A 115,343-nucleotide genomic window follows, 5' to 3' on the forward strand; every position below is an offset into this window, starting at 1 on the left:
CCCCGCGTACAGTTTCATGTCGGCCTCCTTCAATGTGGACCATCGGTTGAACTGGAATCCAAACGATAGCCCCGTGAACGGAGGCCGACCTCGTGGGCTAGATGTTTATCAAGTTTTGAGGTACAGCTGTCGAACACCACAAAAGGCGGTTAAGTCAGGTGTCAGTCACTGCCGCCGTTCGCTTTGAAACCTCGAACAGCCGCAACCAGTCTTGAAGCGACTTTGTTGTTATGGTTGCGACATGAGTCGGCCACGATTGCACGATTGGCCGGCACGGACATGCGCAGGCAATGACTGCGGCCCAGTGACCGGTGAGGTACGACCGAGGGCAACCTCGCTCCGTTGGGGTTTTCAGATGTGGGCGCTGAGCAGACCTATGCCAGCGCCCAAAAGAAGCAAAAGCGCATTCGTTGCTTGCTTGATCTCTCTCGCAAAGAACTCGACAGTCACGGATCGTAGGCTGCTGTTGGACGAGCCAAAGTGGTTGTCGCCCTTGGAGAAGTTAGGTTCGATAACGCCCGGTTATCGAACCTAACCGAAGACGACCGAATGGGCGCAAACCACACTGAGCGCCCCTCGACGGGCCACGCGCGCGTATGCAATTGCAGATGTGGCTCAGCCGTCAAGGAGGCGAGGGCGGGACAACGCGCAGAAGAAGTGATGCAAACTTCGCGTAGGCAGAAGTTGATGCGTATACGTGCAGCGCGGTGATCAAAGCGAAAATTTGAGCACCGGGGCAACTTCAAAGTGTTCACGTCCAATGTATTGATGCCCCAAACCGATGACTTCACAATCTCGTCATGACGATGACCGAACCCGGACGGCTGAGTGACGACAATCTGCTCGAACGCGCGCAACCAGTTGCGCCTGTTGGCTTTGCGTGGCCATCTCGATGCGCGCGGCCCAGCCCATGCTCACGAGCGCGAAGTCCGACGCCGATTTGGCAATGGAACGACGATGAACGCGGCGCTGGAGTCTGCACCGCGCAAGCGGCCGTTTTGGCGGTTCTGGTAGCAGCTTCAGGCGACAAGACAATTGCGATCGCAAAACACTGAATCCTCAGCTTGGCGCGTCGACGGCCGATTCTTGTCGCTCCAGGCGAAGAAGACCTCTGTGTCAACGACCGGTCCGAAGGAACTGCAGTCGTAGCCCGGCTGCATCCCATGGCAACCTCGCTATCGGAGAGTCAAAAGACTGGAAAGACTGCTCTCTTGGCCGCCGAATTGGAGGTCAGGGCCCGTTGCGGTCCTTCGCTTCCGCGATTTCGCCGCCCGCAAGCAGCCGCTCAACGTTCGAGGTGAGGCGGGACCGACGGCAGGGCGCCAGGCTCGCGAGGCGCAACATCTGACTGCGCGCCTCGCCGGCTTGGTGCCCTGCTGTTGGGCCTTGCCTCGATCGAGAGGTCAGGCGTCATCTGCGTGATGACAATGGCGATAAAGCGCTTCGGACAACTTGAAGTCCGGTCTCATTGGTGGAGAGCTGAACGTCGGCTGAACGAACAGTCAGTGTTTGCCCAAGATAATCAAACTGAAGGGCGTCAAACGCAAGCCCTCGCCGCGCATCGGTTAATTCTTGGGCCATTTCTCGCATCGCGTTCTTGCTCCGCTCATCGGGAGATCCACTTAACAGGGTAGCATGATTAAAAATATCTCCTCCAAAAAGCCGCAACGAGTTCATTTTCCATCCATCTGGCCGCAAGCTGAGCGAAAGAGTGGAATGCTCCAGATCGTGCTTGTTGAGTTGATGATTGTTAGCAGTCAGCGCTTCGCCGGAAAATCGGCGTACTACTAGCAGTAGTATCCGGGATTCAGAGGGATTCCAAAGCAAGCGGTTTTCATCCAGCCACAACGTGCGCACATCCGCCGTATCGCTTAAGCCTATATGCAACTTGAGATCTGGAGTTCGGTTGTCAGGGCTGCACGGGGGGCTGTCCGAACCCATCTTGGCGTTGGGTGCTTCTCGCCAGCAGAGGAAGAGATCCGCGATAGTCACGCTTGCGAGCGAATCAAGGAGCGCGGCGCGAGTATCTGTGGGCCAGAGCGTGGAAGATGGAAGTACGGCGTAGGTTCCGTCGTAGCGGCGAAGAACCCCGTGCGGCAGTGTATGTCGTTCACTCAAGGCCGCAGGCAATTGGCGTTCAAGCTTGCTTCGGTACTCGGCGATTCCATCCACCCGCTCGTCGATCTTCAGAGTCAGCCGTACCTCAAGGAAGTTGATCGGCATAAACGACTGCTGCACGGCTATCGAAACTGTGCGTTGCTCATTCGCAATCGTGTCGAGGCTGAAATAGGTCTTTGCCAGAACGGCCAGGGTGCTCAGCGCGGCCAAGACACCGAACAACGGGAGCGCTTGCTCCCGGAGGAATGCCGCAATTCTTTGCCCGAGAGTAAAATGAGTTGGAATCAGTTCCTCGATTCGCCTCAGTAAGCTGTACACGACCGGATCGTCGCGCTCGCCCTTCCAGCCAGATAGATCTGTCGCTTGGTTTCTATTGAACGGAGTGGCAATATCGACTCCGTCAATTTTCACTGGTGCGTATACGCCCCGCGCAATGGCTTGGGATGCCTCGTGTTGGACCCACGGGGATTGCATAGCAGCTTCCGACCAGATTACTACTATGCAACCAGCGGCGAGAATCGCAGCATCAATGTCGCCGTGCCACTCCTTGCCGCACTGAATGTCTTCCTGCCACCAAACGCTGTAGTCAAACTCGAGTAGCACCTTTCTGAGCTGCGCCGCTAGATTGCGCTGCTCGGACTTGAAGCTTATGAACACTTGCCGGCCTTGTTGTCGACGTGTCAGTGAGAAGACGTTCATGTGATCGGCAGAGTTAAATGACGCCTAACGTTAAAGTTCAGGTGCGACCGTAGGCCGGCACCTGGAACGACCTGTCTGCTCACGTTGCTTGACGAGGTCTGTGGCAGTACGAATTGCCGGGAGCATCAGCGGCAGCAGTGTGACTTCATCTCGCTCATCAAAGTAGAAGATCGCACCTGTTCTTCGATACGGCGGTAGGTGAAGGCCCAGCTCAGAAAATGTGGAGCGTGACCTTTCCCAATAGCTTTCCAGATCAACTCTCTCGAACTGCGCAAGACGCAAACCTCTGTCTGCAGCAAGCGAAATCAGTCGCAACCCCATGTGCCCAAAGGTTTCAACGGCAGCGATGTCGGCCAACGTGGGATCCTCCGAGATGGTGGGAGAAACTCTGGTTACATACCCGAAGCCCGGCATTATGAAGAGAGTGCGTTGGAGTAGCCTGGAATTAACTATGTGTTCCAATTCCCAACGAACCCCGGGTTGGTCGAGTGGGGTTACATATATTAACTCCGCTCGCTCGACCAGAACCCGAATGGCTTCGCGCCAATTACTCTCGTCTTGGAGTTTGATCCTTGCGGCACCAAGTGGAGCTAGGTCGCCTGCCACAGACAACAATAGCCGATTCGGCAGGTTGATCCTAGTAATTCCGACTTCTAAATCTCTCAGCATCAAGTCTAGATTTCGAAGGTACCCACCTGTCATTATCGATATGAGTTTCCAGAGAACAGTCGCGTCGGTCAGTATTTGACCCGTCACAAAGAGTGGGCGAAGGTAGAGTGAAAATGCCGGAGCAAGTTTAATCAACTCGTCAAGTTGTTTTGTGCTTGTCTCAGACAACGACTTGGAAAGCGTGCGCAACCTGTTGTTTGCTCTTCGCCACAGAAGAGTTGCTACGCCGGCAGCAGGCAAGGCAATCAAGATCGAGCCAAGCTGCACAACGTAAGTCGGGACAAAGAAGGATAGCGCTGTTGCAATGACGCTGTAAGCAAATAGAGCTGTCACTAGCCTCGACGTCACTGTGATCGTCAGATTGAGACGATTCATGCGATCGCGCAACAACATTGGACTTGGATCAGCCACGATGCGATCGAAGTTGAGGCGCCTAACGTGTTATGGCGAGACAGCCGCTGCCGCGTAATGCAGGCCGCTGCTACATAAAAACACTGGGCCTGCCGAGCGTAAGTGCGTGTCCCATCTCGTCTTCCTTTTCGTTGACTGTGTTTTCATATGGGGTATCCTATTAGCTCCAGTGAGCCCTACCGGACCCTGTTCGTTCAACATCTGATCGCTCGAGGTTCGCTACCCAATCGGCAAGGCAGCACCCGGCCAGTTCCGGTCGGTCGCCAAGGGCAGCTTCTTGGCATCTCGCCCGGCCGTGCTCGCGCCGAAGGCAGCGAGGAGGTAGGTGACCGCAGTGGCCGAGCGACCCGGGCCGCGCGTAGGTCACCCGCTGGTATCGCCTGGCGCATCGACCTCCGCCGGCCGCACCAACAAGATCTTCCTCCGATCCGCCGAGCGTTGAAGTGCGCCTTGCAACAGCCCGCGCTCGCCCGGGTCCTTCTGCGCAAAGATCCATAGTTCCTTCACGTTGTGGTCTGCGAGCAAATCGGCCAAGAAGCTCCATAGGGCCTCCTGATCGTCACGCCGCAGCCGGAACATCTTGTCCTCATCGATGCGCGCGACCAGTTGTGTCAGCGTCGGCGTGTCGTCGGCGAGCGAGCTCGCCGCGAGGAAGGCGCGCATCTGGTCGTGGCGGAACTCCCAGGATCCGCCGACCCGGCGTATCACGCGCACACCGTCGCTTGACAAGGTTGCGGCGACCCCCTCACCGAGCGCCTGCCCCGCGTCGAGCGAGAACTCGCGCCGCCCTTCAACAATCAGCTTCGCCGCAAGGCGTCGCAGCGGTAGCAGGTCCAGCGGCTCTCCGTCGCCGCGCGTGGCCTTGTCCAGTACCGCACGGTAGAGCCCTATCCTGCCGTCCGGCATCGGCGTGCCCGCCGGATCGTTGCGGGCCAAGTCTGCCACCAGCCGAAGGTCGTAGCCTGAAGTGATCGCGACGCTTGGTTCCGACGCGAGACGCCGTTCCAGCACGCTACCGGCCTCGTCTCCGAGCCACAACCGCAGCAGCGCCGCGCGCTGCTCGCCGATGTCCGCTGGCAAGCGCCAGAGGGCCCATCCCTCGCCAGCAGCCGACTGGGAGGTCGCGATCAGCTTCACGTGGGCGTACTGGCGCGCGAACGCGGCAATGGCGTCATTGCGATCGGCTTCGTTCGTACCGTCGAGTGCGAGGGCAATGTGCCCGGCACGCAACATGGCCTTGAGGGTGCCGGCGTCTTCCACCACGACGCCGAATTGCTCGAATCGCCGACGGACGGCTTCCACCACCCAGCTCTCCGGACTTTTCGGGTCGGGGGGATCGATCGCCGCGTAGTGCCGGACCGGCAGCATGACCAGGATAAAGCCGTGCTTGCGGGCGGCATCCGCCAGCGTTGCATGGTCTGGATCGTCGTAGTAGGCCCGCTCCCACGCCGCGAAGACGGTGCTCTTGCCCATGCCGGTGCGCCCCTGAAGCCACACACGCCGTCCGGAGGAGAGTTCGCCGAGCAGAGCCGAGGCGGCCACCGCCTGGCCTTCAACCCCCTTTGCCGGTGGATCGAGGAATACGGGCCTCCGGTCCGCCATCGACTGACGGACGTTCTGGAACCACGGTTCGAATACCCAGCGCTGCACCGCCGGTGCATGGCGCAGCAGGAAGAAGGGCCAGGTCAACAGCTTCGCGCCCCAAGCCGGATCCATCAGCATGCGAAGCGTCGCCAGTGATCGGTGCGAGATCCACATCAGCGCCGCAAAGAGCACAATGTATGCGATGACAAGACAGGCGAGGATCCACTGCCAGGCGGCGACCAAGCGATCGAAAATTGTCGGGCCCGCGAGCGTGAAGCTGACGGGTTGGCCGACCAGTATTCCGGCCTGACGCAGTTCGAGCGTCCACTCACCGGGCTTGTCAAACGTCGCAGCGGCCGCGAGTTCGACGACGTCCGGACCCGACATCGGCCCATCCGCGCGCCGAATGCGCGCAGATTGTGTCGCGTCGTTGCCATCGCCGCGTCGGGACACGACCAGACTCAGGCCGATCTCATCGGCTACAGGTGCACAGGGGTGGCGAAAACGCAAGCGGACTTCGCGTGGATCGCTTTGCGGAACCCACTCGCCGAACTTCGCGAGAGGTTTGACCCCGGCGTTGTGAATTGGAACCGCGGGGATTTCATAAGGGAGTCCGGGGCCGGCGATGATCAGCGCCCCGCCCCCGGGCAGGGCGTGAATTTTTTCCACGATGCCCGAGTTCGCAAGCCTGCCGGCAGGCACCAGCTCGAGCGAGACCGCATCGAACCGGGACCACTCGCCATCCCCGCGGATCAACATCCCGCCTCCTGGCAGGTCGTACATGCCGGTCACCGTCTGCGCCTTGCCGGCCGGGACCAACTCGCGCGACACTGCATCGTATCGGAACAACCCCTTAGAAGCACCGACCAGTACCCCGCCTCCGGGCAGGTCGCGCATGCCACTCACCAGACCCGTCTCCGCCTTTCCCGCAGGCCCTACCTTGACTAGCTCGCGCGACCCTGTGTCGAATCGGAACAACCCTTCGTAAGTCCCGACTAGCACTCCGCCCCCGGGCAGGAGGCGGATGTCCGTCACAACGTCCGTGTCCGCCTGGCCGGCAGGTTCTACTTTGACTAGCTCGCGCGACGCTGTGTCGAAGCGGAACAACCCTTTGGCCCCGACTAACACTCCGCCCCCGGGCAGGTCGCGCATGACCATCACAACGCCCGTGTCCGCCTTGCCGGCAGGCACCAGCTCGAGCGACACAGCATCGAATCGGAACCACCCGCGCTCCGTTCGGATCAGCATCCCGCCTCCGGGCAGATCGCGGATGTCGTACACAGCGCCCGTTTCCGCCTTGCCGGCAGGCATCATCTCGAGCGACGCCGCATCGAATCGGAACCACCCGCGCTCCGCACCGATCAGAGCACCGACTCCAGGCAGGCTGCGCATAATGAAAACCTTGCCCATGTCCGCCTTGCCGACAGGCACCACCTCGCGCGACGCCGCATCGAACCGGAACCACCCGCGCTCTGCATAAATCAGCGCCCCTCCTCCGGGCAGGTCGCGTATGGCGGATACATAGCCATTAAGCATCCTGCCTCCGGGAATGGGCAAGAAAAACACAGGGCCCGTCTCCGCCTTGCCGGCAGGCACCGCTTCTCGCGACGCCGCATCGAATCGGAACCACCCGCGCTCTGCATGGATCAGCGTCCCGCCTCCGGGCAGATCGTGGATGTCGTAGACAGCGCCCGTGTCCGCCTTGCCGGCAGGCACCACCTCGCGCGACGCCGCATCGAACCGGAACAACCCGCGCTCCGCACCGATTAGCACCACCCCTCCGGGCAGGTCGCGCATGTTCACCACATAGCCCGTCTCCGCCTTGCCGACAGGCACCACCTCGCGCGACGCCGCATCGAACCGGAACAACCCGCGCCGAGAACCGATTAGCACCCCCCCTCCGGGCAGGTCGTGCATGGCGAACACAGGGTCCGCGACGTCGGTAGGCACCACCCTCCGCGACGCTGCGTCAAACCGGTACACCCCGTCTTGCGTACCGATCAGTACCCCGCTTGGCAGGTCGCGCATCAGCACCCCGTCTAGTCGGGGCCCGAGCTTGCGGATCAAGTGGTAAGGGCCGGCAGGCAATACGCAGGCGAATGACTCCATGCTGGCCGGAGCGCTCGCGCCCGATACACGAAACGCGACGCACGCCGCGGCGAGACACAGGACCAGGAGCCGGATCCTCGCCAGGCGGGTAACAACGCGAGCCTTTTTCTTGCCCACTAGATGATCCTGTTCCTTGTCGGCGCATCAACCTGCTGCGTCCCGCGTTGCCTATCCTGATGGAGAAGACTCGCGAGGACAAGTGCGCAAAGGCCCACCGTTGGCCCTGCTCGGCCGATTTCACTGGTGCTTGCCTGGCCGCGGTCAACCACAAGGACGGGCTCTCGATTGACGGGTCTGGCCGCCCCAAGCACTGAAGGGGCGTTTGAACGCCTTGTTCGCCGACTTTGCGAGTCGCCAAATGTCGGCTTTGTGGATGCGAATTCGGTTGTTGAGTGGCGCTGATGGGCCCGTTGCCGACGTACACGGCGCGAAATTCTGCGTCTGAAAGCCGCCATTCGCTAAAGCCAGGACGACTGACTTGCCGAGGGACGACCGCCCGATGCGTCGCTATCGTTGGGCCGCTGCGTCAATTCGCCTCGCGTTACGCTGCGCCCAATTGCGAACCGTTTGACGGATGTTCACTCAATTACTTCATCCGCACGCAACAGCAGCGATTGTGGGATCGTGAGACCGAGCGTTTTTGCGGTCTTGAGGTTAACGATCAGCCGAAACTTAGTAGGCAATTTTATAAATACAGACACGTATTTATTTGATAAATGTGAGCGCATATGGCATCTTTATGCACCCCTTCGAGGAGGTTTGCATATGCCAAGGAAGAGTCCGTTCGCTATCGAGTTGTCTGAGGACGAGTCGGTCGAGTTGAGTCGCCGTGCGAGCAGATATACGTTGCCGTATTTCGAGGTGGTTCGAGCCAAGATGATCTTGATGGCCGCCAACGGCCTGGATAACGATGAGATTGCCGCGCGGCTGGACACCCGGCGCGAGGTGGTCAGTCAGTGGCGCCAGCGCTTTTTCAGGGAGCGATTGGCGGGCCTCGAAGAGAGAGCCCGCCCGGGACGCCCTCGGGTCTTTCCCCCCAGAGCTCACGGTTGAAATCAAGGCGCTCGCCTGCGAGTTGCCGGCGACCTTGGGCTTGCCGCTGTCACGCCTGAGTGTGGCCGACATAGCGCAACACGCGCAGCGCTCGGGCTTGGTCGCGCGTATCAGCGACAGCACGGTCTGGCGTTGGCTGCACGAGGATGCGATTCGCCCTTGGCAGCACCGATGCTGGATCTTTCCACGCGACCCGCACTTCCAAGTCAAGGCCGGACGCATCCTGGACTTGTACGAGCGACGCTGGCAAGGGCGGGCGCTGCGCCTGGACGAGTTCGTCATCTCCACCGACGAGAAGACCAGCATTCAAGCCCGGCTACGCAAGCATCCGAGCCTGCCGACCGCGCCCGGCGAGTCGATGCGCGTGGAGCACGAGTACGCGCGTGGTGGCGCGTGGGCGTACATGGCAGCGTTGGACGTGCATCGCGCCAAGGTGTTCGGCCGCTGTGAAGCGACCACCGGCATCGCGCCTTTCGAGCGGCTCGTCGATCAGGTCATGAGCCAAGCGCCTTACAACACCGCGCGGCGCGTTTTCTGGGTCATGGACAACGGTTCCTCACATCGTGGCGATGCGTCCGTGCAGCGCCTGACGCATGCCCACCCCCGACTGGTTCCGGTGCATGGCCCCGTACACGCCAGTTGGCTCAACCAGATCGAGATCTACTTCTCCATCGTGCAGCGCAAGGTGCTCACCCCGAATGACTTCCCTTGCCTGCAGGCGGTCGCTCAGCGGCTGGCGGACTTCGAGCGCTACTTCGAGAGCATTGCGCGCCCCTTCGAGTGGAAATTCACTCGAGCCGATCTCAATGCCCTGATCGCTCGAATGCGAGATCGGTGGGCGCAGAGCCAACCACTGAAGTTGGCCGCTTGACGAATACGTGTGTGAATTTATGGAACGGGGTACTTAGTCGGCCGTTCGATCGGTAAATCACCGGCATGTGCTCCCTTGAGAATCTTGTCAATTTGTGCAATCGAGCGCCGACCCAGGTCATCGAGATCGGCCCCGTACGTCAGGAGAAAGCCCGCCTGTGCCATCAGCGGGAACTCGCTAATCGACGGCAGCCCATCTGCCGCGGCGAGCGCTGCGAGCCGCGAGCGGTGGCTCACGGCGAGGTTGGTAGCGATCACGGCGAGGGCCTTGGCATGGCCCCGGCGCGCGAGGCTGAAGACCGCGTCGAAGTCGTCCGGCCCTCGGGCTTCGAGGTATTGGAGCTGAAGCCCTAGCCTCTGGGCGGCTGCTTCCATACCCTCCTTGAACTTTTTGTCCGCGTTGTCCGGGTAGAACTCCGTGAACACCGCCACGCGGCGCGTATTGGGGAACTGCCTCCTTCAATATTTCGAGCCGCTTCAAATCAAGTTCAGGAAAGGTGACGGTCATTCCAGTGATGTTGCCTCCGGGGTGCGCGAGGCTTTCGGCCCAGCCGTCCCGGACCGGGTCGCTGCCGGAAATCGTCACGATAGGAATGGAGCTGGTCGCCTTGCTCGCAGCCTCACGCGGCCCCGGGCCTCCGGCAAGAATGACGTCGACCTTTAGCTGCACGAGCTCGGCGGCCTGCGCCGCAAGCCGATCAGGCTGACTGTCCGCGTAGCGCCGCTCAACGTGGATGTTCCTTCCTTCGACATATCCGAGTTCACGCAAGCCTTGCAACGGCGAGCTTCTTCTGCTCGTGCGAATACTTCGACTTGGTGCGCACATAGGACGCTGGCAAATCGAGACATCGCTCGTACTCCAGATGCCAGCTCTTGAGGGAGTTCTTTGTCGGATAGCCCAATTGACAAATGGTCGCCGCGGCGCGCTTGCCCAGCTTGATGAAGAGCTCGACTGCTCGGATGCGATCGTCGTATGACTACATGAACTACCTCCAAAGGTAGTCCAAAATTTCTGCCGCACCTCCAGTGGCTCAGTTTTCGGTCGGCGCCAACACTTCACATAGGTCTCGTCGACGCGCCAGGATCGACCGGCCGCGCGTGCGAATCGATTCCAGCGCTTCTCGAACTCCGGCACGAATCGTTGCACCCAGCGCATGATCGTCGTGTGAGCCAGGTCCAGGCCGCGCTCGGCCATCATCTCCACCAGGTCACGCAAGCTCAATTTGAAGCGCAGGTACCAGCGAACGCACAGCACGATGATTTCGCGCTCGAAGTGCCGACCTCTTTGAACAGTTCGTCCATGCTCTGCAGCCTCTGGGCCATCGATCTGCCTTCAGTTCAAAAGTCCGGTAGCCTACCGCAAGCCAAACTTTGCACCAGAGCCATACGTCTTACCTTTTTGGAAACTCGATCAGTTCCTGCCGGTCGTATTGCTCGATCCCTCCGTTCGCAAGGCGAACCTTGGTCTCGTGGGCAATGTCGGCGTCCACGCCCGGGGCTATCCAGATGTCGCGCTCCAGCGCAGCGCCCCGCTGCATGTTGAAGCCACGCGCTTCGATCTTGTAGGTATCGAACTGACCGGCGGGAACGGTCACGGTCTCTTTTCCCACTACCTTCAGCTGGTACTTGAAGGTGTAGGAGCGGCCGCCTTCGCGTGACTGGCGAAACATGGTCGTCCACCTCTTTCCGACATACAGCTCGGCCGGATAGAACTGGCGGGGACTTTCCATCGCTCCTCGCAGGTTCTTCACCACGTTGCCCATGCCGTCGGACACAAAGGCGCCGCCGTTGTACGTGACCTCGTCCTTCTGCGGATCGATCGCTGTCACTCGCATCTCAAGAGGTGTTGCCACGCTGTTGAAGCGATTGATGACCTGGTACTTGAACACATCGCCGACCTGGAAGTGCCGGATGTATTCGTACGAGCCGTGGTACATGGGCGTGGCGGGGACCGTGAGATCCTGCGATGCATAGGCATCGACGGCAGCGGTGACCACTGCCGCGGATGCGACTGGCGCTGCAGTCTTTGGCGCTACAGTTTTGTGCGCTGAAATCGGGGGCGCGATTGCCTTGGGGGTAGGAGTGACAGGCGGCGCCGCCGCCACAACGATCTCGCTTGATGATGAAAGATCAATCGGGGTTTGTTTCGTTGACGGCTCGGGACTGACAGCCAACGCAGCTGCAGCTGCCTGGGGCGACGCTATCGGGGCCGGGGACGTCGGCGCTGTCACGTCCGCAAGAACAGCGGGGGCCAGCGTTGGTGGTAGCGGCGCTGCCATCGGTGATGGCACAGCAATGGAGGCAGGAAATTGTTGCGAAGTCGTCGTTGTTTGCGTCTGCTCCTGCGCGTCGCCGGCGCGCAAGACGGACATCGCCCCGGGTGCCGAGGCCAACACCATCGTTTGTGCGGACGGGGCGGTGCTGGCCAACTCAGGCACATGCAACTGAGCAAGGCGGGGTCGTGGCGCCTGTTCGCGCAGCATGGTATTTAGTCGAGACAGCGCCAGTTCGCTCACGTTGCCACTCGGATACGCTCGCAGGAACGCCGCCAAAGCATCGACGCTATTGGCACTCTTCGCGGTGTGCCAGGCGGCGATCTCTCGGTCGAGCAATTCCTCCAGTTGAGCGTTCGACAACTCCGCGCGACGCGGCTGCGGGAAGATGTAGATGTCCTCTTCAAGCGACGTGCTCTCCCATGGGATCTGGCGGCCGCGCGAAGCCAACCGCACGCCCAGTCGCACCCGTTTGAACGCGTCCTCTACACGCGTCCCCTTGACTGACAACTCGCTCAGAAGGTACTGCGTGTAAAGGCCATTGCGGCCACTTCCGTCGCTGGCTACGCGCCCAGGGCCGGTGGCATAGGCGAGCAGGCTACCGGCTGGCGCGTCGTACTGGCTCAGGCCCTTGGCCACAGGACGATAGGCTGAGCCGAAGGGATCGTTTCGGCATGCGTCAAGGATCATGAGGAAATTGCGATCCCGCGTGCGTGCCATCTCAGTCGTGAGTTCAGACAGGTCGACCGCCATGTCGGCCACGTCGTCGCCCGATTGAACGTTTGCATCGACTGGAATGAGGAAGTTGCGCCACGACTGCTGAGCGCCGTGGCCGGCGTAGTAAAACACTGCGAACTTGGTGCGCTTGTTCTTGATCGTCTCTCCAAAATCCTGCAGTAGTTCCAGAAGCTGGGTGCGGGTGGTGTTGATCCCAAGCTCTACCTGGAAGCCTGCCTGCTTTAGTAGCTCGGCGACGTCCCGTGCGTCGTTCTTCGGGTTGTCCAATTCCGCCGTCCGATAGGAGGAGTTGCCAATCACCAGCGCCACGCGTTCGGCGCCGGCAGCGGATGCATCCTGCGGGGAAAGTGTGCCGACGGCAAGCATGCCGCCGGTCAACCACAGTCCAATGACCAGGCGCTTCATGGCAAGCTCAATGCCAAGACTTGTAGCTATAGACGCCAAAGCCTGCCTGCGTCGCACCGATGCCGATCTGTCGGACGGTCGAGACAGCCAAATCCGGTACGGTCACTGCCCCGCTGTCTGTGCATGACGTGCCCACCGTGGCACTGGTCGGGCGCGTATCGGTGGCTACGTCCATATTGATGATGCTTTGCGGTGGATCCGAGCTCGGGTTCGACCCATATATGAACGCAGTGTCCACGGGGGCGGCGCCGACGGTGTTCAACCAGTTCAAGGTAAAACTGCAGCCGCCAGGGGAAGGTGCCGTCACCAACGCACTGGAGGGATCGAGGGAGTTTCGCTCTACCCTGCCCCAGTAGTCGGGAGGCATTGTGGGCGCGGCGATTCGGATTGCCTCCACCGTGAGGGGCGCATTGGCAGTGTTAGAACCGTACAAGGTGATCGTGTATCTGGCAAAGGCCTGCATCTTCGAAAAGTCCATCTGCGGCGTATCGGCGTTGGTGGGATCTGACCCGTTCCAAACGCCAGGAGGCACTGAACTCAAGGCGAAAGTTGGGGCATAGTTGGAATTGACAACGGGCACAGGACGGCGACCGTCAAAAATGCTGCTTTTCAGGGAAGGTGTGAGGTACCGCGCGCCTGCGGTCGTGGATGTGGAGAACCATAAACCGCCGGGTGGTAGGCCCGGGCCGCGAACGTTCGCCATCTTCAGAGCATCATCATTTAGTGGGAGCGCCCAGGTGCGAGTGTTAACGTTAAACACCAACGGTGAAATTTTGATTTCCAGCATGGTTGACAACTTTTTGCCCGGCTTGGAAGTAAACGCCGGATCCATCTGCTGCTCAAAAACGTAGGCCGGCCGTATCGAGATGTCGAAGCGCCTCTGATTGCCACCCAGAACCCAGTTGCCGGCTTTGGATCTGATGTTGGTGCGCAAGAAGGTCATGATTGCCGTGTACTGAATGGGCGTGGCTCGGCCGCCGGCGAGCTTGCCTGTACGGGGCTGTGTCACTGTGAATTGGACCACGGTGCTTTCGGGTTCAATTACAAAGCCCAACTCGTCGTCCTGCGGGATATGTGCGAGGACAACCGGATTGCTCAAGGTGCTTCCCTGCACCGCAGAAAGATCCGATTCGCTGTACAGCGTTCGGTAGGCCTCAGGCAAGTCCTTGCCGTTGTCCCGGAATGTCTTTGCCACCAAGCGCGTGCCATCAGCATCGACACAGTCCGCATCGGCGCCACGCGCTGCGGAAGGCAACGCAAAGCAGCGATTCATCTCAGTCATCCACGCATCAATCTTTGCGAACGTCAGCGAGTCGCTGCCGCGCTCACCATCTGGGACGGCGACTTCAGCGGTCGACAGCGGGGCAGCCCTCGTTATGAAGGTAGGTGCTATGGCGCCTCCCCCAGAGGGGTCGCCGCTCGCCCGGGTGGCTGGAAGCGGAATCAGCTTAGCGCGAAGCTGCGTCTCGCCAGTCTGTGGGGCACGCGTGTGGCTGACAGATTCGATCACCGCGTCCACGCCCGTCCCATCATATTCGTAAACCGACTTCACCGGATCGAACTTACTAGTGTCGGCGATGCCGGCCTTGCCGAGCGCATCCGCTATCGACGTGACGAGATCGGACTTGGCCTGGGCAAGCTTGATGGGGTCGATGCTCGATCCGTTGAAGGGCAGATCAGTGCGACCGCCAATTACGTCCGAGATGATCTTGTCGGTCATTGGGTTGATGTTGACCCAAATCGCCTTGCCGCTCTCGGCACCTTGCTCGGTCGCACTCGACAGCACATAGCCGCCAGCGTCCTTGGTTCGCAGGACCAACGGCGGCACAAAGACGGTGGTGTTGTACTTGAGCAGGAACCTGCCGGTGCTGTCGGTTTTTCCGCTAACAGAGTGGCCCTTTGAATCGGTCATCGACACCGTCACGTTGCCCAGCGGCGAGCCGTCGCCCGCCGCACCCGCTGCGCCGCCGTCGCCACTCGAATCACCGCCCGCGGCTTGCGGATACGTGGCAGCGAATTGTTCGAGTTCGATCGGGCCCGGGGCGGCGATCAGGTTCGTCGTCGTGCCGGCTATGCCAGTCGTCGCAGAGACAGTCGGCACGGAGGCATCCTCGCTCGGGGCTGACAATCCGGGCCCGACGGCCGCTGCGGTGAGGTCCGCAGGGATGCCGCCGCCGCCGCCACCACACGCAGCGATGGAGGCCGAGGCGAAGAGCGCAGCGACCTGAGCCAGCCTTTGGGCTTTTGTGCGGGGGCAAGACTTTGCCACATTGTCGGCTGTGACGATCGTTGCATCATCTGTCCACCCCAGATTGATGCCAAAGTCCTGACGCTCGAACTGAGAATGTTCCTTTGTACTGTCGTTCTTCATGGGGTAATTCCGCTTCGGAAGTTCTCCAAAATTTGACTTTGACAAGACCCCTGTGCGTTCATTGAGGGTTCCGAATTTCCATGGCCGAAAGCTTTCGGCGAGATCGATTTCGTTTGTCATACTGAGCTCCTTTGGTGGGCGTCAATGGAGAATCGAGAAAGCGAAGGCGATGATCCTCGAGGTCTTCATGTCTAACTCCTTTCCATGGCTTTGGGATGTTGTGACCGGTCTTGAGGCTCTGTTCACCCAGTCAAGCCGAAGAGCTACTCAGGGGGTCAATCACTGCACCTACCGGTGTGATTTGCAGTGATGTGCAGCGCAGGTTAAGTTCGAGGCGTGGCCAAGGCCAGCGCGATGCGATGGGCTCGGTACATCACTTCGCCAAGGCGAAAATCGGCGTTTCGTCCGGCGCGGATAGAGCGAACCAAGTTTCGAACGCTTGTCGGCCGCAGGCCGCGCTGGTGCCTCGAATTGCCGCTTTCGTCGCATTCAATGCGCGATTAGGATGGGTCGGCTTGATCATTCGGGGTTGACACCCTTGTGATGCGATGCAGCGGCTTAGATTGTTGCCAACTTCCCCCAGCTACTGGCGCCGCGTGCGTGGCGATCTGAGCGTGGGCGCCCTAGGGGTCGGTGCGGGACTGGCCGTGCTAATTTCAATGAAGGTGCTGTTCCAGCCACACCTCTTCGAACTGTGGGGTCTAGCGAATGTTGCACTTGCCTGGGGTCTCTTTTTTGCTGAGTCCGCGGCGATCGGCAGCGCATTGATCGTCGGGGTCGCAATGGTCGACCATGCTTCGCTTGGGCACCCGGCGCTTCGCATCGCCGGGCTGGCTGTCGCCCTCGTGTTGCCCGCTCAGGTGCTAGAGTGGGTGTTTGCATGGGGCTTTTCGGGAAATTGGGTCCCGGCGTCGCTGATGTCCGTGATTGGCGAAGGCATGAAGTTCAGCTTGCTTGGCGCACTCCTACTCGGTGCGCGCACGATGCACCGGCGCATGCAGCGGGTGAGCGCCGACGCCATGGCGGCCCAAGCGGCGGGGGTCGAACTTGAGCGTCAGGCTGAGCAGGCCCAACTGCAACTACTGCAAGCGCAGATCGAGCCCCATTTCTTGTTCAACACCTTGGCCAATGTGCGGCGGCTTTATCGCAAGCAGCCTGCAGCTGGCGCTGAAGCAATTGCCGATCTCTTGGTCTACCTGCGCGCAGCGTTGCCACAACTGCGTCGCCCGGTTTCAACGCTGGGCGAGGAGTTCGAACTTGTGCGGTCGTATCTGAAGCTCTTTAAGATGCGGATGGGACCGCGGCTGCAATATGCGCTGGATCTGCCGCCGCCACTTCGTAACGTTGCCTTCCCGACGACGGCACTTGTGACGCTGGTCGAAAACGCGGTCAAGCATGGACTCTCGCCGGCCGACTCGGGCGGGATGATCCATGTCGGTGCGACCCGTAATGAGCAGCAGCTCGAGGTGACGGTCATTGACGACGGGGTTGGTTTTTGCACCGGAACCAGCGGCAGTGGGCTTGGCCTCGTTAATATCCGCCGCCAATTGCAGGCGCGTTTTGGGGATTCCGCGCAACTCACGCTGGAGCAAGCTGATGGCTGCGGCGTGTGCGCTCGCATCATCATTCCAAGGAATTCGCGCGCTCACATGATGGTGTTTGGGATGAACAAGACAAACAGCATGCGTGCCAGCACCTCGATGGTCGAAATTCAGCGCTACAAGGCGGGAGTCTGGCTCGCCTGCACCTTGGCGCTGGTGCTCGGGTGCGGTTTCGCTTCGGCCATTCTGTCGTCGTTCACTTGGCCTCACCCCCCGGCGGCGCACGCTCCGGCGGCGACTCGAATCGGCTCATTCTCCTCTTTGGAGAATTGGCTCAGGTACTTCTGGAGCGACATCGTTGTCGGTATGCTGGCCGTCGTGATTGCGAATCGGTGGCGTGCGCGCGATCGCGAAATTGAGAATCTCACAACGGCGCAGGAAATGAGCCGCGTTGCCCGCCAGCGCCTGGTACAGACTCGGCTATTGTCGATCCAGACCCGGATCGATCCGCAACTCGTCTTCGACATGCTCGCTACCGTGAAGCGGTTCTACGAGTGCGATGCGGCGCGCGCTGAGCGTCTGCTCGACGACCTGACAGCCTTCCTGCGGGCTGCGCTTCGTCGACTTCGAAGTGAGCGCTCTTCGCTGGAAGTGGAATTCGACTTAATCGAAGCCTATGCACAGCTGCTGCGAATAGGGCTCGGTCGACAGATTTCGCTTCGGGTCGGCCTACCGGACGCTTTGAAAGATACAAATATTTCGCCGGCCCTGCTCTTGCCGCTAATAACGCACATTCTTGAAAGCAGCGGCCCTGAGGTAAGCATCGAATTGGCCGCTGTGAAACGCAGAGAAGACGCAACCTGCGTGCGGGTGCTTTTTACCGCCCGCCTGAACCAGCAAGAACTCGAGAGCATGCGCGCTGCTCTAGTCGAGCTATATGGGAATCGGGCCGATATGCGCCTGCAATGCGGTGACGGACCACACTGCACGGTGGAGTTGGAGGTGCCTTATGAGCACGGATGAACCCGCCTTGAGCGCATCACCCACGGGCCTGATCGCCGAGGACGAGCCCCTTCTCGCCGAGGAATTGGCGGAGCACCTCGCTGTGCTGTGGCCGGAGTTGCGCTTGGTGGCACGGGTCGGCGACGGCGTAGCGGCGTTGCATGCGATCGAGAAGCAACGTCCGGACGTCGCCTTCCTAGACATCGAGATGCCGCTCCTCTCCGGCCTCGACGTCGCGCGGCAGATCGCCGGAAGGTGTCACGTGGTGTTCATCACAGCCTACGACCAGCACGCACTCGGCGCATTCGAAGCCGGCGCAATCGACTATGTGATGAAGCCGCTGTCCTATTCTCGGCTGGTGACGACCGTAGGTCGCCTTAAGGTGCGCATCCTGCAGCGTGCACCCGACCTGTCGCGCGTCGTCGCGACGCCGACGCCTGTTCAAGGTGGACATCTGCAATGGGTCCGCGTATCACGCGGCGCTACGGTCCGCTTGATCACGGTGGACGAGATCTGCTACTTCAAGGCCGACAGCAAATACACCCTCGTCGTCACCAAGGACGCCGAATCGCTAATCCGAAAGAGCATCAAGGAACTCGCCGATGAACTCGATCCGGACACGTTCTGGCAGATCCATCGCGCGGTTCTAGTCAATGTGCACGCCATCGACAGTGTGTTTCGTGACGGCAGCGGGGGTCTTTCTGTTCGACTCAAGCAACGCCCCGAGACCTTATCGGTAAGCGAACAGCATCACCATCTTTTCAGGCAGATGTAGGGGCGTGAACCGCACCCGGTTTCGAGTAGCCTGTTGGCTTGAGTAAAACGAGAGCGCGCCAAAGTGGGGGCGACGCTGCTTCCTGGGCAGCTCCCATCGAGAGTCTGCACAAGGTGCCGGGACGCTGGCGCTGCGCCCGGGATGTTTCGAATCGCCTCAAGCTTGGCTGGCTGCTGGCAACTCGCCGGAATTTAAGGGGCATAGGCTTCGGACTTGGCACCCTGCTTCTTCAGATCTAGTTTGAAGGCGCGTCCATTCTTCCAGTCGGAGATACAGCACGCCCGCTGCGGCGCGTGCCAGACCGTCGCCTCCACCAAACCCGTCAGCGACCTTTTCGACGGCGCCTTTCGCCAGGTTCACCCTCAGCAGCTCACCGCTGGCGATGTCGACCACGAGCAATGTTCCGGGGCGCTCGAAAAGAAGGCCATTCGCTCTTGATGCCGGCGTTCTGCGCTTCTGAAATGACCAACGACACCTTGCGGGCCGGCGTGATCTTGAAGATGGCGCCCTTGCCGCCTTTTTCGATGTCGCCGCTGTCCGAGACGTAGAGGTTGCCGCTGCCGTCGGCGACGAGGTCATTGAGAAACAGCGGTGGCTGAGGGAAGTCCTCTGCCTTGACAAATACCAAGGCCTTGCCCTGCTTGTCTATTCTCCAGATTCGATTCTTATCGGCGGCATAGATGACGTTCTTGACAACAGCCAATCCCTTCGGATCGTCCAGTCCCTTCGCAAACGGCTCGGCGTTGCCCGACTTGCTGACAACACGGACTTGGCCGTCGCCGTCCTTTCCGAACTCCCCGATCTCGGAAACATAGAGCCGACCGTTGGTGCCGACGAGCGCCGACTCGGGAACAGCAAGATCTTTGACGGCCCGCATTTCATCAGCCCATACCGGAAGCACTGCGGCGAGGAGCGCCGTCACCGTGAGAAGTGCGCGTAGCGGCATGTTGCTTGGCTTCGTGCGGTTGAATCGAGACATGGCGCGCCGTTTTATCTGACGTCATGCATCGCCATTGCTTCGTGCAATGGGCAGTGTAAGTTTCAACGGCTCACTTGGGCAGCCCCACCGCGCATCAAACTGCCAGTGGCGCGCGGCACGTTGTGATGGCGCCCGAAGGCGTCTTTTGCCGCGCCGGCCCGTGCCTCGGCCGCGAGCGCACGGAGTCCGTCGCAGAAAGCCGGCGCAAAGCGTAAAATCGATCAGCGTTCGCCGGATGTCAGAAGCGCTATGCGTTAGACCACTAACGCGCCTTCAGCTGAGCGAAACGAGAGCGAGCGATCTGATGACCACCAGCCGCGGCGTTCGTCGAAGAGAATCGTTTGACCAGGTCGCGCAGCTGTATGACGGCGCGCGACCAGGCTACCCGCAGGGTTTGATCCACGACCTCGTGGACTTCACGGCACTTCGTGAGGGACATCGGGTGCTGGAGATTGGTTGTGGCACAGGTCAACTCACAGCGCCGTTGGGGGAGCTTGGGGCTGCTCTGGTGGCCGTGGAGCTTGGTTCGAACCTCGCTGCTATCGCCCGCCAGAAGCTTTCACGTTTCGGACATGCTGAGGTCGTAGTTGCCGATTTCGATCAGTGGATCCTTCCGGACACGCCATTCGACCTGGTCGTAGCCGCGACCGCTTTTCACTGGCTCGATCCCGCCACCCGGATACACAAGTGCGCGGACGCCTTGCGGCCGGGCGGCACTTTGGCGGTCATCGAAACGCATTGGGGGGTTCGTCTCGGCGACGATCCATTCTCTGCGGAAAGCCAGTCATGTTACGAGCGCTGGGATCCCGGTCACGATCCCGCATTCCAGCCCCCAACACTCGAGAGCCTGTTAGATGAGCGAGATGACCTTGCAAGCTCACAGCTCTTCGCCGAGATCACGCATCGGCGTTATCGCTGCGACCGAGAGTACAACGTTGCTCAGTACTGCGACCTGCTTGGTACCTTCTCGAACATTCTGGCCTTTGATGAGCCGATCCGTGCCGGCTTCCTCGCTTGCATAGCTGACCTTATTCAGTACAGGTTCGGGGGCAAGATTGTTCGGAACGACTTGTACGACCTGTGGCTGGCGCGGACCTCCGCGTGACTGGAGCCAGAAATGGATGTGGCTTGGCAAGGCAAGGCCCACGCTGTACTAGTGCGCCTGGAGTCGATCTGTGACGCGATTGACGCTGGAACTTCTCCTGTAAGGTCGAAAGTGACATGCAACGCAGGTTAGCTCGATGCGTCGCCGAGGCCAGCGCCATGCGATGAACTCGGTGGATCGCGGTGCCGATGCCTAAAGGGCCGTTCGTCTGGCGCGCATAGTCCTAATCGAGCTTCGAATGCTTGTCGGCCGCGGCCGCACTGGTCCGCCAAATTGCCGCTTTCATCGCTTTCTCCCTGCGCGTACGATGGCTCGGCACGATCATCCGTGCAGACACCTGCGTGATGCGATGCCGCCGTCCAAACTCGTTACAAATACCCTCGGCTATTGGCGCCGGGTGCGTGGCGATCTGAACGCGGTCGCCTTCGGGGTCGGCGCGGGGATGGCGATTCTGATCTCGATGCAGGTGCTGTTCCAGCCCCACCTCTTCGACATGTGGGGCCCGGCGGATGTCGCGCTTGCCTGGGGGCGTTACTTTGCCGAGGCTACGGCGGTTGCCAGCGCCATGATCGTTGCGGTCGCAATGGCCGACCAGGTTTCTCTCAGGCACCACGCCCTGCGCATCGCAGCACTGTCGGTCGCGCTCGTGGTGCCAGCTCAAGCACTGGTTTGGATTCTTGCCTGGGGCTATTCAGGGAGTTGGGTTCCGGTGTCGCTCAAGTCGATGATCGGCGAAGGCATGAAGTTCAGCTTGCTTGGCGCAGTCATGCTCGGCACTCGCACCTTACACCGGCTCATGCAGCGCGCGAGCGCAGACGCCATAGCGGCGCAGGCGGCGCGGGTGGAATTGGAGCGACAGGCCGACCAGGCTCAATTGCAATTGCTCCAAGCGCAGATCGAGCCGCATTTCTTATTCAATACGTTGGCCAATGTGCGCCGCCTCTATCGCAAGCAACCGGAAGCTGGCGCAGAAGCAATTGGTGATCTCATGATCTACCTTCGAGCAGCGCTGCCGCAGCTGCGACGAACTGTTTCGACGCTCGGCGAGGAATTCGAGCTTGTGCGGGCGTATCTGAAACTCTTCAAGCTGCGGATGGGTCACCGGCTGAACTACACACTCGATCTGCCGCCGGCAATTCGTGGCGTCGCCTTCCCGCCGGCGGTTTTGGTCACACTCGCCGAAAACGCGGTCAAGCATGGGCTCGCACCGGCCGATTCAGGCGGCTTGATTCAAGTCGCCGCGACCTGCAACGGGCACGAGCTGGGGGTGACAGTCATCGACGACGGGGTCGGTTTCGGTGCGGGAACCAGCGGCAGCGGGCTAGGGCTCGTCAACATCCGGCGCCAATTGGAGGCTCGTTTTGGCGATTCCGCACAACTTACGCTGGAACAGGCAGATGGCTGCGGCGTGTGCGCGCGCATTGTCATTCCCTGGAATCCGACCGATGCGCCGGAACATCGGCATGATTGGCCGCGGCGGGTTGCAGTAGCGAGGGCGTCATGACTTCCGCCGCCTCACTTTCTCGGCTAACGCATTCGCGCTTCCTTGCTTACATGATGCTGGCTGGGATGATCAAGATCGTGCAGGTGTTCTCCGAATCGCTTCGCACGGACGACGTACTGCAGATCTCGAGTGTCGCCGACCTTTACGCATACAAGGCCGACGTGGTGGCGCGCAGCCTGCCCACCCTGCCTATATATGCGGTGATGTTGCGGTTGATTGAAATTCAGCCTCTCCGCGGCGTCATCCGACTCGCCTACACCATGGCCTTGGTGCTGGGGTGCGGGCTGGCTTCCGCCATTCTGTCGTCCTTCGCTTGGCCGCAGGCGCCGACGGCGGTGCGAATCGGCTCTTCGGCCTCCGTGGAGAGTTGGTTCTGGTACACGTTTTGGGCCGACATCGTTGTCGGCATGCTGGCCGTCGTGATTGCGGACCGGTGGCGTGCGCGCGATCGGGCCATCGAGTATCTGACCGCGGTGCAGGAACAGGGCCGCAGTGCCCGCCAACGCCTAGTGCAGGTTAGGCTTTTATCCATCCAGACCCGGATCGATCCGCAGCTCGTCTTCGACACGCTTGCGGCCGTGAAGAGCTTCTACGAGACCGATGCGGCGCGCGCTGAACGCCTGCTCGATGACTTGACGGCCTTTCTGCGCGCTGCGCTGCCGCGGCTTCGCAGTGAGCGCTCCTTGCTGGAGCTGGAATTCGCCTTGGTCGAAGCTTATGCGCAACTGCTGCGAACACGACACGGACTCGGCAGACAGATCTCGCTGCGTGTCAGCCTGCCGCCGGCTCTGAGGGATGCAATTTTCCCGCCGGCACTGCTGCTGCCGCTTGTGACGCTAGTTCTGGAACGCAGTGGCCCTGAAGGGAGAATCGAAATGGTGGCCGAGGAACGCGGGGACGCCATCTGCGTGCGGGTGCTTAGTGCCGCCCGGCTGGACCAAAAGTCGCTCGAAAGCATGCGCACTGCTCTGGTCGATCTCTATGAAGAGAGGGCCGCCGTGCGCTTGCACATCGGGGAAGGGCCAACCAGTACGGTGGAACTGGAGGTGCCGCATGAGCACGGATGAAACCGCCAAGAGAGCGCCTACGGCCTTGATCGCGGAGGACGAGCCTCTGCTGGCCGAGGAGCTTGCAGAGCACCTCGCTGTGCTGTGGCCGGATCTGCACATCGTGGCGCAGGTGGGCGATGGCGTGGCGGCATTGCATGCGATCGAGAAGCAGCGTCCGGACATCGCCTTTCTGGACATCAAGATGCCGCGCCTCTCCGGACTCGACGTCGCGCGCCAGATCGCCGGTGCGTGCCACGTCGTGTTCATCAACGCGTTCGACCAGCACGCACTCGGAGCCTTCGAAGCCGGCGCTATCGACTATGTGATGAAGCCGCTGTCCTATTCGCGGCTGGTGACGACCGTGGGGCGCCTCAAGGCGCGCGTCCTGCAGCACGCACCCGACCTGTCACGCGTCGCTTTGGCACCCGCGTCGCCGGCGCCTGCACCCTGTGGACATCTGCAATGGGTCCGCATTTCACGCGGAGCCACTGTGCGCTTGGTTACGGTGGACGAGATCTGCTACTTCAAGGCCGACAGTAAATACACGCTGGTCGTCACGCAGGACTCCGAATCGCTGATCCGAAAGACCATCAAAGAGCTCAGCGAGGAACTTGATCCGGACACGTTCTGGCAGATTCATCGCTCCGTTCTGGTCAATGTGCGCGCCATCGATAGCGTGTTTCGTGACGGCAGCGGAGGCCTTTCGATTCGACTAAAGCAACGCCGCGAGACCCTATCGGTGAGCGAACAGCACCACCATCTTTTCAGGCAGATGTAAATGCCACAACCAGGAGCGCACCATGAAGAGAGCCATGACCCACCAATGCTCCCCAGCACTCGGGCGCCGCGACGCAGTCTTGCTGCTCGCCGCGCTCGGCCTCACGCCAGAAATGCTGAATGCTCAGGATGCCGCGAAGACGGAACCGCGCAGCTACCGTGTCGTGCTTGAAAACGACAAGGTACGCGTCGTTCAATATGACTCTCGCCCTGGAATCGGCGTGTGCGGCGCCGGCAGGCATTCACACCCGGATCACGTGGTCGTCGCCATGACGCCAGCGAAGGTGAAGGTGACGATGCCGGATGGGAAGACCGTCCTGAATAATTTGACGGCCGGAGCGGTACTCTGGGACCCCGCCGCCACGCACGTTGCGGAGAACGTCGGCGGCTCCGGGGCTCGATTGCTGCTAATCGAGATCAAGGACAAGGATTGGAAGCCGGCAACGGGCTGAGGCTCGGCGGCGACGCGTGAGATCGAGCGCGGGCCTCAAATTCCCCCGCCGCAAGGCGTGCCAGATCGTATAGCGCGTGCGGATTTCCGCGCGCCAGCCGGCGCCTTCGACGAAGCGAAGGCGGTAGTCGCTCCGGCTGGTGGAGGCTGGCCCATGCTGGTTGGTCTCGAGCGCCGGCGGCGAGCTGCTGTCGTGCTCCTCGAGCCATACTCGGCGCAGCATGGTCGCCTCGGCCATATCGCCGAACGCTCCGACTTGCGCTTGAGCCATGCCGAGGCGCTTGCACATGAACGCATCAACGTGATTTCATGGCTGGCCATCGGCGTGTCGCGCAGGGGGACGGGCTCGTGTGATCGCGCCATATAGGCCGCCGACGTCCTGATAGCTGCCAGTGGTGACCGACCGCTGATGGCCAATTGTGTTGAAAAACTCGTTTGCGCGAGGACGCGGGTCAAGACCCGATTGCATGTCGCAGCGCCCGTGTGATGCATTGATGGCCGTCAGAGCCGCGCACAAGGTCTCAGACAGTATTCCCATTGAGGCGGGTCCCGCGGAGCAGTCAACGCCTCGTCGTTGGCCCCTGGATCGAAATCGCTCAAGGGACAGCGCTGATTCCGAGTTTTTTAACACAATTGGCCGGAACCGTGAGTGCGCAGCTGATCCAGGAAGCGGGCCCTCGACTGAAGGCGCTGCGCATCATGGCAGCCAGTGATCGTCCGAGACGACTGCTTCGAGCTCGCGAACGCGCATCCTAGGCGGCCCTCAACTTGATGGGAGTCCATCATGGCATCCAATCTCAACGCCCCTCATCGCGAGCCGTGGAACAAGGGCAAGATCGTCGGGCAGAAGGCTCCGTTCAGGATCAAGGACATCTGGGCACTCCGAGTGCGCCTCCAAATGGAGAGCCGAGTGCGCGAGCTTGCCCTCTTCAATCTGGGAATTGACAGCAAGTTGCGTGGCTGCGACCTCGTCAGTCTTAAGGTTCGAGACGTCTGCCACGGCGACCAGGTAGCAACTCGCGCCGTAGTGATGCAACACAAGACCCAGCGCCCTGTTCAGTTCGAGATAACACCGGTGACGCGGGAAGCTGTGCAGAAGTGGATCAAGCAAGCCGGGCTGACGTCCGAAGATTTCTTGTTCCCAAGCCGCGTCCACGCCTCACCGCATCTGGGCACACGGCAATACGCACGAATTCTTGAGGGCTGGGTCGAGGAACTTGGTCTTGATCCCGCCGAGTACGGCACGCATTCGATGCGGCGAACCAAGGCAACGTTGATCTACCGCCGTACCAAGAACCTGCGCGCCGTGCAGTTGCTGCTTGGCCATGCCAAGCTCGAGTCGACGGTGAGATACCTCGGCATCGAGGTGGACGACGCCCTGGAGATCTCCGAGCAAACTGAGATCTGATCTGGCGGCAATCAATCGGGCACGCCGTCGATCGCAGAGCTCAGCGAAGCAATCGGTCAATTTGCCCGCCTGTCCAGAAGCTGCCCTGCGGCCCATCCGAACGGCAGCTTCCTGGAACCGCCTCGGAATGGCGGTGTCGGCCATCAGCGGGTATTCAGGTGGGGGCCGCGAACTAGCGCTGCAGACTGGTTGCCGTCTTTCGAAATTCGCTGCCGAATGACGGCGGACGCAGCAAGCTGACGTTCGACAATTTTCTCCGCGAGCGACTGGTCTACCCCGGCACTTGACCTTCGCCGGAATCAATGAAGAGATCTAAGTCAGGGACGGTGATCAGGATCGCTGAAGTGCGGCTGCTTTCCATGTCGCGACATGGCGTTCAGGGCCCTCTGCAGACAGTCGTGTTGTGGGCCAGATTGGCGTCTTCAGCCTAAGAGGCGGTCTGCCAGTGGCTGCCGCCGCGCAGCACCGCTGCAGATACGCGGACGGTGCGTCATCCCGCGCGGCAGGGGGCCAGGGCTACAAAAGCGGCAGTAGTTCACAGAGTGGCCATGCGCCCCCCTCTCCGAAGGAGGGGATGCCTGACTACCAACCGACCGAAACTGCAAGAAATGAGATTTCTTGGTAGCTCGGGCGCACACAACGCATTTCGATGCATGCATGGGCGATGTTGCCCGCTTTCGACGAACGACAAACTCCAGACTGTTGGTGTCAACAACATCCAGGTAGAAACCCTCTCATCAATGGAGGGGATTGTGTCAAAACGTTTCAATCGAATATTGTGCCGAGCGATAGATCTAGTTGTCTTTTCTTAAACCATCATCAGGAAGCTTCAGATGAAAGCATTGCTCGGCGCACTTGTCCTCGCCCTGCTGGCCGTGCCAGCCTTCTCGCAAGGTAGTCACCCCAGAAGCGGCTACGTCACAAAGGATGGCACCTACGTGCCCCCGAGTCGGGCCACGAACCCCAACGGCACCAAGTCGGACAACTACTCGACCAGGGGCAATGTCAATCCGTACACCGGCAAGCCCGGAACGAAATGAAGAGCGCGCTCAAGCACACGGCCGGTGTCGTCGCGCTTTCGATGGCTATGACGGGTTGCACGACGGTCGTTACCTACGCCCCCAAGCAAAAGGATCCAGCGCAGACATTGAAGTACACGCAGGGAGTTGGAACCCTGACCCAGCGGAACGACACCCATGAGGTGTTCATGTATCCAGCGTTCAAGACGCAGAGCACGACAGACCCGACATTCATCATCGGCTTCGCGAACAACTCGCCGGAGCCAGTCAACTTCGACACGACGAACGTGAAGGCGTTTTTTCGGGGGCTGCAGGTGCCGGTCTACACCTATGTGGAGCGCACGGCGGAGATTCAGTCGAACAAGAGGTCCCAGCAGATCGCCCTGGCCATTGCTGGTGGCTTGGCCGCTGGCGCCGCGGCCTACTCAGCGTCGAATCGCACCTATACGAGCAACTACTCGGGCTATGCGACAGGCCGGGGAGGCATCACCACATTCTCTGGCTACAACACCGTGCGGATGTACGACCCGATGAGCGGAATTTTGGCGGGTGCGGCCGTCGGTGGCGTAACTGCCTTGGGGGTTCAGCAGATCGAGTACAGCGCCCAGAACTTGGAACAGGCTGCTGGCGCGATCCTGCAAATGAACACCGTGGAGCCGTTGAAGATGGTGTCAGGTGCGCTGATCCTGAAGAGCTGCTGTGATCCATACCCCAACAAGGATGATCTGATTCGGTTCGAGGTGTCAGTCAATGGCAAGGTGTCGGTCTTTGAATTCGGCCGCACGGTGATGGCGCAATAGCGCCGGGGCGGCGGCTGCTACGAGGCTGAGACCACCTCGTGCCCATCAGACGCTATGCACTTCCGCGTTCATCGTCGCCAGCATCACCCCGCTACTCTCAAACCATTGAGCGATTGAGCGCAGTCCCAACGCGCGAAGATCGGGCAGTTGGCTGCTTCTGAATGCCGCGAAATGGTGGTCCGGGCCCAACGCAGTCAGTCAGCATCGACCGTCGTCCGACGGGTCCGCAGCGGTTGCTGCCTTTCGCTGTCGCTCGGTGAACTCACGCTGTGAGGCCGATTCCTGGATTCCTGTCATCCCATGGCGAAGAAGACTTCGGCACCAACGACTGGTCCAAAGGTATTGCAGTCATAGCCCGGCTGCATCCCGCGGGGCCTCGCTATCGCAGAGTCGAACGACCGCTTGCCTGGCTGCCCAAATGGAGGTCAGGGCTCAACGCGGTCGGTCGGCATCGACCGTCGTCCGACGGGTCCGCAGCGATTGCTGTCCTTCCCTTAAGCTCGGCGGATACACGCTCTGGTGCCGCCTGCGGTCATGCAGATGGGACGAAGATGTCAGAGCCGACGACCGGTTCCAAGGTAGTGCAGACATAGGCCGTCACCGAACCTTGATCGGCCGCGCCATCACTGTATCGAAGTCCAGACGAGTGGCCGCTGTTCACGCCGCCGAACTGGGAGTTTGGGCCCGTTGCTTAACTACAGGGCTCTTCAAGGCAGAAGGTTCGCTCGACGGGCGACTCAAATCTGACATTGGGGCTCCCTGTAGGCGCGGCTGATCAGCCGGCAGCCGAGGTGGGACCGGCGGCGCGCAGCACGACTTGGGCGCAGGGCAGGCCGGTTTCGCCGTCGAGCTTCGCCAACACGAGGCCAGGCGCGACGCCGAGGTGCGCGAGCGCGCCGCGCTCCATCGGATCGCGTTGCGTCCCGAAGCGCTCGAGCACGCCATCGGTCCCGCGCACCACCTGCCGAACTCGTCATGGGCGACCAGGGTCGCGGGCATGCGGCCGGGCCGGCGCTCGCAGACGATGGCGAAGCCGGTGCCGGTGGCACCAGGTAGCTGAACCTGCGCGACGGCGTACTCGGCCGTCAGGGCGGACTGGAGATCGGCTTTTGGCATCGCCGGGATGTAGACCGGCGCGCGCGGGCAGCCTGCGATTATTAACTGTCGCGCAAGCTTCGCGGTGGCGAGTGAGCCCGTTGCCCAACAGCCAACTGCAGCCGCGCTTGCCCCAACTCAGGGGCAGAGGTGGTCCCTATTACCCGGTGATTGCCAACAGCATCACCGGGCATTGCACTTCCATCCCGCCCTGGACAACGAGGTGCCCATGGCGACCAGCTTCTCGGCACAGTAGGCCGGCGTGTTCTTCGACACGTAGGGCGCCCACTCTCTGGCGTCCGTTTTCTCGTAGACCAGGCATTGAAGGTCGCCTGGCTGCTTACCTGGGATAACTGCGGCCACCCGAAAGGCGGTGCCTTTCGAGCAAAGGAGAGTCTCCATGTTTGCTTGCGCAGGTTTAATCGCGCGGATTGTTGGTGGGGGCGGCCCAATCCATCGGCCTCCCTCAACCACTGAGACCCGTGTGACGCGAGCCATGGCAGCAGGGAGTCCTTGAATGGGAGGCGGCGCGGTCGTTGGGGCTGCGGAGGGAGACTGGCCGGCTGCGACAGTTGGCACGGGCTCTGCCTTTGCAGCGTTGGACTTCGCCCTCGCGGCATCCGTGATCCCGGTAGTCGTGTATGCCTGCTCGACCGCAAGGGTTGCGCCCATGTAAGTTAAGACAATTGCAGGAACTATCGTTGCGACCGTGGTGGCCGGGTTCATCTCCCAAGACACCGCCCATCGATCGTGGAAAAGCGCCATTGCATTCATCCCTGGAACTTTGGCTAGAGCGACCATCGTCGCGCTGCCTTCGTTTGCCTGAGACAACGCCGGGAGCTGATCCGTCTGAATACCCACCACGGGGGTTCCGGGCGGGGTTTTCGACGCGTTTCCGATTGCCCGCCAATCCGAATGGACCTCGCCCTCCTTGCCGATCTCGACGTGGTGAAAGCCGCCGTCCTTATCCGTCATGATCAGTCGGCCCTGCTCGTCCTTCATGTAGTCGGTAGGGCGCGGGCACCCGTCGTCTGCGCCACCGGCCATGCACATTGCGCCTCCGTTCGCGGGGCCAAGTTCCTTCAGGAGATCGCGGTCGACGTAAGCCTTGTATCCATCCTGAACGAGGATCGCCGCCCCTCCTCTTAAAAACGCCTGGTTGATGGCGTTGGGGTCGCCGCCAGAGGCGGCGACTGCGGCACCGCCAATTGCGCCGACCACGGCGGCTCGTTGGATTGAGTCCGTCACCGTCCCGGTCTGCATCGTCGCCGCTTGCCCATTGGCCCAGGAACTCGCGCCCGCGATGATGCCGACGCGAATCGCCATGTTGATGTCGCCAGTCTGGTGGTACGTGAGCCAGGCTGCGTACGCCGCAGCTCCTGCAGGGCCGCCATACACCGACGCGGCCACCGACCCTACTGTGGATAGCACAGAGCTTTCCATGGCCGCTTGCGCAGCGTTTTTCTCCGTGTTCTGAATGGGCTCGGTCGCCAGATGGAAGAACGCATCGACCACCTTACCTTCCCGAAAGCGCTTCTCAGCGTTGCTCATGGCGCTCTGAGTACTCAGCGCTTCATTGATGACGTAGCGATAGATCGCGACACCAGCGTCTTCAAGATCATGCTGCGAGCGGTTCGCTTGCTGACCGACGTCGGAGCCAGCCTTCCTTATCGTGGTCGCGACGTTGCCAGCACCGATCTGCACTTCTTTGGCGATGTCACCAGCCTCCTTCTGCACCTCCTTCAAAACGCTGCCGGCGCCGATCTGGGTTTCCCGAACAACATTACCAAGACCAATGCCCGCTTCCTTGGAAGCGTCGGTGGCGACCTGGCCGACGGCCTTCCCCGCGTCGTTGACGGCTTGCGTCACCGTCTCAGTCGCTTTGGAGGCCTCCTTCGCGACGTTAGCGGGAGCCTGTGTAACGGTATTGACGACCTCTGTCACCGTTGGAACTTCAATTCGAGGTGGGTCTATTCGGATGTTGCAGCACGCTTCGCCGACGAGCGGCAGCCCAAGCAGGGCAATCGCAAGAACTGGGTTGCCGATAGGTCGTTTTCCCATGGTGAGCCCCAATCCTTACCGAGCATGGTCAAGTTGAAGCGACTTCCAGTCCTTGCGGTAGTCGTCGATGATCGAATCGTAGTCAGCCTTGGACAGCGCGCCCGCCTTCAACTGCCTGTCAGCGTCGACGCGCGACATCTCCAAGAAGCCCTTGTACGGCTTTGTGATCTGGTCGTTGCGATATGTCTTGTCGTAGGGGCCAGGATCTCCCGGTTTTGGCGGCCAAGTCGAGAGAATTTCGAAGTTGTCCTTGACGCAAAATCGGTTGAGCTTGCAGCTCTGTTCGATCATTTCCTTGGCTGTCGGCGGCACAAGGATTTTCTGTTGCTCCAATGGAGTCCGCATGCACAGCATCATCAGGCAGACCTTGGGGATCGAGGGTCCGCCTGCAAGGCACTGCTCGCAGATGCTTGTTGCCGCGCCCCACTTACCGCCGTCTTGTTGATACACAGCCAACCTCGGTGACGACTGGGACTTCGGGACGTAAGTCCCCAGTGTGGGCGCCTGGGAAAAAGCGCTCGATGCCACGATCAGGGACAGCAGCGACAGCGCGACCACTCTTGCGAAAGTTGCCATGACGGTTCCCAGGTCAATCGACGGCTCCGGCTCAGTTCAAAACTTCAGCTGCCGCCGAGGAAATCATGCAACGAAAGGATCCATCGGTGAAGGGATCAATGCACCCCATGTTGAGGATGCGAATCGCTCAATTCGCACTTCTCAACATGAACAGTCTCACTGGCGTGACGTTTAGCTGCGCCAGCTGCGAACGCGCCCCGCATCGGTGTGCGTGAAGGCCTTCGTGGCGTCCCCACGCCGCCGGCCACGAGCCACTCGGCGAACTGGCCGAATGGTCGACACGCCCGCGATCGTGGCGTCGATGGCGCCACCATGAACATGCCAACTGTCGCGCACCGAACGTTCCCTGATCTCGTTGGTGATCGGGTGGCGAAAGGGGTCCACTCGAACGGGCGGGCCATGTTGAACCACGAGAGCCAGAGGTGATGGCGTAGTGGACGTCGAAGATGAGGGGGTTCATCAGCATCCATTGGGACACTTGCTCGCGCGTGAAGCGCCCGGACTCTAGGGGCGCGGTGCACATGCGGGCTGTCCCGCTGGACCAAGACCTCGAGTGTGACGTCACGTGCGAACCCGCACAGCCGCTGGTACTCGCTGTCCACGACCAGTAGGTGCTCCTGATCACTTCGCCAGTGGCGGTTCGTCGCACCCACACCGTCCGGTCGCGCGTCCAGAAGTCCTCCTCGCCGGTGGGCGAGCCTGCGCCAGCCATGGCCGCTCCTGCCTGCTGCGCCCACGCCTGCGCGGCCGGATTGGCCAGCAATGCGCTGCCAAGACTCAGGCCGACTAGCTGTTGAGTTGCAATAGGTTGTTCCCGCCAAGTCTGGACAGGAGGCTTGTAGCCCACAAGGCCGAGTGGGGCCTTCGGGCGTTGTAGTAGCTCAGGAAGGCCGGCAGCCAAGCGGTGCGCTCGTGGCTGCCCGCTCCTGCGTGTGCTATGTCACACGGCCGCTGTTTGAATTTGGTTTGGTGCAACTGTCAAGTTCCGAGGTAGACGAGTCGTACGTCGAGGAAGGTGCCAACGTCGGCTTTCGTCAGCCGCTGTCATTCATCGCCGAAAAGTGAACTTCAGCACCCAGTCGTCACTTGCCCTTCGCTTCGCGCGGCCCAAGGACCGCTGATGGCCGAGACTGCCTGTCCGCCAAACTCGCTGATAGCAGCCCTTGGCCAAGCGCGATCATGTTAAGGTCAGCTACCAAGCGCTGCCGCGAACTGGTACTCGCGGCCAGAAGCGGCCGCTCGAGGAAGACCCAGAAATCGCCCGAAAGCAGTCGGCTGACCGGACGGGTGCCGCGAACCTACATGCCTTGCCCGTCGTCAATCCAAGAAGCGTTCGGCGTAGTTCGGAGGTGGCATCGCGCATGTTTCGGTGCGGCCGAACAACCAATATCGGTTTCGAGCGACCCAACGATAGAGCGTGTCGCGCAAGGGCGCCGGCACCAGCCATGCTCCCCACGCGAGACGCCATGGCCATCCCAGCGCATGCAGAACGCGCAGGATGGCTGATGTGTGTTGCCACGTGCGTGCCCCCTCAACCACGAGCAGCGTCTGCAAGCCATCGACTTTTAGACCCGCCTCGGCGAGCAAGTCCTTTCCGGCTGCCCCTTGGATTGAAGCGAACCGAACGACACCGCGCCGGTCGTGCCGCAACAGAAACTGCACCCAACCGTTGCGGAGCAGGCATTGAGCATCGAAGACAACAATCACACTGACTCCTTCACGCTGATGGTCAAGTGCCCGCGATAGCTTGCCACGGTGCCAATCGCGGGCAGCGAGGCTCGAACTCGAAAGTGAAGCCGGTCACTTTGCCCCGTCTCCTCCGCAACGACCCTCGGAAGCAGCCAGCGCGGGCATCGCACTCCCAAGAAGTGCAGTCCAATCGAACGCATCTCGAGTTGGCCTCCTGTTTCGCAGAGATTAAAGGTCAGTCGGGCGGCGCCCAACTGTTCGACGACCTGCCTAGCATCAAGGCGGATGCGTGACGTCATCCTCTGGCCAGAGAAATGACGGGTCCAGGTTTCGACCTCGGGGGCCGCGTGGAGTTCGAATCGGATGGGGCCGCTTGATGTTGCCCGACGAGGTGTTCCAAGGCAAAGCGCGAGGAGCCTCGCTGCGAACGTTGAGGGCGCATCCGTGTCGACCCAGCCGTGAAGTTCCTGCAAGCCGCCAACGTGTGAAAGCGCTGTACCGCGGGCGGTAGGCGCTCGAAACTCTCGCCCATGGCCTGCTGGTACATCGACGCAGTTCTCATGCGACCACCTCCGCCATCCGGATGTTCAGACCTTGCGCTTCCTTCTCGAAGTCTTCAACCGACAGGCTACCCACACAGGGCATCGCGCCAGCCGGCTGTATGTCGCCTTCGCTCAGCTTCCGGACCAACGCGGCCGCAGCCAATGTCGGAACGTAGGGCCCGTCGCCGTGCGTAGCGACCAAACTCCAAACACGCGACGCCTCGACCTTGTCGTCTTGAAGCCCAGAGACCGCAACATGCATCGCTCCCGCATCGGACCCCCAGCCCTTGAAGATGTCTGCGGCGCTTTTGAGCCAGCGCGCATGGTCGGACCAGTCGCGGACAAGGCCGTGGCGAGCCATCCGCACATCTGTAAGAGAAGCCTACGCGCACCGAACAGCATGGCCGGCGCAAGCTCGACGCGCGACATCAGCTCGAGCCGAGCAAGGAACGTCTCCGGAAGCGTCTCCCAGGCATGACTGTCTGGTCGAAGACCGTAGGCCTGGTCGAGCGCAGTAAGCAGTTCTTTGTCGAAACGCCGGCTGATACCGCCACGCGGCAACTTTCGAACATCACCCACGGTCTGGCAGCCAAGATGCGCAAGGGTCGTCTGATGAGGCCGCGTCGCAGTCAACGTCTCCATCGGCAACCCGTCGAGCAACTCGTTCAGCGGCCGGCGTACGCCGTTCTCGATGCCAGCGCGCGCGAGCGCGAGCGCGCCCAGGCTCGTCGGTGCCCAGGCAACGCCGATGGCGCCGAATTCCGCAGCCTCGACGACCACACGGTCTCGCAACGCCCGCTTCCCGCCAAAAAGGCGCGTACTTGCCTCCACTTCCATGACGACGGCTTCATCGACGATGGCAACGCGCGGGGTGAACTGCAGCGCCCACGTTGCCAGTCCCCTGAGCTCGTCATCAGTGGGCTGCAACGCCTCCGGGTGCGGCGGGAGAAGGAGTGCGGTCCACAGCATCGCTGGGCACCTCTCGAAGCAATCGACTGGGTTTCCTCAGGCGCGGGGTAAGGATGGAAGCAAGGCCGCCGGGGATGGACGGAAGCACCACTGTTCCGTCGTGACCTGGACCGCCACGTTTGAAAACATGGACGAGGAGCTCCCAATCCGGGCCCGCGCTCGCCATCACACGCAGTGGCGCGGGTGAGGTTCGCGACCTCTTCGTTGAATGGCTCCAGGAACATTTTCCCTTGCGAGCTGACAACGCGATGAGCTTGGTTCGACAGATGCGAGGCGGAGCTGACTACGATGCATCCTTCGGAATGAGGATGCGAGGGCGGGGGCACTATGCGAACCTATTGCGTCAGCGCCTTGCCATTGCGGTTCGGCGTCTTGGCTTATCGCGCCTATATGGAGCGAACAACACTTCGTTGTTTCGGGTGCCTGGTTCTCGGCCTTCGCTGTTCTAGACCGAGGGCGCGTTGCACCTGCCGCCTTTCGTGGAGGTGGAGGGCTGCCGGCAGCCACCTTCAGTGACGCGTGACCCGGTCGCCTCCATCGGGCTTGCTTTGCCTCTTGCCTAGCTCCCACTTCACGGAGCATCCTTCGCACCTAAGATGAAAGGGTTCATTTTTGGAGGGATGAGAAATGCCAATTGTGTTCGTGCACGGGGTGAACAACCGGAATGGGGACGAGTATCGCGACAACGAGCTTGGTCGTGACGAGTTTCTTCGTGAGATTGTTGCGCCCGCGTTGGGCCTGAGTCCCAAAGAGGTCTACATTGAGAGCCCCTACTGGGGTGGGAACGGTGTCCAGTTCTCTTGGGGGCTAGCTGTTCTTCCGGATGCAGAAGAGAGCTACGAAAAGTTTGGTGCGGACGGGGACGCCGAGGCCTTTGGGCGAACCGTCGAACTTGTTGCCATGTCCCCGCCGATGCCCGATGGCATCGTGAATCTTGCGAAGGCAAACTTCGCAGAGGCAGTAGACCTAGTATACGGGGCGGCACTTGCCGGAACCGAAGATAAGGCCGACGCGAATGCGCTCGCCAAGTCGTACCGCCAGGCGATTGATTACGCAGGTGGAGCGCCGGACCTCACCTGGCTCGACAATGCGACGGATGAGACCTTCGCCGACCTGCTAAATCATTACGTCCACAAAGAAGACGATGAGGAAAGCATGGGCGGTGGCGGTGTGCTGGACCAACTCAAAGAAGGCCTGTCCCGACTCGTTCAGGCTGTACCGGACGCGGGTTCTGCGTTGCTCGCAAAGGTCGGCCGAAAGAAATTGAATACGACCATAACTCGCTTTGCGGGGGACGCATTCGTCTATTTGACCCGGCGAGGTGAGCCCGGAAAGGAAGGTCCGATAGTTCAAGCGGTCCTCGAGAGCCTGAAGGCAGCGCATGCCGCAAAGACGCCGAAGGACGACAAACTCATCGTCATCGCACACAGCTTCGGCGGCGAAATCATGTATGACATTCTTACGCGGTTCTGGCCTGAGCTTGAGGTTGAATGCTTGATAACGGTGGGTTCGCAGGTTGGGCTCTTTGAGGAAATGAAGTTGTACCTGGCCAGCGACCCTCAGGTTCCAAAGCACTACCCCGATGGGCAAGTTCCAAAGCCTTCGAACGTAAAGCGCTGGTTGAACGTGTTCGACCGAAACGACGTCTTGAGCTTCCGCGTGAGGCCAATTTTCGAAGGTGCACAAGATTTCGAGTACGACACGGGCTACAGCACACTGCAGGCGCATGGGGGCTACTTCTTGCGTCCGAGCTTCTACTCTCGATTGGCTGCACGGTTGAAAGAGTGAGGTCAGGCAATGACGGTCGTCTACGAAAAGAACCCAACTGACGGTCCCGGTGTTCACGTCTTCGCCATTGGCGTTGGCCGCTATCCACACCTCATAGGCGGTTCCGGGCCACTAGCTGAGAAGTCGCTAGGCTTAGCGCAACTGTCTTCGCCGCCGGTCTCGGTCAAGGCAGTCGTCGATTGGTTTCTTGCCTCGCTCGCGGGTGCTACGCCGGGCTTCGCGAATCAGACGGTTCCGCTTGGTTCAGTTGAAGCCCTCGCGTCGGCCGAAGCACCGGTCTCCGTGATGGCTCCGGGCGGACCGGTGCAACTTGATGTGGCGACCAGGCAAAACGTCCAGGTTGCCTTTCAACGTTGGCTTGGTCGGATGGCTGGAGATGCAAACAACATAGGTGTCTTCTACTTTTGCGGTCATGGGGTCATGGCCGCCGACCACTATCTCTTTCTCGAGGACTTTGGAGAAAGTAACGACCTACCGTGGGACAAGGCCTTTGACATATCGAACACCATGCGTGCAGTGGAACGGGATGTACCTGGTGCGCTGTACTTCTTCATTGACGCTTGTCGCGAAGTCTCGAGAGAGATGTGGCTTACGCAAGGCGCCTCTCCCACCTCACTAAAGGTCGTTGAGCTCAAGAAGCCGGTGCTCAGGTCGTCTGCGTCACTCATCATGGCTACTGGCGAGGGAAGGCTGGCGTTCGCAGCGGAAGGACGGGTCTCTCGATTTACTGATGCGCTTCTAACTGCAATGTCGGGGTACGCCGGCGTCAAGGGCCCTGGGAGCGCGACCTGGGATGTAGATGGTGAGTCGATTGCCGGCGCCATACGAAAGTTACTGGAGTTGGGCAACAAGACCGCAAAGCGCCGCCAGATTAGTGACCAAACAATCAGCGGTGACTCGGTTCCGCTCCTTCGCTTGGGCAAGCCGCCGTTGGTAAAAGTGGAGCTTGATTTATCTCCAGAGCAAGCCCGAGCCCTCGCGACGATGTATCTGTTGTCGGCGAAGGGAGTACGGAATGACCACCCAGGAGCCAGTGGTGTGTTCCTGGTTGAAGTTCCTAGAGGCATGTACTCAATTGGCGCCACAGCTCTGGAAAAGCAGTTCGAGGATTTGCTTTACGAAGACCAAGACCTCATTCCGCCCTCTTTTGCATTCACCATGAGGCCGAGTTAGCCATGAAGTCCATATTGGTCCACCTAAACTATTCGTCGACCGACTCGTCGCCGAGTAGCCAAAGACAGACTGAACTCGCGCTTCCTCTGCGTGTGCTTGATGCGGACGGAAGCCTAGTGGCGGAAGGCGCTGCGAGTACCTCGGCACCCGCTTCATTTGACATCTCCGCACTCGACGGTCCGGCATTTGTCCGGCTCATCTGGCCCTCGGGAAGGACGCAGACAAAGCGTGTCGAGGTCGCTGAGGGCGGGACCGGAGTTGTGTCGTTTGATGACTCTCGCCTCAGCAGTAGCGAATGGTCATCATGGGCGGTGCCGCGCCTGACCGAACATACCTCGTTGGCAAGTCCTGACCTGCCGCCGAGCGTGCATATCGAAAAATTTGACCGCGTGTGGCTTCAGATTTGGGTGTTCGAGGACATGATGTGGCGGCCTACTTTCATCCAGCCCCGGCAAACCTATCGCAATGACTCGGCCCGGCAACTCGACTTCGAACTTGATGAGAAGTGCCGACTACTTCAACTTGGTGGGACCTCTGTTCCCTGGCGATTCGTTGCACTTCCAGGCGGAGGGACTTGCCGGGTGTTCCTCACTCCTAGAGAACCGAATGACCTTCGGTCTGAGCCCCTTAAGGTTGTGGTTAGTACTTTCCGAAGAGATGCGGAAACGCTGCTCGAATTCTTGGCGCGCGACTCTCTAAGAGCCGCGAATGCGGTCGGGTCCTACCAGCCCGTCGCGCAACGGCTAATGCAGGACAAGACAGATGACCCTGTTTCAGCAGTTGCGGCAGCGTACTTCTTGCTCAGAACAGAGCGCTGGAGAGCCATCCCTCTCAGTTGGTTTGACAACCTCTACAACCTCTTCCCGTGGCTAGCGGACCCGGCGGTGATACGGTGCGCCCTCCTGCTTCGGCGGGGGCTGCTGGAAGAATCGGATGTCAATGAGGCCGCTTTCTTGTTGAAAACATGCCTCGAGCGCGGTGTGCCAGTTTTTTCCGAGGGACTCCTCCTCCTTCAGGAAACCGCCTCAGTCCTTCAAAGCGCTCGCGGACCGTGCGAGCCCTCTGTCTATCAACAGGTTGAACGTTTAGTGGCGTCTCAAGCCTGGGCCGGAGCTGCGCTCAGCTTCTATGGGGAAAGTCCCTCTAGGCCATCGCCTGACCGAATTGTTGGATTGCCAGGGAAAGGTCGTTCCGTCGCGGTCAAGCCAACACCAAATCTGAAGGCCTGGAGTTCGGCGCCGGAGTGGTATGACAAGGACTTGATGTCGTCCAATGTCATGTTCCTCGGCGACCTCTCGTGAGACGTACGAGTCGAACCTCCGACGGGTCAGCGTTCTCAAACCTCGGTGTGTTTGACGTCGCTAGGCTTACGTCCTCGAGCATGCGGGAGCACTTCAGCAACGTTGAAGCACGATTCGCGGAGGCTGCTCAGTCATTTGTCGAGTCCTATGCTCCGGCTGGCTTTCAGGGCGATATTCGAAGCCGCTACGTCGATACCTCCAAGTTCAATGCAGCCGCCTGGCGGGAAGGGCAGGATTTGGTCGTTGGCATCAGTGCCGCAGCGATACCGCTGCTGACGATGCTCTTCGCGGCCATTCTGTCCGATAGTGATGTGCTCCCATCGTTGCCAACTGCGCCTGAGGATGACACCGAATTTAGATGGGAGGCGAGGTTCATCATGGACCCGTCGGCACCGAGCGACATGGTGCGTATAGAACACGCGCTCACTCCTGAGCGCATGGATGCCGCGTACGTGCTCGCCGACCTTTGCGTTTCATTCCTGGTGCTACATGAACTGGGGCACGTCGCCTGCGGTCACGTCCAAGCGCTCGAGCAACTCTTGAGGCTGCCCTCCCTCGTCGAGCATGTTGCTGAGCATCGAGGCCGAGTTCGCCAGAAGCGGTTGCGGCAGTACTGGGAGTATCAAGCAGACGCTATTGGCGCAAGTCTGCTGCTTCAATATGTCGAGACATTGGCGAAGCTTGCAGACAGCAGGCAATCCTGGCTTCGCAAGGTTGCACCACAGGCCTCGGAATCGGAGATGCGAATCCACTGCGCCGCTCTTGCAAGCATGGCAGTTGCGACGATGTTCATCTACTTGGAACAGTGCAGATTGGTTGCAAGGGCCGAACACTTTCATCCGCACCCTGTCGTAAGAGCGCTCTACATCAAGGACATCGTTGCAAATCAAGCTGTCACGCGCTGGAACTGCGAGGCTGCAGACGTGGGTGACTTGCAGTTCGACTACTTGGACCCCTTTCTTCGCTCGCTAGAAAGAATCGGGCTTGGAACGACTGACGATTGGGAAGACCAGGTACTGACAACGATGATTCGCAAGGCGCTTCGAGCAGGTCGTAGCGAGAAACTCCGCGACTTTGCCCGGCCCTGGAGTTGGATTCCGGTCGATTCCTGGGGCTAAGTCGAACTATGGACGGAAATTTCTACTGCGAGGACTTGAATGACGGTTTTGGTTGACTCGGGTGAGGATTTGAACGCTGGTGTTCACGCGCTAGTCATCGGCGTGGGACGCTATCCATTTCTGGTGGGCGGCAATGAGCGGCCAACCTTCCAGGGGGCGGCGGGCATGAAGCAGTTGAATGCCGCCCCTGTCTCCGCTCAAGTCATGTGCAAATGGTTGCAGACGGGGTTTGACTTCAATGGATTGCCGTTGGCCCGATTGGACGTTTATGCGTCTCCAGAGTTCGCCGTCGTTGACTTTCAAGGCAAGCCGACATTGACTGAAGCGCCGACGTTTGCTCATGTGCGAAGAGCGGTCGTCAAGTGGAAAAAACGGGCGGATTCGAACCCCAACAACGTCTCCGTCATGTTCTTTTGCGGGCACGGACTGAGTGTGGGAGAGGAAGAAGCCTTGCTGCTCGAGGGCTACGGTGATACCTCGAACGGAGACCACCTTGCTGAGTCATTCAGTCCGAGCGGGTTGATTACCGGAATGCAGTCTTGCAAGGCTAAGACCCAAATCTTTGTTTTCGATGCTTGCCGGAACGTTGTAAAAGCGGCGGCCGATGAGACCGTAGGGTTAGAGAATGTTCCCGCGATTCTGAGGGCGCTTCCCAGCGAAGCCCGCAGTGCCAAGGTGCAAGCAGTGATTAGGTCCACGAGACTCAAAGCGACAGCGTTTGGAGCCAAAAGAGGTCCGTCGCGCTTTACTGAAGCGTTTATCAAGGCGATGCAAGGTGCGGCAGCAACTCAGGCTGGAGACGGCAAGTGGGTCGTCGATACAACCTCTATTCAAGCCGGCGTCGATTGGTTTATGAATCTAGACCCCGATTCCTCGGAGCAATGGATGGAAATCGATTCGCCGACTCCGCGATTGAGGATGCATTGGGTTGCGGGCGCTCCCGTCGTCCCGGTGATGGTGACCTGTACGCCGGTTGGCGTGCTGCCAACATCGGTGTTGGAGCACAGAGACTTGAGCGGCAACACGGAAATAAGGCATCCAGCCGTTGGAAGACCGTGGCACGTGATGTTGAAGATGGCCGACTATGAGTTCCGGGCGTATGCATCGAAATCGGCAAACGAAATTGGGATGGCTAAGTGGCAGCCTCAACCCCCGAAGGCAGTCGTTGCGATTCCGTGCAAGGAGCAAGAATGAGTGCTGAAGTCATCGCGATACCCCGGAGTGCGATTGAGGGTGAAGTCGCGAGTGCATCTGCGGTTGCGGACATCTACCCCATGCACGTGCTTGGCGAGGCCGAACGAGCAGCAGTGTTCAATGCTGTGATTCCGATAGGGGGAAGACCGACTGGAGAACACGTGCACCTCGCCCCCGGGGCATATCGAATCCGAGCGCGTCTTCCCTCGGGAGAGTCCATCGTTCAAGAGGTCCAAGTACCACCCGACGACCAAGATTGGACCTTGGTTGTGCATGGCGTCATGCCCGGTCGGCATCGCAAAGTACGCGCAGCTACTGGGGAACTTGCCCCTGTGGAGGGATTCGTGGGATTCGTCGACAGGCCCGTGCAACCGTTCATCACAAAGGGTGACGGCACGTCCTCCATTGGCCAATGGAAAAGACAACTTCTTCCTGGGCCGGTATCTAACTGGCTTACAGCGCTAAATGGCGCTTCGAGTCCTCTGCGAATCGAATCAGACGACTCGTTCGTGCTCCATCGCCTTCGAGCGGAAACTCCGTATGACTATGGAAGGATATTCGACTTGAGCCAGACTGCAGATGACGCGGCAAGGAACTCATTTGGGCGCGCCGTGGCACTGCAACCGACGAAGGTTCGGTCTCCTCGTTCCGGACCGGCAAACTCTCAATGGAAAGTCGCAGAACGAGGTCGAAACCGCTCAACTCTGCCGACTAGGTACTACGGAGTTCTTGTTGATAACTCCGATAGCAACGCCGTGATTCAAAACGTGGCGAGTATCCCAGACCGTTGGATTGGTATGGATGGGTCCACCGATGATGTATTTCAAGCGGCGATTGTTCCGAATCCTGATTTTCCTGATTCGCGTCGCATCGAGCTATCTGTTACCGACCCGGATGCAAGTTCCTTGATGTCGTTTCTTCAGACTGGGGACCTGGATGCAGCGTTGGCGGTTGCAAAGCCGGCCATGAATTTTGTTGAGCAGGGTGCAGAGAATGCATATGCCGCAGTGGCTGCGGCATATGCGCTCGTATTTGCGCCGAGCGGTTCGGGGAATGAAGGATGGGAGCGTTGGGTCCTAGAACTCTCAGCAAAGAGGCAAGACATACCCGACGGAAAGATTCTTGAGGCGACGCTGCTGCTACAGCGAAGTGTGCCTCAGATGATTCTCGGTACTCGACGATTCCCGCCCCCAAGCACGCAGGAGCGGATTAACTATGCGTGGGATTGCGTCATGGAGGCGTTGCGAAGAGGGCCGCCAGTGTTTAGGCTGGGACTGGGCTTGTTAGAGTCCAACATTCGCATCATCAGGGACTCGGAGATTGAAAGCAACACAGTAGACCGGAACTCGGTCATGGCTGCCGCACGTATCACCTCTTGGTTCAGAGCTCGTGTAGACCCATACCAGCCGCTTTGTGTTTTTGATGTCACATGACAGGCTGACGGACGATGTTTTCTAGCGGGTTGCATTCGACGGCAGGTCGACTCCGACTATCTGAGTCGAAGCGCTTGCTTCTAGAGAGGTGCACGCCATTGCCAAACGTGAACTTCCTCGAAGACCTTCGGTAGAAGCAGCCGCCCAATCTCGACGCTTGCGCAGTGGGTGGAGATGAACGTTCCGACCCCGGCTCGTGCGAAAGCCATCTGGAATGAATTGAACTCGCGACGGAAGACCTACAAATGCGCGTCTTGTCGGGTCTAGCGGGGCCATGCGTGGCCGGCGCGTTCGTGGAGTACCAGGTGAAGCATTCGATCTCTCTGCCTGCGGCGATTGTGCTGCAAGGCAAAGAGATGGCGACCTGTCCTCAGTGACCGCTTTTGAGAGCGTCGAACTTCGGCTGAGGGCCCTGAGCTGACTTTGCGTATGAGGCTTGGGAGGGCGCAAAGCGGCCGTTCAAAACGCCAGGACCAAATCTTCGTCAGGAGCCTCTCGTCAGCGCCGGTTGCCGTCCACCAACACTGCACTATTCAAGAAACAGGTCCGAAATAACGGACCGGAGCCAACGGTTAGCCGCGTCTTGCTGATATCGGTCATGCCAATGCTGCTTGATCGCGAAGGCGGGCAGATGGAAGGGAGGCGCCAGCAGTTTCACATCAGCGATCCGGACCAACGTTTCAGCCACGCGCTGCGGCACGGTCACCATCAGGTCCGTGCTTGCGACAAGGCCGCCTATGCCGAGGTAGTTGGGAAGCCGAAGGGCCACGTTGCGGTGAACGCCAAGGCGTTCCAACTCCTCCTCCACCAAGTTCTGTCCGGTGCCAGCGGCGGTCACCAACACGTGGTTCTCTCGCCTGAACATCGCCTGCGTGAGCCGTGAATGGATGCGCGGGTGGTCGCGACGTACCACGCATGAGAAGTCCTGGTCAAAGAGCTTCTGCTGGTAGAAGCCAGCCTCCAACTGCGGCATGAAGCCGACTGCCAAGTCCGCCTCCCCCGACTCCAGCATCTTGGGCGTCAACCCGGAGATGTGCGTAATTTCCACGTTGATTCCCGCCGCGATGTCGCGTAGCCGGTTGATGAGCGCAGGCAGGAGGACAAGGTGGGTGATGTCGGTCATGCAGATCCGAAACGTCCGCCGCTCCTTCGCCGGGTCGAACACGGCCTGCTGCCTCGTGATGCCGCGCAGCAATTCCAACGCTTGCCGGACTGGCGCCACCAGTGAGGTGGCGTGGGGGGTGGGCTGCATGCCGTCCGAGGTGCGAACGAACAGCGGATCACCAAAGTGGCGGCGCAATCTTGCCAGCGCGATGCTGATCGAAGACTGCGCCACGCCAAGGTTCTCGCCCGCCCGCGAGACGCTGCGTGTCTTGTAAACCTCATCGAAGACGGTCAGGAGCTTCAGATCCATTATTTAGATTCCCGTTTTTAGGTATTGAGCGTATGCCATTGCCGAAATACTCGGCCAAAACCAGAATTCAGGCAACCCAGAACCAACCGAGACAAAACCATGCAGAACGCCAAGCCAGCCACCTTGAACGAGCCCAGCCGTGACACCCCCGTCTGGGGTGAGTACGACGTTGTCGTGTTGGGCGGCGGCCCAGCCGGCATCGCAGCCGCTACCGCTTCAGCACGAGCCGGCCAGTCCACCTTGCTGATCGAGAGCTACGGCTTCCTGGGCGGCATGGGTACGGCCGCCGGTGTGACGAACTTCTGTGGCTTGCACGCCAACGTCCACGGCACGATCAAGCAGGTGGTGCATGGCGTTGCGGACGACCTCCTGGCACGCATCAGCGCCTTGGGCGGCCTCAATGAGCCTCATGTGATTTTCGGCAACAAGATCGCAGCGCAGGCCTACGACAACGCGGCCTTCAAGGTTGCCGCCGACGACCTCGTGCTCGATAGCGGGGCGCAACTGCTATTTCATGCAAACCTGGTCGGCGTCCTGATGAACGGACCCAACGAGATCCGTGCCGCGCTGATCGAGACCAAGTCGGGCCGATACGCCGTCCTCGCCAAGACGTTCATCGATTGTTCCGGTGACGGCGACCTCGCGGCATTCGCTGGGGCACCCTTCGAGAAGGGCACGAGCGGCCACGACATGATGTACCCCTCGACGATGTTCCGCGTCAACGGCGTGGACGCTGCACTTGCAGGCGATGCGTACAACAAGTTCGGCGGGTTGATGGACGAAGCCGAGAAGCTCGGCCGCAAGTTCCCGCGCAAGACGCCGATCATCCGTCCCCAAAAGAATCCCGCAGAGTGGCGAGCCAACGTGACCCAACTGGCGAACGCCGATGGTTCCCCGGTGGACGGTACCAACGCGGCGCAACTGAGCGATGCAGAGGTGCAGGGTCGTCGCCAGATCGTGGACTTCTTTCAGTTCCTGCGAGAGTCGGCGCCGGGCTTCGAAAACTCTTACATCCTGGAAATTGCCCCGCAGGTCGGCGTGCGCGAAACGCGTCGCGTCGTCGGCGAGTACCAGTTGACTGAGGAAGACGTACTGCAGTGCGCCAGCTTTGACGACAGCATCGGTGTCAACGGCTGGATGATCGAGGAGCACGTTGCCGGGAACATCGCGTTCAAGTGGCAGGACATACCCAACTCACGCGGCTTCAACCATCTGCCCTACCGCATGTTGTTGCCCCGTCAGGTAGACAACCTCTTGGTTGCTGGTCGCTGCGCATCCATGACTCACATGGGCCAGTCCGCCGCCCGCGTTTCGGGAGGCTGCTTTGTCATGGGACAGGCGGCTGGCACTGCCGCCGCGCTCGCTGTCCAAGCAAGCATCCGTCCACGGGAATTGAACATCAGAGTTTTGCAGACCCGGCTGGAGGCCGACGGCGCTTACCTCGGACAGGACCAGCAATAACCCGACCACAACCTCAGGAGACATCATGAACACAACGTTTTCACTGCAACGCCGCCGAGCCATTCAGCATCTTGGAGTTGCGAGCGCCGCCATTGCGCTTGGCGGTTGCGCCACCATGCGGGCTGAGAGGGAGCACTTTGTTTTGGTTCACGGGCAGTGGCATGGCTCGTGGTGCTGGAACAAGGTTGTCCCCTTGCTGACGGCTCAAGGCCATCGTGTCACAGCGATCGATCTCCCCGGTCGTGGAGGTGATCCGAAGGAATTGGCAAAGTTGACGCCCGCCGACTATGTCTCCGCCGTCACCCGTGTTCTGGACGCGGCCCCTGAACCAGTCGTGCTGGTAGGCCATAGCCTCGGCGGGGGTACCGTCTCGCTTGCCGGCGAAGCGCGGCCGGACAAGATCAAGCGGCTGGTCTACCTCACAGCGTTCCTGGTGCCACCGGGTAAAACCATGGGATCCATCGCCGTAAGCGATACACAGGCAAGGACCTCCAAAGCGGTGCGTCGCGACCCCGCAACTGGTGTATCTGACCTTGACCCAGCGTTTGTGCGTGAAGTCTTTTATCAAGACTGCTCTGATGCGGACGTTGCACTGGCGACCCGCCTTGTCACAGCCGAATCCGGTGCGATGGGTCGAGCACCGATACAAGTCACGCCCGAGCGTTATGGCCGGATCGACCGCGTCTACATCGAATGCCTTCAGGACCGCGCCATCAGCCTTTCCGTGCAGCGCAGCATGGTCGCCGCCATGCCGTGCAGGAGGGTTCACACGCTGGATACAAGTCACTCGCCCTTCTTCTCAAACCCCGCGGGCGTGGCGCAAGCCTTGGTGTCGGCTTAGACATCCGCAGCCACAGTCGCAGCCCATATTTCAAACTAACCGAGACATCACATGAACTCCAGACGACAGCTACTACTTTCCGCCTCCGCTCTTTGCCTATCCCTTTCTTCGGCCGTGTCTGCCGCCACTCCGGAAGCATGGCCCACGAAGACGGTGCGCATCCTTGTCGGGTTCCCCGGAGGTTCGACGCCCGACATCGTTGCGCGGAGCTTGGCAGAGCCCCTGGCGAAGGTGCTTGGTCAGGCCGTGATTGTCGAAAACAAGGCTGGCGCATCCGGCAACATCGCGGCGGATCAAGTGGCCAAAGCCACCGACGATCACACGCTCGGTATCGTCATCAACGGCAACCTGACTTCGGCCAAGATGCTGTACCCGAAGCTGCCCTATGACCCCGCCAAGGACTTTAGCTACATCTCGCTGCTGGCGACAGCACCGCTGGTGCTGGTAGCACCCGCGAAGTCGCCCGAAGGCGCCGCCTTCTTTGCTGCTGCTGCACAGAACGGTGACAAGTGGAACTACGGGTCGGTCGGCAATGGCTCCGTCGGTCATTTGGGCATGGAAGTGCTCAAGACGAAGACCAAGGGCTTGGTGCCTATGCACGTCCCGTTCAAGGGCAACCCTGAAGTCATCACGGGCCTCTTGGGTGGCGAGATTCAGATGGCTTTGGTGCCCCCCGGAATCGCCATGCCACAGGTCAAGGCCGGCAAACTCAAAGCCATCGGTCTGACCAGCGGGCGCAGCGCCGTGGTTCCGGAAGTGCCGCCGTTGGCCGATTCCGGTGTGCGGGACTTCAACCTCGAAGTGTGGACCGCTCTGATCGGCCCAGCAAAGCTGTCAAAAGCCGCGCAGGACCGCCTGAACGCCGAGGTACCGAAGATCATCCGCAGTGAGGAAACCCGCCAGAAGCTCTTGACGCAGGGTTGGCAAGCTCTGGGCACATCTCCCGATGGTTTGAAGAGCCGTATCAAAGATGAGGCCGCGATCATGAACAACATCATCACCGCTCGGGGAATCAAGTTGGAGTAGGTCACTTGGCCGTTCGACTAACCTTAGAAAGCGGCTTACCGACGATCAGGGCGCTAGCGAAGGGCCTCGGACCAGACAGTTACGAGCGACCGCTGTTGGCCGTGATTGCGCTTCCGCGTTTCACCTGGGAGCAGTCTTTCGCGCTACTCGTCCACCTAGGCCGGCGGTGCTTGAGCGCTGCTTGTCATCATTCCTTCGAGAACGGTTCGCAACGAGTACCATTTTGCGAAGCATCGCCGATGCGGAGGCATACTCACGCTATGCGCCTGAGCCAGTTCATCCAAGCCAACATCGAAGAAATCATGGAGGACTGGGAGGCTTTTGCGCGCACGATGATTCCGCCTGCGGAGACCATGTCGGTCATCGAGCTTCGCGACCACGCCCACGACATCCTGCTCGACATTGCCAGCGAGATGGACTCGAACCAGTCGGAGGACCAGCGCGAGGCGAAGGGCAAGGGTCTGGCCCCGCAGAGCGCCAAGGCGTCTTTTTCATCGGTTCACGGCAAGCTACGCCACAGCGTCGGCTTCGATGTCAGCCAGGTGAGCGCGGAATACCGGGCGCTCCGAGCATCGGTCTTGCGGCTGTGGATGCGAAATGTTGGCACGGTTGACGCCTCGGTCCTCGAAGAGGTCATTCGGTTCAACGAGGGCATAGACCAAGCACTCGCCGAAGCACTGTTCTCTTATTCGGAGGAGATGTCGAAATCAAGGGACACTTTCCTGGCCGTCCTGGGCCATGACCTGCGCAGCCCCCTGGGCGCTCTCGGCTCGTGTCTTCAGTTGCTTGGCCATCCCACAAACGGTGCGCAGAACGAGCGCGCGGTGCGCGTTGCCAAGCACAGCATCGCGTCCATCAATGAAATGATCACCGACCTGCTGGAGTACACCCGCACTCGGCTCGGCCGTGGCATCAAGGTCACACCACGACGTGGAGACTTCAGTGCTTTGTGTGAGCAGGCAGTTGAGGAATGCGCTGCGGCTTATCCGAGCCGGAAGATCGAGGCGCATGTCGCGCCGGAACTTACGTTCACCTTCGATGCGGCCCGGATGCGTCAAGTGCTCGCAAATCTCCTGGTCAACGCCGTGCAGCACGGCGACCCAAAATCTCCCGTGAAGCTCGAAAGCCGGTTTGAGGATGGCGCCGTTGTGGTGGTCGTCAAGAACTATGGCGAGCCGATACCCGGGGACGCCATGCAGGTCATCTTCAACCCTCTGGTCCAGATCGCTTCCAGGGAGTCGGAGCCGCATGAGCGCCCCGCGACCAGTTTGGGGCTCGGCCTGTTCATCGCGCGGGAGATTGTTCACGGACACGATGGGACGATCAGCGTCTCATCCTCAACTGACGAAGGCACCGCTTTTGTTGTCCGCCTGCCTTGTATTGGCTGAAGTTCGCTCGCCCGGCTTGGAGGACAGCGACGGGCCGAGGCTGTGTGAAAACGGGTTGAATAGATGACTGCGCTCGCCTGGATTGTCTCAACGCAACGGAATGGGCAGCCCACACATGAAGCGATTCATCGAAGGCGCAGACCGACATCAGGTGACGTTGCTGCCCGAGTGCCTTGACGACTACGTCGGCGAAGACAATCCGGTGCGCGTCGTCGACGCGTTCGTCGGCGAGTTGGATGTCCATGCTCTTGGTTTTGCCGGTGCCGATCCCGCAGCCACCGGGCGCCCCGCCTACCACCCGTCGGTTCTGCTCAAGCTGTACATCTACGGCTACCTCAACCGCATTCAGTCGAGTCGCCGGCTGGAGCGCGAGGCGCAACGCAACATCGAACTCATGTGGCTCACCGGCCGCTTGGCACCCGACTTCAAGACGATCGCAGACTTCCGGCACAACAACGGCAAAGGCATCCGCAATGTTTGCCGCCGATTCATCGTGCTGTGCCGACAGCTGAAACTCTTCTCTCAGGCGGTGGTGGCGATCGACGGCAGCAAATTCAAGGCGGTCAATAGCCGTGATTGCAACTTCTCGCCCGGCAAGATTAACGGGCGTCAACAGCAAATCGAGCGGAGCATCCAACGGTACCTCGACGCACTGGAGACTGCAGACCGAACCCAGCGTGCCGATCTCGATGCCAAGACCGAGCGGCTTCAGGAAAAGATCAGCAGACTGCGCGAGCAGATGCGTCAGCTCGACGAGACCAGGGAGCAACTCAAAAGCGAGCCGGACCAGCAGCGCTCGCTGACCGACCCCGACGCACGCTCAATGCTTCAGACAGGCAAGAGCACAGGTCTCGTGGGCTACAACATCCAGGCTGCAGTCGACGGCAAACACCACCTGATCGTCGCGCACGAGGTGACGAACGTTGGCCATGACCGTGCTCAGCTGACCAGGATGGCGCTGGCTGCCCGGGACGCGATGGGCAAGTCCAAGCTGAAAGCGTTCGCCGACCGTGGCTACTTCAACAACCTGGAAATCAAGGCGTGCGAAGACGCAGGGATTACGGCCTTCGTGCCGAAGCCGATGACCTCCAACGCGAAGGCGCACGGTCGCTTCGGCAAGGCCGACTTCATCTACATCGCCAAGGACGACGAGTACCTGTGCCCGGCCGGTCAGCGCGCCATCTATCAGTGCAGCAAGATCGACAACAACCTTCGCAATCGTCTGTACTGGTCCAGCGCCTGCCCAACATGCAGCCTGAAAGACAAGTGCACAACCTCATCCTTCAGGCAGATCCGTCGATGGGAGCATGAGGCGATAATTGATCGGATGCAGCTGCGGCTGGACCGCAAGCCGGGGGCCATGACGTTGCGTCGATCAACCATCGAGCATGTGCTCGGAACGTTGATACACTGGATGGGCACCGTGCACTTCTTGACGAAGACAATGGCGCACGTCGACACGGAGATGAGCCTGCACGTGCTCGCTTGCAACCTCAAGCGCGTGACGAAGGTGTTGGGTATTGCCAGAACGGCGCTCACGCAGCACGGGCAGAATCGCAGGAATTGACTCGCGTCGTTGACATGGCCGTGCGAAGTTGCGGCTACATCCAGTCGCGACAGGCAGTCAGCAATGCGCTGACGACCATGGTCGCTTGACGTTTCAGCGCCGCAATGAAAGGACCAGGAACATGTCACTGCCGATTCTGACCCTGGATGAGCACGCATTGGGGCCGCGCCTGCAGGAGACCTGAGTACGTGCCGGGTCAATGGCGGACCGGGCTCGGTGCGTGATCGCGTGCATCTGAACCCCCGAATTCCAATACCAACGATTCGTACTCGGGCGACTGCCGCAGCAGGCGGCCGCCCACTTCACGCAACCGGTCCACATCCTGTGCGGAGAGAACGAAGCTGGTGGGCAGATTCATGAAGGAAGCGCGCTCCTGAGGATCGTCGAGCGCTTCGAAACTGACATCCAGCACGTGGGCGCTGACTTTGCGCACGCTCGCCTCGGCCTGTGCCTCGCTCGCGCCGGCCAGGCGTAGCCGCGCCACCTGAAGCTCGCGCTGGATCTTTGTGATCTCTGCGAAATCCTTCATCAGTTCGACCGTCTCGAACGAATAGCGATCAATCGGTACGCCCGACGCCTGCAGCAGCTGAACGACCGTACCCGGCGGCGACTCGATACGATCCCAGTCGGTGCGAGGCGCAGAACGTGCGTTCACGACGATCAGAACCACCCTGCGGAGCCTGCTGAATCCGGCTTCGCTACGGTATATGGTGCTGAACTGAAGTTCTTCCAGCGCCTCAAGAACCCCGCGCACCCCGATGTTGTCTGCGACACCGCCGTCGACCAAATGGATGTACGGGCGCTCCTGGCTGTTCTGAAACGCTTCCATCTCGCGGTAGCGCTGCAGCGAGCGTGCGGCTGGGCGGGCGTTTTTCTCGAATTTGGTGGCGTCTTTCACCCAGGGTGGAAACTGATAGCCACAGGTGCCGCCGTAGTTGTTGAACGTTACCGGTGACAGCACCACAGGAACGGCAGAGGACGTGGCGGCGGCGCGCGACAGACGAACGCTGTTGAAATCGGAGCACAGCAGGTCAAAGTCGTTTTGGGAAAATGCAAGGCGAGAACCGGTCGAGATGTCCGTGCCGGTCGCGACCGCGACGGGAGCGTTTTTGCCGAGAAGGTCGCGGAAGGTCGCGCCCTCGAACAGGATCTCATCGTAGTATTCGGCAGCAAGCTCGGAGCGCCCGCCGCTGCCGCCGATGATCTTCCACCAATTGAATGGATTCGCGACGCGCCGGACCAACGCCCCCTCGACGTCCCGTTTTAGGAAGCGTTGCTCATACTCGTCGAAAAGGCGCTCGCCGTACAGCGCATACGCCAGCGCGGTGAAGCTTCCCCCGGACACGCCGGTGATGATGTCGACCTCATCAATGAGCCGCCGGCGCTGACCATCCACCGTGATCTCGGTGCGGCGCAACTCCTCCAACACTCCAAAGGAGAATGCAGCGGCGCGTGTGCCTCCGCCGGAGAACGAGACCACGAACAACGTTTGCGGATCGTTGTTCTGCCGCTTCGGCACGAGCAACTGGGGCCGGTATCCAGATTGCGGGTCCACTTGGGCAACGGGCGCGTTGATGGGCCGGCTTGCGCAGCCTGCAAGCGCCAGCGCCACGATCACGCAGACGAAAAATCGGGCTGATCGCATCTGTACCTGCCTTCGTCAAGGTTAACGCCATGCCATGCGTGAGCTCCAATAGCGGCTTGCAAGGTGGTCGCCCAGTGCCTCCCGCATGGTCCGCATCCACCTGAATGGAACAGATGGAACACGCCTATTGTTGCGCTCCAAGCATGACCCGGTGGACAATTCGCGCGTGTTTTTTGTTGTGACTTCGGCGGCTTCTCAACAAGATCTCCTGTGAAGAACGTTTTCATTCTTCGGGGCCTGTTCAATGGGCTATTCGCGCTCTACCTCGCCTGTACCTCCCTGTCGAGCATGAGGCTGCCGATGCCCAATGACGGCTACTATGCCTTGCTCGATGGGCTGCTGGGCCTGTGGCTGTCGACATCAATGCTTCGAGATGCGCGTGGCGAATGGCTATTTCCTCTTGTGCTGGTCGATGCGCTGGCACGCGTTGCATTTGGATCAATGATCGTTGGCAATCCGGCCGTTCATACAGTCATCGGGTGGCTCTTTTACTCCGCGATCGGGATCGCAAGCTTGATGGCCCTGGGCATCGCCGGCATGCTTTATGTTTTCGTGGGCAAAAGAATCTGGCGCAGGACGGACAGCGGCGCTCGGGCCCTTGCACGACCCGCATTTTTCGCGAGCACCATCACCTTGCTTTTTGGCATGGGTTTGAACCTTCCTTCTCTGTCTTCAGAAAGCAGTCAACGCCTGATCGTGTTCGCGTACACGCTCGTCTTTGGAATGACGTTGCTGCTTGCTGGCCTAAGCCTCTCGATCGAAGGCGAGAAAAGTGAGAGCGCGTAGGCAGCACAACCTCGCGTGCTGCATTTCGATTGCTCAGCAGTGCTGCGATCCCAACGTCGGCGGGCTCGCCACGCCGTTGCGAGGCGCGCCGCCCGCCATTTACGCGATCAGCTTGACGACGCTGTGGTAGTTGTTCGGCATCAAACGTGACAGCCAGAACAGCGGCGCAGACTGATTGCCCGTGACCACGCGCTTCTTTCCGCGCTGCACCCCCTTCAGGATGTTGGCAGCGCATTTTTCGGGCGGTGTGGTCAGGAGCTTGGCTGCCAGCGCGGAGAAGCCAGCCTCCTTCTCGCCGGCGAGCTTGCAGCGCCGGCCGACCCGCTCGATGTTGGTCTTGATGCCGCCCGGATGCACACTCACTGCGCGAACCCCGGTACCTTCGAGTTCGCGCCACAGGCACTCAGTGAGCCCGCGCACGCCGAACTTGGAAATGTTGTAGGCGCTCTGCGCCGGAAAACCGATGAACCCGAATACGCTGGAGATGTTGACGATGCAGCCATCTCGCTGCGCCAACATCGTCGGCAGGAAGGCTTTGCTGCCGTAGATCACGCCCCACAGGTTGATGCCGAGCTGCCACTCGATCTCATCGATGTCCAGGTTCTCGAACGTGCCGACGATGGTGGTCCCGGCGTTGTTGAAGACGAAGTGCGTAAAGCCGAAGTCGCGCTTCACGTCATTGGCGTGGGTGAACACGGCATCTCGCGAGGACACGTCGAGCTTGTAGCCGCGCACGTCGGTGCCCGACGGCAGCAGGCGCAAGGTCTGGGTTAAACCGTTGGCGTCGATGTCGGACAGCGCCAGGCGCGCGCCTGATGCCGCCAACTGGAGCGCGAGTGATGAGCTCAGACCCGGTGACCGGTTCCAAGCCCAACAGTCTAAGCTCGGCTACATGCTCTCGGGTGCTCGCGGTCGCCATATCGAACGACTGCCATATTCGCCGCCCAAGTGGAGGTCGGCGCACAATGCAGCAACTGGTCGCGCCCGTCCCGACACCGAAATACACGTCCGATTTGGACCGGATGAAGTTGTGGTGTCGAGTGTGCTGACAAGAGCAGTCATTCGATCCCGATGGACAAGCAACACGTTTTGACGCGCAAATTCTTCGTGACTGCTTAAGGGGGCAAGACAGAATCAAAAAAGCACATCGCGATCGGGCTCGACTTCATCCAGCGCGTTGCGTGTTTGACTAGTGTCCTGAGTTAGAAATTCGTTGAATTAATTGTCTGCCAACGGATCAATCGTGTAGTGTGGCAACACGACGAGGTGATCATGAGAGGCAGACCCAAGGCGCAACTCGTGCTCAGCGACGCGGAGCGCGAGCAACTCACGGCATTGACCCTGCGGCGCAAGACCGCGCAGGCGCAGGCCCTGCGCGCGCGCATCGTGCTGGGTTGCGCCGACGGCATGGAGAACAAGGCGGTTGCCGTTCGCCAGCGCGTGACACCCCAAACGGTTTCCAAGTGGCGCGCCCGCTTCGTTGAACACCGCCTGGACGGCCTGCTTGACGCGCCTCGCCCTGGCACCCCGCGCAGCATCGACGATGCGCGTGTTGACGCGGTCATCGCGCGCACATTGGAGACCATTCCTGCGGATGCGACTCACTGGAGCACGCGCACCATGGCGCGCGAGATGGACTTGTCGCAGACGGCCGTCGCACGCATCTGGCGCGCTTTCGGCTTGCAGCCGCACCGCCAGGAGACGTTCAAGCTGTCCAGCGATCCGCTGTTTGTGGAAAAGGTGCGCGACATCGTGGGCCTGTACCTGGATCCACCGCTCAAGGCCATGGTGCTTTGTGTGGACGAGAAGAGCCAGATTCAGGCGCTGGACCGCACGCAACCCATCCTTGCGCTGGCCCCCGGCATCCCCGAGCGGCGCACCCACGACTACATGCGCCACGGCACCACGACCTTGTTCGCGGCACTGGACATCGCCACGGGCGAGGTGATCGGCGAACTCCACCGGCGCCACCGCAGCAGCGAGTTCTTGCAGTTCCTGCGTACCGTGGAGGCCAACGTGCCGGGCGGCATGGACATCCATCTCGTGATGGACAACTACTGCACTCACAAGACGGCGACGATCCGCAATTGGTTTGCACGCCATCCGAGGTTCCATGTGCATTTCACGCCCACTTCGGCTTCCTGGCTCAACCAAGTCGAGCGCTGGTTTGCCACGCTCACCGAAAAGTACATCCGCCGCGGCACCCATCGCTCGACCCGCCAGCTTGAGCAGGCCATCAAGCAGTATCTGGACATCAACAACGCAGATCCGCACCCCTTCAACTGGGCCAAATCTGCTGACGACATCCTGGCAAGCGTCGAGCGATTTTGTCTGCGAACTTCTAACTCACGACACTAGCGAGGCGCCGCAATAAGCGCGCGGCAAAGGTTGCGAGAAACACCCCACGGCTTCGATCCTCACCTCGCGCCCAGCCGCCTCGCCAAGCACCACGATCTGCGCGATGATCACGTTCGCTGGGTTGTGTGTTTGTCCTTGCCCCCGGATACTCAACACGGCCCCTACGCACTTCACCGTCAACCTGGGCAGTGGAAGGCTCGTTCGACTATGAGACACGCCGTTGCCGCGCCTTTGATCGTCGTCGCCATCCAGACCGCAACCCTGTTCGCGCTGTGGATTCGCGGAAGGCGACGTGCAAGCGCGGAGCAAGCCCATCGCGAGGCCGACGAGCGCTTTCGCCGCATGATCGATCGCGCGCCCGTCATGCTCTGGACGGCACGGGCGGACACGACGCTTGACTACCTCAACTACAACTGCGTCGAGTTCACAGGGCTGCCGATCGAAAAGTTGCTGGGCGAGGGCTGGCTGGACGCAGTCCATCCGGAAGACCGGGATCACTGTCTCGGCATCTACGTCCCGGCGATCGAGGCGCGCACGCCATTCCTCTTTGAATATCGAGTGCGCCGGGCTGATGGCGCCTATCGATGGCTGCTTGCCACAGGCGTTCCGAAACATGGAGCGGACGGCAGTTTCACCGGCTTCGTCGGCTGCGATGTCGACATCACCGAACGCAGGCTTGCCGAAGACCAGACCCGGGAGAGCCGGACCGCGGTCGAGGCGAGTCATCGAGAAATCCAGCAACTCGCAGGCCAACTGCTCAGCGCGCATGAAGACGAGCGTCGGCGCCTGGCGCGCGAACTGCACGACGACCTCACGCAGCGCCTCGCGCGACTCGCGATTGATGCCGGTCGCATGGAAAGTGCTGCCGACGCACCCGAAGGCTTGCGCGCGCTGCGCGAGGACCTGGTGCACATGAGCGAGGACGTGCACGCGCTGTCATACCGCCTGCACCCCTCCGTGCTCGATGACCTGGGGTTGGTGGAAGCGCTGAAGGCGGAGTGCGACCGAGTCGCCCACAGTGGCGAACTGCGTGTGGATGTGGAAACGGGCGTCGTGCCGGCGGCACTGGCCGCTGAAGCTTCTCTGTGCCTGTATCGCGTGGTGCAGGAGGCATTGAACAACGCGGCGCGCCACGGACAAGCGAGCGCCGTGTCTGTGCTGCTCTCGCCGCGCGACGAGGGATTGCAGGTCGAGGTGAGCGACAACGGCCGCGGATTCGACCCTGGACGCTCGCGCGACCATGCGAGCCTTGGCCTTGCCAGCATGCGCGAGCGCGTTCGCCTCCTGCAGGGAAAGTTCGACATCCAGAGCACGCCCGGCCGAGGCACCACCGTGGTGGCGTGGGTTCCAGCATGAGGGTTTGCACATGACCAAGCCGCGCGTGCTATTGGCCGACGACCATCGCATGGTCGCCGAGGGGCTGAAAAGCTTGCTGGCTGAAGAGTTTGAACTTGCCGGCATTGTCGAGGACGGTCGCGCGTTGGTCACCGCGGCGCGCGAGCTGAACCCCGATGTCATCGTGGCTGACATCTCGATGCCGCATCTCAACGGCATCGACGCCCTGGTTCAACTCAAGCAAGACAACCCTCAGGTCCGGGTCGTGTTCCTGACAATGCACCGAAACCCCGCCTATGCTCGCCGAGCACTGCAAGCCGGCGCGTTGGGCTTCGTGCTCAAGCACTCGGCACCGGCGGAGCTGGTGCTCGCGGTGCGTGCCGCACTGCAGGGCCGCACCTTCATCGCCCCGGACCTGGCCGCCGAGGTGTTCCGCTCGGCAGGCAAGAAGGAAGCCGACCCGGCCGCGGCGCTCACGCTGCGGCAGCGCGAGATCCTTCAGTTGCTCGCGCAGGGGCATTCAGCCAAGCACATCGCCGCTGCGCTGAGCCTCTCCGCGCGCACCGTTGAAGATCACAAGTACCGCTTGATGGAGACGCTGGGCCTCGAAAACAGCGCCGAGCTGATCCTCTACGCGATGACAAACGGCTTGATCACGTAGTTTCCGGTCACAGAACCCGTATTTTTCCGGTGCCACATCCCGTAATTTTTCGGGATGCGCTTCGCAGCGCTTCGACCTATCTTGGATGCATCCAGGAGCAGGTAGAGACTCACAACGACCGGAGAAGCGCGATGAACAACACCGCGGCACGGGTGGCCACCCCGTCTGTCCAACGGCCATGAACCGCCAGCACAGCTGTGTATTGCTGGCGGACCGCCATCATGGTCTGCGTGACAGCGTCCGTGGGCTGTTGGAAACGCAGTTCGACGCCGTTTTCATGGTCGCCAACGAAGCAGCGTTGCTCGAAGGCGCCGAACGCCTGGGCCCAGCGGTTGTGCTGGTTGACATGTCCCTGTCTGCTGGCGACCTGAGCGGCCTGCTCAACCGAATCGGCGCGCTCGCCCCCGACGCGAAGTTGTTGCTGCTGTCGGTGCACGACGAGCGCACGGTTGCAGAAGCTGCGCTGGCCGCGGGGGCACACGCGGTGGTCCTCAAACGTTGCCTGGCGACCGACTTGATGCCGGCGGTCGATGCCGTGCTCGCAGGTCGGCTTTACCTCTCGTCGGGCTTCCTGCAATGAAGAGAAAGCGTCTTCGCGCATGTCGGGAACTGCAAAGGAATACACCATGAAATGCAACCCTAAGCTGCGCCCAGAGGCGACGCACAGCACTGCCGCGGCCGTGCTGGCGCTCTTCGTCACAACGATGACGGGGTGCGCGCAGACCACGCAAGTGCAGCCGCAGACGACTGATACCCGCATCGGCAAACTGAGCTTCGAGAGCGGATTCCCCTCCGAGGAGACAGCGCGCAAGCTGTTCGACGAGATGGACTACCAGCGCGCCGTGCAAGCCTACTTGTGGGGCTACCCGGCGGTTTCGTTCGAGTCGATTCGCGTTGGCACCCTGCGCGACCTCGGCGCTGATCTCACCGACATTGTCATCGCTGACAACTACGCCGACCCCAAGGGCCGCTGGCTCACGGCCAATGACACCACCATCTACGGGTACACCAACGTGGACCTTGGCAAGTCGGGACCGCTCGTTGTCGAGATCCCATCTGGCGCGCTCGTCGGAATCATCGACGACTTCTGGCAGAGATCCATCTCCGACGTTGGCCTGCCCGGGCCCGACGGCGGCAAGGGCGGCAAGTACCTGCTTCTGCCGCCCGGGTACAAGGGCAACGTCCCGAAGACGGGGTACTACGTCCTCCAGGGAACGATGAACAACTACAACGTCATGGTCCGCGGCATCGTCCAGAAGGGCGACAGGAACGGCGCGGTGCAGACCGTCAAGCGGGTCAAGGTTTATCCGCTGAGCGAAAGCCGCGATCCCAGGCCGAACAAGTTCACGTCCATGTCGGGGAAGGTCATGGATACGACCCCGCCAACGGGGATGGCGTACTGGGAGCGTCTGTCGGCGTTCATCAACAACAACCCCGTCCAGGCGCGTGACTTGTTCTACATGGCCATGGTCAAGCCACTGGGCATTGAGAAGGGCAAGGAGTTCAAGCCCGATGCCCGGCAGCGCGCGATCCTCGAAGAGGCTGCACGGATGGGCGATGCCATGGGCCGTGTGATGCTGTTCGACGGACCCGACCGATTCCGGCAGGTTGGAGAAGGTCTGGGAATCGATCCGTTTCCCGGCACGAACTGGCACTGGGTGTTCCAGGTGAATCCGGTCCAGCAAACCGACTCATACGGCCAGATCGACGAACGGCTGCACTACACCTACGGCGCGATCTACACGACGCCTGCGCTGGGCATCATGAAGGCGGGTCCTGGCGGCAACTACGCCCAGGCGTTCAAGGACAGGAACGGTGACCGGCTTGTGGGCGGGAAGTCCTATCGCCTGCGCGTGCCTGCCAATGCACCGGCCCAGCAGTTCTGGTCGCTGACGCTCTATGACACCGCGACCCGCTCGATGATCCAGAACCCGTCCAACGACTCGGCGCGCTCGTCGCTCGACCAACTCAAGACCAACGCGGACGGTTCGATTGACCTGTACTTCGGGCCCCTCGCAAGCGCTCCCGCAGGCATGGAAGCCAACTGGATCGAGACGCTGCCCGGCAAGGGCTTCTACCCAATGATGCGGTTCTACACCCCCAAGGCGGGCCTGTTCGACGGGACATGGAAGCTGCCCGACATCGAGCCCATGAGATGAGCGAACACCACACACCACACAGAGGATCTCTCCATGAAAACCAGACAACTCATCACCGCGACGTTCGCGCTGTCGCTCAGCGTCGCTACCGCGATCTCCATCGCCCAAACGATTCCGCCTGCCATCACGACGCCGGACAAGGTCGAAACCAGCATCGGCACGCTGGAGTTCAGGGACGGCGCCCCCAGCGCGGCGACGGCGCAGAAGGTGCGCGACAGCCTGGACTACATACGCGGCGTGGATGCCTTCATGAACAGCATCTCGGGCGTGTCGGCGTATGCGATCCGAAAAGGCTTCCAGAGCATCGGGGCCGAAGACAACACGGTCGTCATGTTTTCCGAGCTGATGGACTCGAACTCGCTCTTTCTCACCCCCAATGCAGACACCCTCTATACGCTCTCCGCGCTCGACCTGACCAAGGGCCCGCTGGTCATTGAAGTGCCGCCGGCGCAGCTCGGCACGATCAACGACATGTGGTTCGGCTGGGTCATCGACATCGGCTTTCCCGGCCCTGACCGGGGCGAAGGCGGCAAGTACCTCGTCGTGCCACCGGGCTATGACGGCCCGCTTCCCGACAGCGGCTTCCACGTAGGCCACTCCAAGACCTTGCACGTGCTCTACGCCGTTCGCGCCTTCATGCAGAACAACGATCCCAAGCCCGCCGCGGCGTCGATCAAGCAGTCGCTGAAGATCTATCCGTACCGGCCGGGAGGCTACGGCACCGGCTTGTCCACCATCCTTGAAGGCAAGGTCAGGCCGGGGCCTGCCGCAGCCATCCCGCCGACCAAGTTTATCGAGGCCAGTGGCAAGGCTTTCAACACCATCCCACCGAACGACTTCTCGTACTTTGAAATGCTCAACGAGCTGGTGCAGATGGAGCCCGCGACGTCTTTCAATGTCGAGCTCTCGGGCCAACTGGCGGCCATTGGCATCGCGAAAGGCAAGCCCTTCAATCCGGACGCCCGGATGAAGAAGATCCTCACGGACGCAGCCGCCGTGGGTAATGCAGCCGGCCGTGTGCTGAACTGGGGAGCCGCCGACTATCCCGGTTGGGCTTACTACCCGAAATCGACGTGGGCCAGCATGCTGTGGCAGGGCGGCTATGACTTCCAGACGCCGCCACCGATGGTGACCAAGGAAGGCATCAAGCCCTTCCCGCCAACGGGCGCCCGGACCCTCGATTCGCGCGCGGCCTTCTACTACGGCTACACGATGGACTCGCCGGGGATGATCATGCGGCTGACCAACGTCGGCTCGCAGTACCTGATGGCCTTCACGGATCCGGACAAGACCCCTTTCGACGGAGCCAAGACCTACAAGGTGACGCTGCCGAAGGACATCCCCGCAGCCAGGTTCTGGTCGCTGACCCTGTACGACAACCAGACCCGCTCGATGCTGCAAACGCCGCAGCGCTCCCCACGCGCGGGCAGCCAGACCTTTCCCTCACCGGCTGCGGTCGCGAACGCGGATGGCACCACCACGGTCTATTTCGCCCCGACGAAGCCAGCCGCTGCCAAGGAGGGCACCTGGATCCAGACAGCGCCTGGCAAGGGGTACTTCGTGATCCTGCGCCTGTACAGCCCGCTCGAATCGTTCTTTGACAAGACCTGGAGACCGAGCGAGATCGAGTTGGTGAAGTAGGCAAAGGTTCGGCCGTACAACATTTCGAGGAGCCCCTCATGAAAACCAGGCAAACCAACAACCTTGTCGCCGCTGTCGCGATGCTCACACTCGCCGTCGCCGCCATGTCTGCCAGCGCCCAAGGCGACATGCCCCAGGCCATCAGGACGCCGGATCGTGTGGAATCGAGCCGGCTTGGCCCCCTCAACTTCAAGGACGGCTTCCCCGACAATGCCACCGCGCAGAAGCTCTTCGACGAACTGGACTACGTCCATGCGATCGAGGCAGTCATCGGCGGCTATGCAGCCGTGAACCAACTGGCGCTTCTCAAGGGATTCAGGGCGGCCGGGGTCAACGACAACGACGTCCTGGTGACGCCGGGCCTCATGGATGCCAAGTCACTCTTCCTCACGGCCAATGCCGACACCTACTATTTCTGGGCCTACCTGGCCTGACCAAGGGGCCACTCGTCGTCGAGACCCCGCCGGACAGTCTGGGCATCTTCGACGACATGTTCTGGAACTGGATCGGCGATTTCGGCTTCCCCGGACCCGACCGCGGGCAGGGCGGACGATACGTGCTGCTGCCCCCCGGCTACACAGGCGAAGTGCCCGAAGGCGGTTACTACGTGCGCAAGTCCAACACGACCCATGTCGCGTTGGTGGGTCGGGCGTTCCTGCAGAACAACGATCCCAAGCCCGTCGATGCAATCGTCAAGAAGACGCTCAGGATCTATCCCTATGTGCCTGGCGGCGAGGGAACGAGCATCGCCAGCTATCTGGCCGGGAAGGCAACCATCGGCACCTTGAGCAAGCCGGCCAGCCCCCGATTCGTGGAAGGCACCGGCAAGGTGATGAACACCATCCCGCCCACGGATTTCAGCTTCTTCGAGATGCTGAACGAGGCCGTGCAGATGCAGCCTGCCGGCGTGATGGATCCCGAGATCGCAGGCCATCTCGCCGCGATCGGCATCGTGAAAGGCAAACCCTTCAATCCCGATGCCCGCATGAAACGGATCCTCACCGAGGGCCTCGCCGTGGCGAATGCCGCCAGTCGGGCGATGTCGATCGGTGGGCGTCCATCGGAGGGCTTTGGCTACTACGGCGCCGACTCCCAGTGGATCAATGGACTGTGGGTCGGGGGCCATGAGTTCATGACGCCGCCGGCGGAAATCACGAAGGATGGGCTCAAGCCGTATCCCAACGATGGCGCGCGCAAGCTGAACGCGCGAACCTGGTTCTTTTATTCAGTCACCGGCATCACGCCGGCCATGGCCATGCGCCTGCCCAACGTCGGCTCTCAGTATCTTGAGAACTTCCGGGACACCCAGGGCAACCCATTCGATGGCAGCAAGACCTACAAGGTCACCCTGCCGCCGAATATTCCGGCCGCCCGGTTCTGGTCGTTCACCGTGTACGACAACCAGTCGCGCTCGATGCTCGACACCCCGCAACGCTATCCACGCGCGGGCAGCCAGACCTATCCATCACCTGCCGCCAAGGCGAGCGCCGACGGCCCGACCACGGTTTACTTTGCGCCGACACAGCCTGCCGGTGTCGAGCGAGGCAACTGGATCCAGACCGATCCCAAGAAGGGCTGGTGGACGATCCTGCGCCTGTACAGCCCATTGCCACCTTTCTTCGACAAGAGCTGGAGACCGGGCGAGATCGAGTTGGTGAAGTGAGCCACGCCGACCAGGACATTGCTGCCGCTCGGGCAGCTCACCCATTACATCGGAAGGAGTTCGTCATGAGCAATGCAACCATGGCCATGCGCGGCGAAGCAGCGGTCACGCACGCAGACCTGGGCTGGAAATTCATCCGCTGGGGTTTGGGCCTGTTCATCACCGGATTCGTCGTGGGATTCATTCCGATCCTGCACTACTTCCCCGGCGCGCAGGCGGGAGATGTCGGCCCGGTGTTCCTGAAGAACGTCACGCTGTGGTGGGGCTGTCCCGCGATCCTGGCCGAGATGACGCTCAAGACCGGCAGCCTTGGGATGATCGCCATCGGTTTGTGCTACCTCGCCGCGGTCCGCCAAGGTGCGTCGCCGGGCATTTCCAGCCATGAGCGTCTGGCGCCCACGCTCTGCGCCTACGGACTCGTCGCCGAACTCGTGACGGCCGGTGTGGGCTACGCCGTCTGCAACATGGTCTGGCCGAACTTCTTTTTTGAACCGGTGCAGGCCGGAAAGAACACGTGGCTGGCGCTGCAGGGACTCAGCATCCTGGTCTATTTCGTGGGCGCTTGCTATGCGGTTGCCGGTGTCCGCAGAGCGGCGCCTCAACGGCGATGAAACGCTTTCTCGTGAAGTGGTTCTGGCAAGACGGACGATGGCAAGCCGTGGCTTGGTTCTGCGGCATCGCGGCGGGCGCGTTCTGGATCTACTCAGGCGCACCGATGATTTGCCATTGACCGGTTCGCAAGGACTGGGCAGGCCAACGAGATGGCGGGTTCCGACCTTCGACGATACGGCGGGAGATCCGTCAGTGCTTCAAGTGTTCATCGACGGTTGCTGCGAGGAGTCAACCACCATGCAAGCTGGACAGTTCAAATTCGCCGCCGCGGCGTTGCTGGTCTCCGCATCGACGGTGTCGCAGGCCGACGAGGGTGGCATGAGCTTCTGGCTGCCGGGGCAGTTCGGCAGCTTCGCAGCCGTACCGGGCGATCCTGGCTGGTCTCTGCCACTCGTGTATTACCACACCAGCGCGGATGCGGGCGTCGGCAAATCGTTCCCGCGCGGCGGGCAGGTGAGGGCAGGATTGGACGTGACGGCGGACCTCTTGTTCGCCATCCCCACCTACGTGTTCACCGAGCCCCTGTTGGGCGGACAGGCCAGCGTCAGCGTCGCTGGAGTCTTCGGGCGCACCAAAGTCGGCGTGGACGCGACGCTGACGGGTCCGGGTGGCCTCACGCGAACAGGAAGTCAAAGCGACTCCCTGACCGGCGGAGGCGACCTGTACCCGTCTGCTTACCTGAAATGGAATCGCGGTGTCCACAACTTCATGGCCTACACGATGGCGGGCGTGCCGGTCGGCGCGTATCAAGCGGAGCGGTTGGCCAACCTGGGCACCAACCACTGGTCGCTGGACGCCGGCGGCGGCTACACCTATCTCGACCCGAAGGCCGGCCACGAGTTCTCTGCAACGCTTGGCTTCACCTACAACTTCGAGAATCCCGACACGGACTACCAGAACGGCATCGACGGCCACCTCGATTGGGCGGCCTCGCAGTTTCTTTCAGAGCAACTGCATGTCGGCCTGGTGGGCTACTTCTATCAACAACTGACGGGCGACAGCGGTGCAGGTGCAACCCTCGGGGACTTCAAGTCGCGGGTCTACGCTGTCGGCCCGCAGATCGGCTACTTCTTCCCGGTGGGTGGGCAGAAGTGGTACGTCAACCTCAAGGGCTACTACGAGTTCGAGGCCCGGAACCGGCCCAAGGGGTGGAACACATGGATCACACTGGCCATCCCTTTCGGAGGGCAGAAGAAGTAGCCCGCCAAGTTCGCGCAGCGTTCGCGCGCGAACAGCTACTTCGCCCGCTCGCTCTCGCGCAGTGCTGATGGAGGCACACCGAACCAGCGGCGGCAGGAACGACTCATCGCAGAGTGCTCGGAAAATCCGAGGAGGTCGGCGAGCTGGCCGAGGGGCAGCTTCGTTTCGCGAAGATAGTGCAACGCGGCCTCCTTGCGCGCGTCTTCGCGAATCGTCTCGAAGGTCGTGCATTCAATCGCCAGGTGGCGCTGCAAGGTGCGTGGATGTAGGCCCAGAAGTAGCGCGACCTCGGTCTTGCTGCCCTGCGAGGTCCCCAAGGTCCGGCGCAGCGCGAGTCGCACACGCGCCGATACGCTTTCACCGGGGTCCCTGAAGTTCATCTCAAGATAGTTCTCGGTGATCTGTCGCAGGATGGGGTTCGCGCCGCGCATGTCTGTGTGCAGCGTTTCACGGCTGATGTACAGCGCTGCCCGCGGTTGCTCCGTGAACACCGGCGCATTGAAAAAACGCTTGTATGTGGCGATGGGCGCCAAAGGTGCGTGCGGGATGGCGACGCCGAGCAGCCGGTAGCGTTCTCCCGCAAGCAACCGCGTGATGTGGTGCATGTCGCCCAGGCACAGGTCGATGGTCTGACGCTGCGCAGGAAGCTTGGCAAGGCGGATCTCCGCGGTCATCTCCGCAGCGCCCTTGATCGTCGGGCTTTCTTCGTGAATCTCTATCACCAGCCCGGGGCTGTGCACGAACAGGTGGCGGGCAACGAAGTCCCAAGCCTCCCTGACCGAAGGCGCATTCTGAAGAATGATCCCCAATGGGCCCAGCACGTTGATGTCCTGAGCCAGCGCCAGACGCAATCCGAAATCAGGGCAACCCGTCGCGACGGCGCTGGCCTCCAGCAATTGGACACACGCACGCAGCGATAGAAGTGCCTCCTCGTCGGCCAGCGAGCTTGCCGCGATGTGGTAGCGCCGCAGCAAGGGTCCGGGGTCTGTACCCAAGCGACGCATGAGCCCCGCATATCCCTGCAGGCCGCTCGATCGAACAAATGCAGTCATGTCTCAAAATGTCAAGCAATCGTCTCGTCGTGTCAAGAAGAGAAGAGGGCCGACGGGAATACTCCTGCCATCCGACAACCCATCCACACACATGCGAAAGAAAGACATGGAGACAAACCACTACGACGTCCTGATCATCGGTGCCGGCCTGTCCGGCATCGGCATGGCCTGCCATCTGCAGAAGGAATGCCCCGGCAAGCGCGTCGGCATCCTGGAGCGGCGCAAGGCCATCGGCGGCACTTGGGACCTGTTCCGCTACCCGGGCATCCGCTCCGACTCGGACATGTTCACCTTCGGCTACAAGCTGCGCCCCTGGCACGAACTGAAGGTGCTGGCCGATGGGCCGTCGATCCGCCAGTACGTGACCGATACGGCACGCGAGTTCGGCGTCGACAGGAAGATCCGCTTCGGCATCAAGACGACGCAGGCTTCGTGGGCTAGCGGACAGAAGCGCTGGACCTTGAGCTGCATCGACGAGGAAAGCGGCGAAGACGTCACCTTCACCTGCAGCTACCTGGTGAGCTGCACCGGCTACTACAACCACGACGCCGGCTACCAGCCGAGCTTCCCCGGCATCGAGCGCTTCAAGGGCCAGACCATCCATCCGCAGTTCTGGCCGGAGCAACTCGACTACCGCGGCAAGCGCGTGGTGGTGATCGGCAGCGGCGCGACGGCGGTGACGCTGGTGCCCAGCATGGCCGACAAGACGGCCCACATCACGATGCTGCAGCGCTCGCCCAGCTACGTGTTCTCGCTGCCCTCGTACGACAAAATCTCCGAGGTACTGCAGCGCGTGCTGCCCGACCGCTGGGTCTTCGGCATGGCGCGCAAGCGCAACCTGCTGCTGGCACGCGTGATCTACAAGGCCTCCAAGCGCTGGCCCGAGCAGGTGCGCAGGCTGCTGCTGGCCGGCGTGCGCAAGCAGGTGGGCGAGAACTTCGACATGACGCACTTCTCGCCCCAATACAAGCCCTGGGACCAGCGCCTGTGCGCGGTGCCCGATGCCGACCTGTTCAAGGCGATCCGCGCCGGCAAGGCCTCGGTCGTGACCGACCATATCGACACCTTCACCGAGAACGGCATCCGCCTGAAGTCCGGCAAGGAACTGCAGGCCGACATCATCGTGACGGCAACCGGCCTGCAGATCCAGTCCTTCGGCGGCATGGAACTGCGGGTGGACGGAAAGACCGTCCCGGTGAACGAACGGATGACCTACAAGGGCACGCTGCTGCAGGACGTGCCGAACATGGGCTGGATCTTCGGCTACATCAATGCCTCTTGGACGCTCAAGGTCGACATGGCTGCGGCCTACATCTGCCGCCTGCTCAATCACATGGATGCCAAGGGCATCGACGTCGTCACCGCGCGCGCGCCGCAGGGGCAGGTGCAGAACGAATCGATCGTCGCGGCGCTGCAATCGGGCTATGCGCAACGCGGCTCGGCGGCGTTGCCGCGCCAAGGCAAGGGGCTGCCGTGGCGCATCCTGCATAGCCCGGAAAAGGACCATGTGATGCTGCTGAAGGACCCGGTGGAGGATGCGGCGCTGGAGTTCGGCAGCGCGCATGCCGGCCGCGGCACGGCGCCGCGCAGTGCCCCGCTCTCCGCGGCTGCCTGAGCGCGGGCGCTTCGATCATGAAGAGCATCGACTCCTCCTTCAAGAGCGCGGGCCTGCACTGCGCCGGCACGCTGCTGCTGCCCAGCCGGGGCGAGCGCCCGCCGGTCATCGTCATGGCGCACGGCTTTGCCGGCGTGCGCGCCATGCTGATGCCGCATGCACAGCGCTTCGTCGAGGCCGGCTATGCCGTCTACCTGTTCGACTACCGCAACTTCGGCGACAGCGAAGGCCTGCCGCGCCACTGGGTCGATCCGTTCCGCCACCTGAAGGATTGGGACGCGGCCATCCGGCACGTGAAGTCCCTGCAGCATGTGGACGGCGAGCGCATGGTGCTGTGGGGCACCTCGTTGTCGGGCGGGCACGTGGTGTGCATGGCGGCGCGCGGGCACCGCATCGCGGCGGTGATCGCCGGGCATCCGCTGATGAGCGGGCTGGGCGCCGTCGCGCACATGCCCCTCATGAAAGTCCTCAAGCTCACCTTGGCAGGGCTGCGCGACCTGGCCGGCAGCCTCATCGGCAAGCCGCACTACCTGCCCGTGGTCGGCCGCCCCGGCGACTTTGCCGTGCTGACCGGTCCCGAGGCTTGGGGCGGCATGCAGGAACTCCAGGCCATCCTCGACGTGCCGTGGGAGAACAAGGTGCTGGCACGCGTGGCGCTGAAGATCCCGCGCTACAACCCGATCCGCAAGGCACGCCGGGTGCGGGTGCCGACGCTGGTGATCGCGGGCTCCAACGACAGCATCGTCTCGGCCGAGGTCGCGCAGAAGGCCGCGGGCCGCATGCAAAACGCGCGCTTCACGCTGCATGCGTCGGACCACTTCCAGCCCTACTACGGTGACTACCTGGACGAGAACGTGCGCGCGCAGTTGGCGTTCCTGCACAGGCACGTGGCGGTCTGAGCACTTGCGTCAGCGCGCCTTGCGCCAGGCGCTGGGCGTGGTGCCGTACCAGCGCTTGAACGCATGCGAGAACGAACTCTGCTCGACATAGCCCAGCAGTGCGGCCACCTGCGACATGCGCAGCACCCGGTCACCGAGGTACAGCGCAGCATGCTCGCGGCGCACGTCGTCGACCAGCTTCTCGAACACCAGCCCCTTTTCTTCCAGCCGGCGCTGCAAGGTGCGCACGCTGACGCAGTGTTCCTGCGCGATGGCTTCGAGCTGGCAGCGGCCCTGCGGCAGCAGCTTGCGGATCCAAGCGTCCATCTGCTCGTCGAAAGCCAGCTGTGAAGGCTCTGCGATCTTGCCGATGTAGTCGACCGCGATGGCTTTCATCTCGGTGTTGTGCTCGCGGGTCGGCCGCGCCATGTCGCCGGCGAAGTAGTCGACGCCGAAGGAGCCCTGGGAAAAGCGCACCGGGCAGCCGAACACCCGCGCATAGAAGTCGGCCGCCAGCAGCGGTGCGTGCGAGAAGTAGACGCCGCGAAAACGCACGTTGTTGCCCACCAGGTGGCGGATCACCTGCAGGTTGATGGCCAGGCACCATTCCTCGAACTGGCGCGCCATGCCCGGACGCGGCACCTGGGTCAGGTAGGCCAGGCGCGGCCCCTTGGACGTGCGCTGAAACTCCAGCGCCAGTGCGGGATTCAGCATGTTCATGTAGGGCACGGCAGCTTCGATGGCCTCGCCAAGGGTGCCGGCCTGGATGCCGGCGGCGATCGGGCCGATCGGGTCGCGGCCCTGCGCCAGGCCCAGCCGGATGCCGAAGTCCGCGCAGTCCAGGTCCTCGGCGCAGGCCTCCAGCAGCCGGATCAGCGGCGCGGCGGGAATATTCAGCTCGCCCACGTCGGCGCGATGCAGCGGCAGCTTGAAGCGCACCTCGTAGAGATGCGCATCGCCGCCCAGCTTGTTGATCAGCTCCGCAATGCCTCGCAGCACCCATCCGCGCAGGTACGCCGTCATGTGGGTTCCTCGTCTGGATTGCGTGGCATTCAATCACAAATCTCTGTCGCCAAGCAACAAATTCGGAAGGGGCCTCCCCTTCGAGAATTCATCTCTATCGGCAGGCGTGCAAACAGCGCCGAGGCCGACGAAATGCACACCAAAAATTGGAGACAAGACACATGGCCACGTATGCCGAATCAGCCCTGAGGCGCTAACGCGCGCAAGCCTCTTCGCATGCGAAGACAACGCCGCCCACAAGGCTGCGCGTCACTGCGAAGAACACATCACAGCACAGAGAAACGAGCGGCACGGCGTGCCGCCGAGGCATGCCTGCGCCCGGCGCCGCTGCACCACGACTTCATCACGCAACTCCAGGAGACAGACATGGGATTCTTTACCGGCAAGGTTGCCGTCATCACGGGTGCCGCTTCCGGCATCGGCCGCGCGCTCGCGCTCGAACTGTCCAGGCGAGGCGCGCGCCTGGCGCTGTCGGACATCGACATGGACGGCCTCGCGCAGACCCGCTCGCTGTGCGGTGCAGCCGAAGTCCGGGTCTACCGGCTCGACGCGTCGAGCCGAGAGAGCTTCGACGCGCATGCCAGGGATGTGACGCGCGACTTCGGCGCGGCGCACCTAGTGTTCAACAACGCCGGCGCCACCGTGATCGGCACCATCGAACACCTGACCATCGAAGAGATCGAGTGGCAGCTGGGCATCAACCTGTGGGGCGTGATCTACGGCACCAAGGCTTTCCTGCCCGCCATGTTGGCGCAGAAGCAGGGCTGGATCGTCAACATCTCCAGTGTGTTCGGCTTCGTCAGCTACCCGTCCCAAGGCGCGTACAACATCTCGAAGTTCGGTGTGCGCGGCCTTACGGAGTGCCTGTGGCAGGAACTGGAAGGCAGTGGCGTGCGCGCGGTATGCGTTCATCCGGGCGGCATCCGGACCAGTATCGAGAAAACCGGACGCCGCTCGGTCAACGCCGGCGAGGCGGAAGTCGGCTTCACCGCGATCGCGAAGAAGCTGATGGTTACGCCGCCAGAAAAGGTGGCCGCGGACGTGCTCAACGGCATCGAGCGCGGCAAGCGCCGCATCCTCACTGGCAAGTTTTCCTCGACCCTGCACTGGCTCTCGCGTCTGCTGCCCAACCACTACCCGAGCCTCGTGCGACTGATGGGCTGACAGTGAGACAGGCCATGAACACCGTACCCTGCAAGCACTTCGCCGCCACGGCACTCGCCGCCGCGCTGGCCATCGTCAGCCCGCTCACCTTCGCCGACGCGCCGCCGACGCCCGGCTTCAACACCCCGATCCCCGCCAAAATCATGACGCCCGACACGGTGCAAACGCGCTTGGGGACGCTCAAGTTCGTCGACGGCGTGCCCACCGCCGAGACCGCCGAGAAGGCCTACGGCAACCTGGACTTCCTGCGCGGCGTCGAGGTCTTCCTCAACTTTATCCCGGCGGCCTCGATGGAGGCGATCCGCGAAGGCCAAGCCGGGCTGGGTGCCGTCAAGAGCCACCAAGCCCTCATCTTCGACCAGTTGCTCGACTCCAATCCGCTGCTGCTCACCGGCAACACCGACACCGTCTATTGCCTGGCCATGCTGGATCTGCAGGCCGACGGCCCGACCGTGGTCGAGGTCCCGCCCGGCAGCGGCCCCGGCACGGTGAACGATGCGCTGTTCCGCTTCGTCGTCGACATGGGCGGACCGGGCCCCGACCGGGGGCAGGGCGGCAAGTACCTGATCGTGCCCACGGACTACAAGGGCGCCTTGCCCAAGTCGAAGGAGGAGGGCGGCGACTACTACATTGCGCGTTCGCCCTCGTCCGTGAACCTGCTGGTGCTGCGCGGCTTCCTGAAGGATGGCAAGCCCGACGCCGCGTCGAAGCAGTTCCGCGACGGCATCAAGATCTACGCGCTGGACAAGGCGGCCAATCCGCCGCCGATGCAGTTCATCAACGCTTCGAAGGTGCCCTACAACACGGTGCACGCCAACGACATCGATTTCTACCGCGAGGTGGACAGCATGATCCAGAAGGAGCCGCTTGACCTGCTCGACCCGGAGGCGCGCGGTTTGGCAGCGTCCATCGGCATCCGCAAGGGCAAGCCCTTCGCGCCCGACGAACGCATGAAGAAGATCCTCGCCGAGTCGGCCGCCGTCGGCAATGCCACCGCGCGCTCGATCTTCTTCCGCAACCGCGACGCGCGCGCCGCCAAGTTCCAGGGCAGCCACTGGACCGACGGCTTCGTCGGCAGCGACTACCGCTGGCTCGACGTGGATGGCGTGTCCGGCCGCAACCTGGATGCCCGCACCAACTTCTTCTACATCGCCGTCGTCAACACGCCGGCCATGAGCGCAAAGCTGGTAGGCCGTGGCTCGCAATACGCGATGAATGCGATGGACAGCACCGGCAAGCCCTTCGACGGCGCCAAGAGCTACCGTCTGCACGTCCCCGCCAACGTCCCGGCCAAGGACTTCTGGTCGGTGGTGCTCTACGACACGCAGACGCGCTCGGAACTGCAGACGAAGCAGCCCTTCCCCAGCAAGAACAACAAGCGCGACCAGCTTCTGGTCAATGCCGACGGCTCGGTGGACCTGTATTACGGCCCGAAGGCGCCGGCCGGCAAGGAAGCGAACTGGACGCAGACCGTGCCGGACAAGGGCTGGTTCGCCGTGCTACGCCTCTACGGCCCGCTGGAGCCATGGTTCGAGAAGGCTTGGCGTCCGGGCGAGTTCGAGGAGCTGAAGTGATGGCCACCAGCGCAATCGCCGCGATGAGCCTGCGCAGCCGGCCTTCGGTCCTCTCGACCGTCGACCTGGGCTGGAAATTCGTAGCCTCGGCTTGTTCATCACCGGATTCGTGACCGGCTTTGCGCCCATCCTCCACTACATGACTTGGGCATGATCGGCATCGGCCTGGCCTACCCGGCGGCGGCGCGGCACGGCACCACCCACTTCGTGGGCCGCGCGAGCGCGGGGCGCTCACAGATGCGCGCTGGCGGCAAGAGTAGAGGTGTGATTCATGTGCGAACTCCAACCGATGAGAGAATCAGCACGTTGGGCGCGCCCTTGAAGTAACCATCGTCGGGCGCTCATTTGGGCTCGACAATCACGTCCACACGCCCTGACTGCACTGCCTTTTTCAAGATCTCGTGGCCGCGTTCGCTCTGGTCCGCATAGGCTGTGGCGAACTTGGCGATCGCCTTGTCGAAGACGTCGCTCTTGCATAGCTCGCGGAGAGCTTCAAACCGCGGTAGCTAACAGCGCCGGGGCGACGTCAGCTTGTGGATGTACAGCGGTCCTTCCTCTTGCAAGTATGAACGGCGGGTCATGGCCGATCCCAGACGAACGGCGGCGGTAGCCATCCAACAGTTGCAGTCAAAATTTGGTTGAACGACCTCTCTCACTGCTGCCTTCGTTTGGCCTTCTTTCGCGTCACATTGGCATAGGTGATTGGGTCCGCAACCACGGCTTGCTGGAGCAGTCGATAAAACAACATGCCACGAGACCCTGAAGTGCGGCGGTTGAAGCGAAACGCGAACTCATTGAGATAAGCATCGAGATGCTGGGGCTGCACAGAGCCATGATGCGTCCCTAATACCCAGCGCTTAACCAACGCCGCGAGTCTGTGCACTCCCGCCATCGAGACATGAGCTGGCACCGGCGAACCGAGCATCACCGTACGCTGATGGCCATAGCCGAGATCCGGAAGAGTGGCATATGCAGCTGAACCATCGGTTCGTACTTCAGTGCCCGGCTCGATATTGGCTTCGATGAATGGAATCAAGAATTGCGCCGAACCTCTCGGAATGCTTTGAAGTCGAAGCCGCCCAAACCCTTTCGGCTCTAGCAGTTCCACCGCTATCGCAACCAGCAATTTGGAGGTGTTGCTCTTTCCTCTGCTCGCTGGGGTTTCCCGGTCAGTGAGGGCCATATAGGTCTCATCGACTTCGACAACGCCCTTAAGCTTTTCCCGCCCGGGGCGGATCATCGCGCTGCGAAACCGATGCAGCATCGTCCAAGCTGTTTGGTAGCTGCCCAAGCCCAATACTCGTTGGAGGCCCAACGCGCTAACCCCTTGCTTTTGATTCGTCACGTACCAAGCGGCAGCAAGCCACACTCGCAGGGGAGTGCGAGTTTTGTCGAAGATGGTGCCCGCTGTGACTGTCGTCTGATGTTGGCAATGCTTGCACATCAAACGAGTGCGGCTAGCTCGGTACGCCTCATCAAGCACACCGCATTTGGGACAACTGAATCCGCCGTCCCACCGGAGTTTTTCAAGATAGGCAATGCAATCGTCTTCCGACGAGAACCAATCCAGAAATTCGTTCCAGTTCTTTGGGTAATCCCTTCCAGCGACCGGCGCCAGACTCATAGCTGATCACCAGCGGACTGTTATGGAGCTAATAGGATACCCCATGTTTTCATCCAGTATGATACTGCCGCCTAATACGGTGCCCGAGTACAGGGTCCGGCAACGGTCTGAAGAGCGCCGCGACGTAGGTCATCATGCACGAAGTCTCCGGGAATGGCCCTCCTCACATGCCGCCAGGGCTCGGCTTTGGCCGTCGGTGGTCGTGCGCGAATTGCCGGCGCTGCGCGCTGTTCACCTGCTGGACCAACTGCGCAAGCGCATTCGGGGCCTTCACTACAGCCCGCGCACGGAAGAGGCATACCTGCATTGGTGCAAGGCCTTCATCCGCTTCCACGGCGGGCGTCACCCGGCGGATATGAGCGCGGCGGAGGTGGAGGCTTTTCTTCAGCATTTGGCCAGCCAGCGCGGCGTATCGGCGTCCACGCACAACCAAGCCCTGTCGGCTTTAAACTTTCTCTACACGAAGGTGCTGCAGCTGCCCTGGCTGAACGAGATCGGCGGGCCCAGATCGACGCCTGCCGGTGGTGCTCACCCGCGCGGTGCTGGCGCTGTTGGCCGGCCTCAGCGGCGAGCACGGCTGGCTGGCGAGGCTGATGTACGGCACGGGCCTGCGCCTAAGCTTGGCGCTGCAGTTGCGGGTGAAAGACTTGGACTTCGGCATGCGCGCCGTCATCGTGCGCGAGGGGGAGAGTGGCAAGGACAGGGTGGTGATGCTGCCGGAGCGCCTTGTCCAGCCCTTGCGCGAGCAGTTGGCCCGCGCTCGCTCCATCTGGCAGCAAGACGCCGCCGAGCATCGCAGCGGCGTGGAAATGCCGCACGCGCTGGAGCGAAAGTACCCGCGCGCCGGTTCGGCTTGGGCATGGTTCTGGGTGTTCCCGCAAGGCCACCATTTGACCGATCCGCTCAGCGGCGTTGTGCGCCGCCACCACGTGTACGACCAAACCTTCCAGCGCGCCTTCAAACGGGCCGTTCGAGCCGCAGGCATCGACAAGCCTGCCACGCCGCATACCTTGCGTCACGCGTTCGCGACGCATCTACTGCAAACCGGATATGACATTCGCACGGTGCAGGATCTGCTCGGTGGATAGCGTCAAGCAGCATGGCCGGTTAAACGACATTCATCTTGGCCGGTTGGGCAGGGGTGAATGTCGTTTTTTATGGGGCTATCGTTGTCGCTCCTTTGGACTGGTTGTCGTTGTCGCTGGATGATTGACGCCGGCGATTCGTCTTGTCGTTGTCGCGCTGGACTTTCTGTTCCCGGGCAGCCACCTTGCCGCGGTAACTCTCCACGTTGTTCAGCTCGAAGATCGTCGAGTGATGAACCAGTCGGTCGATGGCAGCCACGGTCATGCCGGCATCCGGGAATACGGTGTCCCAACCCGAGAACGGTTGGTTGGCGGTGATAAGGATGCTGCGCCGCTCGTAGCGCTCGGCGATCAGCTCGAACAGCACGCTGGTCTCGGCCTGGTCCTTCCGAACGTATGAGATGTCGTCAAGAATGAGCAGGTCGTAGCGGTCGAGCTTGGCAAGCGCCTGGGGCAACTGGAGGGTCTGGCGAGCAGTCTGCAGGCGCTGCACCAACTCGCTGGTGCGCATGTACAGCACGCGTCGGCCGGCCTCGATCAGCGCGTGGCCGATGCCGCACCCGACGTGGCTCTTGCCCACGCCTGGGGGACCAAAAATCAAAATGTTGGCTCCCTTCTCGAGCCACGAATCCCCGCTGGCCAGCGCCATGACATGGGCTTTCGACAGCATAGGCACCTCGGCGAACTCGAAGCTGCTCAGTGTCTTGGTCACATCCAGCCGCGACTCGACGCGATGGCGCTCGATGCGGCGCTTCGCGCGCTCAGCCACTTCGTGTTCCAGCAAGCCGCCCAGGAAGCGACCTGCTGGCCAGCCCTCCTTGTCCGAGCGCTCCGCAAAGTCCGACCACAGCCTGCCGATCGTCGGCAGGCGCAACTCGTTGAGCATCAAGGCGTTGCGCCCGGGCTCGAATGCAGCGGCGGTCATGCTGGCACCTCTTCCGGCTCGTCTTCGTGTTCGCTCGACAGCAGCGCGTCGTATCGGCTCGGCGAGGGCATCGCGATCGTGATCTGCGGCACCTCGGTCTTGCGCGGGGCGAACTCCTCACGCAAGCGCTTCACGTCGGGCAATTCGCCGGCCAGGCGCAGCGCATCGAGTCGCTCGGCCAACACGCCCTCCACACCGTCGCGAGCGGCCATCTCCAGCAGCGCCACGATGGTCTGGCAGGCTTGACGTCGCGTCAGCTTCAGGTCGAGTTGCTCCCAGGTGAGGCGGTAGGCCTCGCGCGGGAACAATGCGTCACGGAACAACAAGCCCTTGAATGCCTGGGGCTTGCGCTTGAGCTCTTCGATGAAATGCCGGTAGTCGATCACCCGGCCGCGGGAGGTGCCGGGCGAGCGCGTGCCGCGCGCAAGCGTCAGGACGAGCGCCCCGGAGAGGTAGCAATCCAGCCGGTCGCTGTAAAGCCGCACCTTCAGGCGGTGACCGATCAGGCGCGAGGGCGCGCTGTAGAGGATGGCGCGTACGGTGAAGGTGCCACAGCGCGTCACGCGCGCCTCCTCCTCGACGAAGTCGGTGGTACGCCGCGGGGGCAGATCCTGCAATTGTTCGCGCTCGATGCGAAACGCAGCTGCATTGCGCCGGTTGCGCCGCATCACGGCTTCACGAACAAACCCCTCATAGGCCAGCCGGTCCTCGAAGTCGCGATGTCCGCGCAGCAGCAGCGCCTGATCGATGGCTTCCTTCAGGTATCGATGCGAGGACTCGACACTTCCGTTCTCGTGGCTCACGCCTCGGTTGTTGCGCGTGCCCACCATGCCGTAGTGATCCAGCAGCGCCGTGTAGCGCACGGTGAAATCCTCTTCTTCTGCCAGGTTCTTGAAGGCCGCCGACAGGCTGTCGCTGCGATGCTCCTGCGGCGCGCCGCCAGCTTGCCAGAGGGCGTTCTGCAAGCCCTTGGACAGAGCCTCGAAGGTCTCGCCACCCTCGACCACTTCGACATGCTCCCAGCGCGAGAACGCCAGAACGAAGTGGTACAGGATGTGGACGAAGGGCGCGTTGGAAATCGTGACACGCAAGTCGCCCACGGGGGTGAAGTCCGAGAGACCTTGATGGCCCGGCGCGTGTTCCTGGGGGAAGAACACTTCCTTGGGCGGGCCTTGCAAGGCCCGCCACTGACGGATGTGCCGCTGCAGCGTGCGCACCATGCCATCCGGGAAGCGCTCCGGGTGATCGTCCTGGAGCTTGCGCAGCAGCGTGACGGCCATCAGCTTGGGCGCGTTCTTGAGCAGCGGAACGACCTCCGCGTCCCAGACATCAGCGAATGGATCAGGCCTGGAGCGCCAGTAGCGCCGCGGGTTTTGCGAGGGTAGCGTCACCGCACTCTCGATGCGTCGCGCGCTGCGCTCGCTGATGCCAGCCTTGGCTGCGGCCAACTCCTGGGATTTCTTCTTGCGGGTGTTCATATAGAGGCGTACCTGCTGATCGGTGATTCGGGAACCTGACACGGGGGTCGACCTCTTCTTGAGACCTGAACCCGTCATCGTGAACCCCCACCAAACCGGCGCCGCCGGTAGCTCGTCGTCTACGGCGGCTACGCCGCCTTCGACTCCTCACCACCGGCCATCATGCTTGTCGTTCAGCCGGCCAAGATGAGTGTCGCCGTCCATGCTCGGCCACGCCGATGTTCGCCACCACGATGATCTACACGCACGTGTTGAAGGTTGGCAGAGGAGCGGTGCGCAGCCCTCTGGATTCGATGGCCCTGTTTTAAAGCGTCCAACTGCGCAACGTGGCGCCACAAAGCTGCCCGACGGGAATGCCCGGAACTGGCCGCGAGGGCAAGTTCGTGGTTGTGCTTGACAGCTGACCTTCGGCGCGATTGCGGTGTCGGCCAAGGACTGCTAGTGGTGAGTGTGGCCAACAGCCAGTCCCAGGCCAGCATCGGTCGTTGGGCCGCGCAAAGCGAAGGACAAGTCAAGACTGGCGAAAGTTCGGTTCTGCCAATTCGCAGGACCGCTCTCCCTAAGTAGCGGAAGAGATCTGCGAGGTTGACCGCAGGGCCTGCTCCGAGGCGCTCACTAAGAACGGGACCTGCAGCTATGGCAGATAGTCGCAGCTCCGGTCTGAGCAAAAATCTGGCACGCTTGGCGAATCTAGGCCACCGCCCAAGAAATCCATGGCAGACCAATATCTAGCCGACTTGCTTCAAAAATATCAGGTGAATACGGCCTATACGCAAGCCGTAGCCGAGCAGCAGATCTATGCGCCCATCGCGCAGTGGGCAGGACCATTTCTGGCCGCAGTGACGTACTCCGGGTCATTGGCGAAGGGTACTGCCAATAGCTGCTCGACCGACATGGATCTGTTCATCTCTCTAACCCCTCGAACTCCGGAATCGTTGCAGGGCATCTACGGCAAGCTGTTTCAAGCAGCCCAAGCGTGGGGCTGGAATCCTCGCCCGCAAAACGTGTCGATAGGGATTACGGTTAAAGGTCTCTCCATCGACTTGGTGCCGGGCCGACAGCAGGAGGGCTATCAGAACTGGCATTCGCTGTACCACCGGCGCGGCAACACGTGGCGCCAGACAAATGTACAGCTTCACATTCAGGCAGTCAGTCAGTCGGGGCGGGTGAACGAGATCCGATTGATGAAGCTGTGGAGGGATCTTGCGGGATTGGAATTTCCTTCCTTCTACTTGGAACTGTGCATCATGGAGGCACTTCGCGGTTGCCGCGTGGGCCGATTGGCCGAGAATTTCTCGCTTGCCCTCGAGTGGCTGCGAGATGAACTGTCAAGCCATCGCGTCATGGACCCTGCCAATAGCGCAAACTGCATTTCTGATGATTTGACGCTGGCGGAAAAGCAACTGATCTCTCGGTCGGCTGCCTTTGCCCGATCTCAGCCCTCATATAGCAACTTCGTCTGGTGAAATGATATGGCAAATGCCGTGGGTCTAAAGGAGCTGTTTGCTTCCCTTCAGGCGAAGCTAGCTGCTGAACTCCAACTTGCTCGCGCGACCATCGGCCATCCAGGGGACAAAGGTGGCACGGTGGAAGCAAACTGGCTGACCATGCTACGGCAGCACTTGCCCGAGCGCTACCGCGCCGACAAGGCAACTGTGATTGACAGTCGTGGGCATCGCAGTGATTCGATTGACATCGTCATCTACGATCGGCAGTACAGTCACTTAGTGATGCAGCACGAGGGGTTCCGTTACGTGCCCGCGGAAGCGGTCTACGCTGTCTTCGAGGTTAAGCAAAGCTTGGATAAGGCGCACCTCGAATACGCCGGTGCAAAGGCAGCTTCGGTCCGCGCGCTCTATCGGACGAGTGCAAAAACTGTAGACATCCGAGGGGAGACGCCGGCGAAGCCGCCGATTGCCATACTGGCCGGCTTGCTCTGCACGCAGCCTTCCTGGACGCCGCCGTTCGGTGATGCGTTTGCAGCCGCAATGGCCAAATTGACCGGTGATCATGCGATCGACCTGGGATGTGTTGCCACCGCAGGCGCCTTCCAGGTGCGGAGCGGGGAAATCAAATGCAGTGCTCACGAGACGGCGTTGGCGTTCTTTCTCTTCGCACTTCTCAACCGCCTGCAAGAGGTAGGAACGGTTGCGCCCATCGACTTCTTGGCCTATATGGAGCACTTGTGATGGCCTGTCCCGTCTTGCCCGCCAACGCCCATAGGAAAGACGCCCCGTTGGGGCGTTTTGCATTCCGCGCCCTGGTATCTTCGAGCAAGTACAACGACGGTGGGAAGAGGATGGCAGGTACAGATTCTTGGCTGCAGGTCATTGCGGCAGGGGCGAGCGCGTATGCAGCGTTCATGTCCGCGCGAACAGCGCAGCGGCATCTTCGGGTAGCGCACAAGGAGATCGATGTCGCTCTACTTGATCGAAGGGTCCAACTCGTCGACCAACTCAAAGCCACAGCCGACAAGGTAATCCGGTACGGGCACGGCGTTGGTCCATGGGATGTAGAAGACTTTTCGTCGCTAGTCGAACAGAGGCCAAGATTCGGCTACTTCTTCAATCAGGAAATTGTTGATTGGCTTGTCGAGGACTACATGGGACTCGTCGCGCGTATTGCCACTACGACTGTCGCTTACGAAGACGAAGATAGCGAGGCCGAACGCAAGGAACTGCGGGATCGAATCCAAGAAGACATTCGCGAGTTGATGGCGCAGATGCAGTTTGTTTTTCCGGAGAAGGTCGCTCCGTATTTGGAGTTGTGGCGGGCCGACGCGCCCATGCCACCGTTGAAGCAACGAGTGAAAAGATGGTGGAAAAAGTTGCGGCCTTTAAAGCGACGCAGCTAGTCGCCCCATTCCTGCAAGACAGATCAGGCCAAAATCCTCCCCACCGGGGGAGGATCCACATGGCCGATGAAATAGTGCTCGTTGATGTCGTCAAGACTGCAGTCCTCCACTGCAGAAGTGCCAGTGCGGCGCCCGGAATGGCCGGAAAGCGGCGATAGGCAGTCGTCCGCGCTCAAAGAGGGGAAGGACCTAACAAAACACGACCGAACGGGGCGCTGATCAACATTGGGCGCCTCTCGACGGGCGACGCGCGCGCAAGCAATTGCAGAGGTGGCTCAGCCGTCAACGCCGCGAGGGTGGGACAGCGCACAGACCACTTCGGGGCAATCCCTTCTGGCAACCGGCGCCAGCTTCGTCTTGCTCATCACTAGTGGGTTTTATGGAGCTAACAGGTTACCCCTTGCAGTATCGCCAAGAGCGAGGCCCGTAAACTTCGTGGGCACCAGAAAAAAACTCGATGCCGCTGCCACTCAAAGACCTCGTCAAACTAAACCAAATCATTCAACGCATCCAAGCTGGTAACTTCGATGCGAACGATGTCGATGGCCTGCTGATAAAGCTCCGCGGCTATGGAAGAGGGAGGGACGTCTTTCTTGAAGTTGCCCATTTCGTCGCGCATGCGGACGCTCGGAATCAAGGTCTAGCGCAACAGTCCATCACCGGATTCGTTGACTCGATGCAGTACTTCCAAGAGTACGTGTCTGTCCAGCGCCCGCTGAACCTTGATGAACCCTTCCCGGCCTACATCTATCGTTTGTTTCTTTCCCAAGCGAACCTGGCAGATGAAAGTCGCCTCAAAGCCGACCACAAGATGAGTCGTGGTTCGCTCATCAAGAAGATCGAAGCGGCCTTTGCCGTCGACAAGAGGGCGGGCACTTGCAGCCTGCGAAACAGAAAGGGTGGCGTTGAGTTGCGTGCTGCCCTCCACTTCGTCACCAGCTTCATCCATTCGCGCGCAGCCTTCCACCTTCGCGACTTCCATCAGGAATTGAAAGATGTAATGCGCACACAAGCTGTTCTCTTCGATGAGGAGGTATGGGACGCTCAAGCAGACCGTATGTCTCTCGCCATCCTATGCCTTGTATCAAACACACCATTTGTATTGGCAAATGGAAGCCGCGCGAGTTGCGCTGTAGAGACTGAGAACCACTTTCGACTTCTCAGCGGGCAGCGCCGATTGCCCGCAGGAGACATGACCAGTGAACCGACCAGCTTCGGGCGGCTGATGGTAAAGGGAGAGGCGACGGTCATCAGTGAAAACAAGACTCCACTTCGGATCGCGTTCCCATTGATCGCAACCGACCTCGACCCACACGAACACTGCGACCCCAATCTATTCATACGCGACCATGGAACAGAGGAGTTCGCAGGCTGCGTAGTAGAGATCATCAACTTCGCGCCGGATATGTCGCTGTCCGATGATTTCAAGCTTTTACGGATTGAATCAGCGGTCCAGTGATCTATCTCGATGCGGCCGCCATCCTTGCGCTCAGTCGCCTGACTACTTCCAAGCAGAGCTTGGCGGAAGTGCTGGCAGAAAGGAACTCCAGATCTGCAGAGTGGCCCCCGCATCACTACGCGCGCGAAGGCCTCTTCTGCACGCGCCACGGCTATGTTTTCGTGCTCGCCATGCCGATGGGCACGATCTTCAAATGCTGGTCAGCGGTTGCCTTTGCCTCGAGAAGATTGACGCCATTGAGGCAGCTCGACTCCTCTATGGACTCGATAGGAAGGACCATTACCTCGGCTGCGCTGGTTCTCTTCTCCTTCGCGACGGCAGTCATTGCACTGACGGTGATTGCTCAGTGGTGTTCAAGGGGCTGGCATAGCCGGGTATCTAGATCACGGGGAAAGAGCAAGAACGGCACCCGAATACGCCGGCCGCTAGGACACTCATGATCCGGGGTTATTGACCGCGGGTTTTCTGGGTAAGGGTCACACGGAGCGATTTCTCCCTCAGAAGTTTCGACAGCGGATTCGATTGATTCATTGATACCCGAAGACTTCGTTTAACTTCGCTCTCGAATACTCAGCGGGACGGTACATCAGCCGCTGCAGACCTAGCCCACGACTCGCTAATGAAAATTTATGTGGTCGCCCATTGGAGGCCCCAAACTTGCAAAGTATGGGGTTCCTTTTGTGGCGCGCACGTTACGATGGCGATGAATCACCGGTGAGCCATTGCTTGAACACTACGTAAAAGCCAATGGCAATTGCTTGGAACGTAGGATTATTCGCAAGAGCGAAGATATTGCGAACCACCGTCGTTACCGCTGCAACTACGACTAACCAAGGTTTCGAGCATTTCTTGCCTTCATTACACATGGACGTGTTCCTTCCGAAACGTGTGACTGTCGATTACTACCAACTTGCATGATCGGGATGCCACTCCCTCGCACCTCAGCATAGACAACAAAATGAAATCAGAAATTGTTTTTGAATTCAGAACGGGGCCGAAGTGCGAAAGTTCCTAGCCAAACGCGGCCGGCCTTGAGCGTGATGACGGGTGGTTTACCGACAGGAGGGAGTGGAAATCCCGACAGGTTGACCTCAGCTCTGAGCGCGTTTTCGTGACAAAAATCACAAAAGGGTCGGGTGAAAGCAAGAAAATTAATGGTTTTTCTTTGTTTTTGTTTCAAGAGTGTGGAACTTTCGGAGCGAAGGGGTGCCGAGCACTCACTGGTTCTGATGCTCACCCTGCTAAGTGAGGGCAGGACGCAGCAGCTTCTCGTAGATATTGGCCTCTTCCGACACGCGCAGGCAGTAGGGCCCCTTCACGATGTAGATGCGGTCGAAGAAAGCTTTGTTGTTCTTGTTGTTGCGGATGGCCTTCCATTCGCTCCCGCCTGTGGGCCAGCACGGTGCCGTCGAAGGGAATGGCGCCGAACCCTTCGGTGCCCTTTTAATTGCCGTCCTGCGTGGCCGTGAGTAACGGGTGCAGCACCTTGATTGGCGCCGTGTACATTTCCACCAGCTCCCTGGTACGCGAGGGTACAGCCGCCGCCTGATACACATAGCCGTCCTGTCCCTCAGCGCGTATGTTTCGAGGTTGCGCCGTTCGGCCCATAGAAGGGAACGGGGGCTCGATGAGTTGCTGAGCCGATCGGCGATCGAACTCTTGCCGCCACCCACGGGGCCTAGGAGGTACAGGATCTGCTTCTTTTCTTTCAAAGCGCGGCTCTAAGACCTAACAGTACTCATTCACCAGATCCATGACGCCTCCTTCGCCTTCCCGCCGTCTCTGTCACAAGCCATCAAAAATTGCATCGAGCGCAAGGCCGCATTGCCGTAGCTGTCCTGTTGAGGATTTTTCGCTTGTCCAGCGCCATCAGAAACTGACCCCCCCTTGTGCCTCACATGGCTGACTCGCCGGCGAGCGGACGGCGGCTTTGATCGGTGAATATCGCGTGAGCCACAGAAACTTCCCCGTCGATTAGCAATGCCAGAGCCGGGGTTCACGCCCCTCGTGGTTCCCACCATCGACGATCAGCAGGATCGAATCAAGCCGTCGCTTGACCTCCTCGCGTCGGGAGGCGCTCGCCAAACCGTCGCCAAGTTGATAGAAGTCGCATAGCCCCGCCACAATGCTCGATTGCCAGTCTTGCGATCTCGACTCCATCGTGTAAGGATTCGTTACAAACTCCTCGGCGTGAGCTGAGGGCTAAGGTAATTCCAAACCGACAAATGGAGCGCAATGACTCAACCAGACACCAAAGAAATCGCCCGCCGCCTAGGTTTGTTGTTCGAACAAATCTCACCGCGCAAAAAGGCGAAAAGCATTCGGCTTACGAAGGATATGTTCAATAGGGTGGCCGAACGAACCAAAATTGAGAGCGCAATCTTGACGCCTATAACCAGTGCGCTAAGGCGCAAGGAAATCTACCTTGTCCGTGTCGGAGCGGACTTTGCATTGGTCAATAAACTGGCCTTGGCAAGTTGGATATTGCCAAGCACAAGCTCGGTCAAGGCCGCGATGCGGCCTCCTAAGAATCGCACATCTCTCAATCCGCAAGCCGCCTGGCCGTTTCCAACGGCGGGCAAGTCCTGAAAGTCGCGACGATTTCACAAGCCTGAATACATAAAACACTTGGTCATCATCCTTATCCGCTCGACTAGGTCCCGCCTTTTATATTTGAACTTAGTTGTAAATCGTCCCCCTAGTCGCAGGCTGTTTGATTTGGAGTCAGTCAGCGCAACGTTGCCGGGGGGTCGGTTGCCTCGGCTTCTGACGGCAGGATATTCCCGATGGGTCAGGCACGCGATGTTGCTTGAACAACGACACCCATTCGGGCGTTGCAAAGTCCACCTACGAGCATTGTTGCCATTGGTCGGAAACGCTTGGAGGCAAGTGCCATGCAATTCTCAGTTGGCCGCTTATCCGCGCTGCCGTGCTTTCTGAAATCAACAGCTTTTTGGAGTGGCGCGCTTGACCCAAGAACGTCCATCGACGATCAAGCGCGCTTTGGACACCTTCGCGAGTTCTCATCCGCGCACCAATGGGGGTTGGATCTCAAAGAGGCCTCGCTCGACGCACCCGATGGGACAGCGTTAACCGTTATCGAGTTAGCGCTTGGGATCTTGCAACGCGGGGCCTGGACGCCCTGCACCTGGCGGGTGGAGCAATCGCTAGGGGAGGCGATGGCAGACGCTGGGTTGGTGACGCTGCAATCCTACGGCGACAAATCTGGCTTGCTGGGCTTTGATGCCGTTCCTACGCCCCATGCCAATCTAAAGCGCGCCCTTGTCGCGGGGCGCCTGTGCAGCGAGGCGTCGCCGGGTTGCGCAGATGCGTTGTGGGATTCAGCGTGCCAAGACAGTGGCTTTGCCGGAAGTGAGGCGGAGCGCCAATTTTTCGACGAAGTGCTGGTTCCGGCGCTCGGCTTTCCGCTGTTGGACTACCTGCGGGTTCAGACGCCTCTCGAGGAGCTGCTCGGCGTCAATCCGATGGGTTTTCATCGTCAGCGTACCGACTTCTCGATTGACACCGGGCGTGGGTTGCGCTTGGTCATTGAGGTGGACGGCAGGCAACACAACGAACTCGCCGCGCAGCAACATCTCGACCGGAGCCGAGACGCCTCGCTTCGCAAGAGTGGATGGCAGATTTGGCGCGTGCCTGTCGCAGATCTCAGCGACCCCAAGGCACGGCAAACCGAGCTTCTGGACTTGCTTGCGCGCACGAGAGGGGGCAAGTGGGGGCTGGGCGTTCAAGCGGCGCCCGCGCGATCGTTGGAAGTGATGAACGCAGTCTGGGGCGCGACGGTCGTGGCGCGCATCCAGTTCTTGATGCTTGTTGCTATGGAACGTGGGCTGCTGCTTCCCGAACGAGCCTGGTCACTGCGGATCGTCGAACACGATACGGATGTCGCTGCATTGGCCATTGCGGACTTTTGCGATTGGTTTGGACGATTGCGCACTCTCTACGGGCTGGCGCAGCTGCCCGAGATCCACCTTGCGAGTGCGACCGAGGACGGGATCGATCTCGTGATCGAGATCAGCGGCACAAACCCTCACTTTGCGCCGGAGCATCAGCGCTGTCCGGTTGCGTGTTCTCGACCTGCCAATTGGATGGTGGACGAAGCAACGTTGCGCTTCTCGCAGCGCGAATACTTGACCAGTGCCCCAGAGAAGGAATTGCTGGAGTCCTTTGGCAGAGATCTCTTTCGGAAGGCCCACCTGCGCGAAGGGCAGCACGAGATCCTTTGCAGGATTTTGCAGGGAAGAGATGTGGTCGGACTTTTGCCGACAGGAGGGGGCAAAAGCCTTACCTACCAGCTTGCCACCATGCTGCTGGGCGGCGTCACCTTGTACGTCGCCCCCCTGAAATCGCTGCTCCAGGACCAGTATGAGCGGATGACGGTCGATGGCATCGACTGTTGTGGCTTTATCTCCAGCGCGCTGCAGACTGATCAACGGCTCAAACAAGAAGCACGATTTCGTGCAGGACGAATGAGATTGCTGCAAGTCGCTCCTGAGCGCTTCCTCATGGACAACTTCAGGCGGTTGCTCAGCGACTATCAGTCGCACTTCGGCCCAGTCAGCCAGGTCGTGGTCGATGAGTGCCACTGTGTCAGTGAGTGGGGGCACGATTTCCGGCCAGCGTATCTAAGCCTCAGCCGCATCGTGCGAGACCGGACGGTAAGGCTCGATAGCTCGGCTGTGGTCGTCGCGCTCACGGGCACCGCATCAAGCATTGTCCTTGAGGATGTTCGACGTGAGCTCGGCATCCTGGATATGGCAGCTGTCGTCAGGGCAAGGAAGCTGGATCGTCCAGAGCTTTCGCTGCAGTTTGAAAAACTGCCGGGCACAGGGAAGAGGCCCGCTATGGTTCAGGCGGTGGACTCATTTCTGGAAATCCATCGGGGGCAGCCAGGTGGACTTCTGCTGTTCACGCAGCATGTCAACGGGCCGCTCGGTGTTTATGAAATTGCCAACGAAGCTGTTCGCTGCCTTTCGATGGAACCGGGGAAGGACATCCGCATCTATTCAGGTGAGCGTCCCAAGGCACTGATGAACTCGACCTCGTCGGCTGGCTGGGAAGTCGAGAAAGCGCGGACGCAACGTGATTTCATCAACCCCCGAGGCGACACATTTCAGGTCTTGGTCGCAACCTCGGCGTTCGGCATGGGGATCGACAAGCCCACAATTCGCAAAGTCATCCACTATCTGGCCCCTCAGTCCCCAGAGGCGTACTACCAAGAAGTGGGACGCGCTGGTCGCGACGGCGAACCCGCCGAAGCGCTGCTGCTGTTTTCTGACGAGGCGGCACAACTTACCGATTCGCTCCTATCACCGGAGACTGATATTGATGAGGCTCGTCGGCAGCACAAAGCCGTGAAATGGGGCGTGCCGGTCGGGGATTTCTTCACCACGTTCTTCTTCCACGCCAATCGTTTTACCGGTGTGGAGGAGGAAACCGCCAATGCGGTCCGGGCACTGGAAGCCATCAAACACAAAGTGGACACCGGGCTGTCCATCGTGCTGCCGTACACCTCGAGCAGAAAGGACATGTCCTGGAACTCGGAGGCACATTTAGAGTACGCGCTGGTTCGTCTTATCCACCTGGGCGTCGTGCTTGACTACACGAAGAACTTCAACGCAAGGACGCTTGAGGTCACTCTGGAGCCAGGGTGGCTGTCTGCCAGAGATGAAATCGACGTCTACCGGGAACGCTTTGTCGAATGCATGGATACATACGTTCGACGCTACGAGACCCGACGGGCGGGCGCGCTGCTCGAGGCAATCGAAGCTGCTGAGACGGTCAATGCCGTGGAGGAAGCCGCGCTAAGAGCCATTGTTCAGTATCTCTATTCACAGATCGAACGGCGTCGGCGAACGTCCACCCGAGAAATGCTGGAGATCGCTCGCGAAGGTGTAGGGGACCAAGCCAAAGCGCGGCAGCTGCTCCTTTTTTATCTGCAGGCCAGCGAGAAGTTCACGCACGCACTGGAACAGGTCGCCCGCGAGGAGACCGCTTCTATGGGCTGGGCGACGCTCGCGCAATCAGCCATGTCACCTGTCGAAGTGGACGAGTTGCGCGGCGCCGCCACCCGCGTTCTGGAAAGCTATCCAACCCACCCCGCATTGCTGTTCCTCAGCGCAATCACCCGACGCGCTCCGTCTGCCGCCGAACTGGATCGGTCCAAGGAGGAATTTCAGGCGGCTTTAAAGACTTTGGCCGATACCGATGCTGATGCGGCCGCCGACGCAGCCGAGAAAGCGCTTGAGCTGTGTGGGGGATTCGACGCGCCCCTTGCCCGCCAACTCAGCGCGCTGTATGGCGCATGGAGCCTTTCGTTGTTCGGGCCTCGCTTTGCACTTGAGCGCGTGGGCCAGGAAGGCGGGGCTAGGTTCGGAATTTTTAAAGAGATGATCGCCACCGCTCAGCGCGGATTGCCTACGCTGTTCACTTAAATCGGAGAAGAGGAAATGGAAAAAGAACTGGAAATGTTCGTGGAGGCCGCCGAGCAGCTTGAACACCTGAAAGCCACGTTGGCCGAGCAAGGCAATGCCAGTACGCGGCTTCGCGCCTTGGTGGACGCCGTCGATAAAGTGGCCGATCAAATCGGCCGCGTGCCTCAGGGCCTATCCGTGGTGTTGAGCCGCGCCGAGAGTGCCGAGAAAAAACTCCAAGTAGCCGTCGAGCAGGTTCAGGCACTCAAGGACTCTGTGCCAGCCCTCATTGCACGCTTCGAGTCTTCTGATGTGGGGCGCTCCATCGACTCGTTGACCACTCACATCGCGGCGAGTCGGGAGGAGCTCAGAGGTTTCAGAAGCGCAGCCGCTGACTTTGAGATGGTTGTGGAGCAAATCAGATCAGCCGGCGAAACAGCGCGCCACTTGGTGGCGACTGAAATCTCGAAGGCCGCACAGGCCCAAGAGCGCACCATCGGCGCGATAGGCTCCTTACGGGCAGAGGTGCTCGAAGGGATGAGCGCCTTGTCGAATCGCATCGACAAAGTCGCGGGTCTGTGGGAAGGCGCAGGCGCGGCCACCGCGAACGCGTTCACCCAGACCACAAGCGCGATCAAAAGTGCTGGTGAACGTCATTCCGAAGTCCTTCAGCAAATTGCTGCTTTGCGCAACGACGTCGGGGCAATTGGTCAAGTTGTGACCCAGCAAGCCAATTCGATCAAGGTGTTGTCAACCAAAAAGGGCCTTCTCTTTTAGTCTCATCCGGCAGAAAGCGCCACGCAAGTTCTTGAAGGCGTGACTTTGCCTTTAGGCCGTCTTGGCGGAGGCGCTTGCACGCCACCGCGCGAAGATCCTCGCGAAGAAGCCAGCTGGTTTCGCTGGCGGCACTGGTTCGTAGCGGGGAAACATTGAGCCGGCAGAAGGCGGCGCCCCTTGAAGCAAGGGTGCGCGCGCTAAGGTTGCGATCGGCACCGGTCTTGCCGGCTGAGCGGGTGGATGCGCACTTGGCAGTGGCGCCGGCGGAGGCGAAGGCGCCGGCGCAGTCACTGGCATAGGGACGTGCGGTCGTGGCACAGGGGCGGGTACAGCGGTTTGCAGGCGGAACGGGCTTGCGGCTTGACTGGACCCACATTCGTTGGGGATCGGTGTGCTGGCGTGACGAATCGGCGCAGTAGCCGGAACGGGGTTGGGAGTGGGGGCTCGCGGGCGTTGCGCGGCGATGGAAGTACCAGCGTGCGAGCGGAACACCTTTGCGATGTCAGCGCGCGCGGTTCGCTGCAAGCGAAGCATCAATTCGTGCGGAACCGTCTCGAGGCCATAAGTGCGGACAATATCCGAACACAGTCGGCTCCAAAGCTTGGCAGTGACTTCAACATCGGCCATCGCGCGGTGGGCGCGACCTGTCGTCGGCAATGCCAGATGTCGAACGAGGGTTCCTAGCTGGTGATTGGGCGAGTGGGGGTAGATGCGCCTGGCCAGCAGCATGGTGCAAGCGAATGCACTGACACACGGCGTTGAAAGGAGGCTGAGTTCAGCCTCCCAAAACTTCCGATCGAAGTTCGCGTTGTGTGCCACCAATGGAGCGTGGCCCACAAACAATGCGGCCTCTCGCATCACTTTGGATATGGGCGGCGCCGAGGAACGCATCTCGTTGGTGATGCCCGTGAGTTGCACAACGTCAACTGGTATGGAACGCCCCGCGTTCATCAGGCTTTGAAATCTGTCGACGACCTCGCCGTTGCGAACGAGCGCAATGGCGATTTCCGTAGGACGATCCCCGTTAGTTGGAGATAGCCCGGTTGTCTCGAAGTCGAGTACCGCAACTGTTTGCATTGAGTGCTTCATCTAGTTCCAATCAGGCGTGTACCAGGCTCGTTCGGCAGGACGACTTCGCCGGAAAAGGTCCAGTAGACGGTGGGCAATTGTTCCAAGTCCGGACGGGCGGGCGGCGCCGAAATAATTCGGCCGGTGTCGTCGTGCTCGATCACAGCAGCGTTCATGTCTGCTCTGACGGGAAGGTTTGGCGTTGACATAAGTTCCGCCCGAAGTAGGCGGCAGAAGCCGGGCAACATCGCCCACGCATGCACTCAGCTGCGGTGCATGCGTCGACGGTTGCTAGAAGCCGCAGGAAGCGGCTTTTTAGGAGGCTTCGTCGCGCTGTCGATAGCGCGGCTGCGGCCTGGAAGGAGGCTCGACTTCCGTGTCCCACACGGCACCGAAGCTCGCCATGTAAGCGACGATGCGCTCGATCTGCGCATCATCGAGCACCTGGAATGCCGCCATAAAGAACGCTCGGGTCACACTGATTTCTCGCGGGGCCTGCCCGCCCGTGTGCTTTCGCCACTGTTCAGGTTGCACCGCGAACAATCGCGCCATTTCATAGGCGGTAAGTCCGAAATGCTCCTTGAGCAGTTGCAGGTCGCGGGGGCTGGGTGCCCGATAGTCAGTGACCGGTGGCGTCATCCGCATAGACGATCCCGCTTGGTCGTCGCCAGACCCCGTCACGTGGGCCTAGCTGCTGGAGCTCGAGGATTCATGAGTGGGCTTCCTTGAAAGGGTTGAGGGCGCTGCGTTATCGCTGCGCCACGTTAGGGATTTTACCGACCCTTAAGGTCGCCCTAGGAAGTTGACCAAATTGCTTTGTGAACAATGTCACAAATCTCACTTTCGACACTTCGCGTATGGGTGAGGCCGCGCAGGCCGGGGCGTCACACTGACCACTGCTAGCGAATCTTCTGGGTGTCTTGCCCATCATAAACAGGGCGGCCTCGAAGCCGCGCATGCGCTCGGGCAGGTCCGGGGCAAAGCTGATGGTCGACGCTTCACAATCACTGCGTGGAACGAGGAGATAGTCATGTCAGCTAATCTATTTAAGGATCACCGTCTGGCCGAGATTGAGGCATGCATTGCAGAAGCCCTGACGAAACTGCTTGGCAGCTCCACCACGGTGTCAATTGACGGAATGAACTGGACTGGCGGGGTGGGTTTCAAGACGGGAGCGACGTTCACCATGAAGGCGTTGCACGATTCCCAAAGTTCCTACGGTTACGAGGGCCGCTACTCCGCCGCCTCCACCTCGAGTTCCTCCTCCGGTTCCTCCGCCGGGTTTGACGATATGGACGACGACATACCGTTCTAGGGTGGCGGCGTCGGCTTGGTCGTATTTGAGATCTGTGCATCGGGCTTATCGTCTAAGGCGTCGATGACCGGTAGGTTCTCTAGGCGGCGCGCTTCGCTCGGCCACGGCATTGTCCAAGCGGCGCGCTCAATGCAAGTTGAACATGGTGGCAGTGGCGGTCACGGTCACGGTCATCTGTGGCACGGCTCGTTCGGAGTTGGCTGAAAACGTCTAGCAACATTGCTGTTCAAAGGCCGCCACCGTGGGCTCATCGCCAAGCCTGAAAACCTGTTGGCCAAAATCCCTTTCATGCGAGGAGACATCCTCTGCGTTGATCCCCAAGGCGTTCTCGCGTAAGCGGCGCCAGTCTGCCCACCTTGAGATTGGCAGTTGGGCTGGAGACGATGCTGTCCATCCAAGGTTAGAAGGACAGCTATGGTCGCCAGCCCGAAGTAGCGTCGCCGTCACAGCGAGGAGTTCAAGGCGCAGGTCCTGATGGCGTGCGCGGAGCTTGGCGCCTCGGTGGCTGCGGTGGGATTGTCGTTCGGGTTGAAGGCCAACCCGGTGCATCAATGGCGTCGCGGGCGCGGGGCGCGCACCGGAGTTCATCGCGCTGTTCTCTACCGCCTCGAGCGAGAGTTGGCCGTCCTGACATGCGAGGAGCGGCAGGCAAGGAGACGCAGTGATGCAAAGGCGCTGTGGGAGGGGTTGCATGCATGGCTTCGGCTGGAGCGAAGCCTCGTTCAACAAAGCGGACGAGCTTGGCTGAGAAGAAGAAGGCGATAGAGGATGGAAATCGCTCCTCTGCGCTTATTGTCTTATTGTCAAGGAAGCGAAGATTCCGGTTGAATGATGAGGGATGGCTGGCGCGTTGCGGGCGTGCGCCACGCTCGCAGGATCCACGATGAAGTGGCCGACACGGGACACACGGGCGCGCTGGCAGGCGCAGGGCGCGGTACCAATCCGTCCACCAGCACAGCGCCGACGGAAGGAAGGGTAGGGTGTTGGTCGAGTGCGTCCTGGCACCCGTCCGTCTATGTCGCTATGCGGGGGAACTGAGGTAGTTACGCGGGGTTCGGCATTGGCAGCAGTGGAGCTGGAGCAAGAAGCGCCACCATGGATTATCGAACCTAAAAGAGCCACCGAATTGCCGCAAGTCAACACCGGGCGACTCCCGATGGGTAGTCATTCGTGGTCGTTAAGACGACAACGGCTGCAGCGCGAGCAGCGTTGAAAGACGACAAGAATAGCGGCCGCTGCGCGGCAGTCATCATTCTGTCTGGCCGACTGGGCCGGGTGACTCCTCCTTACAAAGGAGGATGATTTCGTCCGATGAGGCGACTAAAACATTCACCGCTGCGAATGCGTATCTGTTGATCAGCGAGCGCACCGGTACCTACCGCCCGCGAAGCAAATGCGACATCAGGCGAGTTCGCGCCCTTCAAACGCGTCGATGGAACTGGAGCGCGTCCAGAAATCAAAGAGCATGCAAAATGACATTGGCGATATTGACTGCGCTATTGGCGTTCACTGCAACGGCGATCGCGACACTTAGCGTAAAGACCGTCGACTGGGAGCGAAGACGACTTACGCTTGTTGGTTGGGTGGCCATCGCGGTTGCCTTCACCGCATTTCTTCTCGCGAGCTATCAAGCCTTTGCGAATAGTAAAAAGGAGAACGCGGTAGCAAAGCTTGCTGGCACGCAGATCTCGAATGCGGTTGCCACATTGACGTTACCATTCACGGCGGTCATCAACGTGGTCAACGAGAAGCCCGCACTCCCTGCAACAGCAGCGGACTTGGCCCAATGGAAAGACGCCGGTAGGCGTCAAAAAATCGTGAACGTTCGCAAGTTTTGGGAAGAGGGACGACGTGTGCTTCCTGGGCCACCTCAAGGTGACTGGATCGCATTGTTTTGCACCTTCACAGGCCGGGGACAGGAGGAGCTCAAGAGTCGCATCGCACCCTTTTATGGTGTGCTGAGTGAACAGCTGATCGCCAAGGCGAATGACGTCATCAACGACCCAGCCGCTGCGGATTTGCGTTCGATGACGCCTTGCGGACGACTGCAAGACATCTATGCGCTTGATCGCCTTCTCTCACAACCTTCAACCCTAGCGTATGTTGAGAAACTCATAATCCTGCAAAACGAACTCGCTTTATTGCAAGCACGATAGACGCAGGTGGCGCGGACGCCCGAGCATTGATGCTGTGGGTGATCGAGTTTGGGCACCATGGCCTTGATGTTGCGAGTACGCTCGACCTGAACTGACTTGAAGTAAGGTTTCAGTCCGTCCCCGCACCTGGGTCAAGTCCAACTTCATCTCGATGCTCACGAGTACGCGCATTTAGCTCTCTCTCTCTCTCTCTCTCTCTCTCTCTCTCTCTCTCTCTCTCTCTCTCTCCCTCTCGAGAAATCGTTTGGGTGTGGGTATGCATCGCGGACTTTGCCGATTGAATCGGGTCCCACCAGCGAGCCTGAAAGGCCGAACCCATACCGTGACTTGACCGAGGCGCCAATCCGACCGCAATATCAAGCACAAAGCACTAAGTGAGTTCGGCGCAGCATGGACTTCCATCAGCTCTCTAACATGCCGGAGATTGTTGCGGAATGCGTTCGATTGCATCGGTTGAATCGCGCCCAAGCGTTTCGCAGGGACGATGCCATTCAACTTGATCGCTTGAAAAGTGCGATGCCCATGGTTTTCGAGCTCATGTCGACCGCGATATGCCAAGCAGTGGCAGAGCAAAGGATCGTGACGATAGAGGACGACGTCCAGCCTGGCTACGTGGTTGTGCGCGTTGGCGACGTGCGCGCCTTTGTGCCGTTCTTTTCCGCCAGCATCTTCCCCCATGGCCAATTGCTCAAAGAACTCTGTGAGCTTGGTGATCGCCTGCAAGTTGGCTCAGACTCGGTTATCTGCATCAGCGGCAGCATGAGCCAACTTGGCCTCGGACTGCCCATTGGGGATTGCGATTTTTGTGAGTACTTGCCCAATGGGGATCGCGCAATTGCCGAGCGGCTGACAAGTAAGCTCGTGAATTTGTCGCCCCACTTGGTGTGCACTCGCGTGGTGCTAGGGCATGACGCCACTTGGCGGCCGCCTTGGAATGGTGAAGGCGAAGATCTGACGCAACAGCTTCGCCTGGAGATTGAGGGGGCCGAGTTCCGACAGTGCACGTTTCTTGCGTCAGTTCCGTCACTGGGCGTCATGGAAGCGACCAATCTATTGTTGCTTCTGGACTTTGCCGATCGTGAGTCCGCTGAAGCCCATCGGAGTTTTGCATATCAGGAGATGCCGCTTGCACGCGACGGCTGGGTTCCACGCCAACTGGCTTCACCCTTAGTGCTGGGCGAATACGTCGATTGGCTGGTAAACACGGCCAGTGAACTATGTGGCAAGGCCCGCAAGGAGCCACGCGCCTGCGTCAAGGCTGCTCGCCGAGCGCTGTCTGCGTCGCGACTATTGTTTCTGCACCGGCATTCGGATGCGCTTGTGCGGTTGCTCAGTGACGATGCAGCGAGGCTCGCGGCACTCTTTGATCGTTGTCATCTCTACGCCGAGATCAGTTCCATTGCCGATGAAGCCGTCAAATCCCTTGCTGATGATTTGGCAATCTCCATCAGCCAACTGCGCGAAAGCGATCTTGTAACGGATTGCTCCAAGCTAAGCGAACTGGAAAGTGCGGCCTTCGTGGCAGTCAGAGACCGTGTCGTACCAAGGGTGGAAGATGCCCTGTACGCCATTCGGCGCTCGATCCGTCTGGACTCGACTGCCTGATCGAAAGAGTACTGATGAGCAGCAAGGCCGTTCTGGAGCTCCTCAAAGCAGCAAATTGGCTTGGCATTGACTCCGAATTGGCCAAGCTGATAGATCGCGGCATTCGCTTGATGCCCGAAGACAAGGCCACAACCATCCTTTCAAGATTAGAGCGCGATGTCAGCCTGTTTGACGAGATTCTTGCTGCGCGTCATGACGCCTTTCATCAGATCAAGATAGCTGAGGGCCGATCGGTTGCGACCGTTGCAGGCGATCTCTCGTCTTTCACTGCGGATGCGCGGTATTCATTAGATGAGGCACGATGGGGTGACCTCAGGCGGGCGTATTCGGCGTCGCTTGCCGTCGGAAACGAAGGGCGGCGGGAGTCGAGCATTGCCTTGGGCGACGGGGTGGTGGGCGGTGAAGACGCCATGGCACGCGGTCTGGACGTCTTTGGCCCGCAGTACTTGGGCCAGATCACGTCGGAGGACCTGGCCGAGCGCCAGCCGGCCGACGTCTACGGCGCGGCGCTCTCGCACTGGAACTTCGCGCGCAAGCGCGAGCGCGGCCAGATCACGGTGCGGGTGTTCAACCCCAGCATTGCTGAACACGGCTGGCAGTCCACCCACAGCATCATCGAGATTGTCAACGACGACATGCCCTTCCTGGTTGACACGGTGACCATGGAAGTAAACCGCCACGGCCTTAGGCTGCATCTCATCATCCATCCGCTCATCCACGTCAGACGTGATGCGCAGGGCCACCTGCAGGACGTGGGCGCCGAGGACGCGCCGCGCGAATCCTTCATTCATGTCGAAGTGGACCGTGTCGCCAACACGGCGCAGCTGGAGGCACTGGCCAGCGACGTGAAGCGGGTGCTGGGCGACGTGCGGCTGGCGGTCACCGACTGGCAGAAGATGCGGCAGCGCGCGCTGGACATCGTCGCGCAGCTTGAGAAGCAGACCCTGCCAATCCCGACGGAGGAGAAGTTGGAAGAGCAGGCCTTCCTGCGCTGGTTGGCAGACGGCCACTTCACCTTCTTGGGCCACCGCAGCAACGACCTGGTGAATCAGGGCGGAGAGGACACGCTCAAGGCGGTGCCTGGCTCGGGCCTGGGCATCCTGCGCGAATCGGGAATGGATCTGGCCACCAGATTCGCGGCGCTGCCGCCGCAGGTGCGGGCCAACGCCCGGCTGTCAGAACTCCTCATCATCACCAAGTCCACCTCGCGCTCGACGGTGCACCGGCAGGGTTACTTGGACTACATCGGCATCAAGCGCCTCGATGCACAAGGCCAGGTTGTGGGCGAGGACTGCTTTCTGGGCCTGTTCACGCACACCGCCTACAACGCGAGACCGGCCGACATCCCGCTCTTGCGTAGGAAGGTGGCCGACGTACTGGCGCGTGCCGGCCTGCCGGCGGGCAGCCATTCGGAACAAGCGCTGGTAAACATCCTGGAAGGCTACCCTCGCGACGAACTGTTCCAGACCGCCGGCGACGAGTTGCTGGAGATCGCCATGGATGTGATGCATCTGGAGGAGCGCCAGCGCTTCCGCCTCTTCGTGCGGCGCGAGCCCTACGAGCGCTTCGTGGTGTGCATGATCTACGCCCCCCGCGAGAGCTACGCCACCGACGTGCGCCAAAGGTGGCAGGCAATTCTGGAGCAGGCCTTCAACGGCCGAGGCTCCGAGTTCAACGTGCATCTGTCCGAGTCGATGCTTGCGCGCATCCAGATTACGGTGCGCACCAAGCCCGGCGAGATCCCGCCCTACGACGTGCGCGAGCTCGAGCAGCGTCTGGCGGCATCCGCGCGCCGGTGGGAAGACGACCTGAAGTTCGCCTTGATCGAGTCGGCTGGCGAGGCGCACGGCAATGCGCTGCTGCGCCAGTATGACAGCGCGTTCCCCGCGGGTTATCGCGATGAGTTCGCGGCGCGCGTGGCCGTGCATGACATCGCGCTGATCGAGAAGCTCGGCGACACGCTGTCGCTGGGCATGAATCTCTACAGGCCGTTGGAGGCGTCCCCGGGCATGCTGCGCTTCAAGCTGGTGGTGCGTGGCACGCCGCTTGTGTTGTCGACCAGCCTGCCGATGATGGAGCATCTGGGCATGCGGGTGCTGGACGAACAACTGCATCGCATCGCCAAGCGTGACGGCAGCATGGTGTGGGTGCACGACTTCGGCCTGGCGAGCGCCAACGGCGAGACGGAACTGGACGTTGACGCGCTGCGCCCAATGTTCGAGGAGGCTTTCGGCGCCGTCTACACCGGCGCGGTAGAGAACGACGATTTCAACCGTCTTGTGCTGGCCGCGCGGCTGCCGGCGCACGACATCGTGTTGTTGCGGGCCTACGCCAAGTACATGAAGCAGATCGGCTTCTCGCTGTCGCAGGCCTTCGTCGAGAGCACGCTGGTCGCCAATGCCGCCATCGCGCGCAACCTGGTGGAACTGTTCCGCCTGCGCTTCGATCCTGCCGCGGCGGTCGCAAGCGGCGATACGGTACAGACCAAGACGGCCGAGATTGAACTGGCACTTGAGCAGGTGACCAACCTCTCGGAAGACCGCGTGCTGCGCAACCTGCTGAGCCTGATGATGGCCACCACGCGTACGAACTTCTGGCGGCGTGACGCCAAGGGCGCGCGGCGTGGGTTCGTCTCGTTCAAGTTCGACTCGCGCAAGGTCCCGGACCTGCCCGCGCCCAAACCCATGTTCGAGATCTTCGTGTACTCCACCCGCTTCGAGGGCGTGCACCTTCGCGGTGGACGAGTGGCGCGCGGCGGCCTGCGCTGGTCCGATCGGCCGGAGGACTTCCGCACCGAGGTGCTGGGCTTGGTGAAGGCGGAGATGGTGAAGAACACCGTGATCGTGCCGGTGGGCTCCACGGGCGGCTTTGTGCTCAAGCGCGCGCCGCCGCCGGCCGACCGCGATGCCTACATGAAGGAAGGCGTGGCCTGCTATCAGGACTACCTGCGCGGCCTGCTGGACATCACCGACAACCTAGCCGGGGTCGCCGTCGTGCCGCCGCCAGACGTGCGCCGCCTCGACGAGGACGACCCCTACCTGGTGGTGGCCGCTGACAAGGGCACTGCCAACTTCAGCGACTACGCCAACGGCGTCAGCGTAGAGTACGGCTTCTGGTTGGGCGACGCGTTCGCCTCGGGGGGCTCGGTGGGCTACGACCAAAAGGCGATGGGCATCACCGCCCGCGGCGCCTGGGAATCGGTCAAGCGCCACTTCCGCGAGATGGGCATCGACACGCAGTGCCAGGACTTCACCGTTGCCGGCATCGGCGACATGTCCGGCGACGTGTTCGGCAACGGCATGCTGCTGTCGCGGCACATCTGCCTGGTGGCCGCCTTCGATCATCGCCACATCTTTCTGGACCCAAAGCCCGAGCCTGAGAAGACCTTCGTGGAGCGCGACCGCATGTTCAAGCTCCCGCGCTCGTCCTGGGGCGACTATGACACGAGTCTCATTTCCAAGGGCGGTGGCATCCATTCGCGCAGCGCCGAGTCGATCGCGCTCACGCCGGAAGTGAAGGTCTCGCTGGGCATCGATGCCATGGCAGAGCACATGACGCCCACCGAGCTGATCAACGCCATCCTGAAGTCGCCGGTGCAGCTCATCTACAACGGCGGCACCGGCACCTACGTGAAGGCCAGCTACGAGACGCATACGCAAGTGGGCGACCGGGCCAACGACGTGTTGCGCGTCGACGGCAAGGAGCTGCGCTGCAAGGTCTTCGCCGAGGGCGGCAATCTGGGCTGCACGCAGCTCGGGCGGATCGAGTTCGCGCGGGCTGGGGGCCGTATCAACACCGATGCGATCGACAACTCGGCCGGCGTCGACACCTCCGATCACGAGGTCAACATCAAGATCCTGCTGGGCCTGCCGCAGGCCGAGGGCGAACTCACCGAGAAGCAGCGCCATGCCATTCTGGCCGATACGACGGACGAGGTGGCGCAGCTCGTGCTGCGCGACAACGTCTTACAGACGCAGATCCTCTCGATAACCAATCGGGTGGCGCCGCAAATGCTCGATGCGCAGACACGCTTCATGCAGTTCCTCGAAAAGGCCGCGCGGCTGAACCGCGTCGTTGAATTCCTGCCAGCCGATGAAGAGATTGCCGAGCGGCGCGCAGCCGGCCAAGGCCTAGCCACCCCCGAGGCCGCGTCGCTGCTGGCCCACAGCAAGATGTGGCTCTACGATGAGCTGCTGGCCTCGCGCCTGCCCGACGACCCGTGGGTGGCCTCGGCTTTGGAGCGCTACTTCCCTACGCTGCTGCGCCGGCGCTTCGCCGACTGGATACCCAAGCATCCCCTCAAGCGCGAGATCATCGCCACCTACGTCACCAACAGCACTATCAACCGGGTGGGCAGCACCTTCGTGCACCGCCTGCTAGAGATCACCGGTGCGCATGCCTTCGAGGTGGTGCGTGCCTACCTCATGAGCCGCGAGATCTTCGGCATGGTGCCGCTGTGGACTGCGGTGGAAGCGCTGGGCAACAAGGTGGACGATGCGTTGCAGAGCCGACTGCTCATCGACATCAGCCAGCAACTGGAGCGAGCCACCAAGTGGTTCCTTCGCTCGCGGCGGTTGGCCGAGGATATGCAGTCAGTCATCGACCACTTCAAGCCGAACGTGGACGCGCTCTCAGCCCGCCTGCCGCAGCTGCTCGGCGTCGACAAGCGCGGCCGCGACGATGCGGCGGTGTTGCAGTACCTGCAGGGCGGCGTGCCGCGCGAACTGGCCGAGCGCGTGGTCACTTTCGACTCGCTCAACGCCACGCTGGACATCGCCGAGCTGGCCGGCAGCGCGGGCTGGCCGGTGGAGCTCGTGGCGGCGGTCTACTTCGACTTGGCCAACCGATTGGGCATGCTCTGGCTGCGCGACCGCATCGCTGCGCTACCGGGCGACGCGCACTGGCAGATGCTGGCCAAGGGCACCATGCTGGACGATCTCTCGGGGCTGGAGCGTTCCATTGCCGCCACCGTGCTGGCGGGGGGGCGCGACGAGGAGACCGAGTCGCCCGACACGCTGGTCTACGCCTGGCAGGTCAGCAACGGCCGCACCCTGGAGGGTGCCTCGCGCCTCATGGCGGAACTGCGCACGGTATCGGCGCCGGACGCCGCCATGTTGTCGGCGGTGTTGCAGGAGCTGCGGGCGCTGACATAGTGCCGCCTTGGTGCTACTGCAACTCGAAGCTGTTGCAGTAGCACCAGGCACACGCAAGACCTCCACAAGATGCCCTGTCGCATGTCAGAAACGGTCTGATGCAATCCCTACCGGTTCGTTAACGAGATTCGAAGTGACTTGGGCAGCATCCGGTTCAATTCATCGTCAGTAAAGAAGAGTTCTTCGGATACCTTCAGCGCCTTTTGTGCATCGGCATAGGCCTTCGCATTGGTGCGTGGGGCGCCCTTGTAAATACCCTCCAGCAGCTGATTCAGATGATCGCGCTGCCGACGTACTTCCTCCAGCGAGCGCCCGTCTTGGAGGTCAACCAGCAGGCTTAGGATCTGTTCGCGCGCACCCCAGAGCTTGGCCCCGACCTCTGTATGCAACTGCCCTTGCTCGCCCAGCGACGCCTCTTTGAAGTAGAGCGTGAGCGCGAGCAGGACAGTGGACAGCACTGCTCCGACAATCGTGCCTATCTTGCTATCGCCAAAGAGCGCCGTCAGGAGGCTGCCCGCGGTGGCGGCTGACAGCACGATTTCGGCTGCCTTGATGCGCTTGTAGCGAGCGATGTAGTTGTCCGCCATTTTTTGATGCGTCTTGTGGGTATAGGCGGCTCGCGCATACATTTCTCGCAGCTGACTTTCCAGGGCCGTGGTGTCCCGTGCGTTAGATGGAAAAGTCGGATCCATAAATGCCTCGATATGTCTGTTTAGCCGTGAAATCGTGTTCCGCTTGTTGGTGATTGATAGCCTCGATGGTCCGCAGTTCGGCTTGCCGTGCCTTGTACTGAAAGCCGCTACCGTACACCCACGAACCGCTGCCGGGCGCCAACCAGTAGGTCTTGCCGGTATCTTGGTCCGCCAGAAATGAAAAGAAATCCCGGGTCATCCAGTCATAGAAGACATAGGACTTGCCTCGGTAGGCCCAGTGGTTCAAAAATTGATGGGCGAGCGTATGCATGCCGCTCATTGACACGTTGTGCCTGTCCCTCCACGCGCGTGTCATCCGAGCCAGTTCCACAAGGTTGCAGTTGCATGCTGCGTTGCTACTACTAAACGCCTCCATCTCCTGCTTGGGTTTGCAGGTGCGCCAAGCCCCACCGTTGTTGCTGTCAGCAAACGTGTAGCCGCCAGCTGTGTTGGCGAACGCTGGAAGCAACTCGAACTTCACGCCATCCGTCAAACAAAAGAGCGACGACTTGACCGTCACTCCCGATTTCCGTGTGGGAATAGGTCCTCGCAATTGACGCGCGCACATGTGCCAATAGCGCAGACTGTCCGTTCCCCGCATGTCCATTGAACCTGGCATAGAGTGAAGACGGCAACTCGTATAGGAGGTCAACGTCGCTCACGCTTGGGATGGCCGTTGCCCGTCCATACGAGCCCACGTAAAACCGGTTGCTCGTCTTGGAATCAAGAGCGCGCAGGTCGTTGTTCAACTGCCCAACAATACGCCCGGTCCGGTACGCGATGGACCCGCGCTTATCTGTCCCAATGCGCAGGTTGCAACCAAAGGTTTGAAACCATTCACCAACGCCCATGCCCCTCTTCCCTCACGTGCTCGATTGTTGCACTGCCGTTGTCGGCAGCTTCGTGGTGCACCCATCCTGTTGGGTGCATTCTGACTGAATCCCCGATGCTTTGAAGGGCCCGGCTGTTTCGGCGCCGTAGCGGTGCTTGGGAATCGCGGTCTGTTCTCGCCAGTGGCGCGCACAGTGCGCCGCCCATTCACGCACGAGGGCAGGCCAACAAGAGTAGGGCGCGATCGCGCAAGCCCCACAGACCTTTGCCACAGGTGTCCAGAACTGCAGCCTGAAGCGGCTCCTTGGCCAGCGGCGCGTGCTTGTGGGGCAGGGTGCCTTGCTTGGCATAGGTTGGACGGGGTCTCGGCTACGAGCGGGTGCGCCATCAGAACGGCGCTGGGGGTTGGACTGGATGCCATTTGAGGCCGCCTTCCCCAGTCGGGCTAGGGCGTGTTAACACAAACGAAGCCCGTCAGCGATCAGGGCGAAGCTGATGAAGCCCAAGAACATCACATCGAGCTTTTCGAAGCGAGAGAAGATGCGTCTATAGCCTTTGAGGCGTCGGAACAGTCGCTCGACTTCGTTGCGGCGCTTGTACATCTCGCGGTCGTACTCCCAAGGCTCAATTCGAGTCTTCAACGGCGGCACGACTGGAATGAACCCCAGATCGAGCGCCAACTGCCTGGTCTCATTGCCCTCGTAGGCGCGGTCCATCAACAGATGGAGGGGGCGATCCGGTCCGCCCAGGCGACGCAACAGCGCGCGGCCTTCTGGCGCATCGTGTGCCTGGCCGGGCGACAGCGAGAACGTTATGGCCGTTCGAGCATCCGCGGCAACCATATGAATCTTGGTGTTCCACCCGCCTCTGGACTTGCCGATGGCCTGTGGGCCGTTTTTTTTAACGCTCCCGTGCCATCGGGATGCACCTTGATGCTTGTGCTGTCCAGCGAGACGGCTTCGATCCTGATGCGAACGACCTGAGCACGCTGCAACTCCTCGAATACCCGGTCGAGCACGCCAGCTTTGGACCAGCGGTTCATGCGCGTGTAGATGGTGTGCCAATTGCCGAACCGCTTTGGCAGCCCGCGCCACTTGCATCCGTGCTCGGCGACATACAGGATGGCATTCAACACGCTCAGATTCGACAGGCTCACGTTGCCTCTTTGCAGCGGCAGGCAGTGCTCTATCTGGGCGAACTGGGCTTGCGTAATCTCCATCATGGAGTGTCTCGCATCAACCACGGCCACCTCAATTAGTGTTAACACGCCCTAGTCGAACACTTTCGCTCCCCTTGGTGTTGAGCCAAAGTACAAGCCAACAAATTTCTTCCCGCACGGGTTCACCAGCAAGAGCGCAGCTTGTGATCGCCGAGCGCACGATCAATTTGCTGGCAGGCATCAATGACAAAGACCGAACCATCCCCGATAGATTTCCAGTAAATCGGGCTCTAGGAGTTGAACAGCGCTTTTCACTCTCACCCCTGGCTATGAACGCGGATGTCTAATCGGGAGCAGCCGTCTCCTAGACCGATACCCGAAGACCAATGATCTTCCAAGGTCGTAGCGGCATAAAAGGAGTTGGCGACAACCAAGGGTCATATGTCTGCGCCCGTCCTAGCCGCGGCTTTCGACCGGTTTTCCGGCGTACACCTTGTTCCAATAGCCAACCGGTGGTGTGGGAATCCCCAGAGCTCTGCAGCGCTTGGCGACAGCCCTGTCGCTGATCCCGAACATGGCGGCGACCTCCGTCATCGGATGATTCCACACAAGCCTTCTCACCTGGTCGGCCGAGGTCGCCCGCCAGGCGAGGAGGCCCGGCAGCTGTCTGATGTCGCGCCGGCCGCGATGCGGGGAGCCCTCCTGCGCTTGAACCTTGACGTCCTTACCCGCCAGGATCTCCTCGATCATCCGCTTCGCCTCGGGCGTGTCGGCCTTCTTGGCTTCTGTTCGAATCCAGTCCGAGACGGGGTCGACGTGCATTCTTTTGATCACGTTTGCGTAGTTGTTGCCGTGGACGTCCTGCGTGACGTGATTGAGGAGCAGCTTGCGGGCGCCTTCGGCCACGCCAGCTGCCTCCGCAATGTCCTCGAAGGTGCGGCGAAACGCGTGGGGATGCAGCGCTACGTCGACCTGTTCGGGAAACAGTGGGTCCGCCGTCAACGCTCGCACGAGGTCGGCCACTTTCCGAATGAGCTTGGCGGCGTTGTCGAGGTGACCCGTCTTGCCGTGGGAGCGGAACACGTACCCGTCGTCTCCCTTTTTCACCTGTCCGTCCGGCAGCGTTGCGAGCCATCGTTCGCGCTCTTCGTGCAAAAGATCTCGCAGCAGGCTGCCCATGGGCAGGACAAGTTCCCGGTAATTCTTGGTCTTTGGGAACGTGACCTCGTCAGACCTGAAGTTCACGTGCGACCACTTGGAAGACCTGCTTTCGCCTCGTCGCGTGCCCGTCAAGATCAAGAAGCAGAGCCACACCGCGGCCGTTCGCTCGGCAATGTCCCATGCGCGGTCGCGCGCGGCCATCAAGAAATTCCAGACATGTCCAATGCAGTTCGTCGGGATTCTCGTCGTCCTGGCCGGTTCGGGATTTCTGGGACGGCGTTGATACATCCGCTTGACCGGATTCGTGGGGAGGATCACGGGGTCACCGTCGTCGTCCTCAAACATGCCCTGAGCCCAGTTGCATAGCGCGCGCAGGAAGTCAAACGCCCGATTGGCAGCTCGCGGGCCATGGTTGAGCTTGAGGGAAGCCTTGTTGAACAGTTCCACCAGTTCGTCGCGTTTAAGGCTCGCGATGGCACGTTGGGCCAGAGGATGCAATATTCCCTTTCCGCCTAGCATTGGGCGGTAGCTCTCTTTGGTGGCCTCCGCCAGGGGCCCATGCTTGGTCGTCTTGTTCGCCAAATAGTCCTCTGCCACTTCAAGGACAGTGAGCGCTAGCGCTTTGTCGCTTTCTTTCTTTTTTTCAGTCTCAGCCTTGGCCTGCGCGGCGGCCTGCGTCGGGTCGATCCCGTGGACCTCCATGGAAAGCTTGCGCTTTTTCGCTTCCGCACGCGCCGCGTCTGCGCTCAGCGGATCCCTGTGGCGACTGATGGCGCGTTCGCGCGTTTTTCGTGCGCCGTCGCCAACCCGTCCTTGGAACAAATAGGTCTTTACACCCCCTTTGGTGATGCGCACGCCAAAGCCTTGCACCTTGGTGTCCCAGTAAATCACCCATTGGTGCTCTGGTGGGCACACAAGGGCGTCAACCACGGGGTTGGTCAGCTTGATCGACGAGGACTCGGATTCGCCCGCGTCGACGTTTTGTGTTGCCGATTTCGTCGTCCTTTTAGGCATGATTGCTCCTGATTCGTCCCAGCACAATCCCGGCGGAGAAAGGTACTTGGTTGGTCTTTTCTTGTCCAATCTTGACCATGCTGATTGTGCGCTAACTCGTTGTCATTGTTGAAGATTGTCCGATTTGATCCATCCAGGTCCGCGCGTGTCCGAGTTCAATTTCGAAACTGTTAATCCGTAGGTCCCTGGTTCGAGCCCAGGTCGGGGAGCCAAAATAAACCCTTGTGGTTCCTGAATGCCTCGCTGCCAGATTGGTAGCGAGGCATTTCCATTTGTGCATTCGATTCGTGCGTCGAGCCGCGAACATCCCCATGCCGGGGCGCCGCAATGCACGCTCCCGGCATCGGCAGCGAAGCAAGCCCTTCCCACCGTTCGCTTCGCCGCCTCGCAAGACCCCAGATAGCGTTTTCAACGTGTCATCGCGCCGTGTTCCCGGCGTACGATTTGCTACTTCCTTTTACGATCAAGTCGTTTCAACTGCCCCAATGCTTCCCAGTCGCAGCGCCAACCATGAAGTCACCCCCGGCGATTCGGAGGGCCAGCGGCGCCACCTGACGCTGCTTTTTGCCGATCTCTCTGATTCGACCCGGTTGGGCGAGATGATGGAGGCGGAAGACTACGCCGACATGCTCGCCAGCCTGCGGCGCCTGTGCCACGAAATCATTCCTCGCCATGGCGGGCAGATCGCCCGCATCCAGGGCGATGGCGTGCTGGCCTTCTTCGGATACCCCGTGGCGCGCGAGGACGACGGCCGTCGTGCCGCCGACGCCGCGCTGGAGCTTCATGTGGCGGTCAGCCAGATCCAGGTGCACGGCGAAGCCGCCGCGCTGGCGCCGCTCACGCTGCACTCGGGTATCCATGGCGGGCTGGTCTACCTGTCCGGCGGCGATCTGGAGCGCGGACGCTTCGATCTGCTGGGCAACGTGCCCAACGTGGCGGCGCGCCTGTCGACGCTGGCCGAAAGCGACGACATCTATATCAGCGAGGAAACGCTGGGCCCGCACGCCCGCTTCTTCCATGTGGGCGAGCGCGTGGAAGTGAAGGTCAAGGGGCGCACCGAGCCGCTGGCGGTCCATCGCCTGCTGGGCAAGGCGGACGGGCAGGGCCCTTCGTGGATTGCGCGCCGGGCCCTGTGCCCCTTCGTCGGCCGGCAGCAGCCCTTGCGCCAGTTGCGCGACCACCTGCGAAAAGCCATTGCCGGCACGCCCGAATGCGTGACCGTGCGCGGCGACCCCGGCGTCGGCAAGACCCGCCTGATCGACGAACTGCTGCGCCACGCCTCGGCCGCGCAATGCCTGTTCCTCAAGGGCTACTGCGAGAACTATTTCAGCGCCGAGCCCTTGCAGCCCTTTGCCCAGATGCTGCGCGCCATCGCCACCATGGTCGAAGCCGAGCCGCAGGCATGGCAGGCGCACAAAGGTTTGATCGACGAAGGCATGCCCGCCTTTGCCCGCCTGGTCGACGCAATGGCCGCGGACAAGCCCTTGTTGCTGGTGATCGACGACTGGCAATGGGCTGATGACGCGAGCCAGCAACTGCTCGATGCCTTGCTTGCACTTCACAGGCCGCTGCTGGTCGTGCTGGCCACGCGGGAGCACACCACGGCCGAGTTGCTCACGCGCCAATCGGCCACCATCGAACTGCATCCGCTCGACGAGGCGGAGGCGGCCGAGGCGGTGGAATTCCTGTGTCCGGGATGCGACCCTTTCGTGGCCGCCGAGATTCGTCGCTACGCCGGCGGCGTGCCGCTGTTCCTCGAAGAGCTGTGCCAGTCCACCATGGCGCGCGGCGGCGCGCTGCCGCCCGGCCCCAAGGCGGGAAGTGGCGCTTGGCTCAATTCCCTCATCGGCTCGCGCGTCGAGCGCCTGCCGCCCGCGCAGGCAGAACTGGTTCGCGCCGCGGCGGTCATCGGCAACGTATTTCCCGAGTGGCTCCTGGCGGAAGTCGCGACCGACGGCGGCGACCACGAGATGGTCGATGCGCTCGCGGCGCAAGACCTCGTCTACCCCGGTGAAGTCGCGGGAACCCTGCGCTTCAAGCATGCGCTGACGCGCGACGTGATCTATGAATCCGTGGGCCTGCACCGCCGCAAGGAACTGCATCGGCGCATTGCGCGCGCACAGGAGGCGCGGGGCGACCACCGCATCCAGGACGATGGCAACGAAACGCTGGCCTACCACTGCGCCGCCGGCGAGCTGCGCGACGAAGCCGCCCGCTACGCGGAGTTGGCGGGCGACAAGGCCATGGCCGCGTCGGCGCTGGACCGGGCACGCGATCAATACGCCGCGGCGCTCCAGGCCCTGGACGCGATGGGGCCCAACACGCGCGAGCTCCAGCTGCGTTGGTGCGGCGTTGCACAAAAGCTCGGTCTGGCCTGCGTCTTCGACCCGCTCGGATTTGCCGACGCGCTGACGACTTTCAAGCGCGGCGTCGACTTGGCACGCGCCAGCGGCGACATCGATGCACTCGCGCGAGCCGAATACTGGCTCGGTTATGTCCACTATTCCAAAGGTCAGCCGCGCGCCGCCATCGCCCACTGCGAGGACGCGCTCGATCTGGCGCTGCAACACGGCATGGACCGGCTGGCCGCGCAAGTGCGCGCAACCTTGGGCCAGGCGCTCCTGTCCGCCTGCGAATACGATCGCGCGCTCTACCTGCTGGACGACGCTCTGCAAAGCAAGCGCGTGCAGAGCCGACCCGGCGGCAACATCGCCGTGGGTTCGGCCTACACCCTGGCCTGCAAGGGCTACCTGCTGGGTGACCGCGGACAATTTGGCGAGGCCAAGGAGTGCTTTGACGAAGCCCTGCGCCTGCTCGGCGGCACCGTGCACCAGGTGGCCAGTTCGGTGCGCCATTGGCTCAGCGTGGTGCAGCTCTGGCAAGGCCGATGGCATGACGCCCTTCGTGCGGCCGACGAAGCGACCTCCATTGCCGCGCAGGTCAAGAGCCGGCAGCAGTTTGCGATGGGCCGGGCGCTGGCGGGTTACGCACGCTGGATGCAGTCGCGCTCGCCCGAAGGCCTTCGCGTGGTGAAAGACGCCACGGCATGGATCGAGGCGCGCAAGGGCGAACTCGCCACCTCGCTCAATCACGGCTGGCTGGTCGAAGGCGCACTCGCGCAAGGCGACGAGGAACTGGCACGCCGCCATGCCGCGCGCCTCTTCCTGCGCGTGCGGCAGGACGACCGCATCGGCGAAGCCTTGGCATGCCGTGCGCTCGCCACGGCCGCAGCCAAGGGCAACGACTTCGAGCGGGCCGAGCGCTATGTCCAGCAGGCGTTCAGGTCCGCGGAGGTCCGCGGCTCGGCGCACGAAGTGGCCGTCACGCAGCTGTGCCAGGGCCAGCTGGAACTCCAGCGCGGCCACGGCGCCGCAGGGCGCGAACTGCTGGACCGGGCCTGCGCCGCATTCGAGTCCATGGACATGCGCTGGCACCTCGACAAGGCGCAGCGGGCGCTGGCGCAAGCGGGTTAGGGAGTCGCCTTGGCCGGTCCCTCGAATGTGAAAGACAGCGCCGCCGGACTCGGCCGCGTGCATTCCCCCGTGCTGATCAGCCCCGCCAGCAACCCGAGCAGCACGCCCATGCCCGCCTCGTAGCCGGGGCAGGCGTGGGTCGGGTGCGGTGACGACGAACGCTTGCCGCCAAAAACCAGCGAGAGATCGTCCTTGCCGTCTTCCAGGCACTGGTGCGCGCCCGACACGAGGGAGAGCACGATCACGTCGTCCTTGCGCACGCGCTCGCTTCCGATGTTGAAGCCGCCCTTGGTGGCGCGGCGCCAGATGAGTTCCGGCGCGGGCCGCAACTGCATCGACTGCACGAGCGCGGGCCGCAGGATGGCGTGGGCCTTTTCCAGCTCGTTCGAAAACCGGCTCTTGTCCGCGCTGCTCCACGCGGCGCGCAACGACCAGTAGGTGCCGTCGCGCAGCCATTCGTTCAGCGAGAGGCGGAAGTTGCCGTCCACCGTCGGCAGGAATCCCATCAAGGCACCGCTCAGGGTGCGGGCGGTGAGTTCATCGTCGTCGGGAAAGGCGCCGAGGATGGCCTTGGCAATCGGCGCCTCCTGTCCGCCCGGTCCCTTGGGCGAGCCACCCGACGCGCGGGCGCGCCGGACGAACTCCTCCATGGCACGCGTCAGTGCCTTGCCCATTCGTTGCGAAAAGTCCTGCACGTTGTCGTTGGGCCAGGGCTGGAAGATGCAGCGTGAAGGCGCGGTGAACTGGGCAGGGTAGATGGGCGGCTCGTCGTCCTTCCAGTCCCAGCGCCAGCTCCCGGCTTTGAGGTATGGATCGGGCTCCGTGCCGTCCGGCAGCCCGAACCAGTCGCGGCACATCAACTCGAGCACCTTGTCGCTGACTTCCTTGGCGTCGAGGTTGAGTTCCCAGCGCGGCAGATTGTTCTTGGCGGCGAACTCCTTCTCGAACTTCATGAAGGCGTTCAGCACGACCCCGGTGTAGCGGAAGGCGGCGTTGAAGGCATCGAGTTCGGAGATGGCCGAGATGGCCTCGTTCGCCTTTCCGGATTGCACGTCGTATTCGTTGCCGGCGTCCAGGCCCAGGTAAATCGAGCCGATCGACTTCTCCATCCGCTCCTTGTAGCCGGCGACGCTGAAGCGCTCATTCCTGTCGCCCAGCACCTCCTTGATGAGGCCGCGGTCGGCCACGATCACGCCATAGGGTGTGCGCAGCACCCCGCCGTGGCATGTGCGGATGGCGGCCCACACCGATGCGCTGTGAAACTTCTCCTGTGCTTCGGGGTCTTCGAGCATCGCCTTCCATGCCAGCTTCGCAGCTTCGCGACCCGCCTGCTTCTCCACCTGGAAAAGACATTGAATGGCTTGCGCACCTTCCTTCACCGTCCACACGGGCGCCACGCGTTGGCCGGCCCCGGCCGCTTCCCGCAGCTTTTGCACCGCCGCCAACGATGGCGCAAAAAGGTACATGCCCCACTCGAGCCGCACGATGGGTTGGGCTTCACGGCCCGGCGGGGGCGCTTCGTCCAGCGCGATGCGATAGGCCTCGCCGTTGTGCTCGAAGGTGTAGCCGCGCCTTTCGTTGAGGCGCTCATTCGGCGTGTCAGGGCCACGAACTTCCGGCACGCCCAGGAAGGGATCGCTCTGGCGCGAATGGCCGCCCGAGCTGTTGCCGCCAGTCAGCCAGCGCTGGACCACCTCGAACTGCTCGCACAGGCTGGAGACGTAGGCCATGAACATGAGGCCCCGTTCCTGTCCGTCGGGCTGCGCGGGCTGCAGCGGGTTTGACGGTGGTGCGTACTGAGGCCCATAAGACATGCCGCGCCGCATCAAGCGCGGATGCCGCCCGCCCGTGGGTTCGGGCGGGTAGGCGCCCGGCGTCGTGGCAGGCCGTGGGTTGGCGCGACGGATGTGCGAGTGGAACGGGCACAGGCTGCCGGTCTGGTCATGGGTGTAGTCGAAGTCGTTGGACGTTGCCTGGTTGGCCAGCGGCTCGCCCGCGCGCGTGCGGCCCATCATCTTGGCCGCGATGAGTTCGGGGTTCAGCCCGGTCCGCTGGTTGGCCTGCTGCATCAGGTTGTGCAAGACATCAACGTTTTGCTTGAGCTTGCGCACGACCAGGAAACTGCCGTCATGCAGCCAGTCCATGCGGTCTTGATCCTGCTGCGTTTGCGGCACCGGCGCCACATCCGCTTCGCTGTCGCGTCCCCACAAGACTTCACCAACGGCGATCTGGTTCGGATAGACCTTGCCGGCCTTGTCCTTGTCGAAGACAGGATCGCTCATGCCGTCTGCAAAGCCGAAGTGTTCGACGGCGCGCGTGCCATCGGGCGTCGTGTGGCGCCGCATGTGCTGCACGGCCAGCACGCGCACGCCGGGCCGCGTGTCCTGGCCGTCCGGATCCTTGAGCAATCGCTTGATCGACTCGTGCAGCGGATGGTCCGGCTGGGCCGGGTCGTGCTGTGTCGATGGCGAGCCGATGCGCATCTGCACGACGATGTGCACGGTCGACATCTGCACGGGCGGTGGGGTCGTGCCGGGCTGCGGGTTCCAGTTGTTCACCGGCAAGCGCCAGCGCCTCGGATGGTTGGTTCGGAAGTCGCCCAGCATGCTGGCGCGCGCTTCCATGCCTTCGCGGAACTCTTGCGGAAAGAGGGCGAGCTGCTCCTCTGTGAGGCCCAGCGCGCGCAAGCCCTCGTAGCTCACGCTGAAGGTGGTGATCAGGCCGCCGGCCGCGGGCCGCGTGGCCTCGGTCGTCATGTTGGCGATGAGGTAGTCCAGCAGCGAGGCGCCGGCCGCGCTGTTGTCGATGGCCAGCATCACCAGGCAGCCATGCGTGACGCCTTCAAGCGTGCGCAGGATGCCTGCCTGCACGTTGGGGAACATGTCGATGGGCCCCACGTCCGGCAACACGGGCATGGCGTGTGGCGGGTCGCTCGCCTGGTCTGCCTGCGCAAGCCACTGGAGCTGCCGCCCGAAGCGCCTCTCCACGGCCTCGACGTCTTTGGGCTGCGCGATCTTCAAGGAGGCCAGGACATCCCTGAACTCGACGAGCAGGTCGCGCGCCGCGCGCCTGAGCACATCGCCGTCAGGGGTGCCGGGCAGGTAGGTGTCCGTCAGGCGGAACAGCACGGCCAGCGACTGCAGGCCCTGTCGCACCGTCTCGGCCACGCCGCCATTGGCGATGGAATGGCTCGCGTCCCAGGCCAGGACCTCGGCAGTCGCCACATGGTTCTGGGCCAGCAACAGGTCACGCGAGTGCGGGCTGTCGGCAAAGCGGCAGATGGCGTCCTGCGCGCGCAGGTAGGCCGCGTCGGGCACGGTGAGGCCGTGCGTGTTGAAGTAGAAGTGCGTTTCCGTCTGCACGCGCCGCACCCAGTTGGCCCACGCCTCGAAGCCCGCCGACTGCGAGTTCACGTAGTCCTCGGTGTTGCAGAAGATGATGTCCAGCAGCGTGCCGACCTTCTGCCAGAGGATGCGGATGTACGACTCCCAGGTGCCGTCGAAAGTGACGGCCAGCATGATCTTGTCCTCCGGTTCCTGCACCAGCACGCGAAACGAGTGAATCACCGCCACACGTTCCACCGAGTCCGACAGCGGACGGTATAGCGCGTACTCATGCAACGACGCGCGCCCGCCGGTGAGCATCTGCATCAGGCGCTTGGCCCGCGTCTTGTAGGTGATGGCGTCCAGCGACGGCACGAAGCCGGGCTTGATCGTGGCGAACAGCGTGAGGTCGCTGGAGCCCGTCAGGCTGCGTCCCTTGATCAAAAGGTCTTGTCGCACAGGAAGTCCTCCGGAATTTTTCGTGGCTCGCAGGGAGGCCGGGTATGTCATTTACATCGACAACAAACGTTTCATTTTGAATTGAGGTACGGTGAGCGAGCAATCGCCCATTGAGAGGAGGCAACTGTTGGCGGACATCGGCTATGGATTCGCCACTTGCGCCTGCTGGCGTGCGGGCAGCGAAGCGCCCTAGAATCCGAGCGAACTCCAGGCAGCCTGTCAGAATCCCCAGCGTTCGACGGCGCCGTTCTCTCGGGAGGGACACCTGAAGTTGTTCGATGAACCAGAGAGGGAATCATGCATACAACAGTCATCGTCGACGATCATCCAGCCATCCGATTGGCCGTTCGCTCCGTGCTGGAAGCAAGTGGTCTGTTCAAGATCGTGGGTGAGGCGGACAGCGGGCCCACCGCGCTGACGGTCATTCGGGAATCGCAGCCTTCGCTCGTCATCCTGGACCTCGACCTCCCCAAGATGAACGGCCTGGAATTAATTGAGCGGCTCAAGAGTTCCAGCCCGACCATCAAGCTGCTCGTGTTGTCGGCGCAACAGGAGTCAATATTTGCCTCACGCGCACTTCAGGCCGGCGCCAACGGCTTCATGAGCAAGGCCGAGGGCATGAGTTCGATCGTGCAAGCGGCGCAATCGGTGCTGGCAGGCTATAGCGTTTTCCCGAGTTCGGCACTGGGCTCGTTCACAGGTGCAGGCACATCTCCATCGGACCTCGTCAAGACCCTGTCGGATCGTGAATTGACAGTGCTCCAGCAACTCGCCCGCGGCATGAGCAACAAGGAGATCGGCGACGCATTGCTCATCAGCAACAAGACCGTCAGCAGCTACAAGACCCGTGTCTTCGAGAAGCTGAACATTTCCACGTTGGTGGAGTTGGTTGATTTCGCTCGCGCCAACGATCTCATCACGTGAAGTTCCTGGGCACGGCCATGCGCGACAAGGCGGCGAGGTGGCCCCGGCGCTGGCTGATGTCCTTGCTGGCGATCTTTTTTCTTGTCTCGCTGTCGGCCGCTGCCGAGGTCTTGTCGCCCAAGGAGACGAAGCTCGTCGGCTTCACGAACCTTCCGCGCGTGTTAGTCAATGTCAGCGAAGAAGAACAACGCTGGCTAAGTGATCACAAGGTAATTACCGTTGGCGTGGTGCCGCACGACTTCGTGCCCTTCGACCTCATCGACCTGGACAATTCGTACGAAGGCATCTCGGCAGACTATCTTGAGGCGATCACCTCCGCGTTGGAGCTTCAGGTGCGCATCAAGGTGTTCCGCACGCGTGAGGAGGCGTCCGCCGCACTCGCTGGCAACGAAGTCGATGTCTTGGGCACCGTGCCGCTCTCCCTGGCCGATCGCAGCAAGGTCGCGCTGTCGACACCCTACTACTCGATTCGGCATGTCGAGGTGACGTCCGCGACGCGTGGCATCGATCGCAACGGCGACATCAACGTTGGCTACGTCGCCGGGCACGCTTCACTGGCTGCCATGAAGGACGCGTACCCCAACGCCCGGCTGATTCCCTACGCCACGCCGTTCCTGGGCGTGGGTTCCATGGTCAACAACAAGGTGGACCTGTTCGTGGGCATCAGCGCGGGTGTCAGCTACCTGATGGACCACTTCCAGGTACCCAATATCCGCATCACGAACTTTGGCGAGGAAGTGCCGGACACCATGCACTTTGGTTTCCGGCCTGAAAGCGACGTGCTGCGCCAGGTCTTCGACCGTGCGATGGAGGCCTTGCCGCAGCGCGCGCGCACCGACATCAAGACGCGATGGGCACCGAACTACGAGGCCGCCGAGCGGCTCGAGCGCGTCAATTTTTCGGAGAGCGAACGCCAATGGATCGCTGCGCATCCGGTGGTGCGCTATTCCACACTGGACGACTTCATGCCGTTCGTCTTCCTGGACCACTCCGGGCGATATGCCGGGCTGACGCTGCAGGTCATCGACAGGATTTCCGCCGAGACGGGCCTCTCTTTCGAAGCCGTGCCCGAGCGTGGGAGCGAGGCGGGCAACGTCGACATGCTGTCGGCCGTGATACGCGGCCAGGGACTTCCGCCGGGCATGGCGGCAAGCAACGCGTACTTTCGCGACCATTGGGTGATCGTGGCGCGCATGAGCGAGCAGGACTTCCTGCGTGTCGAGAGCCTGGCAGGCAAGCGCATTGCCTACTTCTCGCCCAACAGCGTGGCCCAGACCATCAAGGCCAAGGTGCCGAACGTCACGCTCATCCAGGCCGATTCGGTGGCCGAGACCTATGAGTTCGTGGCCCAGGGGCGGGCCGACGTGACCATCGGGAACATCGATACCGCCAACTACCTGATTGCCCAAGGCTATGTCGAACAATTGAAGGTTGCAGGCTCGGTCGATGATGCGCCGGTGGACATCGCCTTCGGCGTGCGCTCCGACGAACCCGAGTTGCTGTCCATCGTCAACAAGGCCCTCGAGGGCATTCCGGCCGAGGAGATCCGGCGCATCCGCTCCAACGGCATGTTCTTCAGCCGGCCCGGCACCGACTGGTCAACCTACGTGCGCTGGCTCTACGTCTTTGGTGGCGGCCTGTTGCTGTGCCTCGCGCTTTTTGCGGTCTGGAACCGCTCGCTGAAGAAGGAAGTGAACCGTCGCCACGCCGCAGAAGTCGAACTGAACGACCAGCTTGAGTTTCAGCGCGCCATGCTCGAAGGCATACCGCACGCCATCGGCGTGCGCGATGCGCAGGCGCGGCTGCTATTTTGCAACGCCGCGTTCGAGCGGCTCTTCCAGGTTCCACGGGACCTGGTGGTGGGCAAGACCTTGCCGGAGTCCAATGCGACGAAATCCGACCCGGCCGCAGTCATGGCCATCCACCAGAACTACCTTCGATTGCTGGCCGATGGAACTCCCATCAGCGAAGACTTCGATGTCGTGACGGGGGCGTGACGAAAAGAGTCCTGCACTGGGCCGCGCCCATTGCCCGAAAGAAAAACGGCGAACGCGTGGGCCTCGTGATGGGTGCGATCGACCTGACCGAGCGCCATCGACTGGTCGAGCTCCTCGAGTCGGCACGCGCCAAGGCCGAGGCGGCCAATCGTGCCAAATCGAATTTCCTGGCCACCATGAGCCACGAGATCCGCACGCCGATGAACGCGGTGATGGGCATGCTCGAACTGCTGGTGCGCGAAGGCCGGCTGGTTCCGCAGGATCGCGATTCGGCCGAACTCGCGCGCAGTTCCGCCAAGGGGCTGCTGAGTCTCATCGACGACATCCTGGACATTTCCAAGATCGAGGCCGGCGGCCTGGAGGTGGTGCCGCGGCCGGCACAACTGCGGCCCATCATCAATGAAGTGGCCCACGTGTTCGAAAGCCTGGCGCGGCAGCGCGGCCTGGCGATCGTGGTCGAGATCGACGAGGCGGTGGCGCAATGGCACGCCATCGACGCCCCCCGTTTCCGGCAAATCGTCAACAACCTGGTGAGCAACGCGATCAAGTACACCGACACCGGCACCGTCACAGTCAGCCTGCGGCACCTGGACACCGCCGACGACATCGAGTCGGTCGAGCTGGAAGTGCGCGACACCGGCATCGGCATTGCGCCCGAAGACGTGCAG

General features: G+C 61.1%; 85 protein-coding genes and 7 pseudogenes (1 of these 92 running past the window's edge). 57 read left to right on the top strand and 35 right to left on the bottom strand.

The window, feature by feature from the left end; all coding sequences use genetic code 11:
- Positions 1-1,410: 1,410 nt before the first annotated feature.
- The 3 genes from QTI66_RS00005 to QTI66_RS00015 form a co-directional block, all read right to left on the bottom strand.
- Complete coding sequence (locus QTI66_RS00005; RefSeq protein ID WP_286556590.1) at positions 1,411-2,817, bottom strand: toll/interleukin-1 receptor domain-containing protein; 1,407 nt, start codon at positions 2,815-2,817, stop codon at positions 1,411-1,413.
- A gap of 30 nt (positions 2,818-2,847) precedes the next feature.
- The gene (locus QTI66_RS00010) at positions 2,848-3,861 is read right to left on the bottom strand and encodes a hypothetical protein (RefSeq protein ID WP_286556591.1); all 1,014 of its coding nucleotides are present in this window, start codon (positions 3,859-3,861) and stop codon (positions 2,848-2,850) included.
- A gap of 399 nt (positions 3,862-4,260) precedes the next feature.
- Complete coding sequence (locus tag QTI66_RS00015; RefSeq protein ID WP_286556592.1) at positions 4,261-7,707, bottom strand: SMP-30/gluconolactonase/LRE family protein; 3,447 nt, start codon at positions 7,705-7,707, stop codon at positions 4,261-4,263.
- 648 nt (positions 7,708-8,355) lie between these two features.
- Here QTI66_RS00015 and QTI66_RS39520 point away from each other — a divergent pair.
- On the top strand, positions 8,356-8,643 hold the full coding sequence (locus QTI66_RS39520) for a helix-turn-helix domain-containing protein (protein ID WP_353506170.1): 288 nt from the start codon (positions 8,356-8,358) through the stop codon (positions 8,641-8,643).
- Between the two features lies 1 nt (position 8,644).
- Complete coding sequence (locus QTI66_RS00020; RefSeq protein WP_353506180.1) at positions 8,645-9,514, top strand: IS630 family transposase; 870 nt, start codon at positions 8,645-8,647, stop codon at positions 9,512-9,514.
- 17 nt (positions 9,515-9,531) lie between these two features.
- Here the strand turns inward: QTI66_RS00020 and QTI66_RS00025 are convergent, their stop codons facing one another.
- The 6 genes and pseudogenes from QTI66_RS00025 to QTI66_RS00045 all read right to left on the bottom strand — a co-directional run bounded on the left by QTI66_RS00025 (position 9,532) and on the right by QTI66_RS00045 (position 15,420).
- The gene (locus QTI66_RS00025; protein ID WP_353506171.1) at positions 9,532-9,945 is read right to left on the bottom strand and encodes an ABC transporter substrate binding protein; all 414 of its coding nucleotides are present in this window, start codon (positions 9,943-9,945) and stop codon (positions 9,532-9,534) included.
- A gap of 70 nt (positions 9,946-10,015) precedes the next feature.
- Positions 10,016-10,339 (bottom strand): annotated as a pseudogene (locus tag QTI66_RS39525) (ABC transporter substrate binding protein); the annotation flags it as partial.
- Positions 10,290-10,475, bottom strand: a pseudogene (locus QTI66_RS00030) (IS3 family transposase); the annotation flags it as partial. The pseudogenes QTI66_RS39525 and QTI66_RS00030, both read right to left, overlap by 50 nt.
- A 92-nt stretch (positions 10,476-10,567) precedes the next feature.
- Positions 10,568-10,815: pseudogene (locus QTI66_RS00035) on the bottom strand (IS6 family transposase); the annotation flags it as partial.
- Between the two features lie 89 nt (positions 10,816-10,904).
- Positions 10,905-12,929, bottom strand: a complete 2,025-nt coding sequence (locus tag QTI66_RS00040; RefSeq protein ID WP_286556595.1) for a caspase family protein — start codon at positions 12,927-12,929, stop codon at positions 10,905-10,907.
- A gap of 7 nt (positions 12,930-12,936) precedes the next feature.
- Positions 12,937-15,420 (bottom strand): hypothetical protein, encoded by a 2,484-nt coding sequence (locus tag QTI66_RS00045; RefSeq protein WP_286556597.1) that lies wholly within the window; start codon positions 15,418-15,420, stop codon positions 12,937-12,939.
- Positions 15,421-15,959: 539 nt separating this feature from the next.
- On the opposite strand from QTI66_RS00045, the gene QTI66_RS00050 reads away from it, so the two are divergent.
- A complete protein-coding gene (locus QTI66_RS00050; RefSeq protein ID WP_286556598.1) occupies positions 15,960-17,864 on the top strand; it encodes a histidine kinase in 1,905 nt (634 codons plus the stop codon).
- Entirely contained in the window at positions 17,851-18,618 is a 768-nt protein-coding gene (locus QTI66_RS00055; RefSeq protein WP_286556599.1) for a LytR/AlgR family response regulator transcription factor, read from the top strand. Before QTI66_RS00050 ends, QTI66_RS00055 begins: the two co-directional genes overlap by 14 nt.
- A gap of 370 nt (positions 18,619-18,988) precedes the next feature.
- Here QTI66_RS00055 and QTI66_RS00060 read toward each other — a convergent pair whose 3' ends face one another.
- A complete protein-coding gene (locus QTI66_RS00060; RefSeq protein WP_286556600.1) occupies positions 18,989-19,597 on the bottom strand; it encodes an SMP-30/gluconolactonase/LRE family protein in 609 nt (202 codons plus the stop codon).
- Positions 19,598-19,901: 304 nt separating this feature from the next.
- Between QTI66_RS00060 and QTI66_RS00065 the strand changes: the two genes are divergently transcribed.
- The 9 genes from QTI66_RS00065 (at position 19,902) to QTI66_RS00105 (ending at position 27,710) form a co-directional block, all read left to right on the top strand.
- Positions 19,902-20,702: a class I SAM-dependent methyltransferase gene (locus QTI66_RS00065; protein WP_286556601.1), complete on the top strand. Its 801-nt coding sequence runs from the start codon at positions 19,902-19,904 to the stop codon at positions 20,700-20,702.
- A gap of 349 nt (positions 20,703-21,051) precedes the next feature.
- Positions 21,052-22,206 (top strand): sensor histidine kinase, encoded by a 1,155-nt coding sequence (locus QTI66_RS00070; protein ID WP_286556602.1) that lies wholly within the window; start codon positions 21,052-21,054, stop codon positions 22,204-22,206.
- Positions 22,203-23,273 carry a sensor histidine kinase gene (locus QTI66_RS00075; RefSeq protein ID WP_286556603.1) on the top strand — a complete coding sequence of 357 codons (1,071 nt, stop codon included), beginning with the start codon at positions 22,203-22,205 and terminating at the stop codon, positions 23,271-23,273. Before QTI66_RS00070 ends, QTI66_RS00075 begins: the two co-directional genes overlap by 4 nt.
- 25 nt (positions 23,274-23,298) lie before the next feature.
- Positions 23,299-24,033, top strand: a complete 735-nt coding sequence (locus QTI66_RS00080; RefSeq protein WP_286556604.1) for a LytR/AlgR family response regulator transcription factor — start codon at positions 23,299-23,301, stop codon at positions 24,031-24,033.
- Between the two features lie 22 nt (positions 24,034-24,055).
- Positions 24,056-24,484: a cupin domain-containing protein gene (locus tag QTI66_RS00085; protein ID WP_286556605.1), complete on the top strand. Its 429-nt coding sequence runs from the start codon at positions 24,056-24,058 to the stop codon at positions 24,482-24,484.
- Positions 24,485-24,637: 153 nt separating this feature from the next.
- A complete protein-coding gene (locus QTI66_RS00090; RefSeq protein WP_286556606.1) occupies positions 24,638-24,850 on the top strand; it encodes a hypothetical protein in 213 nt (70 codons plus the stop codon).
- 417 nt (positions 24,851-25,267) lie between these two features.
- The gene (locus tag QTI66_RS00095) at positions 25,268-25,891 is read left to right on the top strand and encodes a tyrosine-type recombinase/integrase (RefSeq protein WP_286556607.1); all 624 of its coding nucleotides are present in this window, start codon (positions 25,268-25,270) and stop codon (positions 25,889-25,891) included.
- A gap of 833 nt (positions 25,892-26,724) precedes the next feature.
- On the top strand, positions 26,725-26,931 hold the full coding sequence (locus QTI66_RS00100; RefSeq protein ID WP_286556608.1) for a hypothetical protein: 207 nt from the start codon (positions 26,725-26,727) through the stop codon (positions 26,929-26,931).
- Positions 26,928-27,710, top strand: a complete 783-nt coding sequence (locus QTI66_RS00105) for a hypothetical protein (RefSeq protein ID WP_286556610.1) — start codon at positions 26,928-26,930, stop codon at positions 27,708-27,710. The genes QTI66_RS00100 and QTI66_RS00105 overlap by 4 nt, the downstream gene beginning before the upstream one ends.
- 775 nt (positions 27,711-28,485) lie before the next feature.
- Here QTI66_RS00105 and QTI66_RS00110 read toward each other — a convergent pair.
- The 7 genes and pseudogenes from QTI66_RS00110 to QTI66_RS00140 form a co-directional block, all read right to left on the bottom strand.
- Positions 28,486-28,668, bottom strand: a complete 183-nt coding sequence (locus tag QTI66_RS00110) for a hypothetical protein (RefSeq protein WP_286556611.1) — start codon at positions 28,666-28,668, stop codon at positions 28,486-28,488.
- A gap of 320 nt (positions 28,669-28,988) precedes the next feature.
- Complete coding sequence (locus QTI66_RS00115; protein ID WP_286556613.1) at positions 28,989-30,866, bottom strand: hypothetical protein; 1,878 nt, start codon at positions 30,864-30,866, stop codon at positions 28,989-28,991.
- 15 nt (positions 30,867-30,881) lie between these two features.
- Positions 30,882-31,442 (bottom strand): hypothetical protein, encoded by a 561-nt coding sequence (locus tag QTI66_RS00120; protein ID WP_286556614.1) that lies wholly within the window; start codon positions 31,440-31,442, stop codon positions 30,882-30,884.
- 786 nt (positions 31,443-32,228) lie between these two features.
- Positions 32,229-32,366 (bottom strand): annotated as a pseudogene (locus QTI66_RS00125) (IS481 family transposase); the annotation flags it as partial.
- A 393-nt stretch (positions 32,367-32,759) separates the two neighbouring features.
- Positions 32,760-33,149 carry a thiol-disulfide oxidoreductase DCC family protein gene (locus QTI66_RS00130; RefSeq protein ID WP_286556615.1) on the bottom strand — a complete coding sequence of 130 codons (390 nt, stop codon included), beginning with the start codon at positions 33,147-33,149 and terminating at the stop codon, positions 32,760-32,762.
- Complete coding sequence (locus QTI66_RS00135; protein WP_353506172.1) at positions 33,146-33,604, bottom strand: DUF4166 domain-containing protein; 459 nt, start codon at positions 33,602-33,604, stop codon at positions 33,146-33,148. The genes QTI66_RS00130 and QTI66_RS00135 overlap by 4 nt, the downstream gene beginning before the upstream one ends.
- Before the next feature lie 85 nt (positions 33,605-33,689).
- A complete protein-coding gene (locus tag QTI66_RS00140; RefSeq protein WP_286556616.1) occupies positions 33,690-34,034 on the bottom strand; it encodes a saccharopine dehydrogenase family protein in 345 nt (114 codons plus the stop codon).
- 113 nt (positions 34,035-34,147) lie between these two features.
- Here QTI66_RS00140 and QTI66_RS00145 point away from each other — a divergent pair, with 113 nt between their 5' ends.
- The 7 genes from QTI66_RS00145 (at position 34,148) to QTI66_RS00175 (ending at position 42,649) form a co-directional block, all read left to right on the top strand.
- The gene (locus QTI66_RS00145) at positions 34,148-34,693 is read left to right on the top strand and encodes a hypothetical protein (protein WP_286556617.1); all 546 of its coding nucleotides are present in this window, start codon (positions 34,148-34,150) and stop codon (positions 34,691-34,693) included.
- A gap of 576 nt (positions 34,694-35,269) precedes the next feature.
- Positions 35,270-36,430 carry a hypothetical protein gene (locus QTI66_RS00150; protein ID WP_286556618.1) on the top strand — a complete coding sequence of 387 codons (1,161 nt, stop codon included), beginning with the start codon at positions 35,270-35,272 and terminating at the stop codon, positions 36,428-36,430.
- A 9-nt stretch (positions 36,431-36,439) separates the two neighbouring features.
- The gene (locus QTI66_RS00155; protein WP_286556619.1) at positions 36,440-37,603 is read left to right on the top strand and encodes a caspase family protein; all 1,164 of its coding nucleotides are present in this window, start codon (positions 36,440-36,442) and stop codon (positions 37,601-37,603) included.
- Positions 37,604-37,605: 2 nt separating this feature from the next.
- Positions 37,606-38,904, top strand: coding sequence for a hypothetical protein (locus tag QTI66_RS00160; protein ID WP_286556620.1), 1,299 nt, complete (start codon positions 37,606-37,608; stop codon positions 38,902-38,904).
- A gap of 80 nt (positions 38,905-38,984) precedes the next feature.
- On the top strand, positions 38,985-40,022 hold the full coding sequence (locus QTI66_RS00165; protein WP_286556621.1) for a M48 family metalloprotease: 1,038 nt from the start codon (positions 38,985-38,987) through the stop codon (positions 40,020-40,022).
- A gap of 39 nt (positions 40,023-40,061) precedes the next feature.
- On the top strand, positions 40,062-41,216 hold the full coding sequence (locus QTI66_RS00170) for a caspase family protein (protein ID WP_286556622.1): 1,155 nt from the start codon (positions 40,062-40,064) through the stop codon (positions 41,214-41,216).
- 563 nt (positions 41,217-41,779) lie between these two features.
- The gene (locus QTI66_RS00175) at positions 41,780-42,649 is read left to right on the top strand and encodes a hypothetical protein (protein ID WP_286556623.1); all 870 of its coding nucleotides are present in this window, start codon (positions 41,780-41,782) and stop codon (positions 42,647-42,649) included.
- 529 nt (positions 42,650-43,178) lie between these two features.
- On the opposite strand, the gene QTI66_RS00180 is transcribed toward QTI66_RS00175, so the two are convergent.
- Positions 43,179-44,063, bottom strand: a complete 885-nt coding sequence (locus QTI66_RS00180; RefSeq protein WP_286556624.1) for a LysR family transcriptional regulator — start codon at positions 44,061-44,063, stop codon at positions 43,179-43,181.
- Between the two features lie 99 nt (positions 44,064-44,162).
- On the opposite strand from QTI66_RS00180, the gene QTI66_RS00185 reads away from it, so the two are divergent.
- The 5 genes from QTI66_RS00185 (at position 44,163) to QTI66_RS00205 (ending at position 50,346) form a co-directional block, all read left to right on the top strand.
- A complete protein-coding gene (locus tag QTI66_RS00185; protein WP_286557775.1) occupies positions 44,163-45,524 on the top strand; it encodes an FAD-dependent oxidoreductase in 1,362 nt (453 codons plus the stop codon).
- Positions 45,525-45,549: 25 nt separating this feature from the next.
- On the top strand, positions 45,550-46,365 hold the full coding sequence (locus QTI66_RS00190) for an alpha/beta fold hydrolase (protein ID WP_286556625.1): 816 nt from the start codon (positions 45,550-45,552) through the stop codon (positions 46,363-46,365).
- 51 nt (positions 46,366-46,416) lie between these two features.
- Positions 46,417-47,391: a Bug family tripartite tricarboxylate transporter substrate binding protein gene (locus QTI66_RS00195; protein ID WP_286556626.1), complete on the top strand. Its 975-nt coding sequence runs from the start codon at positions 46,417-46,419 to the stop codon at positions 47,389-47,391.
- Between the two features lie 260 nt (positions 47,392-47,651).
- Positions 47,652-48,779: a sensor histidine kinase gene (locus QTI66_RS00200; protein WP_286556627.1), complete on the top strand. Its 1,128-nt coding sequence runs from the start codon at positions 47,652-47,654 to the stop codon at positions 48,777-48,779.
- 115 nt (positions 48,780-48,894) lie between these two features.
- Positions 48,895-50,346: an IS1182 family transposase gene (locus QTI66_RS00205; protein WP_286556628.1), complete on the top strand. Its 1,452-nt coding sequence runs from the start codon at positions 48,895-48,897 to the stop codon at positions 50,344-50,346.
- A gap of 196 nt (positions 50,347-50,542) precedes the next feature.
- Here QTI66_RS00205 and QTI66_RS00210 read toward each other — a convergent pair whose 3' ends face one another.
- The gene (locus QTI66_RS00210; RefSeq protein ID WP_286556629.1) at positions 50,543-51,991 is read right to left on the bottom strand and encodes a patatin-like phospholipase family protein; all 1,449 of its coding nucleotides are present in this window, start codon (positions 51,989-51,991) and stop codon (positions 50,543-50,545) included.
- Positions 51,992-52,201: 210 nt separating this feature from the next.
- On the opposite strand from QTI66_RS00210, the gene QTI66_RS00215 reads away from it, so the two are divergent.
- A complete protein-coding gene (locus tag QTI66_RS00215) occupies positions 52,202-52,777 on the top strand; it encodes a hypothetical protein (protein ID WP_286556630.1) in 576 nt (191 codons plus the stop codon).
- Positions 52,778-52,876: 99 nt separating this feature from the next.
- Here the strand turns inward: QTI66_RS00215 and QTI66_RS00220 are convergent, their stop codons facing one another.
- Positions 52,877-53,626 (bottom strand): SDR family NAD(P)-dependent oxidoreductase, encoded by a 750-nt coding sequence (locus QTI66_RS00220; protein WP_286557776.1) that lies wholly within the window; start codon positions 53,624-53,626, stop codon positions 52,877-52,879.
- Between the two features lie 423 nt (positions 53,627-54,049).
- On the opposite strand from QTI66_RS00220, the gene QTI66_RS00225 reads away from it, so the two are divergent.
- The 10 genes from QTI66_RS00225 (at position 54,050) to QTI66_RS00270 (ending at position 64,406) form a co-directional block, all read left to right on the top strand.
- Positions 54,050-55,135: an IS630 family transposase gene (locus tag QTI66_RS00225; protein WP_286556631.1), complete on the top strand. Its 1,086-nt coding sequence runs from the start codon at positions 54,050-54,052 to the stop codon at positions 55,133-55,135.
- Between the two features lie 207 nt (positions 55,136-55,342).
- Positions 55,343-56,491, top strand: a complete 1,149-nt coding sequence (locus tag QTI66_RS00230; protein WP_286556632.1) for a PAS domain-containing sensor histidine kinase — start codon at positions 55,343-55,345, stop codon at positions 56,489-56,491.
- A gap of 10 nt (positions 56,492-56,501) precedes the next feature.
- Positions 56,502-57,131 (top strand): response regulator, encoded by a 630-nt coding sequence (locus QTI66_RS00235; protein WP_286556634.1) that lies wholly within the window; start codon positions 56,502-56,504, stop codon positions 57,129-57,131.
- Between the two features lie 178 nt (positions 57,132-57,309).
- Positions 57,310-57,711 carry a response regulator gene (locus QTI66_RS00240; RefSeq protein WP_286556635.1) on the top strand — a complete coding sequence of 134 codons (402 nt, stop codon included), beginning with the start codon at positions 57,310-57,312 and terminating at the stop codon, positions 57,709-57,711.
- 46 nt (positions 57,712-57,757) lie between these two features.
- On the top strand, positions 57,758-59,290 hold the full coding sequence (locus QTI66_RS00245) for a DUF1254 domain-containing protein (RefSeq protein ID WP_286556636.1): 1,533 nt from the start codon (positions 57,758-57,760) through the stop codon (positions 59,288-59,290).
- A gap of 33 nt (positions 59,291-59,323) precedes the next feature.
- The gene (locus tag QTI66_RS00250; RefSeq protein WP_286556637.1) at positions 59,324-60,931 is read left to right on the top strand and encodes a DUF1254 domain-containing protein; all 1,608 of its coding nucleotides are present in this window, start codon (positions 59,324-59,326) and stop codon (positions 60,929-60,931) included.
- 38 nt (positions 60,932-60,969) lie between these two features.
- Positions 60,970-61,365: a hypothetical protein gene (locus QTI66_RS00255; protein ID WP_286556638.1), complete on the top strand. Its 396-nt coding sequence runs from the start codon at positions 60,970-60,972 to the stop codon at positions 61,363-61,365.
- A 56-nt stretch (positions 61,366-61,421) separates the two neighbouring features.
- A complete protein-coding gene (locus QTI66_RS00260) occupies positions 61,422-62,594 on the top strand; it encodes a DUF1214 domain-containing protein (protein ID WP_286556639.1) in 1,173 nt (390 codons plus the stop codon).
- Positions 62,595-62,659: 65 nt separating this feature from the next.
- Positions 62,660-63,205, top strand: a complete 546-nt coding sequence (locus tag QTI66_RS00265; protein ID WP_286556640.1) for a hypothetical protein — start codon at positions 62,660-62,662, stop codon at positions 63,203-63,205.
- 238 nt (positions 63,206-63,443) lie between these two features.
- Positions 63,444-64,406, top strand: a complete 963-nt coding sequence (locus QTI66_RS00270) for a SphA family protein (protein WP_286556642.1) — start codon at positions 63,444-63,446, stop codon at positions 64,404-64,406.
- A gap of 35 nt (positions 64,407-64,441) precedes the next feature.
- Here the strand turns inward: QTI66_RS00270 and QTI66_RS00275 are convergent, their stop codons facing one another.
- A complete protein-coding gene (locus tag QTI66_RS00275) occupies positions 64,442-65,458 on the bottom strand; it encodes an AraC family transcriptional regulator (RefSeq protein WP_286556643.1) in 1,017 nt (338 codons plus the stop codon).
- Positions 65,459-65,564: 106 nt separating this feature from the next.
- On the opposite strand from QTI66_RS00275, the gene QTI66_RS00280 reads away from it, so the two are divergent.
- On the top strand, positions 65,565-67,073 hold the full coding sequence (locus tag QTI66_RS00280) for a flavin-containing monooxygenase (protein ID WP_286556644.1): 1,509 nt from the start codon (positions 65,565-65,567) through the stop codon (positions 67,071-67,073).
- A gap of 17 nt (positions 67,074-67,090) precedes the next feature.
- The gene (locus tag QTI66_RS00285; RefSeq protein ID WP_286556645.1) at positions 67,091-67,972 is read left to right on the top strand and encodes an alpha/beta hydrolase; all 882 of its coding nucleotides are present in this window, start codon (positions 67,091-67,093) and stop codon (positions 67,970-67,972) included.
- A 9-nt stretch (positions 67,973-67,981) separates the two neighbouring features.
- On the opposite strand, the gene QTI66_RS00290 is transcribed toward QTI66_RS00285, so the two are convergent.
- Positions 67,982-68,974 (bottom strand): AraC family transcriptional regulator, encoded by a 993-nt coding sequence (locus QTI66_RS00290; protein WP_286556646.1) that lies wholly within the window; start codon positions 68,972-68,974, stop codon positions 67,982-67,984.
- A 366-nt stretch (positions 68,975-69,340) separates the two neighbouring features.
- On the opposite strand from QTI66_RS00290, the gene QTI66_RS00295 reads away from it, so the two are divergent.
- Both QTI66_RS00295 and QTI66_RS00300 read left to right on the top strand, forming a co-directional pair.
- Positions 69,341-70,138 carry an SDR family NAD(P)-dependent oxidoreductase gene (locus QTI66_RS00295; RefSeq protein ID WP_286556647.1) on the top strand — a complete coding sequence of 266 codons (798 nt, stop codon included), beginning with the start codon at positions 69,341-69,343 and terminating at the stop codon, positions 70,136-70,138.
- Positions 70,139-70,152: 14 nt separating this feature from the next.
- Positions 70,153-71,712: a DUF1254 domain-containing protein gene (locus QTI66_RS00300; RefSeq protein WP_286556648.1), complete on the top strand. Its 1,560-nt coding sequence runs from the start codon at positions 70,153-70,155 to the stop codon at positions 71,710-71,712.
- 652 nt (positions 71,713-72,364) lie between these two features.
- Here QTI66_RS00300 and QTI66_RS00305 read toward each other — a convergent pair.
- Positions 72,365-73,336, bottom strand: coding sequence for an IS1595 family transposase (locus QTI66_RS00305; protein ID WP_444814928.1), 972 nt, complete (start codon positions 73,334-73,336; stop codon positions 72,365-72,367).
- Between the two features lie 58 nt (positions 73,337-73,394).
- On the opposite strand from QTI66_RS00305, the pseudogene QTI66_RS39880 reads away from it, so the two are divergent.
- Both QTI66_RS39880 and QTI66_RS39885 read left to right on the top strand, forming a co-directional pair.
- Positions 73,395-73,760: pseudogene (locus tag QTI66_RS39880) on the top strand (phage integrase N-terminal SAM-like domain-containing protein); the annotation flags it as partial.
- Positions 73,761-73,857: 97 nt separating this feature from the next.
- The gene (locus QTI66_RS39885; protein WP_444814929.1) at positions 73,858-74,424 is read left to right on the top strand and encodes a tyrosine-type recombinase/integrase; all 567 of its coding nucleotides are present in this window, start codon (positions 73,858-73,860) and stop codon (positions 74,422-74,424) included.
- A 67-nt stretch (positions 74,425-74,491) separates the two neighbouring features.
- On the opposite strand, the gene istB is transcribed toward QTI66_RS39885, so the two are convergent.
- Positions 74,492-75,346: an IS21-like element helper ATPase IstB gene (istB, locus tag QTI66_RS00315; RefSeq protein WP_444814930.1), complete on the bottom strand. Its 855-nt coding sequence runs from the start codon at positions 75,344-75,346 to the stop codon at positions 74,492-74,494.
- Positions 75,343-76,866, bottom strand: coding sequence for an IS21 family transposase (istA, locus tag QTI66_RS00320; protein ID WP_286556651.1), 1,524 nt, complete (start codon positions 76,864-76,866; stop codon positions 75,343-75,345). Before istA ends, istB begins: the two co-directional genes overlap by 4 nt.
- A 671-nt stretch (positions 76,867-77,537) precedes the next feature.
- Here istA and QTI66_RS00325 point away from each other — a divergent pair.
- From QTI66_RS00325 to QTI66_RS00340, 4 genes are all read left to right on the top strand, one after another.
- Positions 77,538-78,290, top strand: a complete 753-nt coding sequence (locus tag QTI66_RS00325) for a nucleotidyltransferase family protein (RefSeq protein ID WP_286556653.1) — start codon at positions 77,538-77,540, stop codon at positions 78,288-78,290.
- A gap of 6 nt (positions 78,291-78,296) precedes the next feature.
- Positions 78,297-79,013, top strand: a complete 717-nt coding sequence (locus QTI66_RS00330; RefSeq protein ID WP_286556654.1) for a DUF6602 domain-containing protein — start codon at positions 78,297-78,299, stop codon at positions 79,011-79,013.
- On the top strand, positions 79,013-79,678 hold the full coding sequence (locus QTI66_RS00335; RefSeq protein WP_286556655.1) for a hypothetical protein: 666 nt from the start codon (positions 79,013-79,015) through the stop codon (positions 79,676-79,678). The genes QTI66_RS00330 and QTI66_RS00335 overlap by 1 nt, the downstream gene beginning before the upstream one ends.
- A 457-nt stretch (positions 79,679-80,135) precedes the next feature.
- Positions 80,136-81,137, top strand: coding sequence for a hypothetical protein (locus QTI66_RS00340; RefSeq protein ID WP_286556656.1), 1,002 nt, complete (start codon positions 80,136-80,138; stop codon positions 81,135-81,137).
- Positions 81,138-82,393: 1,256 nt separating this feature from the next.
- Here the strand turns inward: QTI66_RS00340 and QTI66_RS00345 are convergent.
- Positions 82,394-82,858: pseudogene (locus QTI66_RS00345) on the bottom strand (PrkA family serine protein kinase); the annotation flags it as partial.
- 514 nt (positions 82,859-83,372) lie between these two features.
- Between QTI66_RS00345 and QTI66_RS00350 the strand changes: the two are divergent.
- The 3 genes from QTI66_RS00350 to QTI66_RS00360 all read left to right on the top strand — a co-directional run bounded on the left by QTI66_RS00350 (position 83,373) and on the right by QTI66_RS00360 (position 88,345).
- Positions 83,373-83,726 (top strand): hypothetical protein, encoded by a 354-nt coding sequence (locus QTI66_RS00350; protein ID WP_286556658.1) that lies wholly within the window; start codon positions 83,373-83,375, stop codon positions 83,724-83,726.
- A 305-nt stretch (positions 83,727-84,031) separates the two neighbouring features.
- Entirely contained in the window at positions 84,032-87,589 is a 3,558-nt protein-coding gene (locus QTI66_RS00355) for a RecQ family ATP-dependent DNA helicase (protein ID WP_286556659.1), read from the top strand.
- Positions 87,590-87,604: 15 nt separating this feature from the next.
- Complete coding sequence (locus tag QTI66_RS00360; protein WP_286556660.1) at positions 87,605-88,345, top strand: hypothetical protein; 741 nt, start codon at positions 87,605-87,607, stop codon at positions 88,343-88,345.
- 474 nt (positions 88,346-88,819) lie between these two features.
- Here QTI66_RS00360 and QTI66_RS00365 read toward each other — a convergent pair.
- From QTI66_RS00365 to QTI66_RS00375, 3 genes and pseudogenes are all read right to left on the bottom strand, one after another.
- Positions 88,820-89,422, bottom strand: a pseudogene (locus tag QTI66_RS00365) (3'-5' exonuclease); the annotation flags it as partial.
- A gap of 8 nt (positions 89,423-89,430) precedes the next feature.
- Positions 89,431-89,589 carry a hypothetical protein gene (locus QTI66_RS00370; RefSeq protein WP_286556661.1) on the bottom strand — a complete coding sequence of 53 codons (159 nt, stop codon included), beginning with the start codon at positions 89,587-89,589 and terminating at the stop codon, positions 89,431-89,433.
- A 139-nt stretch (positions 89,590-89,728) separates the two neighbouring features.
- Positions 89,729-90,052 (bottom strand): XRE family transcriptional regulator, encoded by a 324-nt coding sequence (locus tag QTI66_RS00375; protein ID WP_286556662.1) that lies wholly within the window; start codon positions 90,050-90,052, stop codon positions 89,729-89,731.
- Between the two features lie 391 nt (positions 90,053-90,443).
- On the opposite strand from QTI66_RS00375, the gene QTI66_RS00380 reads away from it, so the two are divergent.
- The 4 genes from QTI66_RS00380 (at position 90,444) to QTI66_RS00395 (ending at position 99,642) form a co-directional block, all read left to right on the top strand.
- Entirely contained in the window at positions 90,444-90,728 is a 285-nt protein-coding gene (locus tag QTI66_RS00380; RefSeq protein ID WP_286556663.1) for a hypothetical protein, read from the top strand.
- A gap of 1,472 nt (positions 90,729-92,200) precedes the next feature.
- On the top strand, positions 92,201-92,884 hold the full coding sequence (locus QTI66_RS00385; protein WP_286556664.1) for a hypothetical protein: 684 nt from the start codon (positions 92,201-92,203) through the stop codon (positions 92,882-92,884).
- A gap of 390 nt (positions 92,885-93,274) precedes the next feature.
- A complete protein-coding gene (locus tag QTI66_RS00390) occupies positions 93,275-94,489 on the top strand; it encodes a hypothetical protein (RefSeq protein WP_286556665.1) in 1,215 nt (404 codons plus the stop codon).
- Positions 94,490-94,503: 14 nt separating this feature from the next.
- On the top strand, positions 94,504-99,642 hold the full coding sequence (locus tag QTI66_RS00395) for an NAD-glutamate dehydrogenase (protein WP_286556666.1): 5,139 nt from the start codon (positions 94,504-94,506) through the stop codon (positions 99,640-99,642).
- 107 nt (positions 99,643-99,749) lie between these two features.
- Here the strand turns inward: QTI66_RS00395 and QTI66_RS00400 are convergent, their stop codons facing one another.
- The 5 genes from QTI66_RS00400 to QTI66_RS00420 form a co-directional block, all read right to left on the bottom strand.
- Entirely contained in the window at positions 99,750-100,334 is a 585-nt protein-coding gene (locus QTI66_RS00400; protein ID WP_286556667.1) for an SLATT domain-containing protein, read from the bottom strand.
- Positions 100,312-100,854: an SMODS domain-containing nucleotidyltransferase gene (locus QTI66_RS00405; protein ID WP_286556668.1), complete on the bottom strand. Its 543-nt coding sequence runs from the start codon at positions 100,852-100,854 to the stop codon at positions 100,312-100,314. The genes QTI66_RS00400 and QTI66_RS00405 overlap by 23 nt, the downstream gene beginning before the upstream one ends.
- Positions 100,757-101,185 (bottom strand): SMODS domain-containing nucleotidyltransferase, encoded by a 429-nt coding sequence (locus tag QTI66_RS00410; RefSeq protein WP_286556669.1) that lies wholly within the window; start codon positions 101,183-101,185, stop codon positions 100,757-100,759. Before QTI66_RS00410 ends, QTI66_RS00405 begins: the two co-directional genes overlap by 98 nt.
- 435 nt (positions 101,186-101,620) lie before the next feature.
- A protein-coding gene (locus QTI66_RS00415; RefSeq protein ID WP_286557777.1) for an IS5 family transposase occupies positions 101,621-102,384 on the bottom strand; the annotation gives its coding sequence in 2 pieces (ribosomal slippage) (positions 101,621-102,069 and positions 102,069-102,384; 765 coding nt in all).
- Positions 102,385-102,780: 396 nt separating this feature from the next.
- Complete coding sequence (locus tag QTI66_RS00420; protein ID WP_286556670.1) at positions 102,781-104,499, bottom strand: tyrosine-type recombinase/integrase; 1,719 nt, start codon at positions 104,497-104,499, stop codon at positions 102,781-102,783.
- 485 nt (positions 104,500-104,984) lie between these two features.
- Between QTI66_RS00420 and QTI66_RS00425 the strand changes: the two genes are divergently transcribed.
- Complete coding sequence (locus QTI66_RS00425; protein WP_286556672.1) at positions 104,985-107,972, top strand: ATP-binding protein; 2,988 nt, start codon at positions 104,985-104,987, stop codon at positions 107,970-107,972.
- On the opposite strand, the gene QTI66_RS00430 is transcribed toward QTI66_RS00425, so the two are convergent.
- On the bottom strand, positions 107,969-111,754 hold the full coding sequence (locus tag QTI66_RS00430; RefSeq protein ID WP_286556674.1) for a Dyp-type peroxidase: 3,786 nt from the start codon (positions 111,752-111,754) through the stop codon (positions 107,969-107,971). The two genes, QTI66_RS00425 and QTI66_RS00430, sit on opposite strands and share 4 nt — an antisense overlap.
- Before the next feature lie 297 nt (positions 111,755-112,051).
- Between QTI66_RS00430 and QTI66_RS00435 the strand changes: the two genes are divergently transcribed.
- The 3 genes in view from QTI66_RS00435 to QTI66_RS00445 are tightly spaced (each overlapping or abutting the next) and all read left to right on the top strand, a layout consistent with a single transcriptional unit that may run on beyond the window.
- Positions 112,052-112,678 carry a response regulator transcription factor gene (locus QTI66_RS00435; RefSeq protein WP_286556675.1) on the top strand — a complete coding sequence of 209 codons (627 nt, stop codon included), beginning with the start codon at positions 112,052-112,054 and terminating at the stop codon, positions 112,676-112,678.
- A complete protein-coding gene (locus QTI66_RS00440) occupies positions 112,675-114,675 on the top strand; it encodes a transporter substrate-binding domain-containing protein (RefSeq protein WP_286556676.1) in 2,001 nt (666 codons plus the stop codon). The genes QTI66_RS00435 and QTI66_RS00440 overlap by 4 nt, the downstream gene beginning before the upstream one ends.
- Positions 114,672-115,343 carry the 5' end (the start) of an ATP-binding protein gene (locus QTI66_RS00445; protein ID WP_286556677.1) on the top strand. Its footprint extends 1,032 nt past the window's final position, so only the first 672 of its 1,704 coding nucleotides appear in the window; its start codon is at positions 114,672-114,674; the stop codon falls past the right edge of the window. Before QTI66_RS00440 ends, QTI66_RS00445 begins: the two co-directional genes overlap by 4 nt.

The sequence above is a fragment of the Variovorax brevis genome, assembly GCF_030317105.1.
GTDB lineage: Bacteria > Pseudomonadota > Gammaproteobacteria > Burkholderiales > Burkholderiaceae_C > Variovorax > Variovorax brevis.

Excerpts from the sequence above, each read along its gene's own strand:
- QTI66_RS00340 (WP_286556656.1), top strand. The coding sequence starts at position 80,136 with ATGCCGCTGCCACTCAAAGACCTCGTCAAACTAAACCAAATCATTCAA.
- QTI66_RS00225 (WP_286556631.1), top strand. The coding sequence starts at position 54,050 with ATGAGAGGCAGACCCAAGGCGCAACTCGTGCTCAGCGACGCGGAGCGC.
- QTI66_RS00335 (WP_286556655.1), top strand. The coding sequence starts at position 79,013 with ATGGCCTGTCCCGTCTTGCCCGCCAACGCCCATAGGAAAGACGCCCCG.
- QTI66_RS00355 (WP_286556659.1), top strand. The coding sequence starts at position 84,032 with ATGCAATTCTCAGTTGGCCGCTTATCCGCGCTGCCGTGCTTTCTGAAA.
- QTI66_RS00260 (WP_286556639.1), top strand. The coding sequence starts at position 61,422 with ATGTTCTGGAACTGGATCGGCGATTTCGGCTTCCCCGGACCCGACCGC.
- QTI66_RS00235 (WP_286556634.1), top strand. The coding sequence starts at position 56,502 with ATGACCAAGCCGCGCGTGCTATTGGCCGACGACCATCGCATGGTCGCC.
- QTI66_RS00050 (WP_286556598.1), top strand. The coding sequence starts at position 15,960 with ATGAAGGTGCTGTTCCAGCCACACCTCTTCGAACTGTGGGGTCTAGCG.
- QTI66_RS00295 (WP_286556647.1), top strand. The coding sequence starts at position 69,341 with ATGGGATTCTTTACCGGCAAGGTTGCCGTCATCACGGGTGCCGCTTCC.
- QTI66_RS00305 (WP_444814928.1), bottom strand. The coding sequence starts at position 73,336 with ATGAGTCTGGCGCCGGTCGCTGGAAGGGATTACCCAAAGAACTGGAAC.
- QTI66_RS00290 (WP_286556646.1), bottom strand. The coding sequence starts at position 68,974 with ATGACGGCGTACCTGCGCGGATGGGTGCTGCGAGGCATTGCGGAGCTG.
- QTI66_RS00085 (WP_286556605.1), top strand. The coding sequence starts at position 24,056 with ATGAAGAGAGCCATGACCCACCAATGCTCCCCAGCACTCGGGCGCCGC.
- QTI66_RS00045 (WP_286556597.1), bottom strand. The coding sequence starts at position 15,420 with ATGACAAACGAAATCGATCTCGCCGAAAGCTTTCGGCCATGGAAATTC.
- QTI66_RS00205 (WP_286556628.1), top strand. The coding sequence starts at position 48,895 with ATGAAGCGATTCATCGAAGGCGCAGACCGACATCAGGTGACGTTGCTG.
- QTI66_RS00040 (WP_286556595.1), bottom strand. The coding sequence starts at position 12,929 with ATGAAGCGCCTGGTCATTGGACTGTGGTTGACCGGCGGCATGCTTGCC.
- QTI66_RS00065 (WP_286556601.1), top strand. The coding sequence starts at position 19,902 with ATGACCACCAGCCGCGGCGTTCGTCGAAGAGAATCGTTTGACCAGGTC.
- QTI66_RS00095 (WP_286556607.1), top strand. The coding sequence starts at position 25,268 with ATGGCATCCAATCTCAACGCCCCTCATCGCGAGCCGTGGAACAAGGGC.
- istB (WP_444814930.1), bottom strand. The coding sequence starts at position 75,346 with ATGACCGCCGCTGCATTCGAGCCCGGGCGCAACGCCTTGATGCTCAAC.
- QTI66_RS00350 (WP_286556658.1), top strand. The coding sequence starts at position 83,373 with ATGACTCAACCAGACACCAAAGAAATCGCCCGCCGCCTAGGTTTGTTG.
- QTI66_RS00120 (WP_286556614.1), bottom strand. The coding sequence starts at position 31,442 with ATGGCAACTTTCGCAAGAGTGGTCGCGCTGTCGCTGCTGTCCCTGATC.
- QTI66_RS00395 (WP_286556666.1), top strand. The coding sequence starts at position 94,504 with ATGAGCAGCAAGGCCGTTCTGGAGCTCCTCAAAGCAGCAAATTGGCTT.
- QTI66_RS00075 (WP_286556603.1), top strand. The coding sequence starts at position 22,203 with ATGACTTCCGCCGCCTCACTTTCTCGGCTAACGCATTCGCGCTTCCTT.
- QTI66_RS00005 (WP_286556590.1), bottom strand. The coding sequence starts at position 2,817 with ATGAACGTCTTCTCACTGACACGTCGACAACAAGGCCGGCAAGTGTTC.
- QTI66_RS00150 (WP_286556618.1), top strand. The coding sequence starts at position 35,270 with ATGCCAATTGTGTTCGTGCACGGGGTGAACAACCGGAATGGGGACGAG.
- QTI66_RS00155 (WP_286556619.1), top strand. The coding sequence starts at position 36,440 with ATGACGGTCGTCTACGAAAAGAACCCAACTGACGGTCCCGGTGTTCAC.
- QTI66_RS00410 (WP_286556669.1), bottom strand. The coding sequence starts at position 101,185 with ATGGGCGTTGGTGAATGGTTTCAAACCTTTGGTTGCAACCTGCGCATT.
- QTI66_RS00275 (WP_286556643.1), bottom strand. The coding sequence starts at position 65,458 with ATGACTGCATTTGTTCGATCGAGCGGCCTGCAGGGATATGCGGGGCTC.
- QTI66_RS00100 (WP_286556608.1), top strand. The coding sequence starts at position 26,725 with ATGAAAGCATTGCTCGGCGCACTTGTCCTCGCCCTGCTGGCCGTGCCA.
- QTI66_RS00145 (WP_286556617.1), top strand. The coding sequence starts at position 34,148 with ATGACTGTCTGGTCGAAGACCGTAGGCCTGGTCGAGCGCAGTAAGCAG.
- QTI66_RS00280 (WP_286556644.1), top strand. The coding sequence starts at position 65,565 with ATGGAGACAAACCACTACGACGTCCTGATCATCGGTGCCGGCCTGTCC.
- QTI66_RS00185 (WP_286557775.1), top strand. The coding sequence starts at position 44,163 with ATGCAGAACGCCAAGCCAGCCACCTTGAACGAGCCCAGCCGTGACACC.
- QTI66_RS00325 (WP_286556653.1), top strand. The coding sequence starts at position 77,538 with ATGGCAGACCAATATCTAGCCGACTTGCTTCAAAAATATCAGGTGAAT.
- QTI66_RS00115 (WP_286556613.1), bottom strand. The coding sequence starts at position 30,866 with ATGGGAAAACGACCTATCGGCAACCCAGTTCTTGCGATTGCCCTGCTT.
- QTI66_RS00270 (WP_286556642.1), top strand. The coding sequence starts at position 63,444 with ATGCAAGCTGGACAGTTCAAATTCGCCGCCGCGGCGTTGCTGGTCTCC.
- QTI66_RS00105 (WP_286556610.1), top strand. The coding sequence starts at position 26,928 with ATGAAGAGCGCGCTCAAGCACACGGCCGGTGTCGTCGCGCTTTCGATG.
- QTI66_RS39520 (WP_353506170.1), top strand. The coding sequence starts at position 8,356 with ATGCCAAGGAAGAGTCCGTTCGCTATCGAGTTGTCTGAGGACGAGTCG.
- QTI66_RS00390 (WP_286556665.1), top strand. The coding sequence starts at position 93,275 with ATGGACTTCCATCAGCTCTCTAACATGCCGGAGATTGTTGCGGAATGC.
- QTI66_RS00385 (WP_286556664.1), top strand. The coding sequence starts at position 92,201 with ATGACATTGGCGATATTGACTGCGCTATTGGCGTTCACTGCAACGGCG.
- QTI66_RS00400 (WP_286556667.1), bottom strand. The coding sequence starts at position 100,334 with ATGGATCCGACTTTTCCATCTAACGCACGGGACACCACGGCCCTGGAA.
- QTI66_RS00010 (WP_286556591.1), bottom strand. The coding sequence starts at position 3,861 with ATGAATCGTCTCAATCTGACGATCACAGTGACGTCGAGGCTAGTGACA.
- QTI66_RS00370 (WP_286556661.1), bottom strand. The coding sequence starts at position 89,589 with ATGAACGCTGCTGTGATCGAGCACGACGACACCGGCCGAATTATTTCG.
- QTI66_RS00300 (WP_286556648.1), top strand. The coding sequence starts at position 70,153 with ATGAACACCGTACCCTGCAAGCACTTCGCCGCCACGGCACTCGCCGCC.
- QTI66_RS00165 (WP_286556621.1), top strand. The coding sequence starts at position 38,985 with ATGCGGGAGCACTTCAGCAACGTTGAAGCACGATTCGCGGAGGCTGCT.
- QTI66_RS00255 (WP_286556638.1), top strand. The coding sequence starts at position 60,970 with ATGAAAACCAGGCAAACCAACAACCTTGTCGCCGCTGTCGCGATGCTC.
- QTI66_RS00160 (WP_286556620.1), top strand. The coding sequence starts at position 37,606 with ATGAAGTCCATATTGGTCCACCTAAACTATTCGTCGACCGACTCGTCG.
- QTI66_RS00250 (WP_286556637.1), top strand. The coding sequence starts at position 59,324 with ATGAAAACCAGACAACTCATCACCGCGACGTTCGCGCTGTCGCTCAGC.
- QTI66_RS00190 (WP_286556625.1), top strand. The coding sequence starts at position 45,550 with ATGAACACAACGTTTTCACTGCAACGCCGCCGAGCCATTCAGCATCTT.
- QTI66_RS00330 (WP_286556654.1), top strand. The coding sequence starts at position 78,297 with ATGGCAAATGCCGTGGGTCTAAAGGAGCTGTTTGCTTCCCTTCAGGCG.
- QTI66_RS00180 (WP_286556624.1), bottom strand. The coding sequence starts at position 44,063 with ATGGATCTGAAGCTCCTGACCGTCTTCGATGAGGTTTACAAGACACGC.
- QTI66_RS00265 (WP_286556640.1), top strand. The coding sequence starts at position 62,660 with ATGAGCAATGCAACCATGGCCATGCGCGGCGAAGCAGCGGTCACGCAC.
- QTI66_RS00055 (WP_286556599.1), top strand. The coding sequence starts at position 17,851 with ATGAGCACGGATGAACCCGCCTTGAGCGCATCACCCACGGGCCTGATC.
- QTI66_RS00360 (WP_286556660.1), top strand. The coding sequence starts at position 87,605 with ATGGAAAAAGAACTGGAAATGTTCGTGGAGGCCGCCGAGCAGCTTGAA.
- QTI66_RS00060 (WP_286556600.1), bottom strand. The coding sequence starts at position 19,597 with ATGTCTCGATTCAACCGCACGAAGCCAAGCAACATGCCGCTACGCGCA.
- QTI66_RS00435 (WP_286556675.1), top strand. The coding sequence starts at position 112,052 with ATGCATACAACAGTCATCGTCGACGATCATCCAGCCATCCGATTGGCC.
- QTI66_RS00230 (WP_286556632.1), top strand. The coding sequence starts at position 55,343 with ATGAGACACGCCGTTGCCGCGCCTTTGATCGTCGTCGCCATCCAGACC.
- QTI66_RS00285 (WP_286556645.1), top strand. The coding sequence starts at position 67,091 with ATGAAGAGCATCGACTCCTCCTTCAAGAGCGCGGGCCTGCACTGCGCC.
- QTI66_RS00210 (WP_286556629.1), bottom strand. The coding sequence starts at position 51,991 with ATGCGATCAGCCCGATTTTTCGTCTGCGTGATCGTGGCGCTGGCGCTT.
- QTI66_RS00240 (WP_286556635.1), top strand. The coding sequence starts at position 57,310 with ATGAACCGCCAGCACAGCTGTGTATTGCTGGCGGACCGCCATCATGGT.
- QTI66_RS00070 (WP_286556602.1), top strand. The coding sequence starts at position 21,052 with ATGCCGCCGTCCAAACTCGTTACAAATACCCTCGGCTATTGGCGCCGG.
- QTI66_RS00090 (WP_286556606.1), top strand. The coding sequence starts at position 24,638 with ATGCTGGTTGGTCTCGAGCGCCGGCGGCGAGCTGCTGTCGTGCTCCTC.
- QTI66_RS00420 (WP_286556670.1), bottom strand. The coding sequence starts at position 104,499 with ATGCCTAAAAGGACGACGAAATCGGCAACACAAAACGTCGACGCGGGC.
- QTI66_RS00245 (WP_286556636.1), top strand. The coding sequence starts at position 57,758 with ATGAAATGCAACCCTAAGCTGCGCCCAGAGGCGACGCACAGCACTGCC.
- QTI66_RS00195 (WP_286556626.1), top strand. The coding sequence starts at position 46,417 with ATGAACTCCAGACGACAGCTACTACTTTCCGCCTCCGCTCTTTGCCTA.
- QTI66_RS00200 (WP_286556627.1), top strand. The coding sequence starts at position 47,652 with ATGCGCCTGAGCCAGTTCATCCAAGCCAACATCGAAGAAATCATGGAG.
- QTI66_RS00170 (WP_286556622.1), top strand. The coding sequence starts at position 40,062 with ATGACGGTTTTGGTTGACTCGGGTGAGGATTTGAACGCTGGTGTTCAC.
- QTI66_RS00425 (WP_286556672.1), top strand. The coding sequence starts at position 104,985 with ATGCTTCCCAGTCGCAGCGCCAACCATGAAGTCACCCCCGGCGATTCG.
- QTI66_RS00140 (WP_286556616.1), bottom strand. The coding sequence starts at position 34,034 with ATGGCTCGCCACGGCCTTGTCCGCGACTGGTCCGACCATGCGCGCTGG.
- QTI66_RS00375 (WP_286556662.1), bottom strand. The coding sequence starts at position 90,052 with ATGACGCCACCGGTCACTGACTATCGGGCACCCAGCCCCCGCGACCTG.
- QTI66_RS00380 (WP_286556663.1), top strand. The coding sequence starts at position 90,444 with ATGTCAGCTAATCTATTTAAGGATCACCGTCTGGCCGAGATTGAGGCA.